Source organism: Paraburkholderia steynii, from assembly GCF_900100565.1.
GTDB classification, from domain to species: domain Bacteria; phylum Pseudomonadota; class Gammaproteobacteria; order Burkholderiales; family Burkholderiaceae; genus Paraburkholderia; species Paraburkholderia terrae.
Genome location: NZ_FNDI01000001.1, coordinates 56,766 through 146,661, shown reverse-complemented (window position 1 = coordinate 146,661; position 89,896 = coordinate 56,766). Strand labels below are relative to the sequence as shown.

84 protein-coding genes (1 of these 84 running past the window's edge) are annotated in these 89,896 nt (G+C 63.1%); 47 read left to right on the top strand and 37 right to left on the bottom strand.

What is annotated here, in order from left to right:
• Both BLT65_RS47580 and smpB read right to left on the bottom strand, forming a co-directional pair.
• Positions 1 to 312, bottom strand: a 312-nt coding sequence (locus BLT65_RS47580; RefSeq protein WP_208545714.1) for a hypothetical protein, incomplete at its 3' end; no start/stop codon positions are given.
• Positions 313 to 336: 24 nt separating this feature from the next.
• Positions 337 to 783: an SsrA-binding protein SmpB gene (gene smpB, locus BLT65_RS00685; protein ID WP_042313492.1), complete on the bottom strand. Its 447-nt coding sequence runs from the start codon at positions 781 to 783 to the stop codon at positions 337 to 339.
• Positions 784 to 914: 131 nt separating this feature from the next.
• Between smpB and BLT65_RS00680 the strand changes: the two genes are divergently transcribed.
• Positions 915 to 1,352, top strand: coding sequence for a type II toxin-antitoxin system RatA family toxin (locus BLT65_RS00680; RefSeq protein ID WP_035990853.1), 438 nt, complete (start codon positions 915 to 917; stop codon positions 1,350 to 1,352).
• A complete protein-coding gene (locus tag BLT65_RS00675; RefSeq protein WP_091774062.1) occupies positions 1,349 to 1,681 on the top strand; it encodes an RnfH family protein in 333 nt (110 codons plus the stop codon). Before BLT65_RS00680 ends, BLT65_RS00675 begins: the two co-directional genes overlap by 4 nt.
• 108 nt (positions 1,682 to 1,789) lie before the next feature.
• On the opposite strand, the gene BLT65_RS00670 is transcribed toward BLT65_RS00675, so the two are convergent.
• Positions 1,790 to 2,764 carry a DMT family transporter gene (locus BLT65_RS00670; RefSeq protein ID WP_091774836.1) on the bottom strand — a complete coding sequence of 325 codons (975 nt, stop codon included), beginning with the start codon at positions 2,762 to 2,764 and terminating at the stop codon, positions 1,790 to 1,792.
• A gap of 307 nt (positions 2,765 to 3,071) precedes the next feature.
• On the opposite strand from BLT65_RS00670, the gene guaB reads away from it, so the two are divergent.
• The 3 genes from guaB (at position 3,072) to guaA (ending at position 7,153) form a co-directional block, all read left to right on the top strand.
• Complete coding sequence (gene guaB, locus BLT65_RS00665; protein WP_091774060.1) at positions 3,072 to 4,532, top strand: IMP dehydrogenase; 1,461 nt, start codon at positions 3,072 to 3,074, stop codon at positions 4,530 to 4,532.
• A 6-nt stretch (positions 4,533 to 4,538) separates the two neighbouring features.
• Positions 4,539 to 5,357 (top strand): hypothetical protein, encoded by an 819-nt coding sequence (locus BLT65_RS00660; RefSeq protein ID WP_091774058.1) that lies wholly within the window; start codon positions 4,539 to 4,541, stop codon positions 5,355 to 5,357.
• A 212-nt stretch (positions 5,358 to 5,569) separates the two neighbouring features.
• Positions 5,570 to 7,153 carry a glutamine-hydrolyzing GMP synthase gene (gene guaA / locus BLT65_RS00650; RefSeq protein ID WP_042313504.1) on the top strand — a complete coding sequence of 528 codons (1,584 nt, stop codon included), beginning with the start codon at positions 5,570 to 5,572 and terminating at the stop codon, positions 7,151 to 7,153.
• 111 nt (positions 7,154 to 7,264) lie between these two features.
• Here the strand turns inward: guaA and BLT65_RS48370 are convergent, their stop codons facing one another.
• The 4 genes from BLT65_RS48370 to BLT65_RS00635 all read right to left on the bottom strand — a co-directional run bounded on the left by BLT65_RS48370 (position 7,265) and on the right by BLT65_RS00635 (position 10,803).
• Positions 7,265 to 7,399: a hypothetical protein gene (locus BLT65_RS48370; RefSeq protein WP_007750087.1), complete on the bottom strand. Its 135-nt coding sequence runs from the start codon at positions 7,397 to 7,399 to the stop codon at positions 7,265 to 7,267.
• A gap of 138 nt (positions 7,400 to 7,537) precedes the next feature.
• The gene (locus BLT65_RS00645; RefSeq protein WP_244186391.1) at positions 7,538 to 8,050 is read right to left on the bottom strand and encodes a GNAT family N-acetyltransferase; all 513 of its coding nucleotides are present in this window, start codon (positions 8,048 to 8,050) and stop codon (positions 7,538 to 7,540) included.
• A 50-nt stretch (positions 8,051 to 8,100) separates the two neighbouring features.
• Complete coding sequence (locus BLT65_RS00640) at positions 8,101 to 9,576, bottom strand: UdgX family uracil-DNA binding protein (RefSeq protein ID WP_091774052.1); 1,476 nt, start codon at positions 9,574 to 9,576, stop codon at positions 8,101 to 8,103.
• A 15-nt stretch (positions 9,577 to 9,591) separates the two neighbouring features.
• Positions 9,592 to 10,803 (bottom strand): putative DNA modification/repair radical SAM protein, encoded by a 1,212-nt coding sequence (locus tag BLT65_RS00635; protein ID WP_091774050.1) that lies wholly within the window; start codon positions 10,801 to 10,803, stop codon positions 9,592 to 9,594.
• Positions 10,804 to 11,063: 260 nt separating this feature from the next.
• Between BLT65_RS00635 and BLT65_RS00630 the strand changes: the two genes are divergently transcribed.
• Positions 11,064 to 12,605, top strand: coding sequence for a tetratricopeptide repeat protein (locus tag BLT65_RS00630; RefSeq protein WP_091774048.1), 1,542 nt, complete (start codon positions 11,064 to 11,066; stop codon positions 12,603 to 12,605).
• A gap of 80 nt (positions 12,606 to 12,685) precedes the next feature.
• Here the strand turns inward: BLT65_RS00630 and BLT65_RS00625 are convergent, their stop codons facing one another.
• Together BLT65_RS00625 and BLT65_RS00620 are read right to left on the bottom strand one after the other, a co-directional pair.
• Positions 12,686 to 14,026: an APC family permease gene (locus BLT65_RS00625; protein WP_091774046.1), complete on the bottom strand. Its 1,341-nt coding sequence runs from the start codon at positions 14,024 to 14,026 to the stop codon at positions 12,686 to 12,688.
• A gap of 157 nt (positions 14,027 to 14,183) precedes the next feature.
• The gene (locus BLT65_RS00620) at positions 14,184 to 15,029 is read right to left on the bottom strand and encodes a carbon-nitrogen hydrolase family protein (RefSeq protein ID WP_091774044.1); all 846 of its coding nucleotides are present in this window, start codon (positions 15,027 to 15,029) and stop codon (positions 14,184 to 14,186) included.
• A 185-nt stretch (positions 15,030 to 15,214) separates the two neighbouring features.
• Here BLT65_RS00620 and BLT65_RS00615 point away from each other — a divergent pair, with 185 nt between their 5' ends.
• Positions 15,215 to 16,033, top strand: coding sequence for a response regulator transcription factor (locus BLT65_RS00615; RefSeq protein ID WP_091774042.1), 819 nt, complete (start codon positions 15,215 to 15,217; stop codon positions 16,031 to 16,033).
• 100 nt (positions 16,034 to 16,133) lie between these two features.
• On the opposite strand, the gene BLT65_RS00610 is transcribed toward BLT65_RS00615, so the two are convergent.
• Both BLT65_RS00610 and BLT65_RS46275 read right to left on the bottom strand, forming a co-directional pair.
• Positions 16,134 to 16,814: an outer membrane lipoprotein gene (locus BLT65_RS00610; RefSeq protein WP_091774040.1), complete on the bottom strand. Its 681-nt coding sequence runs from the start codon at positions 16,812 to 16,814 to the stop codon at positions 16,134 to 16,136.
• A gap of 171 nt (positions 16,815 to 16,985) precedes the next feature.
• Positions 16,986 to 17,222: a hypothetical protein gene (locus BLT65_RS46275; RefSeq protein WP_143036459.1), complete on the bottom strand. Its 237-nt coding sequence runs from the start codon at positions 17,220 to 17,222 to the stop codon at positions 16,986 to 16,988.
• Between the two features lie 159 nt (positions 17,223 to 17,381).
• On the opposite strand from BLT65_RS46275, the gene BLT65_RS00605 reads away from it, so the two are divergent.
• The 10 genes from BLT65_RS00605 to BLT65_RS00560 all read left to right on the top strand — a co-directional run bounded on the left by BLT65_RS00605 (position 17,382) and on the right by BLT65_RS00560 (position 26,511).
• Positions 17,382 to 17,783: a DnaJ family domain-containing protein gene (locus BLT65_RS00605; protein WP_091774038.1), complete on the top strand. Its 402-nt coding sequence runs from the start codon at positions 17,382 to 17,384 to the stop codon at positions 17,781 to 17,783.
• A gap of 140 nt (positions 17,784 to 17,923) precedes the next feature.
• On the top strand, positions 17,924 to 18,463 hold the full coding sequence (gene tadA / locus BLT65_RS00600; RefSeq protein ID WP_244186407.1) for a tRNA adenosine(34) deaminase TadA: 540 nt from the start codon (positions 17,924 to 17,926) through the stop codon (positions 18,461 to 18,463).
• 13 nt (positions 18,464 to 18,476) lie between these two features.
• Positions 18,477 to 19,403, top strand: a complete 927-nt coding sequence (gene ldcA, locus BLT65_RS00595; RefSeq protein WP_042313531.1) for a muramoyltetrapeptide carboxypeptidase — start codon at positions 18,477 to 18,479, stop codon at positions 19,401 to 19,403.
• A 329-nt stretch (positions 19,404 to 19,732) separates the two neighbouring features.
• Entirely contained in the window at positions 19,733 to 20,449 is a 717-nt protein-coding gene (locus BLT65_RS00590) for a GntR family transcriptional regulator (protein WP_091774034.1), read from the top strand.
• Positions 20,450 to 20,853: 404 nt separating this feature from the next.
• Positions 20,854 to 22,350, top strand: a complete 1,497-nt coding sequence (locus BLT65_RS00585; protein ID WP_091774031.1) for an NCS1 family nucleobase:cation symporter-1 — start codon at positions 20,854 to 20,856, stop codon at positions 22,348 to 22,350.
• Positions 22,351 to 22,435: 85 nt separating this feature from the next.
• Positions 22,436 to 23,293: an aspartate/glutamate racemase family protein gene (locus tag BLT65_RS00580; RefSeq protein WP_091774029.1), complete on the top strand. Its 858-nt coding sequence runs from the start codon at positions 22,436 to 22,438 to the stop codon at positions 23,291 to 23,293.
• Between the two features lie 155 nt (positions 23,294 to 23,448).
• Positions 23,449 to 24,402 carry an allantoinase PuuE gene (puuE, locus tag BLT65_RS00575; RefSeq protein ID WP_091774027.1) on the top strand — a complete coding sequence of 318 codons (954 nt, stop codon included), beginning with the start codon at positions 23,449 to 23,451 and terminating at the stop codon, positions 24,400 to 24,402.
• Positions 24,399 to 24,920 (top strand): 2-oxo-4-hydroxy-4-carboxy-5-ureidoimidazoline decarboxylase, encoded by a 522-nt coding sequence (uraD, locus tag BLT65_RS00570; protein ID WP_091774025.1) that lies wholly within the window; start codon positions 24,399 to 24,401, stop codon positions 24,918 to 24,920. Before puuE ends, uraD begins: the two co-directional genes overlap by 4 nt.
• 68 nt (positions 24,921 to 24,988) lie before the next feature.
• Complete coding sequence (gene alc, locus BLT65_RS00565) at positions 24,989 to 26,002, top strand: allantoicase (protein ID WP_042313548.1); 1,014 nt, start codon at positions 24,989 to 24,991, stop codon at positions 26,000 to 26,002.
• Complete coding sequence (locus tag BLT65_RS00560; protein WP_091774023.1) at positions 25,999 to 26,511, top strand: ureidoglycolate lyase; 513 nt, start codon at positions 25,999 to 26,001, stop codon at positions 26,509 to 26,511. Before alc ends, BLT65_RS00560 begins: the two co-directional genes overlap by 4 nt.
• A gap of 925 nt (positions 26,512 to 27,436) precedes the next feature.
• On the opposite strand, the gene BLT65_RS00555 is transcribed toward BLT65_RS00560, so the two are convergent.
• Entirely contained in the window at positions 27,437 to 28,630 is a 1,194-nt protein-coding gene (locus BLT65_RS00555) for a urate hydroxylase PuuD (RefSeq protein WP_007749363.1), read from the bottom strand.
• Positions 28,631 to 28,838: 208 nt separating this feature from the next.
• Positions 28,839 to 29,192, bottom strand: coding sequence for a hydroxyisourate hydrolase (gene uraH / locus BLT65_RS00550; protein WP_042313565.1), 354 nt, complete (start codon positions 29,190 to 29,192; stop codon positions 28,839 to 28,841).
• A gap of 622 nt (positions 29,193 to 29,814) precedes the next feature.
• Between uraH and BLT65_RS00540 the strand changes: the two genes are divergently transcribed.
• Positions 29,815 to 31,224 carry an 8-oxoguanine deaminase gene (locus BLT65_RS00540; protein WP_091774019.1) on the top strand — a complete coding sequence of 470 codons (1,410 nt, stop codon included), beginning with the start codon at positions 29,815 to 29,817 and terminating at the stop codon, positions 31,222 to 31,224.
• A 79-nt stretch (positions 31,225 to 31,303) separates the two neighbouring features.
• On the opposite strand, the gene BLT65_RS00535 is transcribed toward BLT65_RS00540, so the two are convergent.
• On the bottom strand, positions 31,304 to 32,233 hold the full coding sequence (locus tag BLT65_RS00535) for a LysR substrate-binding domain-containing protein (RefSeq protein WP_007588280.1): 930 nt from the start codon (positions 32,231 to 32,233) through the stop codon (positions 31,304 to 31,306).
• Positions 32,234 to 32,536: 303 nt separating this feature from the next.
• Here BLT65_RS00535 and BLT65_RS00530 point away from each other — a divergent pair, with 303 nt between their 5' ends.
• From BLT65_RS00530 to BLT65_RS00515, 4 genes are all read left to right on the top strand, one after another.
• Positions 32,537 to 34,150 (top strand): ABC transporter ATP-binding protein, encoded by a 1,614-nt coding sequence (locus BLT65_RS00530; RefSeq protein ID WP_091774017.1) that lies wholly within the window; start codon positions 32,537 to 32,539, stop codon positions 34,148 to 34,150.
• Between the two features lie 62 nt (positions 34,151 to 34,212).
• Positions 34,213 to 35,313 carry an ABC transporter permease gene (locus BLT65_RS00525; RefSeq protein WP_091774015.1) on the top strand — a complete coding sequence of 367 codons (1,101 nt, stop codon included), beginning with the start codon at positions 34,213 to 34,215 and terminating at the stop codon, positions 35,311 to 35,313.
• Positions 35,314 to 35,338: 25 nt separating this feature from the next.
• Positions 35,339 to 36,268 carry an ABC transporter permease gene (locus BLT65_RS00520; RefSeq protein ID WP_042313576.1) on the top strand — a complete coding sequence of 310 codons (930 nt, stop codon included), beginning with the start codon at positions 35,339 to 35,341 and terminating at the stop codon, positions 36,266 to 36,268.
• A gap of 77 nt (positions 36,269 to 36,345) precedes the next feature.
• Complete coding sequence (locus BLT65_RS00515) at positions 36,346 to 37,440, top strand: BMP family ABC transporter substrate-binding protein (protein WP_007749341.1); 1,095 nt, start codon at positions 36,346 to 36,348, stop codon at positions 37,438 to 37,440.
• Positions 37,441 to 37,650: 210 nt separating this feature from the next.
• Here the strand turns inward: BLT65_RS00515 and BLT65_RS00510 are convergent, their stop codons facing one another.
• Positions 37,651 to 37,860, bottom strand: a complete 210-nt coding sequence (locus BLT65_RS00510; RefSeq protein WP_091774013.1) for a dodecin — start codon at positions 37,858 to 37,860, stop codon at positions 37,651 to 37,653.
• A 173-nt stretch (positions 37,861 to 38,033) separates the two neighbouring features.
• Between BLT65_RS00510 and BLT65_RS00505 the strand changes: the two genes are divergently transcribed.
• From BLT65_RS00505 to BLT65_RS00485, 5 genes are all read left to right on the top strand, one after another.
• Positions 38,034 to 38,942 carry an NAD(P)-dependent oxidoreductase gene (locus BLT65_RS00505; RefSeq protein WP_091774832.1) on the top strand — a complete coding sequence of 303 codons (909 nt, stop codon included), beginning with the start codon at positions 38,034 to 38,036 and terminating at the stop codon, positions 38,940 to 38,942.
• Positions 38,943 to 39,039: 97 nt separating this feature from the next.
• The gene (locus BLT65_RS00500; protein ID WP_042313582.1) at positions 39,040 to 40,632 is read left to right on the top strand and encodes an ABC-F family ATPase; all 1,593 of its coding nucleotides are present in this window, start codon (positions 39,040 to 39,042) and stop codon (positions 40,630 to 40,632) included.
• A gap of 170 nt (positions 40,633 to 40,802) precedes the next feature.
• Positions 40,803 to 42,239, top strand: coding sequence for an aldehyde dehydrogenase family protein (locus tag BLT65_RS00495; RefSeq protein WP_091774011.1), 1,437 nt, complete (start codon positions 40,803 to 40,805; stop codon positions 42,237 to 42,239).
• A 186-nt stretch (positions 42,240 to 42,425) separates the two neighbouring features.
• The gene (locus tag BLT65_RS00490; RefSeq protein ID WP_091774009.1) at positions 42,426 to 43,616 is read left to right on the top strand and encodes an NAD(P)H-dependent flavin oxidoreductase; all 1,191 of its coding nucleotides are present in this window, start codon (positions 42,426 to 42,428) and stop codon (positions 43,614 to 43,616) included.
• A gap of 96 nt (positions 43,617 to 43,712) precedes the next feature.
• Positions 43,713 to 44,357 carry an OmpW/AlkL family protein gene (locus tag BLT65_RS00485; protein ID WP_007588291.1) on the top strand — a complete coding sequence of 215 codons (645 nt, stop codon included), beginning with the start codon at positions 43,713 to 43,715 and terminating at the stop codon, positions 44,355 to 44,357.
• A gap of 120 nt (positions 44,358 to 44,477) precedes the next feature.
• Here BLT65_RS00485 and BLT65_RS00480 read toward each other — a convergent pair whose 3' ends face one another.
• Both BLT65_RS00480 and BLT65_RS00475 read right to left on the bottom strand, forming a co-directional pair.
• Positions 44,478 to 44,681 (bottom strand): DUF1289 domain-containing protein, encoded by a 204-nt coding sequence (locus BLT65_RS00480; RefSeq protein ID WP_042313590.1) that lies wholly within the window; start codon positions 44,679 to 44,681, stop codon positions 44,478 to 44,480.
• A gap of 247 nt (positions 44,682 to 44,928) precedes the next feature.
• Positions 44,929 to 46,230, bottom strand: a complete 1,302-nt coding sequence (locus tag BLT65_RS00475; protein WP_091774007.1) for an Nramp family divalent metal transporter — start codon at positions 46,228 to 46,230, stop codon at positions 44,929 to 44,931.
• A gap of 549 nt (positions 46,231 to 46,779) precedes the next feature.
• Here BLT65_RS00475 and BLT65_RS00470 point away from each other — a divergent pair.
• The 4 genes from BLT65_RS00470 (at position 46,780) to BLT65_RS00455 (ending at position 50,903) form a co-directional block, all read left to right on the top strand.
• Positions 46,780 to 47,880, top strand: coding sequence for a polyamine ABC transporter substrate-binding protein (locus tag BLT65_RS00470; protein ID WP_091774005.1), 1,101 nt, complete (start codon positions 46,780 to 46,782; stop codon positions 47,878 to 47,880).
• A gap of 115 nt (positions 47,881 to 47,995) precedes the next feature.
• The gene (locus BLT65_RS00465; protein ID WP_167306431.1) at positions 47,996 to 49,159 is read left to right on the top strand and encodes an ABC transporter ATP-binding protein; all 1,164 of its coding nucleotides are present in this window, start codon (positions 47,996 to 47,998) and stop codon (positions 49,157 to 49,159) included.
• The gene (locus BLT65_RS00460; protein ID WP_091774003.1) at positions 49,156 to 50,085 is read left to right on the top strand and encodes an ABC transporter permease subunit; all 930 of its coding nucleotides are present in this window, start codon (positions 49,156 to 49,158) and stop codon (positions 50,083 to 50,085) included. The genes BLT65_RS00465 and BLT65_RS00460 overlap by 4 nt, the downstream gene beginning before the upstream one ends.
• Positions 50,085 to 50,903, top strand: coding sequence for an ABC transporter permease subunit (locus BLT65_RS00455; protein ID WP_007588301.1), 819 nt, complete (start codon positions 50,085 to 50,087; stop codon positions 50,901 to 50,903). The genes BLT65_RS00460 and BLT65_RS00455 overlap by 1 nt, the downstream gene beginning before the upstream one ends.
• Positions 50,904 to 50,996: 93 nt before the next feature.
• Here the strand turns inward: BLT65_RS00455 and BLT65_RS00450 are convergent, their stop codons facing one another.
• Positions 50,997 to 52,409, bottom strand: a complete 1,413-nt coding sequence (locus tag BLT65_RS00450) for a methyl-accepting chemotaxis protein (RefSeq protein WP_091774001.1) — start codon at positions 52,407 to 52,409, stop codon at positions 50,997 to 50,999.
• A 485-nt stretch (positions 52,410 to 52,894) separates the two neighbouring features.
• Here BLT65_RS00450 and BLT65_RS00445 point away from each other — a divergent pair, with 485 nt between their 5' ends.
• On the top strand, positions 52,895 to 53,668 hold the full coding sequence (locus BLT65_RS00445; RefSeq protein ID WP_091773999.1) for a class I SAM-dependent methyltransferase: 774 nt from the start codon (positions 52,895 to 52,897) through the stop codon (positions 53,666 to 53,668).
• A 143-nt stretch (positions 53,669 to 53,811) separates the two neighbouring features.
• Here the strand turns inward: BLT65_RS00445 and BLT65_RS00440 are convergent, their stop codons facing one another.
• Complete coding sequence (locus tag BLT65_RS00440; protein ID WP_091773997.1) at positions 53,812 to 55,305, bottom strand: flavin-containing monooxygenase; 1,494 nt, start codon at positions 55,303 to 55,305, stop codon at positions 53,812 to 53,814.
• 200 nt (positions 55,306 to 55,505) lie between these two features.
• On the opposite strand from BLT65_RS00440, the gene BLT65_RS00435 reads away from it, so the two are divergent.
• Positions 55,506 to 56,132 carry a TetR family transcriptional regulator gene (locus tag BLT65_RS00435; RefSeq protein WP_091773995.1) on the top strand — a complete coding sequence of 209 codons (627 nt, stop codon included), beginning with the start codon at positions 55,506 to 55,508 and terminating at the stop codon, positions 56,130 to 56,132.
• Between the two features lie 53 nt (positions 56,133 to 56,185).
• On the opposite strand, the gene BLT65_RS00430 is transcribed toward BLT65_RS00435, so the two are convergent.
• The 4 genes from BLT65_RS00430 to BLT65_RS00415 all read right to left on the bottom strand — a co-directional run bounded on the left by BLT65_RS00430 (position 56,186) and on the right by BLT65_RS00415 (position 59,370).
• Positions 56,186 to 57,424, bottom strand: a complete 1,239-nt coding sequence (locus tag BLT65_RS00430) for a tetratricopeptide repeat protein (protein WP_091773992.1) — start codon at positions 57,422 to 57,424, stop codon at positions 56,186 to 56,188.
• A gap of 120 nt (positions 57,425 to 57,544) precedes the next feature.
• Positions 57,545 to 58,225, bottom strand: a complete 681-nt coding sequence (locus BLT65_RS00425; RefSeq protein WP_007588312.1) for a PspA/IM30 family protein — start codon at positions 58,223 to 58,225, stop codon at positions 57,545 to 57,547.
• Positions 58,212 to 58,460: a hypothetical protein gene (locus BLT65_RS00420; protein ID WP_143036458.1), complete on the bottom strand. Its 249-nt coding sequence runs from the start codon at positions 58,458 to 58,460 to the stop codon at positions 58,212 to 58,214. Before BLT65_RS00420 ends, BLT65_RS00425 begins: the two co-directional genes overlap by 14 nt.
• A 277-nt stretch (positions 58,461 to 58,737) precedes the next feature.
• On the bottom strand, positions 58,738 to 59,370 hold the full coding sequence (locus tag BLT65_RS00415) for a plasmid mobilization protein (protein ID WP_091773988.1): 633 nt from the start codon (positions 59,368 to 59,370) through the stop codon (positions 58,738 to 58,740).
• 629 nt (positions 59,371 to 59,999) lie between these two features.
• Between BLT65_RS00415 and BLT65_RS00410 the strand changes: the two genes are divergently transcribed.
• Both BLT65_RS00410 and BLT65_RS46265 read left to right on the top strand, forming a co-directional pair.
• Entirely contained in the window at positions 60,000 to 62,558 is a 2,559-nt protein-coding gene (locus tag BLT65_RS00410; RefSeq protein WP_091773986.1) for a penicillin-binding protein 1A, read from the top strand.
• Between the two features lie 749 nt (positions 62,559 to 63,307).
• Complete coding sequence (locus BLT65_RS46265; RefSeq protein ID WP_143036457.1) at positions 63,308 to 63,580, top strand: hypothetical protein; 273 nt, start codon at positions 63,308 to 63,310, stop codon at positions 63,578 to 63,580.
• A 30-nt stretch (positions 63,581 to 63,610) separates the two neighbouring features.
• Here BLT65_RS46265 and BLT65_RS00405 read toward each other — a convergent pair whose 3' ends face one another.
• Genes BLT65_RS00405 through BLT65_RS00395 form a run of 3 tightly spaced genes read right to left on the bottom strand, consistent with a single transcriptional unit; the run spans position 63,611 to position 69,328 of the window.
• Entirely contained in the window at positions 63,611 to 65,080 is a 1,470-nt protein-coding gene (locus BLT65_RS00405) for an efflux transporter outer membrane subunit (protein ID WP_091773983.1), read from the bottom strand.
• 1 nt (position 65,081) lies between these two features.
• On the bottom strand, positions 65,082 to 68,204 hold the full coding sequence (locus BLT65_RS00400; protein WP_091773981.1) for an efflux RND transporter permease subunit: 3,123 nt from the start codon (positions 68,202 to 68,204) through the stop codon (positions 65,082 to 65,084).
• Positions 68,201 to 69,328 (bottom strand): efflux RND transporter periplasmic adaptor subunit, encoded by a 1,128-nt coding sequence (locus BLT65_RS00395; protein WP_091774826.1) that lies wholly within the window; start codon positions 69,326 to 69,328, stop codon positions 68,201 to 68,203. Before BLT65_RS00395 ends, BLT65_RS00400 begins: the two co-directional genes overlap by 4 nt.
• A 247-nt stretch (positions 69,329 to 69,575) precedes the next feature.
• Here BLT65_RS00395 and BLT65_RS00390 point away from each other — a divergent pair, with 247 nt between their 5' ends.
• Complete coding sequence (locus BLT65_RS00390; protein WP_007588318.1) at positions 69,576 to 70,196, top strand: TetR/AcrR family transcriptional regulator; 621 nt, start codon at positions 69,576 to 69,578, stop codon at positions 70,194 to 70,196.
• A gap of 12 nt (positions 70,197 to 70,208) precedes the next feature.
• Here BLT65_RS00390 and BLT65_RS00385 read toward each other — a convergent pair whose 3' ends face one another.
• The 8 genes from BLT65_RS00385 to BLT65_RS00350 all read right to left on the bottom strand — a co-directional run bounded on the left by BLT65_RS00385 (position 70,209) and on the right by BLT65_RS00350 (position 77,880).
• The gene (locus tag BLT65_RS00385) at positions 70,209 to 70,580 is read right to left on the bottom strand and encodes a cupin domain-containing protein (protein ID WP_091773979.1); all 372 of its coding nucleotides are present in this window, start codon (positions 70,578 to 70,580) and stop codon (positions 70,209 to 70,211) included.
• Between the two features lie 90 nt (positions 70,581 to 70,670).
• Entirely contained in the window at positions 70,671 to 71,534 is an 864-nt protein-coding gene (locus BLT65_RS00380; RefSeq protein WP_091773977.1) for an AraC family transcriptional regulator, read from the bottom strand.
• 10 nt (positions 71,535 to 71,544) lie between these two features.
• Positions 71,545 to 71,775, bottom strand: coding sequence for a DUF2795 domain-containing protein (locus BLT65_RS00375; protein ID WP_007588322.1), 231 nt, complete (start codon positions 71,773 to 71,775; stop codon positions 71,545 to 71,547).
• 88 nt (positions 71,776 to 71,863) lie between these two features.
• Positions 71,864 to 72,115: a hypothetical protein gene (locus BLT65_RS00370; RefSeq protein WP_091773975.1), complete on the bottom strand. Its 252-nt coding sequence runs from the start codon at positions 72,113 to 72,115 to the stop codon at positions 71,864 to 71,866.
• A gap of 349 nt (positions 72,116 to 72,464) precedes the next feature.
• The gene (locus BLT65_RS00365; RefSeq protein WP_091773973.1) at positions 72,465 to 73,802 is read right to left on the bottom strand and encodes a C45 family autoproteolytic acyltransferase/hydrolase; all 1,338 of its coding nucleotides are present in this window, start codon (positions 73,800 to 73,802) and stop codon (positions 72,465 to 72,467) included.
• 176 nt (positions 73,803 to 73,978) lie between these two features.
• The gene (locus tag BLT65_RS00360) at positions 73,979 to 75,709 is read right to left on the bottom strand and encodes a ClcB-like voltage-gated chloride channel protein (RefSeq protein WP_091773971.1); all 1,731 of its coding nucleotides are present in this window, start codon (positions 75,707 to 75,709) and stop codon (positions 73,979 to 73,981) included.
• 151 nt (positions 75,710 to 75,860) lie between these two features.
• On the bottom strand, positions 75,861 to 76,598 hold the full coding sequence (locus BLT65_RS00355; RefSeq protein WP_091773969.1) for a glutathione S-transferase: 738 nt from the start codon (positions 76,596 to 76,598) through the stop codon (positions 75,861 to 75,863).
• A 202-nt stretch (positions 76,599 to 76,800) separates the two neighbouring features.
• Entirely contained in the window at positions 76,801 to 77,880 is a 1,080-nt protein-coding gene (locus tag BLT65_RS00350; RefSeq protein ID WP_091773967.1) for a YeiH family protein, read from the bottom strand.
• A gap of 120 nt (positions 77,881 to 78,000) precedes the next feature.
• On the opposite strand from BLT65_RS00350, the gene BLT65_RS00345 reads away from it, so the two are divergent.
• From BLT65_RS00345 to BLT65_RS00310, 8 genes are all read left to right on the top strand, one after another.
• Positions 78,001 to 78,915, top strand: a complete 915-nt coding sequence (locus BLT65_RS00345; RefSeq protein WP_091773965.1) for a LysR family transcriptional regulator — start codon at positions 78,001 to 78,003, stop codon at positions 78,913 to 78,915.
• A 131-nt stretch (positions 78,916 to 79,046) separates the two neighbouring features.
• A complete protein-coding gene (locus BLT65_RS00340; protein ID WP_091773963.1) occupies positions 79,047 to 79,811 on the top strand; it encodes a sugar phosphate isomerase/epimerase family protein in 765 nt (254 codons plus the stop codon).
• A 37-nt stretch (positions 79,812 to 79,848) separates the two neighbouring features.
• Positions 79,849 to 80,811, top strand: a complete 963-nt coding sequence (locus BLT65_RS00335; RefSeq protein ID WP_091773961.1) for a sugar kinase — start codon at positions 79,849 to 79,851, stop codon at positions 80,809 to 80,811.
• A gap of 122 nt (positions 80,812 to 80,933) precedes the next feature.
• A complete protein-coding gene (locus BLT65_RS00330; protein WP_091773959.1) occupies positions 80,934 to 82,214 on the top strand; it encodes an MFS transporter in 1,281 nt (426 codons plus the stop codon).
• Positions 82,215 to 82,218: 4 nt separating this feature from the next.
• Entirely contained in the window at positions 82,219 to 83,187 is a 969-nt protein-coding gene (locus BLT65_RS00325; protein ID WP_091773957.1) for a 2-hydroxyacid dehydrogenase, read from the top strand.
• Positions 83,184 to 84,242 carry a LacI family DNA-binding transcriptional regulator gene (locus BLT65_RS00320; protein WP_091773956.1) on the top strand — a complete coding sequence of 353 codons (1,059 nt, stop codon included), beginning with the start codon at positions 83,184 to 83,186 and terminating at the stop codon, positions 84,240 to 84,242. The genes BLT65_RS00325 and BLT65_RS00320 overlap by 4 nt, the downstream gene beginning before the upstream one ends.
• A 100-nt stretch (positions 84,243 to 84,342) precedes the next feature.
• Complete coding sequence (locus BLT65_RS00315; protein ID WP_091773954.1) at positions 84,343 to 85,149, top strand: YhfC family intramembrane metalloprotease; 807 nt, start codon at positions 84,343 to 84,345, stop codon at positions 85,147 to 85,149.
• A 69-nt stretch (positions 85,150 to 85,218) separates the two neighbouring features.
• Positions 85,219 to 85,584: a DUF3022 domain-containing protein gene (locus tag BLT65_RS00310; protein ID WP_091773952.1), complete on the top strand. Its 366-nt coding sequence runs from the start codon at positions 85,219 to 85,221 to the stop codon at positions 85,582 to 85,584.
• Positions 85,585 to 85,607: 23 nt separating this feature from the next.
• Here BLT65_RS00310 and BLT65_RS00305 read toward each other — a convergent pair whose 3' ends face one another.
• Together BLT65_RS00305 and BLT65_RS00300 are read right to left on the bottom strand one after the other, a co-directional pair.
• Positions 85,608 to 86,045: a PGDYG domain-containing protein gene (locus BLT65_RS00305; RefSeq protein WP_091773950.1), complete on the bottom strand. Its 438-nt coding sequence runs from the start codon at positions 86,043 to 86,045 to the stop codon at positions 85,608 to 85,610.
• 186 nt (positions 86,046 to 86,231) lie between these two features.
• Positions 86,232 to 86,744: a Spy/CpxP family protein refolding chaperone gene (locus BLT65_RS00300; protein ID WP_091773948.1), complete on the bottom strand. Its 513-nt coding sequence runs from the start codon at positions 86,742 to 86,744 to the stop codon at positions 86,232 to 86,234.
• 152 nt (positions 86,745 to 86,896) lie between these two features.
• Between BLT65_RS00300 and BLT65_RS00295 the strand changes: the two genes are divergently transcribed.
• The 3 genes from BLT65_RS00295 to BLT65_RS00285 all read left to right on the top strand — a co-directional run bounded on the left by BLT65_RS00295 (position 86,897) and on the right by BLT65_RS00285 (position 89,687).
• Positions 86,897 to 87,781 (top strand): LysR family transcriptional regulator, encoded by an 885-nt coding sequence (locus tag BLT65_RS00295; protein WP_042314786.1) that lies wholly within the window; start codon positions 86,897 to 86,899, stop codon positions 87,779 to 87,781.
• 137 nt (positions 87,782 to 87,918) lie between these two features.
• On the top strand, positions 87,919 to 88,383 hold the full coding sequence (locus BLT65_RS00290) for an Lrp/AsnC family transcriptional regulator (RefSeq protein WP_007734062.1): 465 nt from the start codon (positions 87,919 to 87,921) through the stop codon (positions 88,381 to 88,383).
• Between the two features lie 206 nt (positions 88,384 to 88,589).
• Complete coding sequence (locus BLT65_RS00285; protein ID WP_091773945.1) at positions 88,590 to 89,687, top strand: saccharopine dehydrogenase family protein; 1,098 nt, start codon at positions 88,590 to 88,592, stop codon at positions 89,685 to 89,687.
• 162 nt (positions 89,688 to 89,849) lie between these two features.
• Here the strand turns inward: BLT65_RS00285 and BLT65_RS00280 are convergent, their stop codons facing one another.
• Positions 89,850 to 89,896, bottom strand: partial view of a P-loop nucleotide/nucleoside kinase family protein gene (locus tag BLT65_RS00280; protein WP_091773943.1) — the 3' end only. Its footprint extends 574 nt past the window's final position; only the last 47 of its 621 coding nucleotides appear in the window; its start codon lies off the right edge, out of view; it ends in the stop codon at positions 89,850 to 89,852.

Here is an 89,896-nt window from a genome sequence, read left to right as displayed (position 1 = left end):
CGCGGATGCCAGCGAAAACGCAAGCAAATCAAACGGCGACGCGTGAAGCACGAAGGCAAAGCGCGGATGCCAGGGAAAACGCAAGCAAATCAAACGGCGGCGCATGAAGCCCAAAAGCAAAGCGCGGACGCCAGCGAAAACGCAAGCAAACCAAACCGCGGCGCATGAAGCCCAAACGCAAAGCCCGTATGCCAGCGAAAAGGCAAACACACCGCGCCGAAGCCCGCGCAGCAAATACAGCGGATGCCAACGCAAAGACCAAAACCCCAAAAAACCGACCGTCACCGCCGCGGCAAAAACCTCAAACCTCACCGCGCCGCACAGGCCGCAAAAACCTCAAACCGGCGTCCGCATCAACCTCGCTTTCTCCCGCTCCCAATCCCGCTTCTTCTCAGTCTCACGCTTATCGTGCTGCTTCTTGCCCTTGGCAAGCCCGATCTCACACTTAACCCGCCCGTTCTTGTAATGAAAATTCAACGGCACAAGCGTATACCCGCGCTGCTCGACCTTGCCAATCAGCTTGCTGATTTCCTCAGCATGCAGCAGCAGCTTGCGCGTACGGACCGGGTCCGGGTTGATATGCGTCGACGCTTCGGGCAGCGGACTGATGTGCGTGCCGATCAAAAACAGCTCCGCGTTCCTGATCACGACGTAGCCTTCCTTGATCTGGCCACGCCCGGCGCGCAGCGCCTTGACTTCCCAGCCCTCCAGCACGAGCCCCGCCTCGTAACGCTCTTCGACCGAGTAGTCGTAGAACGCTTTTCTGTTGTCGATGATGCTCATGAATGGAAAGTGGCCAACTCGTTTAAAATCACGATTTTAGCAAAGCGGGACGCCGAAAACCCGCCGCGGTGTCATTCCGTTGTCACGCGCTCGCTATTTATCAATCCCTGTTGCCACGCGCTGTTCAATTTATGGCAGATGTCCAGAAAACCGTGTTGATACGCCACTCGGCGGAACAGATGTTCGACCTCGTCACCGATGTCGCCGACTACCCCAATTTCCTTCCGTGGTGCGGCGGCGTCGAAATCCGCCGCCAGGAGGAAAACCTGATGGAGGCGAAGATCGACATCAACTTCAAGGGCATCAAGCAACACTTCGCGACGCACAACACGCAGGAGCGGCCGACGCGCATCGACATGAACTTCGCCGACGGCCCGTTCAAGAAGTTCACCGGCTACTGGCGCTTCACGCCGCTGCGCGCCGATGCATGCAAGATCGAGTTCGCGCTCCACTACGAGTTCGCGAACATTCTGCTGGAGAAAATCATCGGACCGGTGTTCAGCCATATCGCGAACACGTTTGTCGAATCGTTCGTGAAACGCGCCGACCAGCGCTACGGCAAGGCATGAGCAGGACGCTGACCATCGAGGTCTGCTACGCGCTGCCGGGCGAGCAGACGCTGATCGAGCTGCAGTTGCCGCAAGGCGCGACGCTCGGGCAGGCCATCGACGCGAGCGGTATCCTCGAGCGGCATCCCGGAATCGATCTGACGAAACAGAAGACAGGCGTGTTCGGCAAGCTCAAGCCGCTGGACACCGTGCTGGCCGACCACGATCGTGTCGAGATCTACCGGCCGCTGATCGTCGATCCGAAGCTCGCGCGGCAGCGGCGCGTCGAGAAATCGCGTCAGGAAGGGTCCGTGGAAGGGCGTAAGTGGCTGCACAAGGATTCGCGCTGACGTCCCGCAGACGTGCAGCGCACAAATGGCGAACGGCGCACCGTGTCACGCGGTGCGCCGTTTTTGCTTTGTGGTCAGAGGTTTTGGCTGCAGACAAAAGGGCGCAGCCTAATGCACAGCCGCCTGAGCCTTTTCTTCGAGCGTCGAGCGGTCGGAATCGTCGTCAGCATGCTGGCGTACCGACCAGCTGACGCCCGCGACCAGCAGCAGGATGGCGGCCATTTCGAGCGGACGGGGCATCCGGTGATCGTAGATGAAGGCGTAGAGCAGCGCGAACAGCGTCTCGAACACGATCAGCTGGCCCGACAGCGTTAGCGGCAAACGCTTGGACGCCGCGTTCCACAAGCCGTTGCCGAGCCACGACGCGCCGATCGCGAGCCCTAGGTTCAGCAGCCAGAACAGATGCCAGCGGGTGTCGACATGCGACGTATCGACGGCCGACGAAGGCAGCACGGCCACGACGACCCACAGCAGCGCGCCGAGCAGGCCCGTCACGACGCCCCACAGCACCGACCACTCGTTGCCGCTGAAATGCGTATGACGCTGCAGATACCGCGCGTTTTCGACGGCGAACCACGTCCAGCACGCCAGCGCGCCGACCGCGCAGGCGATGCCGATCAGTTTGTTCGCGATCGTTCCCGGCGTTTCCCCCGCCGTGCCGAACACATCGACATTGATGCACACGATGCCCGCGACGACGAGCGCGAGCGGCCAAGCGAGCCGCGCAAGCGGCACGGCGCCATGATCGCGCCGTCCGAGCAGCGTCACGGTAACGGGCAGCACACCGACGATCAGCGACGACGGCGCAATGCCAACGAGATGCACAGCGCCCGTCAGCAGCAGGTAATAGAGCAGGTTGCCCGCGAGCGCGAGCTTGACGAGGGCGTTCAGATCTTCACGCGTAAGCCGGCGCATCAGGGAGCGCACAGAAGGCAGGGCGGCCAGCAGCGACACGACGCCGTACATCGCGTAGCGGCCGGCGCTCAGCAGCACGGGCGAAAAATCGGGCAACAGCCGCGGCACCAGAAACACCATGCCCCATAACGCTCCCGCCAACATCCCATACACCACGCCGCGCTGCATTGCCTTGCCCCGATCGAAAAACTGAAAGTGCGCGAAGCATAGCCGCACGGGCGGGTTCGCGTCTTGTTCGATTCTGCACTTTGCAGCACTTCGCCTATGCTGGAAAAACGCGGCTGGAAGGATGAATGACAGCGTCTGCGTTCGAACGAGCATACGAAACCGGTTCGAACGCGAGCCGAACGCAGAAGCGAAATCAGACGGTCGTTCGATGCGAAAAAACATTGAAGAATTTCGCTAACTGACTGTTCGTGCAGCGAAAACCGGAAGGTTTCGCGTATAATTCGCTTTTGCGCCTATAGGATTTGCCATGCGTCTGATCCAAAAAGCACTCACGTTCGATGACGTGCTCCTCGTCCCGGCTTTCTCCGACGTTCTGCCGCGCGACACCAGCCTGAAAACCCGGCTGACCCGCAACATCTCCCTCAATATGCCGCTCGTGTCCGCCGCGATGGACACCGTTACCGAAGCTCGCCTCGCCATTGCGATGGCGCAGATGGGCGGCGTCGGCATCATCCACAAGAATCTCACGCCGGCCGAACAGGCTCGCGAAGTCGCGAAGGTCAAGCGCTTTGAATCAGGCGTCGTGCGCGATCCGATCACGGTTCCGCCGCAGATGAAGGTGAGCGACGTGATCGCGCTGTCGCGCCAGCATGGCATTTCGGGTTTCCCGGTCGTCGAAGGCGCGCAACTGATCGGCATCGTGACGAACCGCGACCTGCGCTTCGAAACGCGTCTGGACGAGCCCGTGCGCACGATCATGACGCCGCGCGAGCGTCTCGTTACGGTCAAGGAAGGCACGCCGCTCGCCGAAGCGAAAGCGCTGATGCACGGCCACCGCCTCGAGCGCGTGCTGGTCGTCAACGACGCGTTCGAACTGCGCGGCCTGATGACGGTGAAGGACATCACGAAGCAGACAGAGCACCCGGACGCCTGTAAGGACGAGCATGGCAAGCTGCGCGCGGGCGCCGCGGTCGGCGTCGGCGAGGACAACGAAGAGCGCGTGTCGCTGCTGGTGCAGGCGGGCGTCGACGTGATCGTCGTCGATACGGCGCATGGTCATAGCCGGGGCGTGCTGGAGCGTGTCCAGTGGGTCAAGAAGAACTTCCCGCACGTCGAGGTGATCGGCGGCAACATCGCGACGGCCGACGCAGCGAAGGCGCTCGTCGAGTACGGCGCGGACGGCGTGAAGGTCGGCATCGGCCCGGGCTCGATCTGCACGACGCGTATCGTCGCAGGCGTGGGCGTGCCGCAGATCAGTGCGATCGCCAACGTGTCGGCGGCACTCAAGGGCACAGGCGTACCAGTGATCGCTGACGGTGGCGTGCGCTTCTCGGGCGACGTCAGCAAGGCGCTGGCAGCAGGCGCGAACGCCGTGATGATGGGCAGCATGTTTGCCGGCACGGAAGAATCGCCTGGCGACGTGTTCCTGTATCAGGGCCGCCAGTACAAGTCGTACCGCGGCATGGGTTCCGTCGGCGCGATGAAGGACGGCGCGGCTGACCGCTACTTCCAGGACAACTCCGCGAACATCGACAAGCTGGTGCCGGAAGGCATCGAAGGCCGGGTCGCGTACAAGGGCTCGGTTGGCGCGATCCTGTTCCAGCTGATCGGCGGCGTGCGTGCATCGATGGGTTACTGCGGCTGCCGTACGATCGACGAACTGCACGATAAAGCTTCGTTCGTCGAAATTACGTCGGCGGGCATGCGCGAATCGCACGTACACGATGTCCAGATCACGAAGGAAGCGCCCAACTATCACGTGGACTAATTGCCGATGAAGCCGCTGCTGCGTGCCGTACTGATCATCGATGCCTTGTTGCTGCTGGCGTTCGGGCTGCTGTTTTTGCTCACGCCATGGAAATCGTTGTACGACGCGCTGCAGCTGGTGCAGACGGACCCTGCGCTGGTTGGGCAGGGGGCGGGCATCGCGCTGATCGGCCTGGCGTGGCTTGCGCTGCATGCGTCGATCGACGGCGCGATGACGGTGACGACGGCCAAGGTCGTCGGCCATGTGAACTGGCTGACGGGCGTGCTGATGCTGGTCTGGCTGGTGGGGCTGCATACGCCGCAGTTGACCGGGTTCGGTCAGCTGGTGGCGGTGCTGACGGGCGTAGTCCTGCTCGTTATCGGCCTGGGTGGCGTGAAGCTATCGAGCGCGGTGAAGCGGCGCGAACGGCTGGCCGGCACGGCCGCCGCCGAACGCACGGACCGCGTGGCGGCGCGCGACGCCGAGAACGAGGCGCGCAAGGCCGAGCGCGAGCGTAACGCGGCTCGCCCGGGTGTGGTTTATCCGGCCACCACGGGGCCGCATGTCGAGCCGACGCTTGCCGCAACGCCTGCCGTGAGCACGGTAACGCCTGTGAGTCCCGCGACGGGGCATCCCGTCGAGCCTGGCCTGACGGCGCAGCCGCCGCGCGCGACGATGCCCGAAGCGGCCGCCGCCGCGCGTGAAGACGCGCTGGCGCACGAACGCCGGGCGGAAGCCCACGAGGACGCCGCTGCGCGTGAACGCGCCGCAGCCCAGCGCAACGAAGCCGACGCACGCGCTGCCGAAGCGAAATCGGGCACACCCCGGCCGCCGTTTCATGGCTGACCCGCACAAGCTCACGCCCACTGCCGAAACAACTGGAATCCGTCTGCGCGCAGGTCTTTTATCGCGCTTTATATCGATCACGGCACGCAGCGATGCGGCGCTCACGCCGCCGTTGCCGCGCAAGCCAATCCGTTTCGAATACAACGCCGTTCTGTCGCGATGCGACACGCGCGGCTTTCCCTATCCGTTCTTTTTAGATTCCGTCCGCTGCCATGCATGACAAGATCCTGATCCTCGACTTCGGTTCGCAAGTCACCCAATTGATCGCACGCCGCATCCGCGAGGCGCACGTGCTGTCGGAAATCCATCCGCACGACGTCAGCGACGAGTTCATCCGCGAATTCAAGCCGACGGGCATCATCCTGTCGGGCGGCCCGAACTCGGTGACCGAGAGCGACACGCCGCGCGCGCCCCAAGCGGTGTTCGAAGCGGGCGTGCCCGTGCTCGGCATCTGCTACGGCATGCAGACGATGGCCGAGCAGCTCGGCGGCAAGGTCGAAACCGGCCATCTGCGCGAATTCGGTTACGCGGAAGTGCGCGCGCGCAACCACACGAGCTTCCTCGACGGCATTCAGGACTTCGCAACGTCCGAAGGCCACGGCATGCTGAAGGTGTGGATGAGCCACGGCGACAAGGTGCTGGAAATGCCGCAAGGCTTCCAGTTGATGGCATCGACCGACTCGTGCCCGATCGCGGCGATGGCCGACGAGGCGCGCCACTTCTACGGCCTGCAATGGCACCCGGAAGTCACGCACACGGTGCAGGGCCGCGCGATGCTCGAGCGCTTCGTGCTGAAGATCTGCGGCGCGAAGCCCGATTGGGAAATGGGCAATTACATCGACGAAGCCGTCGAGAACATCCGCAAGCAGGTCGGCGACGAGCATGTGATTCTCGGTCTGTCGGGTGGCGTGGATTCGTCGGTGGCGGCGGCGCTGCTGCATCGCGCGATTGGCGATCAGCTGACCTGCGTGTTCGTCGATCACGGCCTGTTGCGCCTGAACGAAGCCGAGCAGGTGATGGCGATGTTCGCCGACAACCTCGGCGTGAAGGTGATCCACGTCGATGCGAGCGAGGCGTTTATGTCGAAGCTCAAAGGCGTGACGGATCCCGAAGCCAAGCGCAAGATCATCGGCGCCGAGTTCGTCGAGGTGTTCCAGACGGAAGCCGGCAAGCTGACGGATGCGAAGTGGCTCGCGCAAGGCACGATCTATCCGGACGTGATCGAATCGGCGGGCAAGGGCAAGAAGGCCGCGCATACGATCAAGAGCCATCACAACGTCGGTGGTCTGCCGGAGACGCTCAATCTCAAGCTGCTCGAGCCGCTGCGCGAACTGTTCAAGGACGAAGTGCGCGAGTTGGGCGTGAAGCTGGGCCTGCCGCCTTCGATGGTGTATCGCCATCCGTTCCCGGGACCGGGCCTCGGCGTGCGGATTCTCGGCGAAGTGAAGCGCGATTACGCGGACCTGCTGCGTCGCGCGGACGCGATTTTCATCGAAACGCTGCGCACCTTCATCGACAAGGAAACGGGCAAGTCGTGGTACGACCTGACGAGCCAGGCGTTTGCCGTGTTCCTGCCTGTGAAGAGCGTGGGCGTGATGGGCGATGGGCGCACGTATGAGTATGTCGTCGCGCTGCGCGCAGTGCAGACGCTCGACTTCATGACGGCGCATTGGGCGCATCTGCCGCATGATTTGCTCGGTCATGTGTCGAACCGGATCATCAACGAAGTGCGTGGTATCAATCGCGTCGTGTACGACATCTCGGGCAAGCCGCCTGCGACGATTGAGTGGGAGTGATCGGACGTCTGCACGTGCCGAAACCACAAGCATCAGAATGTTCAAAAGCCCGCGTCAGCGGGCTTTTTTTTCGCCACGATGCTTCGCGGCGGCAAATCGCGGAGATTCGAGTTACCGATCGTATCGTTGTGCGTTCTTGCCCAGTTCTTCGATATCAACGGATGCTGCGAGAAATGCGCCGCAACGCGGCTTGTCCACGAAACGAAGCCATTGGCTGAACTGGCTGAGAAGGAAGTAGACGAACATGATGCGCTCCTGTCGATGAAGGTGGTAACAGGCGCAGTCCATATCGTGTTGAGTGGCGCCCTGTTGATGTTTCAAGAATAGGGGCGCCTAAAAGTGACGGACATAGGACAAGGACGAATTTTGAGATAACAGCTGCGGCTATACCTTCTCCAGCACATACGTCGCCGCCAGCGTCCCGTAGCACGGCTGCAAACCGACACTCCGCATCCCAAGCCGCTTCATCACCTTGATCGATCTTTCATTCGACGGATGTGTCGTCGCATAAACAGCAGCGAGGCCAAGCTCGTCAAACGCGAATCCGATCATCGCGCGCGCCGCTTCCGTCGCGTAGCCTTGTCCCCAGTGATCGCGCTTCAAACGCCAGCCGACTTCCACAGGATTGCCCGGTTCATTTTCGATGTGCTGCAAGCACCCCGCGCCGATGATCTCGCCGCTGTCGTGCCTGATGAACGACCACCACGAAAAGCCGAACCGCTCCCAGCGCGCCTTCGCCGAATCGATGCTCTGATGCACTTCCGTCGGCGTCGCGGGCGAACCGTCGCCGAGAAATTTCATCACGACAGGATCGGAGTTGAGCGCGAGAAGCCCCGCGAAATGGGCTTCGTCGAACGGTTCGAGGCGCAGCCGCGAGGTATGGAGAAGGGTTCGCATGTCATCCGTCCATTGGATGGATGAATGCTCGCGCATTCCTGGACGAAACACTAGCGCGATGCTTGCCGCCGTTCCTGCTCCGTGTCGGCCAGATCGCGCGCCCGCGCCAATGCAGAAGCGATTGCGTCCAGCACGCGCTCGCGCGCCTCGTCGTTCTCCTGCCGCAACGCGAAAGACGGGTGATACGTGGCGATCACCTGCATCCCGTCAACATCGATCGGCCGGTCGATCCAATCGCGCAAACTGACTTTCTCGTGCAGCAGCGCGGTCAACGCAGACGCGCCCAACGTGACGACGACGGCAGGCTTCACACGTTCCAGTTCGCGTTCGAGCCAGTAACCGCACGCATCGATTTCCTGCTGCGCCGCTGTCTTGTGCAGGCGCCGTTTGCCGCGCAGCATCCACTTGAAGTGTTTGACGGCGTTGGTCAGATAGAGATGCTCGCGCCGCAACCCCGCGCGCTCGATCGCGACATCGAGCAATTGGCCCGCTGGCCCGACGAACGGCTTGCCAGCGAGATCTTCCTGATCGCCGGGCTGTTCGCCGATCAGCATGATGCGCGCATCGTCTGGACCGATGCCATCGACGGCCTGCGTCGCGTGCCGCCATAGCTCGCAGCGCCGGCATGCGTCGAGCGTCGATGGCGGCTGACGCGCCGGCTGTGCGCTGTGCGCATCGACAGGCACGCTCTTGCCGCCCAGCACGCCGACGCCGCGCGCCTGCGCGACCCGTTGCGCGCCGCTCTTCGCTTCGCTGATCATCGACGGAATCAGGTGCGCTTCGGGCAAGCCTTTCCAGAAGCGCACGGGCATGTGCTGTTCGAGCGCCGTCTCGTTCAGGCGCGCGGGATTGAACGTGCTGCGGTAGTAGGCGAGCCAGAGCGCTTCGGATTCGTCGGCGGTGTGCTTGCAGCGGTCGCTGGATAACGCCGGGCGGCGTTCGAGCCGCAACGCGCTGCCGTTCGACCATGCTGCGCTATCGGGCGTCGAGATGAGCCACGTCGAGCGGCCCATGCGGCGTGCGAAATGCTCGGCCGACCAAGCGAGCACATCGTGCTCCGGCTCGTACCACGCGACGTACTCGGGCAGATCGGCCGCTGGCGCATCGTTGCCGGGCTCGCGCAACCGGAAGCGCACATACGCGATCATGTCGTGCTTCGCGCGCCGTACGGCCTTGGCCATCTTGTACAGGCGCGCGCCGTCGCAATCGGCGGCGGACGCGACCGAGCGGTCGCCGTCATGCCATCGCCAGAGCACGCGGTAGAGGAACGCCCAACGTGCCGTGTCGCGATAGAGCCCTGCGTCCTTCAGCAGTTCGCCGAGCTCGCGGGAAATGCGGACATTGGCCGGAGCGGTCGTTGCCTTCGACACAGGCGCGTGATCGTCGAACAACGCGGGCGTGGTTGCGCGATCGTCATCGCCAACTACACGCCAGTCGATATCCTCAGGCGCAATGCGGCTCGCTAGCGCCTGCAGCGCGGCTTCGCGCCACGCCGTATAGCTGTCGTCGATCGAGATGACTTGCATGCGCTCGTGTCCGCGTCAAAGCAGCGACAACTGCGTCGGCGGCGGCGTCAGTGCGTGACGTAACCGCTGCGTCGACGCGTCGGCGTGCGCAGGGCGATAGTCCGCTGTCACGACGAACGGCCGTGTCTTGTCCATCGAACAGCGCAACTGCACGAGATCCTGATAGCGGATGCGCCGCGAGCGCCGCAGTTCCACCAGACGCTTGGCGTTGCGCATGCCGATGCCCGGCACGCGCGCGATCATGCGTGCGTTCGCGCGATTCAGATCGACGGGAAAGCTCTCCCGATGACTCAGCGCCCACGCGAGCTTCGGATCGATATCGAGCGCGAGATTGCCGGGTGTGTCGAACAGTTCGTCGACGCGAAACCCGTAGCCGCGCAGCAGAAAATCGGCCTGATACAAACGATGCTCGCGCAACAGCGGCGGCGCCTTGGCCGGCAGCGCCGTCGGACTGTCGGGAATCGGGCTGAACGCGGAATAGTAGACGCGCTTGAGCCGGTACGAGCCGTACAGCGTTTCGGCTGTTTGCAGGATCGTGCTGTCGCTGGTGTCGTCCGCGCCGACGATCATCTGCGTGCTTTGCCCAGCGGGCGAGAAGCGCGGCGCCTTCGCGTCGCTCTCGGCTTCGTCGCTGGCGAGGCGAATCGAGCCCATCGCGAGGCGGATCGTGCGGGCGCTTTTCTCGGGCGCGAGCCGTTCCAGACTGATGTCGGTCGGCAGTTCGATATTGACGCTCAGGCGATCCGCGTAACGGCCCGCTAGCGCGATGAGTTGCGGATCGGCATCGGGAATGGTCTTCAGATGGATATAGCCGCGAAACAGGTGCTCCTCGCGCAACGACTGCGCGACGCGCACCAGTTGCTCCATCGTGTAGTTCGATGAGCGGATCACGCCGGAACTGAGAAACAGCCCGTCGATGTAATTGCGCCGGTAAAAGTCGAGTGTGAGGCTCACGACTTCCTCGGGCGTGAAACGCGCGCGCGGCACGTTGCTCGTGCGCCGGTTCACGCAATACTGACAGTCGTACAGACAGAAGTTGGTCAGCAGGATTTTCAGCAGCGACACGCAGCGGCCGTCAGGCGTGAAGCTGTGGCAGATACCCGCGCCCGTGCTCGCGCCGAGCCCGTCCGCGCCGCGCGAACTGCGCTGTGGCGCACCGCTGCTCGCACACGACGCGTCGTACTTGGCGGCGTCGGCGAGTATTTCGAGCTTTTTGAGCAGTTCCATGGCAGACGGAGATACTGTATATGCGTACAGTATTCTACGCCGTCGCGTGTCGTCCACAAGGCACGTATCGTGGCAAACGCGGCGGCTGTCCCCGATTTGTCCTATTTTTCAGTGGATAAGCGGAACCACGGCGGCGGCTTCTGCCTTCACACAACTTCACAGCTCGCCGGCGGCGCAGTGCCATCATTGCTGCCCCCGAGCCAAATCGACGTATCGACGGTTCGAAGCCTCAGTTTTGTCGCGGTGAAGGACATGATCGAATGACATCCCAGCCAGATATCGACCAGCGCTACGCGGCAGCCGAGCAAGCCTTTTTCGCGGGCGACCACGGTACGGCGCGCGCGCATCTGGACGCCGTCCTGCAAGCGCAGCCAGAACACGCCGCCGCGCTACATCTGCGCGGCCTCGTTGCGTTCGAAGCGAAAGAGCCGGGCGGCGCGGCGCACTGGATCGAGCACGCGCTGCGCGTGCGGCCCGATCCCATTTTCTACAACAGCCTGAGCGTCGTTCAGATTCGCTCGGGCGCGCTCGCCGAGGGTGCGGCGAGCGCGCAACGCGGCCTCGATCTCGCGCGCAGCGAGCCGTCCGTGTCGATCGAAACATCGATTCTCGCCTTCAATCTCGGCGTCGCGCTGCAACTGAACGATGACATGGAAGCGGCAGAGCACGCGTATCGCAGCGTGATCGAAACGAACCCGGCGCACTCCGGCGCGCACAACAACCTCGGGCTCGTGCTGAACGCGCTCGGCGATGTCGAAGCGGCCATCGTGCATCACCGGCGCGCGTATGAGCTCGATCCGTCGAATCTCGAAGCGCGCAGCAATATCGGCCATATGATGCTCGCGGCCGGGCGATACGAAGAAGCGTGGCCGCATTTCGAATACCGCTGGGCCGCGCTCGGCAACAATCGCGGCGAGCGTGGTGCGCGGCCGGCTGAATGGCCCGTGCCGCAGTGGCTGGGTGAAGCTTCGTCGAAACGGGACGCACGGCTGTTCATCGTGTACGAGCAGGGGCTCGGCGATGCGTTGCAGTTCAGCCGCTTTTTCCCACTCGCGCTGGACCGTTTCGCTACGGTTGGCTTCAACTGCCCGAAGCCGCTGCGGCGGCTTTTCGAGGATTCGTTTGGCGAGCGTTATCCGCAGTTGCGACTGCTGGACGATGTGCCCTCCGACTGGAGCGAATGGGACTGCTATTCGCCGATGCTCTCTCTGCCGATGGCGCTCGAAATCGGCTTGCAGAACCTCGGCTCGGCGCCGTCGCGTTATCTGCGCGCCGATGCGCAGCGCGCCGCATACTGGCGCGCGCGTCTCGCGGCTATCGCGCCGCAACGCGTGCCACGCATCGGCATCGTGTGGGCGGGCGGCAAAATCAACGCGCATATGGACAGGATGCGCAGCATCGCGCCTGCGCAGGTCGAGCGGCTTCTCGCATGGCCGCGCGCGCAGTGGATCAGCTTGCAGAAAGCGGACGATGCTTCGAAGGAACTCACTGCGGCGCCGCGTCCGAACGTGACCGACTGGATGAACGAGATCGCGGATTTCGCCGACACGGCGGCGCTCGTCGAACCACTCGATCTGGTGATCGCCGTCGATACATCGGTTGCGCATCTCGCCGCGGCGATGGGCAAGCGCGTGTGGCTGCTCAATCGCTACGCGGGATGCTGGCGGTGGCTGCGTGAGCGCACTGATAGCCCGTGGTATCCGGGCATGCGGATCTTCAACCAGTCGGAGCGCGGCAACTGGGTCGACGTGCTATCGAATTTGATCGACGCGCTGGAAGCCGAATTTCCAACACACGCATAAAAGCAAAACGCGGCGCATACAATGCACCGCGTTTTCTCGAACACGATCCGCCACGGCGAATCGCGTATTCCGCTATCCGCTCAGATCGCCACTTCAGGCGGTGCCTGGCGGAACAGACGCGTGATCCAGCACAGATACGCGATACCCAGTACGAACCACACCGCGCCGAGCATGAGCGCCGTCTTTTCGAGGCTCGCGAGCAGCCAGATATCGGCCACTGCGCCGATCAGCGGAAACACCAGCCCGCCGAACACGCCGATCTTGCGCTCGCCATGATTGCCCGACAGATACAGACGGATCACGCACAGGTTGACGGCCGTGAATGCGAGGAACGCGCCGAAATTAATGAACGACGTCGACGTCGCCACATCGAGCTTCAGCGCAATCAGCCCGACGATGCCCGCGATCGCGATATTGATCGCCGGCGTCTTGAAGCGCGGATGGATATAGCCGAAGAAGCGTTTCGGCAGGATTTCATCGCGGCCCATCGCGTACAGCAAGCGGCCGACGCTCGCCTGTGCCGAAATACCCGACGCGAACTGCGCGAGAATCAGACCCGCGAGAAACACGGTCACGAAGATATCGCCGCCGATCATCTTCGCGACTTCGAACGCGGCCGAATCCGTGTCCTTGAACTCGACGCCGGGGTGCGCCAGCTGCATCGTGTACGCAGCGATCACGAAGATCGCGCCGCCGATCAGCGCGATCAGCAGGATTGCGCGCGGCATGTTCTTCTTCGGATCGATGGTTTCTTCCGTCAGTGTCGACACGGCATCGAAGCCGAGATACGAATACGCGGCGATCGCGGCGCCCGCCATCGTTGCGCCGAGCGGCACATGCGGCTTGAAGAACGGTTCGGCCATCGCGATTCCACCCGGGCCAGCCGCCGCCGACGCATAGTGCCAGCACAGCGCGACGAACATCGCGACGATCGCCAGTTGCACGACCATCAGCACGATGTTGAAGCGCGCGGCCAGTTCGATCCCGACGATGTTCAGGCCGCTCGTCAGCACGATGAATGCGACGATCCAGATCCACGACGGCACATGCGGAAACGCCGCGTTCAGATACGCGGCGCCGATCAGCCAGATCACCATCGGCAGGAAGAAATAGTCGAGCAGCGTCGCCCAGCCGATCAGGAAGCCCAGGTGCGCGTTGAAGGTCTTGCGCGTGTACGTGTACGCCGAGCCGGCGACGGGGAAGAGCCGCGCGAGCTTGCCATAGCTGAGCGCGGTGAACGCGATCGCGATCAGCGCGAGCAGATAGGCGAGGGCGGCCGTGTCGTCGCTGGCTTTGGCGAGCACGCCGTAGGTGCCGTAGACGATCAGCGGCGCCATGTAGGCGAGACCGAACAGCAGCACGGACGGCAAGCCGAGCGTGCGCTTCAGATGCGACGGTTCATGGGATGACGACGCTTGCATGATTTCTCCTAAAGCCAGGCCGAGAGCGATGGCCGATATGGATGTCTTCTGGATGCCTTATGGTGCCTATGGCTGGCATTTCGACGGGCGTGGGCGCACCCGCGCAGGGCGCGCTCGGCCCCGTGCGGTGCATCCCGGACAGACTGCTGAAAAGCGTTCAGTCGCTGCGGCGGCGGCGCGCTTCGACCATCAGCGCGCGATGGCCATTCGACTGTTCGACAGGCACGAGGCCGAGCGGCACGCGTGCATCGTGCAGATAGTTGTAGTGCTCTCGGCTCGCTTCGAGCCGTTTGAAATCGACGGTCGCCTTCGTCACCGTTTCTTCGCCGCCCAGTTCGAGTACCGTTTCTCCGAACGGATCGATCAGCGCGGAGAGGCCGGGGAAGGTCAGGTTGTCGTCGCCGGAACCGCAGCGGTTCACCATCAGCGCGAACATCTGGTTTTCCATTGCGCGTGCCTGGATCGCGCGGCGATGCACGGGGCCGAACGGGTCCATGTTGCCGTTGGTGACGATCAGCAGATCGGCGTCGAGCGCCGCGACGGCACGCGCCGATTCGGGAAATTCGATGTCGTAGCAGATCAGCAGGCCCACGGTGAGGCCATTCCACATGCAGGTTTCGAAGCGGTCGCCGGGCGTGAACACGCCTACATCCGATGCCCACAGATGCGTCTTGCGATAGCGCAGCGCGATGTCGCCGCGTTCGTCGACGAGCACCGTCGTGTTGTAGAACTGGTTGCCGTCGCGTTCGGCGAGGCCCACTGCGACGGCGACACCCTTTTGCCGGGCGGCGTCGCGAACCGCGGTCAGCGCGGGGCCATCGAGCGTCTGCGCGACGTCGGCGATGTTCTCGCGCGTCGGAAAACCCGACAGCGTGGTTTCGGGGAACACGATCAGCTTCGTGCCGCCCGCTGTGTCGGCGCGTCCGATTGTCTCGACGACCTTGCGCGTGTTGTGCGCGACGTCGCTGTCGATCAGCGCGAGTTGCGCCAGTTCTACCTGCATGGTGTTGCCTCCTTCCAGATGCCTTTCAGCGGTGCGCAATGTGCGTTGCGCATCCGTGTTTCCTGCGATTTTTGTGCCGCGCGGAACAGTGCGTACGTCGCCCGCTTCTCGTATTGAGGCGGATTATCAGGGTATTATTTTTGTCCTGAAATTACCCACGAGGGTTACCCTCACCGGAGGACACGATGGACTTCGAATGGCGAGATCTCGCTTTTCATCGGGAGATCGGCTCGGCCATCGACGCCCTCGATGGTCCGCATTTCTGGGCGCGCCTGACGCGTGTGCTTGAAAGGCATGTCGGTTTCGACAGCTGGGTCGCGTTGCGCTTCAAGCGCGATGCCGCGCCGCTCGTGCTCGCCGAGCAGGCCATGCCCGACGGCAAGATCGACCTGATGTTCCAGGACTATCTGGCCGCGCTCTATCAGCTCGATCCGTTTTATCTCGCCACGTTCGAAACGCAGGCGTCGGGCTTCTACACACTCGCCGACGTCGCGCCCGACAACTTCCGGATGACCGAGTACTACCAGCGTTACTTCAAGAAGAACATCGTCGGCGACGAGGTGCATTTCAATGTCGTGATCGATCGCGATCACACGATGGGCTTTTCACTCGGCAAGACGAGCCGCTACGACGAGCGCGAGATCGCGTTGCTCACGCTGTATTCGCCGTGGGTGCTCGCGTTGATGCAGCAGCGCTTGCGTTTCGAGAAGTTCGTTGGGGAAGAAGAGCCGCGCGCGACCGGAAACGAAGAGGCGGATCTGCATGCGCGCTTCGGGATGCTGACTGGCAAGAACGGGCGCGGCGCGTTGACTGCGCGCGAGATCGAAGTGGCGATGTTGTCGTTGAGTGGATTCTCGTCGCGCGCGATCGCGGAGAAACTGTCGATCTCGTTCGAAACGGTGCGCGCACACAAGAAGCATATCTACGCGAAGCTCGGCGTCGGATCGCAGTCCGAACTGTTCGCGATGTTTTATGAACCGGGGAGAACGGTCGAGCCGGAGTGAATGTTGTCGCGCTGCTTCGATTGCTTGTGATCGAAGCAGCGCTCGGTGCTACCAATGCGTGAGCGCGTCGAGTTCGTGGCCTGGTGATGGCTTGAACGGCTTAATAGCGGTCGAGCCGGTTGCCCGCAACACGCACGCGATCGCCAGGATGCAGGTCGCCGGGCGAGCCGACATCGAATGCGCGTACGGAGCCGTCGTTCAGTTGCACCGAAACCCGGTAGCCGCCCGGCGACGACGCGCCCGCCTGCTGACCCAGCTGGTTGCCCGCGACGGCGCCGCCCAGCACGCCGATCGCAGTCGCCGCATCGCGTCCATGGCCGCGCCCGAACTGGTTGCCGATCACCCCGCCGACAACCGCACCGATCACGGTGCCTGCGACGCCACCCGCCGTCACGGCGCCTGGATTCGCAAGCGGCTGGATCGACGCAACTACGCCGTATTGCTCGCCGTATCCGTAGCTCTGTTGCGGCTGCTGGTAAGCCTGATTGTCTTGCTCATCGGGCTGATCGTAGCCGGGTTGTTGATACTGCGGCTGTTGCGCATACGGCTGCTGATAGGGCTGTTGATAAGGCTGCTGATACTGAGGCTGCTGCGCATAGCCAGGCTGCGCATAGACCGGTTGCGCCGGTTGTGCGTAGGCCGGTTGCGTGGCGTAGGTCGAGCCATAGCTCGCGCCGTACGGCGAATTGCCAGGGACAACGCAGCCTGCGAGCGGCAGCGTGACGCAGAGCGCGATCAACGTAGTTCGAACGAGAGGGCGAGCAAAACGGGTGTGGGTCATGTTACGTGATTGTCGAGATGCCACCAGGTGTGGACCGCGACGAGTATAGGGAAACGCGCATCGCTAGTGATGCGCGGCCCGCGTAACAGTGTGTAAATTGCGCGTCCGATAAAAGCGCCTGGTGAAACAGTGGTGCGCGGGTGGGAAAAGCGGCTGAAAAAAGCGAGGAAGTCAGAAGCGAAAGCCGGTGCCGACGCCGCAGCTACCGCCAACTCCGCCGCTGCCGCCGCCGATGTTGCAAAACACGCCGCAGCCGGACAACGCGAGCGACAGTGCGACGCCCGTTACAAACACCCTCGCGAACGAGACGACGCGGCGGCGATTTGCGCCTGGCATCCGCGAGCCGCGTGTGGTGGCGAGCTTTGGGTGAATTGAGACGATGGCGGGAGTGAAATTTCGATGGGACATGACGGAGCCGGAAGCGCTGAAAAACCGACAACCATATCTCGGCCTGGAATGCCAGCCCATACGACTAATCCTAATCCTGGGTGTGTCCTCTAGGCGTCTGACAAATCCATTTCTCAGCGTCCTGATAAAATGCCAGAGCCGCAACGTAGTGGACTGCAAATGAAATTGCTTGATGCACTTGTCGAACAACGGATTGCCGCCGCGGCTGCGCGGGGCGAGTTCGATTATTTGCCGGGAACCGGCGCGCCGCAGGTTCTCGATGACGACGCCCTGGTGCCCGAGGAAGTTCGAGTAGCGAACCGCATTCTGAAGAATGCGGGCTTCGTGCCGCCCGCCGTCGAACAACTGCGGGCGCTGCGCGACCTGCAGAACGAGCTGGATGCCGTCAGCGACCGCAGCAGCCGCTGCAGGCTGCAAGCGAAGATGCTGGCCCTCGATATGGCACTGGAATCGCTGCGCGGCGGGCCGCTCGTCATGCCGCGCGAGTACTGTCGCCGGATCGCGGAGCGCCTGTACGAGCGCGTCGCGGAAGAGCCGACCGCCGACGCGGGGCCGGCGTGAACCCCGGCGTCGATCCGGCTGTTTTGCCGTCTGCCGTTTCCATTTCGTCTGAAGATTTGATCATCCCGTCCTGCTCGGACGTCAGCGTCGCGAACGAAACGAACGCTGCTACCGACACTCCCGCGCCCGAACCCGCCCCCATTACCGAACGCGATCGCCGCTTCATGGCGCTCGCGCAGGCTGCCGCCGAAGAGGCGCGTGCCGTCGGCGAGGTGCCTGTCGGCGCGGTGCTGGTCCGTGGCGACGAAGTGATCGCGAAGGGCTTCAATCATCCGATCGGCGGTCACGATCCTTCCGCGCACGCCGAAATGGCCGCGCTGCGCGCCGCCGCGCAAAAGCTCGAAAATTACCGGCTGCCGGGCTGCGAACTCTATGTCACGCTGGAGCCTTGCCTGATGTGCGCGGGCGCGATCATGCACGCGCGCATCGCACGCGTCGTGTTCGGCGCGCGCGATCCGAAGACGGGCGCCTGCGGCAGCGTCGTCGATGCATTCGCGAATCCGCAACTGAACCATCACACGACAGTGACGGGCGGCGTGCTCGAAGAGGCGTGCGGCGCTGCGTTGCGCTCGTTTTTCGCCGACCGCCGGCGCGCTGCGCGGGAAGCGCGGGCGGCGGCCGCATTGAACAACGCATCGGATGCGGCCGATCCGCGTCCGGATACCAATCAGACCCTCTGACTTGCCACTTCATATGGCCAAGCACCGCACCATCGAACTGATCGCGCCTTCCGGCTATCCGCACGATCCGAACGCGGTTCATCTCGCGTTGAAGCGCTTGCGTGCGCAAGGGCATCACGTGGAGAACGTCAACGCGACACAGCGGCGCTATCAGCGGTTCGCCGGCACGGATGGCGAGCGCGCGGCGGAACTCAATCGCCTCGCGGATCCATCGCGCGAACTGCCGGATATCGTGCTCGCCGTGCGCGGCGGCTACGGCGCAGTGCGTATCCTGCATGGGCTCGACTATCGCGGCCTGCAGCGCCGCCTAGGCGACCAGCCGATCGCCTTCTGTGGACACAGCGATTTCACGGCACTGCAGCTTGCGCTGCTGTCGCAGGCGAACGTGAAGACGTTTGGCGGCCCGATGCTCGCCGTCGACTTCGGCGCCGAAAGCGTCAGCGATTTCACGATGAAGCATTTCTGGAACGCGCTGACTTCGGAGACGTTCACGGTTTCCAGCACGGCTCCCCAACCGCAAACCATCGACGTGACGGGCACGCTGTGGGGCGGCAATCTGGCTGTGATCGCATCGCTGGTCGGCTCGCCGTACATGCCGCCTGTGGAAGGCGGCATCCTGTTCGTCGAGGACGTGAACGAGCAACCATTCCGGATCGAGCGGCTGATCTATCAGTTGCATCTGGCGGGCATTCTCGAGCGTCAACAGGCGCTCGTGCTCGGCGATTTCTCGGGCGGCAAGGCATTCGACTACGACAACGGCTACGATCTGCGCGCGATGGTCGAGCAGGTGAGGTCGGTAGTCGGCATTCCGATCGTGACGGGCCTGCAGTTCGGCCATATTCCCGATATGGTGACGCTGCCCGTCGGCGCCGAAGCGCGTCTCGTCGCGGGCGCTCGCGGGTTCAAGCTGACCGTTTCAGGGCATCCCGTGCTCGAATGACGGTTGGGTCCCTGGTTCATATCCGGCGAAGGCGAGGCAACTCGCCTTTGTTTTTGATCGTCTAATGCAACTAACTGTCTGGTTCGTTTGATGCCTCCAAGTACAAGTGCGACCACGCGTAGCCGGATTTTGTTGACAAAATAGTCTGCAAGGAAGGTGGCGATCGGACCGCGCGTATGGTCTGAAATCAAGCGCTGATAAGGCTTTCGTAGCGTTTGGGTTAGTTTTGAGCACGTCAGTCCAAACCAGAATTGTCGTAAATTCGCTCTCAAAATTGTTGACAATATTTATGTCCGTCCTAAGATGGACCACATAACAGCACGCCCATCATGTCCGACACACACAACGTCACCGCGAGCAGCACGAAACCCGAAGCGATCGCCGAGCGTATTCGCGCCGCGATCCTCGAGCATCGGCTCGCGCCTGGCGCGAAATTGACGGAAGCCCAGTTGTGCGAAGTATTCGGCGTCAAGCGCGGACCGATCCGTCAGGCACTGGCTCTGCTGTCCACCGACCACCTCGTCGATCTGGAGCCGAACCGCGGTGCGTTTGTCGCAAGTCCGTCGCTGCAGGAAGTGCATGAAGTGTTCGAGATGCGCCGGATCATCGAACTGGCCGTCGTCGACAAGATTTGCGCGAGCCAGGGCTCGCGGCGGTTGAAGAGCATCGGCGGGATGATCGCGCGGGAGCGCAAGGCGTTCGAATCGCGCGACTTTCCGGCGTGGATCAGGCTGTCGGGCGAGTTCCATACGGAGCTCGCGTCGCTGACGGGCAATACGGTGCTGTGCAATTGCCTGAACGGACTGGTCGCGCGCTCGACGCTGATCTCGGCACTGTACGAATCGCTGGGCCGCAGCCCGTGTTCGTTCGAAGACCACGAAGCGATTCTCGCCGCGCTCGACGCCGGCGATGCAAAGACAGCAGGCGCGCTGATGTCGCGTCACTTGCAGAGCGTCGAGTTGAAGATGCTGGATCGGCCGGCTAGCGGTGGGACCGATCTGCACGAAGTGTTCGGCATGCGCGCGCCCAGGGCCGCAGCCGGCTGACTGGCGGTTGTCGATTGCCGATTGTCGAAGTGCAAGCCTGACGCACGCCCGCGCTCGCTGGCGGTGCGCGCTGCACTGAAGTGAACGGAGCTTGACCAGAAAGTCGACCCAAAGGTCGATCGCTATCACATCCGATACACGCCGCACCCGGCGTGTACCGAGACCGAAAGACCGTACAGCGAGGGACGCCCATCAGGCGGGCCACGCTCACACGGCGAAGCCTTGCAGGCGTTCGCGGAAAGCCTGCAGGGTCATCAAAACAAGTACGTAAGTACGGAGACATCCGCGGCAACCTGTAAGCGATGCGCATACGCGCCAGCCACATAGTGAGCCGGTCGTGCGCCTGGCATACACGATGCAATGCTCGTCGATTCCCGTCGGCGTTCCCATCTTAGGAGGAATCCATGGCTCAGTTCAGTGCAGCACCGGATAGTTCGGCAATCCCCGATTACGAAAGCAGCGGACAAGGCGCTCACGCGGTGCCCGCAGGCTACAGCGAACGCCTGTACAACGAAGACCTCGCGCCGTTGAAGCATCAGACGTGGGGCGCGTATAACATCTTCGCGTTCTGGATGTCGGACGTACACAGCGTCGGCGGTTACGTGTTCGCGGGGAGTCTCTTCGCGCTCGGGCTGACGAGCTGGCAGGTGCTGATCGCGCTGCTCGTCGGCATTACATTCGTCAACGTGCTGTGCAACATGATCGCCAAGCCGAGCCAGCAGAACGGCGTGCCGTATCCCGTCGCGTGCCGCGCGACCTTCGGCGTGCTGGGCGCCAACGTTCCCGCCGTGATCCGCGGCCTGATTGCGGTTGCATGGTATGGCATTCAGACGTACCTTGCGTCGAGCGCGCTGGTGATCGTCGTGCTCAAGTTCTTCCCACAACTGCTGCCCTACGCGGATGTGCATCATCACGGCTTCATGGGCCTGTCGACGATCGGCTGGGCTGGCTTCATGTTGCTGTGGGTGCTGCAGGCACTCGTGTTCTGGAACGGCATGGAGACGATCAAGAAGTTCATCGACTTCGCCGGTCCTGCCGTGTACGTGGTGATGTTCATTCTTGCCGGCTACATGATCTGGCGTGCGGGCTGGAAGAACATCGGCATCAACCTGGGCGGCGTGAAGTATCACGGCATGGAAGTGATCCCGGTGATGATCACGGCGATCTCGCTGGTGGTGTCGTACTTCTCCGGCCCGATGCTGAACTTCGGTGACTTCTCGCGCTACGGCAAGAGCTTTCGCAGCGTCAAGCGCGGCAACTTCTGGGGCCTGCCCGTCAACTTCCTCGCGTTCTCGCTGGTGACGGTCGTCACGACGGCTGCGACGCTGCCCGTGTTCGGCGAACTCATTACCGATCCCGTCGAAACAGTGGGCCGTATCGATTACCCGACGGCCGTGATCCTCGGTGCTCTGACGTTCACGATTGCGACCATCGGCATCAACATCGTCGCGAACTTTGTGTCGCCTGCATTCGACTTCTCGAACGTGGCGCCGAAGCTCATCAGCTGGCGTGCAGGCGGCATGTTGGCTGCAGTGGCATCGATTTTCATCACGCCGTGGAACCTGTTCAACAACCCGGCTGTCATCCACTACACGCTCGACGTGCTCGGCAGCTTCATCGGACCTTTGTACGGCATCCTGATCATCGACTTCTTCCTCGTGAAGCGTCAGAAAATCGTGCTCGACGATCTGTACACGGTGTCGGAAAAGGGTTCGTACTGGTATCGCAATGGCGTGAACTATCGTGCAGTCGGCGCCTTGCTGCCGGCTGCAGTGATCGCGGTGATCTGCGTGATGGTGCCGTCGCTGAACGGTCTCGCGAACTTCTCGTGGTTCATCGGTGCCGGCCTCGGTGCAGTGTTCTACAGTGTATTGGCTCGCGATCTGCTGCGCGGTGCATGAAAGTTCATCAAAGGATGCAAGCAATATCTTGCATGGGACCGGAGTAAGCGCTAAAGCGCCAACTCCGGTCGACAAAGGAGTCGACATGCGTATCAAACTGATCAACCCGAACACGACGCAACGGATGACGGAAGCCATGGGCCGTTGTGCGCGCGACGTCGTGGCGCCGGGAACGGAGCTGGTGGCAGTGAGCCCGACGATGGGCCCGCCGTCGATCGAAGGCTATTACGACGAGGCGCTCGCCACGCCGGGGCTGCTCGCGGAAATCGAAGCGGGCGAGCGAGACGGCTTCGATGGTTATGTGATTGCGTGTTTCGGCGATCCTGGTCTCTATGCGGCGCGCGAACTGGCGCGCGGCCCGGTGATCGGCATCGCGGAAGCGGCGATGCATGCGGCGAGCGTGCTGGCGCCGGGTTTCTCGGTGGTGACGACGCTCTCGCGGACCTGCGGTATGGCCTGGCATCTGGCCGAGCGCTACGGCGTGAAGCGGTTCTGCCGCAACGTGCGTGCAACCGACGTCGCCGTGCTCGAACTCGATCAGCCGGGCTCGTCCGCGCGGCGCATCATTCTCGACGAATGCCGCCGCGCGCTCGACGAGGACGGATCGGACGCGATCGTGCTCGGCTGCGCAGGAATGGCCGAGCTGTGCCGGGAGATCGAGGATGCGCTGGGCGCGCCCGTCGTCGAAGGCGTGACGGCGGCTGTGAAGTGGGTCGAAGCGCTGGTTTCGCTGCGGCTGGCCACGGCCAAGCGGGGCGACTACGCGCGTCCGCTTGCCAAGCGCTATGACGGCGATTTTGCGCGCTTCAGCCCGACGGGCGAGCAGCCAGCGGCGGCGCCCGCCGCCCAGCAAGCCGCCGGGGAAGCGCTGCTGCGGGTGAACTCGAGTGCATTGCGCGCCGACCCCGCCGCCGATATTGCACCGCACATACACTCAGTCTGACATGCACTATCTGCCCGGGTGTATGGGCGCACCCGGGTGTTTTCGCTACACTGGTTCAACCCTGCCGGCCTTGCCGTAGCGTGTGTTTCCGCTTTTACGACGTCCGCCGGCGCGTACCTGTCAACGCTCACGTCAACCGCTGCGCCATTCACATCATGTCATTCGACCCGAACTATCCGCGCGACCTGATCGGCTACGGCCGCCACCCCGTGCAGGCAAACTGGCCAGGACGCGCGCGCGTCGCGGTCCAGTTCGTTCTCAACTACGAAGAGGGCGGCGAGAACTGCGTGCTGCACGGCGATCCCGGCTCGGAACAGTTCCTGTCGGAGATCGTCGGCGCGGCGTCGTATCCGGCGCGGCACATGAGCATGGAGTCGATCTACGAATACGGCTCGCGCGCGGGCGTGTGGCGCATCCTGCGCGAGTTCGAGAAGCGCGGCCTGCCGCTGACGGTGTTCGGCGTCGGCATGGCGATCGAGCGGCATCCGGAGCTCGCGCGCGCTTTCGTCGAGCTGGGCCATGAGATCGCCTGTCATGGCTATCGCTGGATTCACTATCAGGACATGTCGCCCGAGCGTGAAGCCGAGCATATGCGCCTCGGCATGGAAGCGATCGAACGCGTGACGGGCCAGCGGCCGCTCGGCTGGTACACGGGCCGCGACAGTCCCAATACGCATCGGCTGGTCGCCGAATACGGCGGCTTTCTGTACGACTCCGATAACTATGGCGACGATCTGCCGTTCTGGATGGACGTTGAAACGACGGGCGGCACAAAAGTGCCGCAACTGATCGTGCCGTACACGCTAGACACCAACGACATGCGCTTCGCCACGCCGCAAGGTTTCAACACGGCGGACCATTTCTTCACGTATCTGCGCGACGCATTCGACGTGCTGTACGAAGAGGGCGACGAAGCGCCGAAGATGCTGTCGATCGGCATGCACTGCCGCCTGCTCGGCCGCCCTGGGCGGATGCGCGCGCTGCAGCGTTTTCTCGACCACATCGAAAAGCACGAGCGCGTCTGGGTGACACGGCGTGTCGATATCGCGCGTCACTGGCGCGAGCATCATCCTTATCAACAACAGGACAACCGCGGGGCTGCGGCATGAAGGCGATGCAATACACACTGGACCAACTCAACAGCATCTCGACCGACGCGTTCGTCGCGGCGCTATCGGGCATCTTCGAGCATTCGCCGTGGGTCGCCGAAGTGGCCGCCGCGCAGCGACCGTACGCGAGCATCGACGCGTTGCACAAGACGATGTCGAACGCCGTGGAAACCGCCGGCGAAGCGAAGCAGCTTGCGCTGATCAACGCTCACCCGGAGCTTGCGGGCAAGGCGGCCGTGCGCGGCGAACTGACGGCCGAATCGACGCGCGAGCAAAGCGGCGCCGGTCTCGGTCAATGCACGCAGGAAGAGTTCGACAGGTTGCTGAGCCTGAACGCGGCGTATCGAGAGAAGTTCGGCTTTCCGTTCATTCTCGCCGTGCGCGGCTATGACCGGCACGGCATCATCGCGAACTTCGAAGCGCGCGTACACAACAGCCGCGCCGACGAACTGCGTGCGAGCCTCGACCAGATCTATCGCATTGCGCGTTTTCGTCTCGACGATCTGATCAGCGCGTAATCGTCGCTGATCGTCGTTACACAGACACGCACTCACAAAGCAACAACCCGACAGCAAGGAAGACAACGATGGCACTCCCGATTCTCGATCCCAACGCACCCGACTTCACGCGCCGTTTCGTGAACCTCGCGGACCCGCGTCTTGGCGCACAGGCGCTCGAAGCCAGCGACGATTTCTTCGCGCCGAAAGACCGCATGCTGAATCCGGAGCCGGCCGTCTTCATTCCGGGCAAGTACGACGAGCACGGCAAGTGGATGGACGGCTGGGAAACGCGCCGCAAGCGCACCACAGGCTACGACTGGTGCGTCGTGAAGCTCGCGCGTCCGGGCGTCATCAAGGGCCTCGATCTCGATACCAGCCACTTCACGGGCAACTTCCCGCCGGCGGCATCGGTGGAAGCGGCGCGTGTGGTGGACGGCGCGCCGAACCAGTCGACGCAATGGACCGAGATTGTGCCGTCGACCACATTGCAAGGCAACAGCCACCACTATCTCGAAGTGGGCGACACGAACGCGTACACGCACCTGCGCGTGAACATCTATCCGGACGGCGGCATCGCGCGTCTGCGCGTGTACGGCCAGCCGCAGGTCGATTGGGCGGGCGCGAGCCGCACCGATCTGTTCGACCTCGCCGCGATGGAAAACGGCGCGTATCTGGTCGGCGCGAACAACCAGCACTTCGGCGCCGCGTCGACGCTGCTGATGCCGGGCCGCGGCGTCAACATGGGCGACGGCTGGGAAACGCGCCGCCGCCGCGAGCCGGGCAACGACTGGGCGATCGTCGCGCTCGCGCAACCGGGCGTCATCAAGAAGATCGAAGTCGATACGGCACACTTCAAGGGCAACTATCCCGACCGCTGCTCGATTCAGGCCGCGTACGTGACGGGCGGCACCGACAGCTCGCTGATCACGCAGGCGATGTTCTGGCCCGTGCTGCTCGGCGAGCAGAAGCTGCAGATGGACAAGCAGCACTTCTTCGAAAGCGAGATCGCGGCGCTCGGGCCCGTCACGCATATCCGTTTCAACATCATTCCGGATGGTGGCGTGTCGCGCCTGCGTCTGTGGGGCACGCTCGCATCATGAAGACACTCGCTATCGAACCGCTGACACGCGAAGCGTTCTCGCCGTTCGGCGACGTGATCGAACTGGAAGGCGCGAAGCAGATCCCGATCAATCTCGGCACGACGATCCGCTATCACGATCTCGCGAACGTCGACGTCACCGACGAAGGTGGCCGCACGCTCGTCAATCTGTTTCGTGGACAGGCGCGCGCGCTGCCGTTCGAAATCACGATGATGGAGCGGCATCCGCTTGGCTCGCAAGCGTTCATTCCGTTGAATGACAAGCCCTATCTGGTTGTCGTTGCACCTGCTGGCGAGCTGGATGAATCGAAGATTCGCGCGTTCGTGACGAGCGGCTGGCAAGGCGTGAACTATGCGAAAGGCGTGTGGCATCATCCGCTGCTCGCATTGGGCGAGGTGAGCGATTTCATCGTCGTGGATCGTGGTGGCGACGGGCACAATCTCAACGAGCAGAATTTGCGCGAATCGCAGTGGTTGACGGAAGAGGCGATGAACGCGGTTGTCGTTTGATTTTTTGCTGCGCAAGCATTGGTGGTTGGTTTTTGTTTTTGAGCTGGCATCCGCGCTATGCCTTCGTGCTTCACGCGTCGCCCCTGTGCGGGGCGGCACCTACTTTTCTTTGCCGCCGCAAAGAAAAGTAGGCAAAAGAAAGCGGCTCACACCGCCAGCCCGTGTTCTTATCCACGGGCCCCCAACGTCCCCACGCTTCACGCGGCAACGCGCCAGTCTGCGCCCGTTGCCAACGTTCTCTCTGTACACCTCACCCGCTTCTTGTGCCCGCGTCGCGGCACACCGTGCCAGACAGTCCACCGCCGCCTAGGTGGCAAACTGTGTGCAGGCTTTTTCGGCTGATGCGCACCACTCCGGACTGAAATGCAAGGTCGGTGCTTCTGGCAAGAACGCCGAGGTGTGGAGCACTATGACCTACACACAGTTTGCCACCTGGGCTGCAGTCACGCTTCGCTGCCGTTGGCTGAGCTACGGGCGATTGAAGCAGGTGAGGCACCCATTCGTAGCGTTGGCAACGGGCGCAGACTGGCGCGTTGCCGTATGAAGCATATGAACGGTTGGGGGCCCGCAGGCAATAACAGGAACTGGCGGTGCTAGGCCGCTTTCTTTGCTGCTGCAAAGAAAGTAAGTGCCGCCCCGCACAGGGGCGACACGTGAAGGGGGAGGTCATATCGCGGATGCCAGCGAAAAAGCCAAAAGTACAGTGACAACGCATAAAGCACGAAGCCAAATCGCGGATGCCATCGAAATATCGAGCCGAGTTTTTAGCGCAGCTCGTTGAGCATGCAACGAACGCGAATATCACGCAGTACGATGAGATTAACGCGCCGTCATCCAGGCACAAAAAAGGCGGACTGCGCGCTTGCGCGCACAACCCGCCAACCTCGAAGAAACGGGCTTGCGCCCGTCATCGACACCTCGATCGTTAATTCACCGCGCCGCCCTGGAACCACGCGGCAATCTTCTGCCGTTCCTCGTCGGTCATGTGCGTGACGTTGCCGAGCGGCATCGCCTTCAGCGTCACGGCCTGCTGATAGATGCGCTGCGCGTTCGTCGAAATCTCCGCAGGCGTATCGAGCAACACGCCGGCGGGTGCGCTGCCCATCATCGTCGGATGCGCGGAGTGGCAGGCGACGCAGCGCTGCTGCAGCACGGGCACGATATCGGCCGTCTTCACGACAGGCGCGTTCGCCGCTTCCGCGACGGGTACGACGGGCTTCGGCATCGTCCAGAACAGCGCGCCGAACATCAGCACGATGCCCGCGAGCGGCAGATACCACAGCACCTGGCCACGGTGACGCATCACGAAGAACTGACGGATCAACGCGCCCGCCAGCATGATGACGACGAGCACCGCCCAGTTGTATGGATGCGTGTACGTCATCGCGTAGTGGTTCGACAGCATCGCGAACACGACGGGCAGCGTGAAGTACGTGTTGTGGACTGAGCGCTGCTTGCCGCGCTTGCCGTAGATCGGGTTCGGCGTTTCGCCCTTGAGCATCGCGGCGACCATCTTGCGCTGGCCGGGGATGATGACGAAGAACACGTTCGCCGACATGATCGTCGCGAGCATCGCGCCCATGATCAGATACGCCGCGCGGCCCGCGAAGATGTGGCACGCGAGGAACGCGGCGATCAGCACATAGATGCCCACGCAGATGCCGAGCACCTTGTCCTTGTTGCCAAGCAGCCGGCACAGCGAGTCATACACGATCCAGCCGGCGGCGAGAAAGCCCAGCGCCGAAAAGATCGCGACGACGGGGCCCATGTCGAGCACGTTCTTGTCGATCAGATACGTGTTCGGCGCGAACAGATACAACACGGTGAAGAGACCGAAGCCAGACAGCCATGTCGTGTACGACGGCCACTTCGACCAGTGCAGGTCGTCGGGCATTTCGGGCGGTGCGACGGTGTACTTCTGCATGTTGTAGAACCCGCCGCCATGCACGTGCCACAGTTCGCCGAACACGCCGCGCCGGCGCTGGTTCGGGTCCACAGGCGGCTTCAGGCTGTTGTCGAGCGCAACGAAGTAGAACGACTCGCCGATCCATGCAATCGCGGCGATAACGTGAAACCAGCGAATCGCGAGATTCAGCCAGTCGGTGATAAAGCCTTCCATGAAACTCCTCCACTCCTGATTCGTTGTTCGCGCAGCATCTCAGGTGTTGCGCGGCATGCGGGGTTGTTGCGCCGGTGCATGTCCGCTATCGGATCAGTGCATGCAACGGCAATCGGATGAAATCGGGTGCCGATCGATCACGGCTTGCTGGCTTGCGCTTCGCGAATGTCTCCATGTCATCTGCGAAATGCACGCGAGGCCGTTCGCTTCAGCTTCCGCGATAGGTGCTGTACGCCCAGGGCGACACCAGCAGCGGCACGTGATAATGCGCACCCGCATCGGCAACGCCAAAACGCAGCACGACGCGATCGACGAAGCGCGGTTCGGGCACTTTGGTGCCGATCGACGCAAAATAGTCGCCTGCATGGAACACCAGTTCATATTCACCGACGGCGAGTGCATCGCCTTCGAGCAGCGGCTCGTTGCAGCGGCCGTCGTGATTGGTGGTGGTGGTTTTGAGCGCGCGGCGCGTGTCGCCGGAGAGCGCAAAGAGTTCGACCTTGATATCGGCGCCGGGACGGCCGTTTGCCGTGTCGAGCACGTGGGTAGTGAGCTTGCCCATTCGCGATTGTCCTTGTGTGGATGCGAGGTTTCAGCGGCGGCCCGATCCATTACACGTTGCGGCGGATCGAGGCTCCACGTCAGTGGCTACATACCCGTCGGCGGTTTGAAGCGAGCGCCGTGACATCCATTGTAGAAACATTGTTCACCTTCGCGCGGCAGCGATAGGAAAGATAATCGCTGCCGCATGACGCCCCGCCGGCGGGTATCGGACAGGCAGTCCGATGCAGGCTCGACGGGAGGTGCTGCACGGTTCCGATCGTACCGGCGCCAAAAATGACGACTATATGCACGGTGTGAACTTCGGTATCGCAGCGGCGCGAGTTGCCAGCGCAATTTTGTCGCCCGAAGGTTACGTCCATGCGCGGCGTTGCCGCGCATCCCGAAGACGGCGGAACACGCTGGGTAACCGGGCCAACTGCGTTCGAACGGACGCGACGGCACGGTGGCGTGCCGCCGACATCGCGTTCGAACGACTTTTGCACTTGCCCGGACAACCGCCGGCTGCGGCGACGGCAGAACGATGCAGCTTTGACCGGCTACATGCGGCCAGAGCAGCGCAACAGCGCAGCATCGTGGAGCGGCCTCATCGGCGGCAACACAGGGCAGCACTGGAGAAACGAATGACGATGCAAACCAGTTCAACCGGCGTGACGCGAACGACCGGCCAGCGCGGCAGGACGATGCTGGTCAGGCATGCGGACGTGCTGGTCACGATGGACGGCGAGCGGCGCGAATTGCGCGACGGCGGCCTCTATATCGAAGACAACCGGATCGTAGCGGTCGGTCGGGCGGATGAACTGCCCGACACAGCCGACGAAATCCTCGACATGACGGGCCATCTGGTGATTCCCGGCCTCGTCAACACGCATCACCACATGTATCAGAGCCTGACGCGCGCGATTCCTGCCGCCCAGGACGCCGAGCTGTTCGGCTGGCTGACCAGCCTGTACAAGGTGTGGGCGAATCTCACACCGGAAATGATCGAGGTGTCGACGCTGACGGCGATGGCCGAACTGCTGCTGTCGGGCTGCACGACGTCGAGCGATCACCTGTACATCTATCCGAACGGCAGCCGGCTCGACGACAGCATCGCCGCCGCGCGCCGCATCGGCATGCGTTTTCATGCGAGCCGCGGCAGCATGAGCGTCGGACAGAAGGACGGTGGCCTGCCGCCGGATTCCGTCGTCGAGAAGGAAGCAGACATCCTGAAAGACACGCAGCGTCTGATCGAGACGTATCACGACGAAGGGCGTTACGCAATGCTGCGCGTCGTCGTCGCGCCGTGTTCGCCGTTCTCGGTGAGCCGCGATCTGATGCGCGAATCGGCGGCCATGGCGCGGCATTACGGCGTGTCGCTGCATACGCACCTCGCCGAAAACGTGAACGATATTGCATACAGCCGCGAGAAGTTCGGCATGACGCCGGCCGAGTATGCAGAGGATCTCGGCTGGGTCGGCCGCGATGTATGGCATGCGCACTGCGTGCAACTCGACGATGCCGGCATCCGGCTGTTCGCGCGCACGGGGACGGGCGTCGCGCATTGTCCGTGTTCGAACATGCGGCTCGCATCGGGCATCGCGCCCGTGAAAAAGATGCGGCTGGCGGGCGTGCCCGTCGGCCTGGGTGTCGACGGATCGGCGTCCAACGACGGCGCGCAGATGGTCGCCGAAGTGCGTCAGGCGCTGCTGTTGCAGCGGGTTGGCTTCGGACCGGATGCGATGACCGCGCGCGAGGCGCTCGAGATTGCGACGCTCGGCGGCGCGAAGGTGCTGAACCGCGACGATATCGGCGCGCTGGCGCCCGGCATGGCGGCGGATTTCGTGTCGTTCGATCTGCGACAGCCGCTCTTTGCGGGCGCGCTACATGATCCCGTCGCGGCGCTGGTGTTCTGTGCGCCGTCACAGGTCTCGACGAGCGTGATTGGCGGAAAGGTCGTGGTGAAAGACGGCGTGCTGACGACCGTGGATCTCGGTCCAGTGATCGAGCGGCATAACCGTCTCGCGCAGACGCTGTGTGAAAGTGCAGCCTGAGCGCGTCGAATGAAAAAGGCGGCGGTTGGAAGCCGCCGCCTGCACGATAGTGCTTTGCCTGTCGCGATTGAAAGCCGTATTACTTGGCGATCAGCGTCTTGGTCGCCTCGGCGACGAGGCTGCGCAACCAGCGCACTTCATCGGAGTAATGCACGCGCTCATGCCACAACTGGTAATACTGCATCGGCGGGAAATCCAGCGGCGCGGGCACGACGGTCAGCGGCAGGAACTTCGCGTAGTAGTCGGCGAAAAGGCGCGTGGTCGTGAAGATCAGATCGGACTTGATCAGCACGTACGGCGCAAGGTTGAAGTACGGCAGCGTGACGACGACGTGGCGCTTGAGGCGCTCCCGCGCGAGATGCACGTCGATCGCGCCGCGCTGGCCGACGGAATAGGGCGTCGGCGCGAGATGCGGCGCGTTCAGGTACTGATCGAGCGTCAGGTTGCCGCGCTTCGCAAACGGATGCGTGTTGCTCATCAGGCACACGATCTGGTCGACGAACAGATTGGACAGGTGCAGTTGCTCGGGCGGTTCCGGCCAGTTGCCGACGACGATATCGAGCTTGCCGTCCTCGAGTGCCAGTTCGTAGTCGAACGCGGGGCCAAGCGAATGGAACTCGAGCGTCGCGTTCGGCGCGGCCTTGCGGAAGCGCTCGACGACGGTCGGCACGAACAGCACGTTCAGGTAGTCCGGGCAGCCGATCCGGTAGCAGCGGATCGACGTCGCCGGATCGAAGTTGTGCTGCTGAAATTTAATGCGTTCGATTTCGCGCAGTGCATTTTGCACGGGTTCGAGCAGGCGCAGCCCGTACTCGGTCGGCACCATGCCGGATTTGCCGCGCACGAGCAGCGGGTCGCCCGTGATGTCGCGCAGCCGACGCAGCGCGGCGCTGATCGCGGGTTGCGACTGGTTCAGTTTGACGGCGGCGCGCGTGACGCTGCGCTCCATCAGAAGGGTGTGCAAGACGCGCAGTAGGTAAGTGTCGATCGCCTCGCGTTGCTGACTCATGACTTCTCCGAAATATATGTTCTGGCTGATCGAACGGGCTTGGGGGTATATGCGTTTTAATATAGAGATAAAGAACCGTCAAGGGTGGGATACCCGCAAACCGCGCAGCGGCGCGGCTTTGCGGGAATTTTGGCGGCTCGACTGAGAGGGGCGATTTCGGTATTGTCGATCGGCTGCGGTAGCACGACGCGCGCGTCCGGGGCCGGAATTTCGAGCGGGATTGAACTGGGATTCAGTTGGGATTCAAGCGGGGAGCGCGCGCGACGCCGCGTGCTGCCGGCCACACGCGTAATACGGAACAACATGAGCGACACACCTACAGCCGGCCCGATGGGCAGCGGCGCACACGCAAACGGCGCAAACCGTAGCGACGGCGCCACACCGCGCCTCGCACTGACGGGCATCAGCAAGCAATATCCTGCAGTTCGCGCGAACGACGACGTCACGCTGATCGTCGCGCCCGGCGAAATTCATGCAGTGCTCGGCGAAAACGGCGCGGGCAAGAGCACGTTGATGAAGATCATCTACGGTGCAGTGCGTCCGGATGCAGGCGAAATCCGCTGGGAAGGCCAGCTCGTCGACATCGCGAACCCGGCGGCAGCGCGCAAGCTCGGCATCGGCATGGTGTTTCAGCACTTCTCGCTGTTCGAGACGCTGACCGTCGGTGAGAACATTGCGCTCGCGCTGGACGAGCCGTTCGATCTGAAGGTACTGGGCAAGCGCATCCGCGACGTGTCGGCGGAGTATGGGCTCGACATCGATCCGCAGCGCCACGTGCATAGCCTGACGGTGGGCGAGCGGCAGCGCGTCGAAATCGTGCGATGCCTGTTGCAGAATCCGCGTCTGCTCATCATGGACGAGCCGACCTCGGTGCTCACGCCGCAAGCCGTGCGCAAGCTGTTCGCGACGCTGCGCCGGCTCGCGTCGGAAGGCTGCAGCATTCTCTACATCAGCCACAAGCTCGACGAAATCCAGGAACTTTGCGACACGGCCACCGTGATGCGTGGCGGCAAGGTGACGGGCCGCGTGACGCCGCGCGAAGAGACACATGCATCGCTCGCGCAACTGATGGTCGGTCACTCGCTGCCCGACTATGAACGCCGCGCGCACACACCTGGCGACGTGTTGCTCGACGTGAAAAATCTTTCATCTGTCAGCGATGATCCTTTCGGGACGTCGCTCGCCGATGTGTCGTTCAGCGTGCATGCAGGTGAAATATTCGGCATCGCGGGCGTATCGGGCAACGGTCAGGCGGAACTGCTGGCGGCCCTCTCGGGCGAGCACAAGGGCAATCGCGCCGATGCCGTGACGATCTGCGGCAAACCTGCCGGCAAGCTCGGCGCAGCGGCGCGTCGCAAACTGGGCTTTGCATTCGTGCCCGAAGAGCGGTTGGGACGCGGCGCGGTGCCCGCGATGTCGCTCGCGGAAAACGCGCTGCTGACGGCGCATCGGCAACAGATGGTGCGTTCGGGCTGGATCAACGCAGGCGCGATGTGCGCGTTCGCGAAGCGCTGCATCGAATCGTTCGACGTGCGTTGCGGCGGCGACAGCGCGCTCGCGCAGAGCCTGTCGGGCGGCAATCTGCAGAAATTCATCGTGGGCCGCGAGATTCTGCAGGCGCCTAAGGTGCTCGTCGTCGCACAGCCGACCTGGGGTGTCGACGTGGGCGCGGCCGCGTTCATCCGCCAGCAGTTGCTGGATCTGTCGGCGCGCGGCGTCGCGATTCTGGTGATCTCTGAAGAACTCGAGGAACTGTTCGACATCTGCGACCGCATCGCCGTCATCGCGCGCGGACGCATGTCCCCGACACGCAAGACGGGCGACACGAACGCGGAAGAGATCGGCCGCTGGATGGCCGGGCTGTTCGGGGACCGCGAGGGCGCGCCGCCCTCTGCGGAGCAACCGGCGCATGCATGAACTCAAGGGCATGAACTGAAGTGCTCGCGAATGCAACTGCATAGACAACGACAAAACGCACAATGATTCTTCCGTATCGACTCGAAGCCCGCACGTCGCCATCGCGAACGATGCAGCTTGCCGTGCCGCTGATCGCCGCGCTCCTCACGCTCGTGATCGGCTTTCTGATCTTCAGCCTCGTCGGGCGCGACCCGGCGCAGGCGATGCACGCGTTTTTCATCGAGCCGCTGTCGAGTGTCAACGGCTGGGCCGAACTGCTGCTGAAGGCGTCGCCGCTCTGCCTGATCGGGCTGGGCCTTGCCATCGGCTACCGCGCGAACGTCTGGAACATCGGCGCGGAAGGGCAGATGCTGCTCGGCGGTATTGCGGCGAGCGGCGTCGCGATCTACTTCGATCAGGCCACCGGCTGGTGGATCCTGCCGACCATGATGATCGCGGGCGTGCTGGGCGGCATGGCGTGGGCCGCGATTCCCGCGCTGCTCAAGAGCCGCTTCAACACCAACGAGATTCTCACGAGCCTGATGCTCACCTACGTCGCCACGCAGTTGCTGATCTATCTGGTGAGCGGACCGTGGCGCGATCCGCAGGGCATGAACTTCCCGCTCTCCGAAATGTTCTCAGGTGACGCACTGTACCCGACGCTCTACGGCGACTGGCATTGGAAATTTCTGAAGGGCACGCGGCTGAACGCGTCGATTTTCGTGACGATTATCGCGATCCCGCTCGTGTGGCTGTTCATGCGCAAGAGCTTCGCGGGCTTCCGCATGAACGTCGGCGGTCTTGCGCCGCTGGCCGCGCGCTACGCGGGCTTCTCCGACAAGAAGACGATCTGGACGTCGCTGCTGATCAGCGGCGGCCTCGCGGGACTCGCCGGCATGGGCGAGATCTCCGGGCCCATCGGCCAGTTGCAGGCGACGTGGTCGCCGGGCTATGGCTTCACCGCGATCATCGTCGTGTTCGTCGGACGGCTGCATCCGGTCGGCATCGTGCTCGCAAGTTTGTTGATGGCCTTGCTGTATCTCGGCGGCGAGGCCGTTCAGACGTCGATGCAACTGCCACAGGCGTTGTCGGGCGTGTTCCAGGGGCTGCTGCTGTTCTGTCTGCTGGGCGCGGACCTGTTCGTCAACTATCGCGTGCGCCGTCGCGGCATCGCGGCATCGTAAAACCGCCGGATTCAGAGCAAATCTCATGGATATTCAACAAGCCAGCGCGCTCACGTCGAGTGCCGTCGTCGCCGCGATTCCGCTGATGTTCGCGGGCGTCGGCGAACTCGTCACCGAGAAGTCGGGCGTGCTCAACCTCGGCGTCGAAGGGATGATGCTGATGGGCGCCGTGACGGGCTACGCGGTGACAGCGATCACGGGCAACCCTTGGCTGGGCGTGCTCGCCGCGATCGTCGCGGGCATCGCGATGTCGCTGCTGTTCGCGTTCCTCGTGCTGTCGATGCTAGCGAACCAGGTCGCCACGGGGCTTTCGCTGACGATTTTCGGCATCGGCCTGTCGGCCTATGTCGGCAAGCCGTACACGTCGGCGGCCGTGCGCGAGTCGATCGGCACGTGGGTCATTCCCGGCCTCTCGAAGATTCCCGTGCTGGGACCTGCACTATTCAGCCTGACACCGCTCGACTATCTTGCGTTCATCATGTTCGGCGTCGTTGGCTGGTTCCTGTACCGCACGCGCGCCGGGCTCGTGCTGCGCTCGGTCGGCGAGTCGCCGCAGGTTGCGCATTCGGTCGGTTTTCCCGTGATCGGCGTGCGTTATGGCGCGACGCTGTTCGGCGGCGCGATGGCGGGGCTCGCGGGCGGCTACTACTCGATCGTCAACCTGCACTTATGGCAGGAGCAGTTGACTTCAGGTCGTGGCTGGATCGCGCTGGCGCTCGTCGTGTTCGCGACGTGGCGTCCGGGGCGTCTGTTGATCGGTGCGCTATTGTTCGGTGCAGTGACGGGTCTGCAGTTTTATGCACAGGCGATCGGCGTTCCCGTGCCGACGCAGTTCCTCGCGATGCTGCCGTACGTCGCGACGGTCGTGGTGCTGGTGCTGATTTCGCGCAATCCGAACACGATTCGCCTGAATGCGCCTGCGTCGCTCGGCAAGCCGTTCTTCGCGGCGGGCTGAGCGCGGCGTCAAGCGATCAATGGCAGTGCATACCAGTTCATCAAGTAAAAACATCTGATTCAACGACAGGAGAAAACATGAAGAAAAGAACCATGCTGAGCGCACTGGCGCTGGCCGCCGCGACGCTGGCGACGGGCGGCGCGCTGACGCAGACTGCGCAGGCCGCCGATGTGCCCGGCGTCGCGTTCGTGTATCTCGGCAACCCCGGCGATGCAGGCTGGACCTACGCCCACGACCAGGGCTCGAAGGAAGCAGAAGCGAAGTTCGGCAACAAGATCAAGATCACGCGTGTCGAGAACGTGCCCGAGTCCGCCGACTCGGAGCGCGTGTTCCGCGATCTGGCGAACAAGGGCAACAAGATCATCTTCGGTTCGAGCTTCGGCTTCCAGGACTTCGAACTGAAGGTCGCGAAGGATTTCCCGGACACCGTCTTCCTGCACGCAACGGGCTACAAGAAGGCAGCAAACTTCGGCACGTACGACGTGCGCATGTATCAGGGTGCCTATCTGGCGGGCGTCGCCGCCGGCTACGTGACGAAGACGAATACACTCGGCTTCGTCGCCTCGGTGCCGATTCCTGAAGTGGTGCGCAACATCAATGCCTACACGCTCGGCGCGCGCTCGGTGAATCCGAAGGTTCATACGAAGGTCATCTGGATCAACAGCTGGTTCGATCCGGGCAAGGAAAAGCAGGCAGCCGAAACGCTGATCGGCCAGGGCGCGGACGTCCTGCTGCAGAACACCGATTCCAGCGCGACGCTGGCCACTGCGTCTGAAAAGCATGTGCATGCATTCGGCTGGGACTCGGACATGAAAAAGTTCGGTCCTGATGCGCACCTGGGTTCAGTGGTTGCGCACTGGGGCGTGTACTACACGGCTGCGATCCAGCAAGTGCTGGACGGCAAGTGGAAGAACGATCCCGTGTGGTGGGGCATTCCGCAGAAGGCTGTCAATCTCGAAGACATGAACACGTCGGCTATTCCGGCCAACGCGATGAAGGATGTCGACGCGAAGCGCACGCAACTGGCAAGCGGCAAGTGGGATGTGTTCACAGGCCCGATCAAGGACCAGACGGGTGCGGTGAAGGTGCCGGCTGGCAAGACGCTTGCCGATCCTGAACTGCAGCGATTGAACTGGTATGTCGAAGGCGTGGACGGTTCGCTGCCGAAGTGATGCACTGCATTGAAATGCGTGCGGCACGGGGGGGCACGCGGGATTGGATTTCCGCGGTTGAAGCGTAGTGCATGCGTTTGCGCGTCATGCGCAAACGCCAAAAGCTGCATTCGGTGTCGTGCCGGATGCAGCTTTTTTCATGCTTGCGCGGAACGCGCCGCCTGCGGGCCGCATACGTCATGCAACTCGCTGCACGCGATACCGCCCGCCTCAGTCGTCGATGCGCAATCCGACCTTCAGCGTGACCTGCCAGTGCGACACCTTGTCGTCTTCGATGTGACCGCGCGTTTCGATGACCTGGAACCAGTGCAGATTGCGTAGTGTTTTGCTGGCTTTTTCGATCGCGCAGCGGATCGCGTCATCGCTGGACTTCGTTGACGAACCTGTTAGCTCGATCTGCTTGTACACGTGGTCGCTCATGATTCACCTCCTGATGGTCCAAAAAGTATAGGCAATGGCGGTAGCGTGACGAACTCGAATGCATGGCGCCCATCGCGTGCCCGGCATGCTGCAACGCGATGCGGCCGGTATGATGAACGGTTCGCATGCCGTCGGTTGGCGGCGGATGCAATCCGTTGCGTGCAGTGCATCAAATGGAGGAGAGAGAAGTGGAGATCGGTTTTTGCGGACCGGGCTTGATGGGTGCGCCGATGATCCGGCATCTGCTGGGTGCAGGCCATGCAGTGCAGGTGTGGAACCGTACGCCGGCGAAGGCGGAGGCACTGGTGCCGGACGGCGCGACGGTCGCGTCGACACCCGCCGGACTCGTCGGCCGGGCTGAAGCAATTTTCCTGTGCGTGCTGGACGCGGCAGCCGTCGAAGAAGTCGTGTTCGGCGCGAACGGCATCGTGCCAGGCGTACACGAGGCGAATGGCAACAGCCACGTGCGCTGGATCGTCGATCACGGCAGCATCCCGCCGTCGGCGACCCGCGCGTTCGCCGCACGGGCGGCGAACGCGAACATCGGCTGGATCGACGCCCCCGTGTCGGGCGGCGTGGCGGGTGCGATCGCCGGAACGCTCGCCGTGATGGCGGGCGGCGAGGCCGCCGATGTTGCCGCCGTCACACCCGTGATCGGGGCCTATGCGGCTCGCGTCACACACATGGGCGCGGCGGGCGCGGGACAAACCACCAAGCTGTGCAATCAGGCGATCGTGACGTCGACGGTGGCGGCTATCGCCGAGGCCGTCAGCCTCGCGCAGCGCAGCGGTATCGACGCCGCACGGTTGACGCAGGCGCTCGCTGGCGGCTGGGCCGACTCGGTGCTGCTGCAGACCTTCGTGCCGCGCATGACGCAGTCAGGTCAGCCGCCGATCGGCGCGTTGAGCACGTTCCAGAAAGATGTGGACACGATTGCAGCCGCGGCTTACGAGACGGGCACTCCAATGCCGGTTTCGGGCACGGTGCAGCAGTTGCTGCGTCTCGGTGCAGCCATGGGACTGGCGGATGCCGATTTGTCCGGTTTCATCGACGTGTTGCAGACGCCACGTAAAAAAGGGTAGCAGGGCGCTGGCGGTGGTCCGGAGCGCGGCGCGCATGACGCGATAACCTGCTAAAATACTAGGTTTTTCGCCGATCTATCATTCAAAGGGACGCGCCGTGCTGTCTACTGCCAACATCACCATGCAATTCGGGCCGAAGCCCCTGTTCGAGAACATCTCGGTCAAATTCGGCGGAGGCAACCGCTACGGCCTGATCGGCGCGAACGGTTGCGGCAAGTCCACGTTCATGAAGATCCTGGGCAGCGATCTCGAGCAGAGCGCAGGCAATGTGATGCTCGAGCCGAACGTTCGTCTCGGCAAGTTGCGTCAGGACCAGTTCGCGTACGAAGACGTGCGCGTGCTCGACGTCGTGATGATGGGCCACACAGAAATGTGGGGGGCGATGACCGAGCGCGACGCGATCTACGCGAACCCGGAAGCCACCGACGACGACTACATGCACGCGGCCGAACTGGAAGCGAAGTTCGCCGAGTACGACGGCTACACGGCCGAAGCGCGCGCGGGCGAACTGCTGCTCGGCATCGGTATCTCGATAGACCTGCACAATGGTCCGATGAGCAACGTCGCACCGGGCTGGAAACTGCGCGTGCTGCTCGCGCAGGCGCTGTTCTCGAAGCCGGACGTATTGCTGCTCGACGAACCGACCAACAACCTGGACATCAACTCGATCCGCTGGCTCGAAGACGTGCTGAACGAGTACGACTCGACGATGATCATCATCTCGCACGATCGACACTTCCTGAACCAGGTCTGCACGCACATGGCGGACATGGACTACGGCACGCTGAAGGTCTATCCCGGCAACTACGACGACTACATGCTCGCGAGCACACAGGCGCGCGAGCGTCAGCAAGCCGCGAACGCGAAGGCGAAGGAACGCGTCGCCGACCTGCAGGATTTCGTGCGCCGCTTCTCGGCCAACAAGTCGAAGGCACGCCAGGCAACCAGCCGTCTGAAGATGATCGACAAGATCAAGATCGAGGAATTCAAGCCGTCGTCGCGTCAGAACCCGTTCATCCGCTTCGAGTACGAGAAGAAACTGCACAATATTGCGGTGGTCGCGGACAGCATCACGAAGAAGTACGACCGCACGATCTTCAGTAACTTCGACCTCAGCGTGCAGCCGGGCGAGCGCATCGCGATCATCGGTGAAAACGGCGCGGGCAAGACGACGCTGCTGCGTTCGCTGCTCGGCAATCTGAGCGTCGACCACGGTTCGATCAAGTGGGCGGAGAACGCGAACGTCGGCTACATGCCGCAGGACACGTACGAAGAGTTCCCGAGCGACGTCACGCTGATGGACTGGATCGACCAGTACCGTAAGGAAGGCGATGACGAGCAGATGGTGCGCGGCACGCTCGGCCGCCTGCTCTTTAATGCAGACGACATCAGGAAGTCGGTGAAGGTGCTGTCGGGTGGTGAGAAGGGCCGCATGATCTGGGGCAAGCTGATGCTGGGCCGCCATAACGTGCTGCTGATGGACGAGCCGACCAACCACATGGACATGGAGTCGATCGAATCGCTGCAGATCGCGCTGGACAAGTACGACGGCACACTGATTTTTGTTTCGCATGACCGTGAATTCGTGAGCGGGTTGGCGAACCGGATCATCGAGGTGAAGACGGATGGCACGCTGACCGACTTCGGCGGCAACTACGAAGACTTCCTTTCGAGCCAGGGCGTGCAGTAAGCGTTAGCGCCGCGGTTTCCATAAAAACCCGCTTCTTACGAAGCGGGTTTTTTATTGCCTGCTGCCGTTGCGCTGTGCGCTCGCGCGCCGATTCCTCTTGCCTGCGTCCGATTGAGTCCTTTCCTCACGAGTAAAATGAACAGACTATCCAGGAGACAGGACACAAGACAATGAAGACCTTCGAGCACTTCTACATCGACGGCAAATGGATCAAGCCGTGCGGCACAGGCACGATCGACGTGATCGACTCGGGTACGGAAGAAGTGATGGGCCGCATTCCCGAGGGCGTCGAAGCTGATGCCGAGGCGGCCATCGCCGCTGCCCGCGCTGCTTTCGACGGTTGGGCCGCGACGCCGCCCAGGGAGCGCGGCGCCTACCTGCAAAAAATTGCAGACAATCTCAAGGCGCGCACCGATGAACTCGCGGGCTACATCTGCGGCGAAGTCGGCATGCCGATCAAGCTCGCACGCGCGATTCAGGTCGGCGGTCCTGTCTACAACTGGAATGCCTATGCGAAGCTCGCGGGTGAATTCCAATTCGAAGAGCAGGTCGGCAATTCGCTCGTCGTGCGGGAGCCCGTCGGCGTCGTCGCCGCGATTACGCCGTGGAACTATCCGCTGAACCAGGTCACGCTGAAGGTGGCAGCCGCACTTGCGGCTGGCTGCACTATCGTGCTCAAGCCGTCGGAAGTGGCGCCGTTGAATGCCTTCGTGCTGGCGGAGGCGATTCATGAAGCTGGGCTGCCCGCCGGCGTGTTCAATCTGGTCAGCGGCTATGGTCCCGTGGTCGGTGAAGTGCTCGCCAGTCACCCATCCGTCGACATGGTGTCGTTCACCGGTTCGACGCGCGCAGGCAAACGCGTATCGGAACTGGCGTCCGCGTCGGTGAAGCGTGTCGCACTGGAACTCGGCGGCAAATCGGCGTCAGTCATTCTCGACGATGCGGATTTCGCTGCGGCGATCAAGGGTACGGTGGGCGCATGCTTTCTGAATTCGGGGCAAACGTGCTCGGCGCACACGCGGATGATCGTGCCCGAATCGCGCTATGACGAAGCGCGCGAACTGGCGAAGAAGGTAGCCGAAGCATTTGTCGCAGGCGATCCTCGTGTCGAGACGACGCGTCTGGGTCCGCTAGCTTCCGCTGCGCAGCAGTCTCGCGTGCAGCACTATATTGCGCGTGGCATCGAAGAAGGCGCGGAACTCGTCACGGGCGGCGCCGGCATGCCGGATGGCATTTCGAAGGGCTTTTTCGTGAAACCGACTGTGTTCGGCCGGGTGCATCCGAAGGCGACGATTGCGCAGGAAGAAATCTTCGGTCCGGTGCTGACCATCCTCACCTACAAGGACGAAGAAGAAGCCGTGCGCATCGCGAATGACTCAGTGTACGGACTCGGCGGCGCCGTATGGGCGGGGAGCGACGAGCGCGCGATGGGCGTTGCGCGGCGTATCCGCACGGGGCAGGTCGATATCAACGGCGGCGCATGGAACATGGCCGCACCGTTCGGCGGCTACAAGCAGTCGGGACATGGCCGCGAGAACGGCGCATATGGGCTCGAAGAATACCTCGAGTACAAGTCGATGCAATTGAAGGTGAATAAGCCTGCATAGATTTGCATGAGCGCGACGCGGGGCAATTCATGTCGACGCGACGTGTACAACCGATGACGGAGCGCAACGAAAGCGCGTGTCGATAACCGGCACGCGCTTTTTGTTTGACCTCACGCAAGATACTGCATTGGATAGTTGCGACCATCGAGGCTTTTCGTCGAATCCGATCGACGACGGAGGTCTCTCATGTTTCCTTCCCATCCCTTTGCGCCGCTCGTGATTCGCGGGCGATCGCTGTTGCCCGTCGTGCAGGGCGGCATGGGCGTCGGCGTGTCCGCGCACCGGCTTGCGGGCAGCGTGGCGCGCGAAGGCGCACTCGGCACGATCGCCAGCATCGATTTGCGCCATCACCACGCCGACCTGCTCGAACGTTGCCGCGCGACCCCCGACCGCGCGACGCTCGAAAACGCGAACCGCGTCGCGCTTACGCGTGAGATCCATGCCGCGCGAACCCTCAGCGAAGGGCGCGGCATGATCGCCATCAACGTGATGAAGGCGGTCAACGCGCATGCGGACTACGTGCGGATTGCCTGCGACCTCGGCGCGGACGCGATCGTCATGGGAGCCGGTCTGCCGCTCGATCTGCCCGACCTGACACAAGGGCGCGATATTGCGTTGATTCCGATTCTGTCCGACAGCCGGGGCGTCGGCGTGGTGCTCAGGAAGTGGATGAAGAAAGGCCGCTTGCCCGATGCAATCGTGATCGAGCACCCGGCGCACGCGGGCGGTCATCTCGGCGTAACGAATCTCGACGACATGCACGATGCGCGTTTCGAGTTCACGCGGGTACTGCAGGAAATCGACGAGATCTTTACTTCGCTGCAGATCAGCCGAAGTGAAGTGCCGGTGATCGTTGCCGGTGGCATCAATAGTCATGAAGCGGTGCGTGCTTGTCTCGAAGCCGGCGCGAACGGCGTGCAGATCGGCACGCCGTTCGCCGTGACGGAAGAGGGCGACGCCCATCCGAACTTCAAACGCGTGCTGGCCGAAGCGACGCCGGACGACATCGTCGAATTCGTCAGCGTGACGGGCTTGCCGGCGCGCGCCGTGAAGACGCCGTGGCTCGAACGCTATCTGCGCAACGAATCGCGCATTCGCACAAAGATCGGCGCACTCAAACGCGCATGCCCGACTGCACTCGAGTGCCTCAGTGCATGCGGTTTGCGCGACGGCATTGAAAAGTTCGGTCACTTCTGTATCGATACGCGTCTTGCGGCTGCACTGCGCGGTGACGTGAACAATGGCCTGTTTTTTCGTGGACGCGAAGCATTGCCGTTCGGCACGGCAATCCGCAGCGTGCGCGATCTTCTTGAACTGCTGCTGACGGGCGTGGCGCGACCGGCTGTCGCAGGGCGTCTTGCGTTTTCGCTGGGTTGACGGGGGTCAAAGAGCGCGTGTAGGGGAACTTCGACAATGCTCTCGCGCACGATGCTTCGCACCTCGCGCAACCACACAAGAAAATCAGGGTAGCTTATGAACAAAAAAATTCGATCGATCGGGGTCGCGCTATGCACAGCCGGGCTGGCGCTGATGACTTCGCACGCATTCGCTGCGGACACCGACACCACTTCAGGCATTCATGCTGGCGACGTGCTGGTGCGCCTGCGTGCCATCAGTATCATGCCGCAGGTGCGTACGAGCGACACGCTGTCCGCGCTGAACGTCGACGTCAACAACGCGATCGTGCCTGAAATCGACTTCACATACATGATTCGCGACAACATAGGCGTGGAACTGATTCTCGGCACGTCGCGGCATCAACTGACTTCGAATCTCGGCGACCTGGGTGGCGTCAATGTGCTGCCGCCGACGCTTTTGCTGCAGTATCACTTCAATCATCAGGGGCAGGTTCGGCCGTACGTCGGCGCGGGCGTGAACTACACGTACTTCTACAACGACGGCCTGCATGCGGGCGACCAGCAGATTTCGGTCAAGCGCAGCAGTTTTGGTCCGGCACTGCAGATGGGCGTCGACGTGCAGTTGACGAAGTCGGTGTTCGCGAACGTCGATGTAAAGAAGGTCTGGATGAAGACGGATGCATCGCTCAATGGCGCATCGCTCGGCACGCTGCATATCGATCCGTTGATCGTCGGCGTCGGTGTCGGGATGAAGTTCTGATCGCCTTCCGTCTCAACGATCATGCAATGAAAAACGCCGGCTCGTCATGAGCCGGCGTTCTCGCTTATCGGATCAGTGCATGTGCAATCAAGCGGCGCGTCCGCCCAACAGGCAAATGCATCACAGCTTGTCGAACTTGAACCGCATCGCCGTGCCTTCGCGCTCGATGCGCGTCCAGACGGAACGCTTTTCCTCATCGGTCAGAAACACCCAGTTCGCCACTTCCGTCGCCGTGCGCCCACACCCTTTGCAGATTTCGTCGAAAAGCGTCGAGCAGACGCCGATGCAGGGGCTGTCGGGAAGGTCGTGCAGATTCGATGACATCGAGATACCTTGAACGGGGAATGCGTGCGGTCCGCTATGGTAAACCAAAAGCGCAGTCGGCTTCCGGCACCCATTTGGCGCTCACAGCCGACATGCATTGAACTTCATTGCGCGATGCTGTAGCCGATGCGTGCCCTCCAGTGCTGACGCTTGTTGTAGTCGAGCAGGTCCTCGCCATAGCCGTTGAAGTAGCCTACCCATAGATAGGCACCCTATGCACTGCTGCATTGCATCTCGACGCGCCCATTCAACCGGTCGCCGTCTCCCAGATCAACGCGCCATTCAGTGCAATGATGCCCGCCGCGCAGACCCACGCGAGCACGAGCGGCACGCCGCGCACGCGCCAGCCGTGCATCAGCTGGCGGTCCGATCCAAAGCGGATCAAGGGCACGACGGCGAGGGGCAGTTGCAGGCTCAGCACGACCTGGCTCGCAACCAGCAACTGCGCCGAGCCGTGCGGCCCGAACAGGCCGACGGCGACGAGCGCCGGGCCGATCGCCAGAGCGCGCGTGAGCAGCGCGCGTTGCCAGCGCGGCAGCCGGATCTGCAGGAAGCCTTCCATCACCGCCTGACCCGCGAGCGTGCCCGTCACGGTCGCGCTCAAGCCACACGCGAGTAGCGCAGCCGCGAACAGGATAGCGGCCCAGTGCGAACCGACGATGGGCGCGATCAGCCGATGCGCATCGGCGAGATCGGTGACGGTGCGGTGCCCGCTCGCGTAGAAGACGGCCGCCGACACGACGAGCAGCGCCGCATTGATCACGAAAGCCAATGAAAGCGCGCTGAAGGTGCCGAAGTTGACGCCGCGCAAGGCATCGGCGATGTCGGCGTCACTGGTGGAGTGCGCATGCGTTTTGACGAGCGCCGAATGCAGATACAGGTTATGCGGCATCACCGTCGCGCCCAGAATGCCCGCCGCGAGCCACACCATGCCGGCGTTGCGCAGCAGTTCGGCGCTGGGTGCCGCGCCCGTCAGCGCGGCTCGCCAGTCGGGCCGCGCGAGCACCAGCTCGATCACGAAGCACAGGCCGACGAACAGGATGAGCGCGACTACCACCGTCTCCAGCGTGCGCTGCCCATGCCGCTGCAAGGCAAGCATCGCGAAGGTGCCGACGGCCGACATCAGCACACCCGCCGTCAGTGACACGCCGAACAGCAGTTGCAGCGCGACCGCGCTGCCGACCACCTCGGCGACATCGCACGCGATGATCGCGATCTCGCTCGTCACCCACAGGAACAGCGTCACGCGCCGGCCGGTGCGCTCGCGGCACAACTGCGCGAGATCGCGCCCCGTCACCACGCCGAGGCGCGACGACACCCACTGCAGCAGCATCGCCATCAGGCTCGACAGGATGACGACGCTCAGCAGCGTGTAGCCGTAGCTCGCGCCGCCCGCGAGCGCCGTCGCCCAGTTGCCGGGGTCCATATAGCCGATCGCGACGAGCGCGCCCGAGCCGACGAACGGCAGCCAGGTGCCGGGGCGCGGCGGCTTCGAACCGGGGCGGCGGCGCCGGCGGGACGGATCCAACGCGAACGGATTCGTGTTCATCGCACTGTGACAGTGAAAGACGCACTCCACGGGGCAATCGGCATGCCATGCACTCCGCTGCATGGCGATGCATAACGCCGCGACCACTATCTGGGCTAATTTGACAGTCTATAGTGATGGTGAGAGAGGGTTTGGGGCGGGATGCAGTCCGCTTCAGCGGACCTGCACAGCACAGGACGGCTGGATGCAGGAAGCAAGGTTTTTTTCGGGTGGACAGGACGCGATAACCCGATAAAATTGCGGCCAATTTTGCAGCGGCGTGCCGGCTGTACCGACCCAATGCATGTCAGCGGACGAAATGCCGCTGCCTGGCCTCGACAGGCCGCCGATGACGCGCTCGATGCCGGAGCCGCACGGAATCTGCCTGTAAGGCGGAACCCGGCCACGGAACGCCGCGCTGTACCGTTTGCGCGACATCTGGCGGTTTTTTTTGAATCGGGCATCGATTGATGGTAGTTTTCGGGTTTTTCAAGGGCAGCCGCGAGCAGCGCACAGCGGCTTGAAGCGGGGTAAGCGACCGGTTTCGCGCCGGTCAGAACGGAGAACGGAATGAAGAAACGGGTGGTGGGCCAACTGGCTGCGCTGGTACTGTGCGCGACGCCTTTCATGTCGGCGGCGGCAAAAGATACACAACTGAATGTGTACAACTGGTCGGACTACATCGCCAAAGACACGATTCCGAACTTCACCAAGCAGACGGGCATTCAGGTCAAGTACGACAACTACGATAGCGACGACACGCTGCAGGCCAAGCTGCTGACGGGCAACTCGGGCTACGACATCGTTGTGCCGACCAGCAACTACGCGGGCAAGCAGATCGCAGCGGGCATCTTCGCGCCGCTCGACAAGTCGAAAATCCCCAACCTCAAGTATCTCGATCCGGCGCTGATGACGCTTGTCGCGGGCGCGGACCCGGGCAACAAGTTCTCGGTGCCCTGGGCATACGGCACGACGGGCCTCGGCTACAACGTCACCAAGGCGCAGCAGATTCTCGGCAAGAGCGTCGCGCTCGACAGCTGGGACGTCCTGTTCAAGCCGGAAAACATCTCGAAGCTGAAGGCGTGCGGCGTCTCCGTGCTCGACGCGCCGGACCAGATGTTCGCGGCCGCGCTGCATTACATCGGTAAGGATCCGATGAGCACGAACCCGGCCGACTATCGCGAGGCGCTCGCGATGATGAAGAAGATCCGTCCGTACATCACGCAGTTCAACTCGTCGGGCTACATCAACGACATGGTCGGCGGCGACATCTGCTTCGCCTACGGCTGGTCGGGCGACGTCGTGATCGCGAAGCATCGCGCGGCAGAAGCCAAGAAGGCGTACAAGATCGACTACTACATTCCGAAGGGCGGCGCGCCCGTGTGGTTCGACGTGATGGCGATTCCGAAGGACGCGAAGAACAAGGAAGCCGCGATGGAGTGGATCAACTACATCGAGACGCCGCAGGTCCACGCGGCCATCACGAACGCCGTCTACTATCCGAGCGCGAACACGGAAGCGCGCAAGTACGTCGACAAGGATGTCGCGAACGATCCCGCCGTCTATCCGCCGGCGGACGTCGTCAAGACGCTGTTCCTGTTGAAGCCGCTGCCGCCTGAAATCCAGCGTCTGCAGACGCGGCTGTGGACCGAGTTCAAGTCCGGCCGCTGACCTGGCAACTGAGCCAGGCTGAGCCAGACGATAGTGCAGGCAAGCATCATCATGAAGCCCCCGGTATCCAGCCGGGGGCTTTGTTCGTCAAATGCAGGGAGAGAAGCAGCAGATCATGAGTGACCAGTCGAACGTGCTGGCAGGGGCCGGCGTGTCGTCCTCGGGCAATTCCGTCGCTGTGCAGGACGCAGCGGACAATTTCGTGCAGATCGTCGACGTCGTGAAGAAATTCGGCGAGACGGTCGCGGTCAAGGGCGTCAACCTGTCGGTGAAGAAGGGCGAGCTGTTTGCGCTGCTCGGCAGTTCCGGTTGCGGCAAGTCGACGCTGTTGCGCATGCTCGCGGGGCTGGAAACGGTCACGTCGGGCAAGATTTTGATCGACGGCGAAGACCTCGCGCAGATGCCGCCATACCGGCGTCCCGTCAACATGATGTTCCAGTCGTACGCGCTCTTTCCGCACATGACGGTCGAATCGAATGTCGCGTTCGGCCTCAAGCAGGAAGGCGTGCCGAAGGCTGAGCTGAAGGAGCGCGTGCAGTCCGCGCTCGAGCTCGTGCAGATGGCGCGCTTCGCGAAGCGCAAGCCGCATCAGCTGTCGGGCGGGCAGCAGCAGCGCGTCGCGCTGGCGCGCTCGCTCGTCAAGCGTCCGAAGCTGCTGCTGCTCGACGAGCCGATGTCCGCGCTCGACAAGCAGATCCGCCAGCGCACCCAGATCGAGCTCGTCAATATTCTCGACAAGGTCGGCGTCACCTGCATCATGGTCACGCACGATCAGGAAGAGGCGATGACGATGGCAGGGCGCCTGGCCGTGATGAGCGAAGGCGAGATCGTGCAGCTCGGCACGCCGAACGAAGTCTACGAGTATCCGAACAGCCGCTTCTCGGCGGAGTTCATCGGCTCGACGAATCTGTTCGACGGCAATGTCGTCGAGGACGAGCCGGATCACGTGTACATCGAAACGCCGGATCTGCCCGTACGCTTGTACGTGAGCCACGGCATCACGGGGCCGCTCGGCATGCCCGTGACGATTTCGGTGCGCCCGGAGCGCATCGCGCTCACGCGCAAGCCGCCCGAAGGCGCGTTCAACTGGGGCAAGGGCGTCGTCACGAACATTGCGTACATGGGCGGCTACTCGTTGTATCACGTGAAGCTCGACGGGGGCAAAACGGTGATCGCGAACGTGTCGAGTCTCGCGTTGTCGGAAATCGAAACGCCGACATGGGGCGATGAAGTGTACGTGCGCTGGAGTGCATCGGCGGGCGTGGTGCTGACATCATGAAAAGCGCGCTGCAATCGTTCATGCGGTGGCCGGTGCGCCGCTTCAATCTGACGGGGCGCACGGCCGTCGTCGCGGGGCCGTTCATCTGGCTGCTGCTGTTCTTCCTCGTGCCGTTTCTGCTGGTCGTGAAGATCAGCTTCGCGGATCTGCAACTCGGCATTCCTCCGTACACGGAACTGACGTCGTTCAAGGACGGCGTGATTCACATCGCGCTCGACGTGTCGCACTACGCGTTCCTGTTGCAGGACAGCCTTTACTTCGCGACGTATGTGAACTCGGTGGTGGTCGCGGGGATCTCGACGCTGTTGTGCCTGCTGCTCGGTTATCCGATGGCGTACTACATCGCGCGCTCGAATCCCGCCACGCGCAACATCCTGATGATGGCGGTGATGCTGCCGTTCTGGACGTCGTTCCTGATTCGCGTGTACGCGTGGATCGGCATCCTGAAGAACAACGGCCTGCTGAACAACTTCCTGATGTCGATCGGGCTGATTCATTCGCCGATCGAGCTGTATCACACGAACACGGCCGTTTATATCGGCATGGTCTATTCATACCTGCCGTTCCTCGTGATGCCGCTCTACGCGCACCTCGTGAAGATGGACCTGACGCTGCTCGAGGCCGCCTACGATCTCGGCGCAAAGCCATGGCGGGCGTTCTGGCAGATCACGCTGCCGCTGTCGAAGAACGGCATCATCGCGGGCTGTCTGCTGGTGTTCATTCCTGCCGTGGGCGAGTACGTGATTCCTGAACTGCTTGGCGGCGCGAACACGCTGATGATCGGCCGCGTGATGTGGAATGAGTTCTTCGATAACGCCGACTGGCCGATGGCATCCGCCGTCACCTGCGCGATGGTGCTGCTGCTGCTCGTGCCGATGGCGCTGTTCCAGTATTCGCAGGCGAAGGCACTGGAGGAGAAGCGCTGATGAAGCCAAATCGTGTATTGCAGTTCATCGCGCTCGCGATCGGCTTCGCGTTTCTGTACGTGCCGATCATCAGCCTCGTTGTGTATTCGTTCAACGAGTCGCAGCTCGTGACGGTGTGGACGCGTTTCTCGACCCGCTGGTACGCCGCGCTGTTGCAGGACGAGGAACTGATCAATGCCGCGTGGTTGTCGCTGCGTGTGGCGTTGCTGACGGCGTTCGCGTCGGTGATCATCGGCACGTGGGCGGGTTTCGTGCTCGCGCGCATGGGGCGTTTTCGCGGCTTCACGCTGTACACGGGGATGATCAATGCGCCGCTCGTGATCCCGGAAGTGATCCAGGGCATTTCGCTGCTGCTGCTGTTCATCGAAATGGGCAAGTGGCTTGGGTGGCCGGCGGGACGCGGCATCTTCACGATCTGGATCGGCCACGTGATGCTGTGTATTTCCTACGTGGCGATTATCGTGCAGTCGCGTGTGCGTGACCTGCATCCGTCGCTTGAGGAAGCTGCACTGGATCTCGGCGCCACGCCGCTGCGTGTATTTTTCTTCATCACGTTGCCGCTGATTTCACAGGCATTGATTGCGGGCTGGCTGCTGTCGTTCACGCTGTCGATCGACGATCTGGTGTTGTCCGCGTTCCTGTCGGGGCCTGGCTCGACGACGCTGCCGCTGGTGGTGTTCTCGCGCGTGCGGCTGGGATTGAACCCGGAGATGAACGCACTGGCGACGTTGTTCATTGCGGTCGTCACCGTCGGCGTCGTGGTGGCCAATCACTTCATGCAGCGCGCCGAGAAGCGGCGCCTGGCGATGGCAGTCTAGTTCATCCTCGCCGTTTCATGTCCTTTGCCGGCGCCTGCGTGGGCGCCGGCAAAGCGAGTCTTCATCAGATGGCTTGATGCGCAATTCCCGCTATCAGATCCGATATCCGATCCGCAATCCGCCCCAATGCCGGCCGTTGACGAAAATCGGCGCTGACGCGTCCTTCATCAGTGCATATTCGCCACCACCCATGTCGCGCCGATAGGTTTGCAGCAGGAAGCGTTTCGTACTGGTCCCGGCAGCGAGGCCGGTGCGGTCGTTGAACATCCGCCGGTTGCGGCAGTTCGCGGCATTCCAGACGGGATCGCCACGCTGCGGCTGCGAGAACTTGAGATTGTGGGTGGGCAGGTAGCCGCGCGTGTCGACGGCTGCGCAGAACGCGACGCGCGGGTCGAGTTCGAGCATGGGTTCCTGGATCAACGGCAGGACGCGGTCGGTGAGGTCGGTAAAGCGCGTCATGAACTGCTGCGGATTCGTGCCCGGTACGGGCACGTAACGATCGTCGAACAGGTCGTTCATCGTCAGTTCGCCCCGCGCGATAGCCGCTTCGAACAGCTTGCCGACTCTTGCGGCAGCCTGTTCGACGGCTTCGATGAACGGTGTGTCCGCCGTTGCGACGCCCGTGGCCGCCGTCAGTTCGATCAGGTTTTCCGATACGCCGAGCAGATTGCCGAGCCGGTTCTTTGCCTGCACGAAGTTTTCGCCGGAATGCTCGACGTCGGTGGCAATATCGAGCACCTGCGACTCGAATGCATTGCATTGCTCTTCGATTTCGCCGGACAGCGTCGCGATCTGGTTTGCCTCTGCATTCAATTGCATGATCGCGTGACCTGTCGAATGCACGACGTCGCCGATCATCCGCGTGCCTTCGCGCACCCGCTGTGCGCGAGCTGTGTTCTCGGCGCCTTCGGTAATCAGGCGCTCGGTCTGCTCGGTGAGTTGCGCCAGCGTCGTTTCGATCTGACCCGTTGCCTGCGCGGTTTTCGCCGACAGCGTCTTCACCTCGGCGGCGACCACCGCGAAGCTCTTGCCGAATTCTCCCGCACGCGCGGCTTCGATCGCGGCATTCAGCGCGAGCAGATGCGTCTGGCGCGCGATCAGCGATATCTCCTCGGACACGCGGCTCACGTGCGACAGCGCCGCACGCAGTGCGCCGATTTGACTCTCGATCACCGTCACGCCTTCCACCAGCCCGTGAATATCCGACAGCGACGCTTCGAGCGTGTGCTGGGAAGTCTCGACGTCACCCGCTGCCTGCGCCGTTACCGTGCGCATTTCGCGGGCCGCAGCGGCGATGCGGTGATTGCCGGCGAGCGTCGCCGCCGCCGACTGGCGCAGCGTCTGGCATACATCGGCTTGCCGTTCGACGCGGGTGGCGACTTCTTCGATATGACCGGACACGTCGCAGATCTCGATGCCGAGCTTGCCCGCCTGCGCGGCGATATCGCCGACAACGGATAAGGTGCCGCTGCTGCGGCGCCGGCGTCGATTGAAAAAGCCCGTCATGGTCAAGTCTCCTGAACGGCGCGGCGCTGGCGCACGCCGACCTGGTGTCCGTTTTACGTTTTCGAGTTCATGTGGCGAGCAGGTCGACACGCACTGATCTGCATCCGGCAGATGAACTGCGGCACATGAATTGCACGTCGTCTTTCACGCTTACGGTTTCTCAACGGCCCCTTACGGAACTGCTTGATAGGGACTATCCCGCAGTCGAATCGGGTACGATCGCCGGTGGCCGCGCGCAAGCCGTGCCACATGTCTGTCGAATCCGCCAACCATTGACTGATGATTGAATCCTTCGCGCGCGTCTCGGGCTGGGAACAGCTGTGGTATCTATGGGAACTGATCGTAATGGTCTGCAAGTTCCTGTGGGGCCTGCTGCGCCTGTTGGGCGGCGGCTGAACCTGAAGCAGAATGCGATGCACTGTCACGCTGTGCGGGGTGAACTGCAGTAAGCTGAAGTCCATTTCATCCCGGTAATCCACCCACCGATGACCGACGATTCCACCCAGCGCTTCACCGACCGCGTGACCGACTACGTCAAATACCGGCCGGGCTATCCGCGCGAAGTCGTGACCTTCCTGCACGCGACATGCGGGCTTGCCGACGGCGCACAGGTTGCTGACATCGGTGCGGGCACGGGCATTTCGTCAAAGCTCTTGCTCGATGGTGGGCACCCGGTCGTCGCCGTCGAGCCGAATCAGGCGATGCGCGCCGCCGCCGACGCATGGCTTGCCGGGTACGCAGACTACAAGAGCGTCGCGGGCACTGCGGAGGCGACTACATTGGACGGCGCGAGCGTCGATCTCGTCATCGCGGCACAGGCGTTTCACTGGTTCGATCCGGCGACAGCGCGACGCGAGTTCGCGCGCATCCTGAAGCCGCGCGGTCTGATCGCGTTGATCTGGAATAGCCGGCTACTCGACGCGACACCTTTTCTTGCGGGCTACGAAGCGCTGTTGCAACGTTTCAGCGTTGACTATCAGGCTGTATCGGAACGCTATGCGGACGACGAATCAATGGCTGTCTGGTTCGGCGACGCGCTCGCTCACAAAGCGCGTTTCCCGAACGCACAGCGGCTCGACTTCGAAGGCGTGAAGGGGAGGCTGATGTCATCGTCTTATGCGCCGAAGGCCGGGCATCCGAATCATCAACCGATGCTGACGGCGCTGCGCGAGTTGTTCGACCGTACCGCGCAAGATGGCACGGTCGAGTTCGCGTACGAGACACGGGTGTATGTTGGATATGCACAGGATAACCGCTAGACCTGCAACGGAGTGCGTCCGGGAGGGACTGAGCGAGAAACTCGCGGAGGTCCTGTCATCTCGCGGACGCTCGTGATGCCGAGGCGCGCAGCGAGCGACCGAGGTGGCAGCGGCGCGAGCGTCGTCTGCGTCGCTTCGATGTTTTACTCTCGCTCCTGATCTGAATACACGTATTCGGCACTGCGCACGCGACGTGTGCGTCGACGGAAATTGAATGTGAAGCGCGGCCAGATTGCCGTGATCTTGCCGCTCTTCGTCTGATACCAGCTGTGGCAGCCGCTCGCCCAGACAGTTCGCTTCATGTCGCGTTGCAGGCTCGCGTTGAATGCGCGCTGAACGTCGGCACGAAGATTCATCGTGCGGGCGCCGCGACGGTGCAATTCGCGCAGGCAATCGGCAATGTATTGCACCTGCGACTCGATCATGTAGATCATCGAGTTGTGCCCAAGGGCGGTATTGGGTCCGGCCATCATGAAGAAATTCGGAAAGTCCGCGATGCTCGTGCCCAGATACGCTTCGGGTCCATCGCGCAGCCAAAGTGCATCGAGATCGGCGCCGCCGAGTCCCGTCACGTCGAATGGCGCGCCGACGTCGTTCACCTGAAACCCGGTGCCGCAGATGATCGCATCGACCGCATGATGCGCGCCGTCGGCCGTCACGATGCCGTCATGCACGATGGTGCGGATCGGTGTCGTGACCACGTCGACATTCGGCTGGCCTAGTGCCGGATAGTAATCGCTCGATAGCAGCACGCGTTTGCATCCGAGCCTGTAGTCGGGTGTCAGCTTCGCGCGCAGTGCAGGATCTTTCACCCGTCGTTCGAGGTAGCTGCGCGCGAATTTCATCGCCGGGTTCACGAGATTCGGATTGACGAAGAATCCGAGTCCGCGCGATTCCATCTGCCAGTAGATCGCGCTGCGCACGCAGCGTTGCGTGAATGGCAGATGTTTGAAGAGCCAGCGCGCGCGTTCGCTGACGGGCTTGTCGGGCTTGGGCATGATCCACGGCGCGGTGCGTTGGAAGAGCAGCATCTGCGCGACGCGCGGCTGGATTCGCGGGATGAACTGGATCGCGCTGGCGCCGGTGCCGATGACGGCGACGCGTTTGCCTTCGAGCGGATAGTCGTGGTCCCAGTGCGCCGAATGAAATATCTTTCCACCGAACGTATCGAGTCCATCGATCCGCGGAATCGCCGGTCGCGATAACAGCCCAATCGCAGAGATCACTGCATCGGCCTCGACGGTTTCATGCACGCCATTGCGCGCGATATCGAGCCGCCAGACGAGCCGCGCCTCATCGAAACGCGCGGCCGTTACGCGTGCATTGAACTGCATCGCACTATCCACCTGATACTTGCGCGCACAATGCTTCAGATACGCAAGGATCTCATGCTGATGACTGAACGCCCGCGACCACGACGGGTTCGCTTCGAATGAAAACGAGTACAGGTGTGACGGCACATCGCATGCAGCGCCTGGATACGTGTTGTCGCGCCACGTACCGCCCAGGTCGGCCGCCGCTTCGTAGATCGTGAACGAGGTAAATCCCATGCGCTTGAGCCGGATCGCCATGCCGATGCCCGAGAAGCCGCTTCCGATAATCGCGATACGCATCTCAGCACGATGAGGTGAAGGCATGGGTTCAACGCTCCAGCGCATCGTCGAAGTCTGCAAACTCTCCGATGCCGAATAAGATAAAAGTTGATTTGTCTACCTCCGTCTACGACGGTTAACGCGCAGGGTAGACAACTGTACACAGTGCGTCAAGATCGTTGTACAGTGCTGGCTCCAAGGCCGTGACATTGCATTGGCCGTCATGCGTCGTTAAACGGAAGCTCATGCAATCCGTATCAGAACTGGAACTCGCTCCCGGCAAGCGCAAGCTGATCGAGGCCGCGTTGCGCCTGACGGCGGGCGGCCGCAGCTTCGCGAGCCTCGGCCTGCGCGAGGTGGCGCGCGAGGCGAGACTCAACCCGAACACGTTCTATCGGCACTTCGCAACACTCGACGATCTCGCGCGCGAAGCCGTCGAATCGGTCAGCCGCCGCCTGCGCCCGATGCTTCGGTGCGAACGTTGGCTAGCCGCGCACGACGAGCCGCATCGCGTGCCGCGCCGCGCCTGCGTGGCTTTCTTTGCGTTCGCGCTGGAAAACCGCGAGGCCTTTCTGAGTGCGCTGGCCGAGTATCACGGCACGTCGCCAGCGTTGCGCGAGGCGGTGCGAGTACACCTGAACGAGGTGTCGGCTGAAATGGCCGAGGACGTCGTGCGGTTGAACCTGATGCCCGGGCTACCCCGCGAAACCGTCGAGGAAATCTGCACGCAGATCGTGTTGCAGCTTTTCCATCTGTCGCATGAATTCATCGGCAATGTCGCGCAGCGTGAGTTGTTGATCGACTATGCGGAGCGTTTCATCGTCAGGCTGTTCACGGGTGCCGTCTTCCTCGCGCAGCATGAGGCGCAATGAGAAAAGGGCTCCGTGAGGAGCCCTTTGCGTTTCATACGGACGAGGTGAATCGGTCAGGTGTCGTTCCAGCCGCCCGAATCGTCGTTGCTGCCCATATCCACACCGCCATCTCCGCCGCCGCTACCGTCGCTCCAGTCGTTCGAGCCTTGACCGAAGTCGATCGAGCCGGCGTCGTTGCTGCCGCGCTTGCGCGATTCGTCGTCGACGATCACATCGCGTTCGATCACGCGGTCGCGGCCTGAGTTGAGCGCTTCACCGAGCAGCACGCCCGTCAGCAAGCCACCCATGCCGCCGCCGAAGCCGCCGCCTTGCTGCACGATGACGGGCGGCTGCTGTTGCTGCGGCGGATACGGGTAGGGCGCTTGCGGATAACCGGGCGGGTAACCTGGCTGCTGGCCGCCGCGTCCGAACGCCGTGTCCGCTTCGCGTGCGTAGGAAGAGTCGCCCATACTCGCCGTTGCGGCAGGCGCCGCATTCGGATCAGGCCGGCCTTCGGCGCGTGCCTTGAGGCTCGCGACCTGCCGTTCGAGGTCTTCGATCTGATACGGCGGCACGGGGTTCTTGCTATTCGACAGCGCTTCGACCAGCTGACGCAGCTGCGTCTCCGCGCCTTCGACTTCGCGCTCGAGCGCTTCGTGTCCCGGCGCCGTCGACAGCTTCACGTCGAGCTTCAGCGAACGCACGTCGTTGAGCAGATCGGTTGCGCGTTTGAGTTGCGCGCGACGGTCGTCGGTGGCGCGCGTGTCGTCCTGCGAGCGCGCGCGGCGCAGCGTCCAGCGCAGGATCAACGCAATCGCGCCGATCAGAACGACGATGCCGATCCACATGCCCATTGAAGGACCATGTCGTTCGGGCGCCGGCTGGAATGCCGACGGCGTGGCGGGCGCGGATTGCTGCTGCGCGAACGGATTGTTCGTGCGATGCGTGACGCCGCCGCCAGCGCCACCGCTCACGCGCGCGGCGTCCGAGCGCAGACGTGCTTCCGTCTGCGCGAAGCGGGCGGGGTCGGTGAAGCGAACCTGCGGGTCGAGCGTCTTCGCCTGTTGAAGCTGCGTGAGCGCTTCGGCAGGGCGGCCTTCGCGATCGAGCACCTGCGCGTACAGATAGTGCGCCCGGGCGCTGTCGGGATGCGCCTTCAGCACCTCGTTCAACTGCGAGTCGGCCTTCTGCCAGTCGCCCTGTTGAATCGTCGTTTCGATCTGCGTCGCCGTCGGCAACGCGAAGGCGGCGCCAGACACGAGCATCAGCGAAAGCGTCAGGGACACACCGGCTGCTGCGAGGAGTTTTTTCATGATGCGGGCCGGGCGGATTGACGCCCGTCTCCTTGACTATCGAGTTGCCGTGCCGCGCGGCCGTCGTGTCGTAGTACACGGCGCCGCGCGGCACATCGCCTGTGCGCGCTGATTGCGCGCTTACTGCGCAGGCGTGTCCAGCTGCTTCTTCAGCGCGGCGAGGCGGTCGTCGATCGACGGGCCGCGGTTCAGGTCCGCGAGCTTGTCGTCGAGCGCCTTGCCGCTCTTCACGTCGGCCGAGTTCAGGCGCGCGTCGGAACGTGCCGTCGACAGCGCGACCTTGTCTTCCAGCTTCTGGAAGTCTTCAGCAAGATTCTTGCCGCCGATTCCGCCCAGCGCGGTGGCCGCCGTGTCCTTGGCTTCCGCGATCTGCTGCTTGGCCTGCAGGATGTTCGAGCGCGCGTTCAGGTCGTTGCGGCGCTGACGCATATCGTCGATCTGCGTCTTCAACTGGTCGACGGAAGGCTCAAGCGTGGTCAGTTCCCTCGCGAGCGCGTCGCGTTCGGCTTCCGCCGTCGACTGCGCGCCGAGTGCCTCGCGCGCGAGCGCTTCGTCGCCCGACTGCAGCGCGCGTTTGGCGCCGTCTTCGTACTTCTTCGCCTTGTCGGCGGCCACGTCGCGCTTGCTTTGCTGCGTGGCGACCTGCGCCTGGATCTCGATCAGCGAGTTCTCCGCTTTCGCGATGCTCTCGTCGAGTTCGCGCACGATCTGGCGCGCATCACGCGACGGGTCTTGCACGGAGTCGGCTGCATCGTTCAGGAGACCTTTGACCGTCCGCGTGATGCTGTCAAAAAGCGACATGAAATTCCTCCATTGATTGAAATCGACGCTGAATACCCGGCGCATTGAAGCTCGCGCGCAACGACGTCGACTGAACATAGTTTACGCCGCCTTGCGCGATGCTGCGGGTCTGCTCCATGCCATCAGACAGCGCGTCTTCGCGCTTGTTGCATGACAGCGGAGCAAACGGACCTGACATCGGGGCGCGCGCACGGAATGCAATACCTGAGCGCATATTTAAGTTGCCGCGACGCATCCGTTGACGCTTCGCACACGCCTTGCAATCGATGCATGACCGGCTATTCAACAGCTCGCGGATATTACACCACGGGTACTCTTAAAACGGTCTTAAAACGCGATTTCCTGCGCCTTTCAGCCGATGCTTTCGCAATCTTTGCGACGTGCGCGCGCATACGCAACGTGATGAACGAATCAGCGTGCGGATTTGTCAAATCGCGTGGTCGAATTCTTTCGGATAGCCGACGATAGGCGTTTGCGAGCACGACGTACACGTGCCATCTAACGCCGCGAACTCAGGCGAAGTGCCCGCTGCCTTCGGTGGGATCGATGCCCGGTTCGTCGTCTTCGTGCTCCTGCTTACGCTTGCTTGCGGCATTGCGTTTCGACGAAAGCAGTGTGGGCGCGCCGGATGGCGCGCGCGTGTCGGTGGCGTCGTGTGACGCGAGCGCAGCAGATTTCGCGGCCGTTACGCGTGCAGCGGCCTGAGCGGCGACAGCGTCGTCGGTGCTGTCGAGCGTAACGGACGCGACGGGTGTCGCGAGCGCGGCGACGGGGGTGGCGAGATCGATGGGGGCGAGCGGCTCTTGCGGCGTACCGGAGGCGGCGAAGACGGTATCGTTTTCAGTCGGCGTGCTTTTGCTGCCCGGTGCGGGCGATCGGAGCGCGGCCGGCGTGGCTTGCCGCAGATGTTTGCTTGCGCGGGCGACGCGTTGCAGCGCTTCGTTCAGCGCGTCGGGTTCGCGCGGCGCCCGCAACCGGTCGACGATGCTCGCCGCCTTGACCTGCTCGCTGGTCGCGCCGAAGCTCAGCACTGCGCGCCGCATCAGCTCGCTGACACTGATGCCGAGGTTTTCCGCCGTCGTGGAGATGGCGCGTTTCTGGGCGGGGCTGACGAAGACGACGATGCGTTCGCTAGGCTTGTTCATAGATCGGCTCGCGTTCTTTGTTGGTGTCGAACTGCGGAGGAATCCGGGCAGGGCGGCGAGTCTTGCTTGGCGCACCTCAAACCATCATAAGACTAAAACGGGGCGCGCGGTTGCGCGCGGGCGTAAATCGGGCGGCCCGTAAAATGGCTGTCACATCAACGGGTTGCCGCGTTTGCAGGAGCATTGTCCACAGGGCTGTGAACATTTTCTGTTGATAACCGCACGGCGCGCCGCGGGCAGACTCGCGTGGCGCCACACAGTGTTTTTTCTTACATCGGGGCGCAATCGTGAGGGAATTCTTACAAAAAAATCACCTTCTGCGCCGCTTGATTTCTTTAAAATGCGCTGTTACGTTGCGCCAGACACTGCCAGGGCGCGCCGTGCGGCCGGCCGGGGCGGGGTCAAACAGTCGGTGCCGCGCGGTGGCAGTCGCCAAGGGTAGAGGCCGTCGTCATGCGTTGCGCGCGGGGCGTCCTTGCATGGCCGCCGCCGGATCGGTGGCAAGGCGCCAATCTGGCGCGCAACGGGGCCGCAGCCGCGCGTTATGTCGCGCGAGCGGCGCCACGATCACGATACAGGCGTACCGCGCGTGCAACTCCGGCGTGTAAGTAGCGCCCATCATTCCAGTCATGCCAATCATCAAACGACCGCAATCTTCCAGCTCCTCAGGGCATTCAGGCCGCGAGCCTTCTTTCGGCAGCAACGACAACCCGAGTCGCGATTACCGCTACGCGCAGCGCGAAGAAGACGATCGCGATGAGCGCGGCGGCGGTGCCCGTTCGGGCGGCTCAGGTCGCTCGGGTCGCTCAATAGGCGGCACGATCGCGTTGTGGTTCGCCGGGCTGTTCGCGACGCTCGCGGTGGTCGGCGCGCTGATCATCGGCTATGCGCTCGTCGTGATGGGGCCTCAATTGCCGTCGCTCGATGCGCTCACCGACTACCGCCCGAAGGTGCCGCTGCGCATCTATACGGCGGACCACGTGCTGATCGGCGAATTCGGCGAGGAGCGCCGCAGTCTGGTGCGCTTCCAGGACATCCCTGACGTTCAGAAGAAGGCCGTGCTCGCGATCGAGGACTACCGCTTCTACGAGCATGGTGGCGTCGATTTCATCGGCATCCTGCGCGCGGGTTTTGCGGACCTTGCGCATGGCGGTTCGTCGCAGGGCGCGAGCACGATCACGATGCAGGTCGCGCGCAACTTCTTCCTGTCGAGCGAAAAGACGTACACGCGCAAGATCTATGAAATGCTGCTCGCGTACAAGATCGAGCGCGCACTCACGAAAGACCAGATTCTCGAGCTGTACATGAACCAGATCTATCTGGGCGAGCGCGCCTACGGCTTCGCGGCCGCGGCGCGCGTGTACTTCGGCAAGGATCTGAAGGACATCACGCTGGCGCAGGCGGCGATGCTCGCGGGGCTGCCGAAGGCGCCGTCCGCGTACAACCCGGTTGTCAATCCGAAGCGCGCGAAGATTCGCCAGGAGTACATCCTGAAGCGGATGCTCGATCTGAACTACATCACGCAAGACCAGTACAACCAGGCTATCAAGGAAGATATCCGCACGAAGACGGCGGGCAACGAGTACAGCGTGCATGCCGAGTACATCTCGGAGATGGTGCGCCAGATGATGTACGCGCAGTACAAGGACGAGACCTACACGCGCGGTCTGAACGTCACGACGACGATCGATTCCGCCGATCAGGAAGCCGCCTATCTCGCCGTGCGCAAGGGCGTGATGGACTACGAGCGCCGTCACGGCTATCGCGGTCCGGAAGGGTTCGTCGAGTTGCCGGCTGCCGGCGACGAGCGCGACGAAGCCATCGAAGACGCGCTGAACGATCACCCTGACAACGGCGAGATCATTGCGGCCGTGGTGACGTCGGCGACGCCGAAGGAAGTGAAGGCGCAATTGCTGGACGGCACGCAGGCGAGCGTGACGGGCGATGGCTTGCGTTTCGCGGCGGGCGCGCTGTCGGCGCGCGCGGCGCAGGCGCAGCGCATCCGGCCGGGCTCGATCGTGCGCCTGATCGCCGATGCAAACGGCAACTGGCAAATCACGCAGTTGCCGCAAGTGGAAGGCGCGCTGGTGTCGATGACGCCGCAGGACGGCGCGATCCGCGCGCTGGTCGGCGGCTTCGACTTCAACAAGAACAAGTTCAACCACGTGACGCAGGCATGGCGCCAGCCGGGGTCGAGCTTCAAGCCGTTCATCTATTCGGCGGCGCTCGACAAGGGCTTGGGACCGGCGACGATCATCAACGACGCGCCGTTGTACTTCCCGCCGAGCGCGCCGGGCGGCGACGCGTGGGAGCCGAAGGACGACGATCAGCCCGATGGTCCGATGCCGATGCGTCTCGCGCTGCAGAAGTCGAAGAACCTGGTGTCGATTCGCATCCTGTCGTATATCGGCACGAAGTACGCGCAGGATTTCGTCACGCAGCGCTTCGGCTTCGACGCCGACAAGACGCCGCCGTATCTGCCGATGGCGCTTGGCGCTGGTCTGGTGACGCCGCTGCAATCGGCGGGTGCGTATAGCGTGTTCGCGAACGGCGGTTACCGGATCAATCCGTATCTGATCGGCGAAGTGGACGACGCGCACGGCCAACCGCTGTCGCGCGCGCAGCCGCTGACGGCGGGCAAGGATGCGCCGCGCACGCTGGAGCCGCGCAACGCGTACATCATGAACAGCCTGCTGCATTCGGTGGCGACGGCGGGCACGGGCGCGGGCACGAACGTGCTGCATCGTAACGATCTGCAAGGCAAGACGGGTACGACGAACGATGCGAAGGATGGCTGGTTTGCCGGCTATCAGCAATCGCTCGTGGCTGTCGCGTGGATGGGTTATGACCAGCCGAAGTCGCTCGGTAGCCGCGAGTTTGGCGCGCAACTGGCGTTGCCGATATGGGTCGAGTATATGCAGCGTGCGCTGCGTGGTGTGCCGCAGGTTGAGCCTGAGATGCCTCAGGGTGTGACTTCCGTCGATGGTGAGTTGTTCTATGCGGATATGACGCCGGGGAGTGGTTTCGTGGCGAGCATCGGCATGGATTCGGCGAATCCGCTCGCAAGCGGTGGTGATGCGGTTGGCACGGTTGGGCCGGCGGGGATGACGCCGCCCGCGCCGCCGCCGAATGTCACCTCGACTGAGAAGAAGCAGATTATGGATTTGTTTGAGTCGAATAAGCCATAAGGGTTTGGGTTTGGTTTTTGCGCTGCGCGGGCGGTTTGGTTTGCTTGTGTTTGCGCTGGCATCCGCGTTTTGTTATCTAGCTTCAGGCGTCGCCCCTGTGGGGGGGCACCTACTTTTCTTTGCCGCCGCAAAGAAAAGTAGGCAAAAGAAAGCGGCTAACACCGCCAGTTCTTGTGTCACCTACTTTTCTTTGCCGCCGCAAAGAAAAGTAGGCAAAAGAAAGCGGCTAACACCGCCAATTTTTGTTTTTGCCTGAGGGCCCCCAACCGGTCCCTTACTTCACGCGGCAACTTCTCGATTCAAGTTCGTTGCCAGCGCTCTTGCAGTGCGCCTCACCCGCTTCACGCCCCCGCGCTTCAGCATGCCTTGCCAGATAGTCCACCGCCGCCCAGGTGGCAAACTGTGTGTAGGCCGTAGCACTCCACACGCCTCACTTCGGACCGAAAGTACATGCGTCCCACCCTGTAAGAGCGCCACGCTATACGACGCGACAACCTACACACAGTTTGCCACCTGGGCGGCATATACCGTTCGCTGCCGTGAACCCATGTACGGGTGCTTGAAGCGGGTGAGGCGTTCATTCGAAGCGTTGGCAACGCACGCAAACAGAAAGGCTGCCGTGTGAAGCGTAAGACCCTGTGGGGGCCCTCAGGCAATGAGAGGTGTTGGCGGTGTTAGCCGCTTTCTTTTGCCTACTTTTCTTTGCGGCGGCAAAGAAAAGTAGGTGCCGCCCCGCACAGGGGCGACGCTTGAAGCAAGCTAACAAAGCGCGGATGCCAGCGCAAAGGCCAAAAGACCAAACGGCATCGCCCGTGCCGCGAAGGCAACCCGCGGATGCCACCGCAAAGGCAAGAAAACCAAAACCGTCCGCGCCACGAAGGCGCAAACACAGCTACCAGCGCACTCGCAAAAAAATCAGGCAAAAAGAGCGCCGCACACCAAAAGCATATTTCGATGCACGCTCAACGACTTATCTCACCTATCCAGAAGATATCAACAAGCCTGTGAACAAAAACTGTTGATAACCCCAAACCCGACCATCACCGACAGGTTCACTGCACAACAGGCGACGCCAATGCCTCCGGCGGAGGATTCCCCATCGCCTGAAACAACGCTGCCGTATCGTTCAATCTCGCGCCAGTAAACCGAATCTCATCAAGCCGCGCATTGCGATACTGCTGCTCGCTCGCCCGCGACGCCGTGGCGGGCACGGCCCCCAGCCGATACCGCGCGGCCGTCTCCTCAAACGACCTCTGCGCCGCCCGCGCAGCAACATTCGCGGCATCGAGCGATTGCGCATCATGCTCGAGCGCAGCGAGCGTATCCGCGACATTCTGGAACGCGGCCAGCACGGTCTGCTTGTACTGCGACGTTGCAGCTTCATACGAAGCGACAGCCGCGCGCCGCTGCGCAAACAGCGCACCGCCGTGAAAGATCGGCTGTGTGATCGATGCGCCGATGCTCCAGATCGCCCCCGCGCCCGACAACGCAACAGGCCAGCTAAACCCGCCTTGTCCCATCGATGCGCTCAGCGTCAAGCTCGGAAACATCTGCGCGGTTGCGACACCGACATCGGCGGCAGCGGCCTTGAGCGTCGCATCGGCGGCCTGAATATCGGGGCGTGCCTTCAGCAGATCGGATGGCACGGAGACGGGCACCTGTTCCGGCACATGCAAAGAAGCGAGATCGAGCGCAGGCGGTGCCTCATCCGGCGTACGCCCGAGCAGCACCGCAAGCGCATGCCGCGTCGTCAGCAACTGCTGGCGGGCCGGCGGCAGACTCGCGGCAAGCGACGCCGCGCTTTGCTGCGCGTTCAACAGATCGCTGTGCGACACCGCGCCGAGATCGTAGCGGCGCTGCGTGTCGCGCGCCTGTTCGTTGGCGAGCGCGACGAGCCGCTCGGTCGTTTGCACCTGTGCGTCGAGCATCGCCGCCGAAATCGCCGCGGCCACGATGTTCGCGGCCAGCGCGCGCCGCGCCGCGTCGAACTGATACGCCTGCACATTCACACGCGACGCCAGCGCCGCGTTCGCAAGCCGCGACGCGCCAAAAATATCGAACGTGTACTGCGCCTGCAACTGCCCAACGAACGTGTTGTACAGAAACGTATTCGGCCCGATCTCGGGAATCGCGAGCGCGCGCTGGCGAGCCGCCTGGCCGCCGGCGTCGATGGTCGGCAACATGTTGCTGCCGATCTGCGCGCGCAACTGCTCGCGCGCTGCCTTGAGGCTCTTGTCGGCGGCGTCGAGCGTCGGGCTGTTGCGCAGGCCCTCGTCGACGAGCGCGTTCAGCTGATCCGATTCGAACGTGCGCCACCATTGCGGCACCGCCTTCGCGCCAACCACGAACTGCTGCGTCACGCCTTGCGCAGGCACGGTCTGCATCGGTTGCGGATCGGCGCCGTAGTGCGCGGGTTCGGGCATCGCGGGCGGATTGCCATTCGGCCCGAACGAACAGGCCGCCGCGAACACGCAGGCAACGGCTACGGCAAAAGACGTACGGGTCATCGAAAGAAGGCTCATGTCAGTTCCCCGAATGATCGGACGGCGCGGGGCGCGGATCGCGCTCGTCGCCGCGCACGCGGAACCACGCGGCGTACAGCGCGGGCAGATAGAACAGCGTGAGCACCGTCGCGCTCGTGATGCCGCCCATCAGCGCCGTTGCCATCGGGCCGAAGAAGTTCGAGCGCAACAGCGGAATCAGCGCGAGCACGGCGGCCGCCGCTGTCAGCGTAATCGGGCGGAAGCGCCGCACCGTCGCGCCGACGATCGCATCGAAGCGCTTGTGCCCCTGCGCGATGTCCTGTTCGATCTGATCGACGAGAATCACCGAGTTGCGCATGATGATGCCGAACATCGCAATCACGCCGAGCATCGCGACGAAGCCAAACGGCTTGCCGAACAGCAGCAAGGTCGCGACCACGCCGATCAGGCCGAGCGGAGCGGTCAGCACGACCATCAGCACGCGCGCGAAGCTTTGCAACTGGATCATCAGCAACACCAGCACGGCAATGATCATGATCGGCATCTGCGCATTGATCGACGTCTGTCCCTTCGCGCTTTCCTCGACCGAGCCGCCGATTTCGATCCGATAGCCCACAGGCAGCGTCGAACGAATCTGCGCAAGCTGTTTGTCGACGGCATGCGTGACGTCGATACCTTGCGCGTTGCCGCGCACGTCGGACTGCACGGTGATCGTCGGTTGCCGGTCGCGTTCCCAGATCACGCCGTATTCGAGGTCGTCGCGCATGCGCCCGAGCGCGCCGAGCGGCACTGAGCCGTTGGGCGTGGGCATCGCGAGCGTCAGCAGTTGCGACGGGTCGACGCGCTCGTTCTTCGGCGCGCGCAGATCGACGCTAATCAGTTTGTCGCGCTCGCGGTACTGCGTGACCGTGTAACCCGACAGCGTCATCGCCAGAAAACTCGATACGTCCGCCGACGTCACGCCCAGTTCTCGCGCCTTCTTCTGATCGACCTCGAAGCGCACCGAGCGCTCGGCGGGCTCGTCCCAGTCGAACTGCACGTTCGCCGTGCCCGGATTCCCGCGCATCGTCGCGGCCACTTTTTCGGCAATCGAGCGCACCGTCGCGATGTCGTCGCCGCTTACGCGGAACTGCACGGGATAACCGACAGGCGGGCCGTTTTCAAGCCGCGACAGGCGCGTGCGGATCGCGGGGAAGTCGTTGCGCAGTTTCGGTTCGAGCCAGCGCGCGAGCTTCTCGCGATCTTCGACGGACTTTGCGGTGATCACGAACTGCGCGAAGTTCGGCTGCTGCAGTTGCTGGTCGAGCGGCAGATAGAAACGCGGCGCGCCCGAACCAACGAAGTTCACCGAATGATCGATTTCGGGCCGGCCTTCAAGGGCTTTTTCGATGCGCTGCGCCTGGCGCAACGTTGCCTGGAACGAGGCGCCTTCGGGCAGCCGCACATCGACGAGCAGTTCGGAGCGATCGGAACTTGGGAAGAACTGCTGAGGCACGATCGAAAAGCCCGCGAGCGACACGACGAACAGAATCACGGTAATCGCCAGCACGACGAAACGCCGCTCGATGCACCACGCGATCCAGCCCGTCAAACGTCGATAGAAACGCGTTTCGTAGATGTCGTGTTCATGGTCCTCGGGTTCGTGCGCCTGGCGTTTGCGCTCGGGCAGCAGGTGATAGCCGAGCATCGGAATCAGCACGACGGCCGCGAGCCACGACGCGATCAGCGCAATCGCCGACACTTCGAAAATCGAGCGCGTGTACTCGCCCGTGCTCGACTTGGCGAGCGCGATGGGCAGAAAGCCCGCCACGGTGACGAGCGTGCCCGTCAGCATCGGAAACGCGGTGCTCGTATAAGCGTAGGCTGCGGCGCGCGTGCGGTTCCAGCCTTGTTCGAGCTTCACGGCCATCATTTCGACGGCGATGATGGCGTCGTCGACAAGCAGGCCGAGCGCGAGCACCAGCGTACCCAACGACACCTTGTGTAGCCCGATATCGAACAGGTACATGCACAGCGCCGTCACGGCGAGCACGACGGGAATCGAGATGACGACCACCATCCCCGTTCGCACGCCCAGCGACACGAGACTCACGACCAGCACGATCGCCACCGCTTCGGCGACAGCTTCGAGGAAGTCGTCGACGGAATGCGCGACGGCGTGCGGCATGCTCGATACTTCGACGAGCTTCAGCCCCGCGGGCAGATGCGCCTGCAAGTCCTTCATCTTCTCGTCGAGCGACTTGCCGAGTTGGATCACGTCGCCGCCTGGCTGCATCGTCACGCCGATGCCGAGGACGGGCTTGCCCTGGAAACGCATTTGCGTGACGGGCGGATCGTCGTAGCCGCGTTTGATTGTCGCGATATCGCCGAGCCGGAACGAGCGGCCGTTGATGCGAATCAGCGTGTCGGCGAGCGCGTTGACGTCTTTGAATTGTCCCGTCGGACGCACGAATACGCGGTCGTCGTAGGTCGTCAGCGTGCCGGACGGCGAGACGCTGTTCTGCGAGTTGATCGCCTGCGCGAGTTGATTCGGTGAAATGCCCAGGCGCGTCAGTTGCGTGTTCGTGATCTCGACATAGATGTGCTGGTCGGGATCGCCGAAATAGTCGACCTTGCCGACGCCCGGCACGCGCAACAGCACCGTGCGTAATTCGTCGGCGTAGTCGTGCAACTGCGCTGAAGAGAAGCCGTCGCCTTCGAGTGTGTAGATGTTCGTGTAGACGTCGCCGAACTCGTCGTTGAAGAACGGCCCTTGAATACCTTGCGGCAGCGTCTGCGCGATATCGCCGACTTTCTTGCGTACCTGATACCAGGTTTCCGGCACGTCCTTGACGGGTGCCGAGTCCTTCATCGTGAAGAAGATCAGCGATTCGCCGGGGCGCGAATAGCTGCGCAGAAAATCGATCGCGGGCGTTTCCTGCAGCTTGCGGCCGATACGGTCGGTGACTTCTTCCTGCACCTGGCGCGCGGTCGCGCCGGGCCAGAAGGTGCGGATCACCATCACGCGGAACGTGAACGGCGGATCTTCCGATTGCGCCAGCTTCGTATAGGCGAGGATGCCGAATGCTGTCGCCAGTGTGATCAGAAACACCACCAGCGCCTGATGGCGCAGCGCCCACGCGGACAGGTTGAAGCGTCCTTCTTCGTCGTGTACTGCGCTCATGACGCGAAATCCTCGGGATGCAACGGCGGCACGACGCGGACTTTCTCGCCCGCCGTCACCGTATGCACGCCTTGCCATACGACACGCTCGCCTTCGTTCAGCCCTTGCGAGATCGCGACGGTCCGTTCGGCGTAATGCGCGACCTGCACGCGACGCAGTTCGAGCTGATCGCTGCCGCTCTTCACGATCCAGACTGCGGGCTGCGTGCCGTCATGAAAGAGCGCCGTGGCGGGCAGCGTGTAAAGGCTTGCATGTGCAGCGGCGTTGTCGTGCGTGAAGTCGATGTCGGCCGTCATGCCGAGCCGCACGTCGGGGCCGGGTTGGTCGAGCGTGAGCTTCGCGCGATAGGTGCGGCTTTGCGGATCGGCGGCGGGCGACAGTTCGCGCACGCGCGCATTGAATGTGCGGCCGGGCAGCGCGCCGAGCTTGACGGTTGCCATCTGGCCGACGCGCAGCGCTGCGAGCGCGCCTTCGGGCACGTCGCAGACCACATCCACATCGCCCGACCAGGCGAGGTTGTAGACGGCCTGTCCCGACGACACGTTCTGCCCCGTATCCGCCTGTTCGGCCGTGATGACGCCCGCGTGATCGGCGGTGAGGGTTGCGTACTGAAGCTGGTCTTTGGCGAGCGCGGCCTGTTGCTGCGCCTGATCGCGTTGCGCGGCAGCCGACGCATACGCGTCTTCCGTCTGTTCCAACTGCGTCTGTGCGATCAGGTTCTCGCGTGCCTGCGCGCGGTCCCGGTCGAGCTGCTGCTTCGCGTAGACGAGCCGGTGCTGCGCGGCGTCGAGTTGCGCGGCGGCGCTGGCGGCGTTTTTCTGCGCGTCGGCGGGATCGAGTCGCGCGACGACCTGACCGTTCTGCACGACATCACCCAGCCGCACGCGCCGCTCGATGATCTTGCCCGCGATACGGAACGACAGCGGCGTCGAATAGCGCGCCTGCACTTCGCCCGGCAGCGACGCGGCAAGCGGCAGGCCGTCGGCGTGCACGGCGACGGCGACGACAGGCCGCGGCGCGGGTGCAGCGGCCTCCTTGTTGTGACACGCAGCGAGTGTCAGCGCGCCCGCGAGGACGAGCACGCCGAGCGAGGTACGGCGAAACAACGGAGCAGAGGCGGACAGGCGGGACTGCTTGCGCGCGATGGATGGCGCGCCACGACGGGAACGATTCACGATGCCCCCAGGCTGAGATGCAAACGGATACGGCAAGCCAGAGGCTACCGACGGCGTGCAGCGAAGCGGGCCGCGAGCGTTTCGTTTCGCATCGCAACGCGGCTCATTGCTTCAGATGGTGAATTGCATTCTAATACACACCTGTATCTGAATGCAAAACTGAATCTTGTCGGGGAACGATGCTAGACTGTTAAATATGAAACGCAAACGACTCACACGCGAACAGAGCAAAGACCAGACGCGCCTGCGTCTGCTCGATGCTGCGCAGGCCATTTTCATGAAGAAGGGGTTCGTCGCGGCGAGCGTCGAAGACATCGCGGACGCGGCGGGTTACACGCGCGGCGCGTTCTATTCGAACTTCCGCAGCAAGCCCGAACTGTTCCTGGAGTTGTTGCGGCGCGATCACGAGTCGATGCAGGCGGATCTGCAGAACATCTTCGAAGAGAACGCGACGCGCGAAGATATGGAAGCGAGCGTGCTGCGCTACTACAGCCGCATGCCGAGTGAGAACAAGTGCTTTCTGCTATGGGTGGAGGCGAAGCTGCTGGCCGCGCGCGACGTGCGGTTCCGCGTGCGCTTCAATGCGTTCATGCATGAGAAGCTAGAACAGCTGACGGCCTACATCACGGAGTTTTCGGTGCGCGTCGGCACGCCGCTGCCGTTGCCGGCTGAGACGCTGGCGCTCGGTCTGATGGGTTTGTGCGACGGCATGCAGTTTTTCTTTACCGTCGATCCTCAACGTTTTTCGGGCGAACGCGCGGAAGAAGTGCTCGGCAATTTCTTCGCGCGCGTCGTGTTCGGCAGGACGATGGAGTAAGGCGCGGCCCGCTCAGATCCAGACGTCGTTGGCGGCCGTGCGCTCGCTGGTTTCGCTTCCTGTGTTCTTCACGCCGCGCGGCTCGATCAACAGCAGTTTCACTTCTTTCTCTGCGTAGGGCTTGTGTTCCTTGCCCTTCGGCACGACGAACATGTCTCCCGATGAAAGCTTCACCGCGCCGTCGCGAAAGTCGATGCGCAGTTCGCCTTCGAGCACGATGAACGTTTCGTCCGTATCGGCATGATCGTGCCAGATGAAATCGCCTTCTATCTTGACGAGCTTGAACTGGTAGTCGTTCATCTCGGCGACCACGCGCGCTTGCCACTGATCGTTAATCAGGCTCAGCTTGCTGGCGAAATTGATGGGGAGATAGGTAGAGGACATCGCGTTTCCTTGTGTTGAAAGTCGATGTCGTCGAGTGTAGAGACGCGACCATGCACGCGTCTTGAACGTTCGTGCAAACGCTCACTGTCCTCACCGGGTTTGCGCGTTGATCATCCGCAGCCAGCGCGACGGTGTCACGCCGTACGCGGACACGAAATGCCGCGTCATATGGCTCTGATCCGCAAAGCCCGCGGCAGCGGCGGCATCGACGAGCGCCATGCCGCCCAGCATCGATTGACGCGCGGCGTCGAGACGCCGCATCGTCAGATAGCGATGTGGGCTGGTGCCGAAGAACGCGCGGAAATCGCGCGACAGGCTCCAGCGGTCGCGGCCGCTCGCGGCGGCCAGTTCGTCGAGCGTAACGGGGCGTTCGAGCGCGCCATGCAGGTAATCGCGCGCCAGTTGCGCCGCGCGGAAATCAGCGGAAGCGCGCAGTGGCCGCGCGCCCGACACGGCGTCCAGCGCGTGCGCGAGGTCGAAGAGCGCGTCGTCCTGTTCGAGCGGGTCCATTGCGCGGTCGATGCCTTGCAGCAGCGCCTGCGTCGCGGCAGCAAGACGCGGATCGTCCGATAGCCCGCCTTCGATGAACGGCAGCGGCTTGCCGCCCAGCGCCGCCTGGAACAGCGCGGGCTCAATGTAAATCATCCGGTAGCGGAAGCCTTCGTCGGTGCCGGCCTGGCCGTCGTGCATTTCGTCGGGATGCAGCACCATCGTGCCGCCGGGCAGGCTGTTGCGCACGCTGCGCCGGTAATGAAAGCTCTGCACGCCCGCGAGCGTACAGCCGATCGCGTACGTATCGTGCCGATGCAGCGCGTAGCCGTTGTGCTGGAAAAATGCTTCGATGCGCTCGACGCCATCTCGCGCGGGCGCGCGCCGTATCCAGTCGTGGTTGCGCTGCGCAGTGTCCAAAGGCGTTTGAGTTACCGGCACGGCGGTCGAGCTGAGGTCCCGCATAGATTCGCCGTCAGATGCCAAGGCCCGGCCCGAAATTGCTGCCGATCAGCTTCGTCACAGAATCGATATCCGCGTAATCCTGCTCGGGCAGGCCATCGAGCATCGACAGCACTTCATTGCTGGCGCCGGCTTCGCGCGCGGCATCGACGAGCGCGTCCTTGTTGAGCGGGTAGGTGACGCCGCTCAGGATATCTGCGATCTGCAGGTCAATCGATTCACCCGGAATAGCCGATCCCGTCATGCTCGCGCTCCATTGTTCTGAAAGTAGTTGGCGCGAGCGAGACGATCCGCCCATCGAATCGAGGTCGAAGTCGACGTATCTCGCGCCGTCATGTCTGCGGATGTTCGTCCTCTGCCACGAAGCCTCGGTCCAGATGCCGCGACTTCGGCAGTGCGATGTGCTCCCATCGCTCGGGCCGGATATCGGTCTGGGCCGCGACGTCCGGCGCGGCGGGCGCGACGGGGGCAGCGTTGGCGCGGGCGGCAGCCGTGTCGATCGTGCCGTCCGTCGCCGTATGCACCGGCGCGGCGAAACACGAAGCCGACAACGTCACCATGATCAACAGCGTCGAGGTTTTCATCGCTCGACCTCCTTATGCCTGGCAGCGCAGGAACTGCATGCAAGCGGTATGCCATTGCGACAACAGCGTAGTGGCGCCCGCCCCACGCGGTCGCCGTCTGCGAGCACCGCGCGTCCCCCCCATATTACGCCAGTTATTTTTACAAGCGCTGGTGAGGCCCAGGAAAGGACGGAAATCGGCTTCTGTTGATGGAGGTTTGAGGCGGTTTCGTGTCGGGTGGATGCGCCCGAGCCAGCGCTGGGGCGGTTCCGCGCGATGCGCAACGCATCCCGTATGTAGAAAGCGGGTGGCGTTAACCCGGCGCGAGCCACGATGTTCGTGAGCGTCCCGCCGCGCCGCGAGCGAGCCTTCAGCGCAGCACGTCGAAGCGCGTCCACGGCCACGAAGGCCGGTCACGCATGTAGCCGTTTAGCCAGTTCCATTGCGGATGGCGCTTCATGAACGCCTGCGCGTCGAACGGCCGCCCACACGGATGGCCCCAGCGCGCGAAGAATGCCATGTCGCGCGCCATGTCGCTGTCGACCACCTTGCCGTCGTTCGCGCCCCACGGATTGAACGGACCGTGATCGGAGCTGCCGAAGCGCTGGTCGTCCAGTTCCAGATGTCCGCAGATGGTCCGCGAGCACGGATTGTCCGGGCGATCGAGATAGACGTCGTGATGGTCGGCGATCATTTCCTTCGCCAGCTCGACGTCGATCCTGCCGTGATGCGTCTCTTCCAGTTGCATGAAGCGCAGCCGGCGCGCGCCGTTCCTGCGCACGTCGGTGTAATCCTCGCCTTCGCCCGTGCATTCCTGATTGCGTATTTTCAGATCAGTGGCCGTGTTGTAGCCGCTGTAGAAACCGTCCCTCGTGCTTTCGAAACCGGAGTAGTGCAGCCCGAGTTCATAGCGTGCGATCTCGCCCGTTTTCGCGTCGCCGAGCAGCCAGCTGTTCGCGTAGCCACCGTTGTTCGCGAGCGCGAACATCTCGCACCATTCGCCGATGCTATTCGCGTACTGCGTCGCGCGTCGCGAGCGGTAGAACTCCGGCGCGCCCGACGCGTTGTAGCCCGCGAAATTCGAAATGGTGGTCTCGGTCACCATCAGGCCCGCCGACGTCACCCAGAAATCCGTCAGGCTCGAAATGCAGCCAGGCAGGCCCTGCATCAGAATCCGGTTGCCCGCTGCGGGCACGATGTCGAACACGACGTTGAACGCGTCGCCCGTGGCGTAGCGGTCCCACGAGTTGTGCGCCATCACGATGCGGCCGTCGCGCGTCGCGCTGCCCGTCGCGATGAACGCACTACAGTGATGCCCGCGCCGGCCGCGCCACGGCTTCAGGCCGAGCTGCGGCTTCTGCTGCGCGGCGTGCTGCGGCCACCAGCTTTGCAGCAAATCCATGTAACCGTTCCACGCGAGCACTTCGGCGAACGTGAGTTTTGCGCCATCGGCGATGCCCTGGATTTCATCGGCGGATTCGCTGTCGATGCGTGGCGCGAACTGCTCGACGGCGGCATTGATGAACGTGTCGAATTCCTCGCCCGTGTCCCATTTCGCGAGATAGCGGGCGGTGCGGATCGCGTTCTGGATTTCGGCGGCAAGCAACGTGCCGTGCTGCTCGCCGCGCTCGTAAGGCTCGCCTTCGATATGCACGAAGATCCAGCCGGCATGGTCGCGGCGCACGGCATCGATGGACGGTTTGCTCATCTTCGCTCCCGCTCGCAGAGCGGGCATCTCCGCCGGCGTTGCTCAGCGCCGTACATCGCGGGATGCGGCTTGCGGCTCGTTCATGGTCAATCCATTGTAGGGAACTTGACGCGCTTTACCATGCGCCGAACTGGGGCCGCAGTAAGTATCGATGAGGTATCGATGAAGGTTGACGGTTAACGCGGGTTCATCCGGAAATACGCATCGAGCAACGACGTCTTGTAGACCACGCCCGCAAGCGTCGGCCGCGCGGCGCTTTCGACCACGGGCAGCCGTTCGCCCTGGAACGCCATGAAATGTTGGAGCGCGACGCCGATCGGCATGTCGGGCGTAAGCACGTCGAAATGCGGCTGCAGATAGTCGGCCGCCGTTTTCCCCGACGTGTCGCGGTTGTCGAGCAGGTCGGACGTGATGTCCTTCAGCGCGACCACGCCGAGAAAGCAGCCGCTGTCGTCCGTCACGTACAGATACTTGACAGGATATTCGAGGAACACGCGCGTCATGTCCTGCACGGTCGCATTCGGTTGCACGACGGTTTGCGGCGGCCGGATCAGCTCGCGCATCTGCGTCGCGCGCAACCGCATGCGCTCCTGTTCCTCGCGGTTGCGGTGCAGCGTGACCTCGTACATCGACGTCTTGCCGATCGCGCGCGCCGCGAAGTACGCGACCACGCACGACACCATCAGCGGCAGCACGACCTGATAGCTCAACGTCATTTCGAAGATCATCAGGATCGCCATCAGCGGCGCCTGGGTCGCCCCCGCCAGAAACGCGCCCATGCCGACCATCGCGTAGGCGAACGGCGCGGACGTCCCGTGCGGCCACAGCGCGTTCATGCCGAGCCCGAACAGCGAACCGAGCACCGCGCCGAAGAAGAGCGTCGGCGTGAAGATGCCGCCCACGGCGCCCGAGCCGACGGTCGCCGCCGTCGCAATCAGCTTGAACACGAGCACGACGACGAGCGCGGACCAGGTCCACGGCGAATGCAGGATCGAATTGACGACGCTATAGCCGTTGCCCCAGACCTCGGGCGTCCACACGGACAGAATGCCGACGATCAAACCGCCGAGCGCAAGCCGCAAAGGGAGGGGGATCGGCAGGCGGCGGAAGCCGGCCTTGGTGGTGTCCATCAGTCGGAGGAACTGCGGCGCCGCCGCGCCGCACAGCAGACCGAGCGCGACGAACAGCAGCACTTCGAGTCCCGCGACAGGCGGGAACACGGGCATCTCGTAAGGCGGCTTGTAACCGGCGAACTCGCGCATCAGGATATTCGAGACCACCGACGCCACCACGACCGGCCCGAAACTTTCCATCGCGATCGAGCCGAGCACGAGCTCGGTGACGAAGAACGCGCCCGCGATGGGCGCGCTGTACGCGGACGTGATGCCCGCCGCCGCGCCGCACGCCACGAGCAGCTTCAGGCGCGGCGGATCGAAATGCACGAAGCGCCCGATCAGCGATGCACACAGCGCGGCAAGCTGCACCATCGGGCCTTCGCGGCCGATCGAGCCGCCGCTCGAAATCGTGAACAGCGACGACGCGCTGCGCCACAGGCTGAGGCGCACGGGCACGACACCGTCGCCGATTACGACGGCTTCCATGTAATCCGTATGCTGTTTCTTGTCGGCGCCGCGCTGCGCGATGACCAGCAGCACGCCCGCGGCCAGCCCGCCCAGCGCGGGCAACGCGATACGCATCGCAATGGGCAGGCGCTTTGCCATTTCGACGAGACTGCCGTCCTGTCCGGTGAACGCGCGCTGCATCAGCGAGATGCCTTCGCGGAAGGCGATCGTCGCGAAGGCGCCCACGATGCCGACGATCACCGACCACACCAGCATCGTGTGCGCGTCGGACAGACGGAAGAGATGGGCGGCGCGGGTGCGCAGTCTCAGCAGAAATGAAAGCACGGCAGGAGCGGGCGTTTAGGGTTGGTATGGGTGGCGCGCAAGCCTTCGCATGTTATCGGCATTGCGCGACGACGGGTTGAAGAGGGGCGCGTTACCCGGCGATATCTGGCATGCGCGCCGCTACGTGGCGAAAGAACGATGTCAGTTCATCTCAGCGCACGTCCTTGTCGAGTTCGGGGTAGTGCCGGAAAACGCAGGTTTCGTTGTACGGCAGACGTCGTTCCGAGTCGAGATAGGCGGCGATATTCGGGCGCTTGAGCACCGCGTCATGCAGCCTGGCAAGCCGCGGATGACGCTCGCCGAAATGCTTCATCGCGCGTGGAAAGGCGTAATGCAGGCCGTCGATCAGCTGGAACATCGACAGATCGACATACGTCAGCGTGTCGCCGACCATGTGTTTGTCGCCGGCTGGGTTCTGCTTCAGCACGCGTTCGAAATAGCCCATGAACTTCGGAATCCGGTTGTCGATGAAATCCGTCGCGCGGATTTTGGCGGCCTCTTTCTGCTCCTCGTAGTACATGCCAGACGCGAGCGGGTGATGCGTATCGTGCGCTTCCGTGACCATGTCGGCGATGGTCAGTTGCAGGCCGTTCGCGACGTAGCGCAGGCTCTCGACCTTCGGCGCGAGATTCAGCTTCGGCCCGAGGTAGAACAGGATGTTCGCCGTCTGCGAAATGATCAGGTCGCCGTCCTGCAGGAAGGGCGGCGCGTACGGCAGGTACGCTTCCGACCGGCTGTCCAACACGTCGATCATCGCACCCGTGCCGAGGCCGTCCTGTTCGTCGCCGCGCGCTACCTCGACGTAGTCCGCACGGGCTTCTTCGAGCGCCAGCCGCACGAATTCGCCACGGCCCTGCAATCCATCCCAGTAATAGAGCTGATAAGTCATCGGTCGGTCCTCATTCGGTTGTCGACGGCGCGATGTCGCGCCGCGGTTACACACGGAAGGGAGCTAGAAGTATGCCGCGCGATGCTTGCAGTTGGTGTGCCTGTCACCAGGCAAAAAAGCGCGTCGGCGCGATCGTGGCGATACAGCCCGAAAAGCACAAAAGCCCCGCACGCGGCGGGGCTTATTCGGGAGAGTTGCCGGCTTAGCCGAGCAGATGCTGGACGAGCCACGTGATACCGAGACCGCCAACGAAGAGCCACACGTAGAGGATCAGGCCCGTCGTCAGCGCACGGGGACCGGCGTCGCGGATCTGCGAGAGGCGTGTTTCGATGCCGAGCGCCGTCATGGCCATCGTCAGCGCGAAGGTGTCGAGCATGTTGACCGTGCTGGTCGCGGCTTCAGGCAGGATATGCAGCGAGTTCACGGCGACACAGGCGAGGAAGCCCAGTGCGAACCAGGGCACGGCGAGCTTGCGCGGCGCATGGGTGCCATCTTTCGAAGCGGCGCCACGGGCCGAGCGGTTCACCCACATGCCGACGATCAGCAGCACGGGCACCAGTAGCATCACGCGGGTCATCTTGACGATGGTGGCGATATGCGTGGCTTCCGGGCTCACGTTGCTGGCAGCACCCACAACCTGCGCGACTTCGTGAATCGTGCCGCCGAAGAACAGGCCGACGCCTGTGGTGTCCAGATGGAGTATGCCGGCGCGCAGCAGCGCGGGGTAGAGGAACATCGACAGCGTGCCGAACAGCACCACGCTGCCGACGGCCATCGCGCTCTTGTGCGGCTTCGATTGCAAGGTGGATTCGAACGCGAGCACGGCGGCGGCACCACAGATCGCGCTGCCCGCTGCCGTGAGCAGCGCGCTGTCGCGGTCGAGCTTCATCAGCTTCATGCCCGCCCAGGTGCCGATCACGAGCGTGCTGACCACGATCAGCAGCGATTCGGCGAGACCCGGCAGGCCGACTTGCGCGATTTCCTGAATGCTCACGCGCAGCCCGAAGAACGCGACGGCGATGCGCAGCAGCTTGCGGGCCGAGAAATTGACGCCGGCGGCCCAGCTTTCGGGCATGCCATCCTTGAGCGCGTTGCCGTAGATCATCCCACCGACGATGCCGACGATCAGCGGGCTGATGCCCAGATTGGCAATCGCCGGAATGGCAGCGATGCGGGTGACGGCGGCGGCGAACAGGGCGACGAACAGAATGCCGTTGATCTGGCCGCGCGTCGATGACGGGGCGGGAACGGCATGGGTGTGAGCGGTGTGAGCGGTGGACATGAGCTTCAACCTGTTTGGAAAGGTTGGTTGATTCGATGGCCTTATCCTAATTTAGATATATCGATATGAGAAATCGTGATTTGGGATGAAAAATATCGGCTAATCTGATACTTTGTCGCCATGACCCCGGATCAGCTTATAACGTTCGCCGCCGTCGCCGAGCATCGCAACATCAGCCGCGCCGCGCTCGCACTGCATCTGTCGCAGCCCGCCGTGTCCGGCCAGTTGCGGCAATTGCAGGACGAGTTCGGCGAGCCGCTCTATTTACGCGACGGCCGCGGCGTGCGCCTTACGCCCGCGGGCGAGCAACTGGCCAGCTACGCCGCGCGGCTGCGCGACACGTTCCGCCAGGCCTACGCGTATCGCGACGCGCTGCGCGGCATGGAGCAGGGGACGCTGCGTATCGGCGCGAGCACCACGCCCGCCAGCTATCTGCTGCCATATCTGATCGCCGCCTTCCAGCGCCGCCATCCCGACGTGACCGTGCGAACGGACGACGGCAACACGGCGGATATCGTCGGCGCGCTGGCGTCGTTCGATATCGCGCTGGTCGAAGGGCAGGTCGGCGGTGATTTGCCGCCGGATACCGCCGTGCATCCCTGGCACGAGGACGAGATCGTCGCGATCATGCCGCGCACGCATCCGCTCGCTGTGGCGGGCGTGCCGGCCGTCACGCTCGCCGGGCTGAGCGAGCACGCGCTCGTGCTGCGCGAGGAAGGCTCGGGCGTACGGCAACTGATCGAGCGCGCTTTCGCGAGGGCGGGCGTGCCGATGCGCGTCGCGCTGGCGATTGCCGGCGTCGAGGGCGTGAAGGAGGCTGTTCGCGCCGGAATGGGCGTCGGCTTCGTGTCGGCGATGTCGATGCGCCACGAGAACGAGGCGCTGTGCCGCTTGCCGCTCGGCCCCGAGCCGCTCACGCGGCGGTTTTCGATCGTCGTGCCGCACGCGAGCGCGCCGTCGCGCCTCGTCGGTCGCTTCCTGGAACTGTGCCTGAACGGCGATGCGCGGCCCGCGACGGGGGCGTCCGGCCGTTAGGGGATAACCACTATGGCGTGGGGCGCCGACGCGCGGCAGTATTCGCAGCTAGCGCCAAGGCGCTTTTTTGATACCTGTCTTTGGAACCGATTCCAAAGGTCGTTTTTGAGCAATAAAGCAAGGTGGATGGCATGCCGGAAGTAGTGATCGTCGCGAGTGCGTTTGGGGCCGATGCGATCCGCAAGGACGGTCATCACGCGTGGCTGAAGACGGCGGCGCAAGCCGGCGCGGCCGGTTTCGAAGTGCGGCGCGAGCTGTTTGCGCTGGAGGCGGAAGCGTCGGCGGAGGCGCTGTCGGCGCTCGGCAAGGCGATTGCGGCGAAAGGCCTGTGGTCGGTGTACTCGACACCCGCCGAGCTTTACACACACGATGGCGCGCTCGACGAAGCCGCGCTGCGCCAGGCGCTGATCGAAGCGACGGCGCTCGGCGCGCGCTTCGTCAAGCTGCAACTGGGCGGCTTCGCCGGACGCGCGCACGGCGACGCGATCGCTACATGCACGAAGGGCGTCGCGGCGCGGCTCGTGGTCGAAAACGGGCAACTGGAGCGCGGCGGCTCGCTCGCGCAGTTCGACGGGCTGTTCAACGCGCTCGCGAAAGAAGGCCATCACAAGCGCGTTGGCATGACCTTCGATATCGGCAACTGGCAATGGCCGGGCGTCGATCCTGTCGAGGCCGCACATAAGCTCGCAGACCACGTCGAGTACATCCACTGCAAGGCGGTCGCGGGCGAAGGCGCGCGCCGTTTTGCCGTCGCGCCCGCCGCCGGCGATCCCGTTTTCGCGGCCGTGCTGCCGCTCCTGCCGCGCAACGTGCCGCGCGGCATCGAGTTTCCGTTCGACGCGGTGCGCATCGCCGAGGACGCGTCGCACCACGTAGCACAGCTCGCGTCCATGTAATACGGCGCGAACGCGCAGCGAATCATCAGGAGAAGCCATGCATCCGACACTCGATGTCATTACCTACGGCGAAGCGATGGCGATGTTCGTCGCAGCCGAAACGGGCGCGCTCGCGGGCGTCGGCCAGTTCACGAAGCGCATCGCGGGCGCCGATCTCAATGTGGCGATCGGCCTGTCGCGGCTCGGTTTCAAGGTGGGCTACATGAGCCGCGTCGGCAACGATTCGTTCGGCCAGTACGTGCGCGACTCGCTAGTGAAGGAAGGCATCGACGGGAGCTGCGTGACGACCGACGCGCGTCATCCGACGGGCTTCCAGCTGAAGTCGAAGAACGACGACGGCAGCGATCCCGCCGTCGAATATTTCCGCAAGGGTTCGGCGGCAAGCCACCTGTCGCTCGACGACTACGTTGCAGATTACGTGCTGCCCGCGCGTCATCTGCATCTGACGGGCGTCGCGCCTGCGATTTCGGCGAGTTCGCGCGAACTCGCGTTCCGTCTGGCGCGCGAAATGCGACAGGCGGGCAAGACCATCTCGTTCGACCCGAATCTGCGCCCGACACTGTGGCCGTCGCGTGAAGCGATGGCGGCCGCGCTGAACGAACTCGCGACGTTCGCCGACTGGGTGCTGCCCGGCATCGGCGAAGGCGAGATTCTGACGGGCTACACGAAAGCAGAAGACATTGCGCAGTTTTATCTCGACCGTGGCGCGAAGGGCGTCGTCGTCAAGCTAGGCGCGCAAGGCGCGTATTACCGCACGGCGACCGACTCAGGCGTCGTCGAAGCGCAGCGCGTCGAGAAAGTAGTCGACACCGTCGGCGCGGGCGATGGCTTCGCCGTCGGCGTGGTGAGCGCATTGCTCGAAGGCCGCACGCTGCCGCAGGCGGTGGCGCGCGGCAATCGCATCGGCGCGCTTGCGATCCAGGTGATCGGCGATTCGGAAGGCTTGCCGACGCGCACCGAACTCGATGCACTCGAAAGCGCCGACCCGCTCGTCGCATAACGTTTCACCATTCAGCAGCACGACACGACAACAAGATGCCCAGCCGCGCAAACGCTCCAGCGAGCAAAACGCGGCTCAACGGCACGCCAACCGACCGCCTCAGCCAGTCAAAGGAGACATTCATGTCCTCATCACTCGCGATTCGACGTTGGTGGACGATCATGCCGATCGTCTTCATCACGTACAGCCTCGCTTATCTCGACCGCGCGAACTACGGTTTCGCCGCCGCCGCGGGCATCAATCAGGATCTGGGTATCAGCAAGGGATTGTCGTCGCTGATCGGCGCGCTGTTCTTTCTCGGCTACTTCTTCTTCCAGATTCCCGGCGCGATCTACGCGGAACGCAAGAGCGTCAAGAAGCTTGTGTTCTGGAGCCTGGTTCTATGGGGCGGCTGCGCGGCGCTGACGGGCGTCGTCAGCAACATTCCGTCGCTGATGGTGATCCGCTTCGTGCTCGGTGTCGTCGAGGCGGCCGTGATGCCCGCGATGCTGATCTTCATCAGCAACTGGTTCACCAAGCGCGAGCGTTCGCGCGCCAACACGTTCCTGATTCTCGGCAACCCGGTGACGGTGCTGTGGATGTCGGTCGTGTCGGGTTATCTGGTGCATTCGTTCGGCTGGCGTCATATGTTCATCGCGGAAGGCGTCCCGGCAATCGTCTGGGCCGTCTGCTGGTGGTTCATCGTGAAAGACAAGCCCGAGCAGGTGACGTGGCTGTCGGAGGCGGACAAGAAACAGCTCGCCGACACGCTGCGCGCCGAGCAGGCCGCGATCAAGCCGATGCGCAACTACGGCGAGGCATTCCGCTCGCCCGCCGTCATCAAGCTGTGCGCGCAGTACTTCTGCTGGAGCATCGGCGTGTACGGTTTCGTGCTGTGGCTGCCGTCCATTCTGAAAAACAGCTCGTCGATCGGCATGGTCGAAACGGGCTGGCTGTCGGCGCTGCCGTATCTGGCCGCGACGATTGCGATGCTCGCGGCGTCGTGGGCGTCGGATAAACTCAATAACCGGCGTGCATTCGTGTGGCCGTTTTTGCTGATCGGCGCGGCGGCCTTCGCGGGGTCCTATGCGCTCGGCTCGACGCACTTCTGGATGTCGTATGCGCTGCTCGTGATTGCGGGTGCCGCGATGTACGCGCCGTACGGCCCGTTCTTCGCGATCGTCCCCGAACTGCTGCCGAAGAACGTCGCGGGCGGCGCAATGGCGCTGATCAACAGCATGGGCGCGCTCGGCTCGTTCGTCGGCTCGTACGTGGTCGGCTACCTGAACGGCGCGACGGGCTCGCCCTCGGCGTCGTATGTGTTCATGAGCGTCGCGCTGATCGGTGCCGTGATACTGACGCTTGCCGTCAGGCCGCAGCCGATGCAGACTCCAAACCTCGCTACCCCGTTGCAAGGAAAGTAATTCGATGAAGCGAAAGATCGTCGCGTACAAGCCGCTGCCGGATGATGTGCTCTCGTATCTCCAGCAGCATGCCGAGGTCGTGCAGGCGGACGCCGCGCAGCACGACGCGTTCGTCGCCGCGCTGAAGGACGCCGACGGCGCGATCGGCGCGAGCGTGAAGATCACGCCGTCGATGCTCGACGGCGCCGCGAAGCTCAAGGCGCTGTCGACGATCTCGGTTGGCTACGATAACTTCGACGTGCCTGACCTGACGAAGCGCGGCATCGTGCTCGCGCACACGCCGGACGTGCTGACGGAATCGACGGCGGACACGGTGTTTTCGCTGATCCTCGCGAGTGCGCGGCGCGTCGTCGAACTGGCCGACTGGGTGAAGGCGGGCGAGTGGAAGGCGAGCATCGGGCCCGAGTTGTACGGCGTCGACGTGCAGGGCAAGACGCTCGGAATCGTCGGTCTTGGGCGAATTGGCGGCGCGGTCGCGCGGCGCGCGGCGCTCGGCTTCAACATGAAGGTGCTGTACACGAACCGCAGCGCGAACGCCGAAGCCGAACAGCGCTACGGCGCGCGTCGCGTCGAACTGGACGAACTGCTCGCGACGTCCGACTTCGTGTGCCTGCAAGTTCCCTTGACGCCGGAAACGCATCACATGATCGGCGCGAACGAACTGCGTAAGATGAAGCGCAGCGCGATCCTGATCAACGCATCGCGCGGCCAGACAGTCGACGAAAATGCGCTGATCGAAGCCTTGCAGACGGGCACGATCCACGGCGCGGGCCTCGACGTGTTCGACAAGGAACCCGTCGATCCGAACTCGCCGCTGCTGAAATTGAAGAATGTGGTCGCGCTGCCGCATATCGGCTCGGCGACGCACGAAACGCGCCACGCGATGGCGCGCTGCGCGGCGGAGAATCTGGTCAGCGCGCTTGACGGCACGCTGAAGATCAACATCGTCAACCGCGACGTGCTCCCTCAATGAACACACCGCCGTCAGGCGCGCCGCGCCGCGCAACGATCAGCGACGTCGCCCGCGAGGCGGGCACGGGCAAGACGAGCATCTCGCGCTATCTGAACGGCGAGTTGAGCGTGCTGTCGCCGCAACTGCGCGCGCGCATCGAAGCTGCCATCGAACGGCTCGACTATCAGCCGAACCAGATGGCGCGCGGCCTCAAGCGCGGACGCAATCGCCTGATCGGCATGTTGGTCGCGGACCTGACGAACCCTTATTCCGTCGAAGTGCTGCAAGGCGTCGAAGCCGCGTGCCACGCGCTCGGCTATATGCCGCTGATCTGCCACGCGGCGAACGAAGTCGACATGGAGCGGCGCTTTCTGCAACTGTTGACCACGTATCGCGTGGAAGGCGTGATCGTCAATGCGCTCGGCGTCAGCGAAGAGACGCTGCGGCCCGTCGGCGACGGCGGGATTCCGGCTGTGCTGGTGGACCGGTCCGTCGACGGGCTCGTGACCGATATGGTCGGCCTCGACAACCAGGGCGCGACGGCGCTCGCGACGCGGCATCTCGTCGAACGCGGTTTCGACCGGCTGTGGTTCGTCGTGCAACCGTTCGAACACATCAGCTCGCGGCGCCAGCGCGAAGCGGCGTTTCACCAGGCACTCGAACAGTATCCGCAGGTGAGCGGCCGCACCGTCGTGCTCGAACTCGGCGACGCAGACGAACTCGAGCAGACCTTGAGCGCGCTCGATGCCGAACTGGATGCGGCGGTTGCCGCGCATGAAGACCCTGCGCGGGCGGGCGTCGCGCTGTTTGCGGCGAATGGGCCGGTCGCGCTGGCGCTCGCGCGGCATCTGAACCAGCGGCATGGTCCGAACTGGCAGAAGCGCGTCGCGCTGCTGTCGATCGACGATCCCGAATGGGCCGAGCTGGCCGGCATCACGACGATACGTCAGCCGACCTACGATATCGGCTATCGGGCCGTCGAGTTTCTGCATCAGCGCATCGACGGCGAGCAGACCAGCGCGCGCGATTGTCTGCTGCCGGGCGAACTGATCGAGCGGGCGTCGACGGCCCGCTGATCGACGCGAATCCGCGTCAATCCGACAGCGTTGTGGCATCGCGCTTACAATGCGCGGCGAGTTCCGTACTTTGCGCCTGTAGAGCGCCCGTCACACGCCCATGTCCGACTTGCCCGTTTCCCCCATCACGCTTGCCGTGCTCGCCGTCGCGACGATTTTCGTCGCGCTGCTTCCCATCTACCTGTACCGCCGCTGGCGCGCGCCGTTCGCGTTGAACCGGCGCGACGCGATCGCGGGCATCGCCGTGTTCGCGCTGTCCGCGATGGTGATCGAGCGCGCGCTCAACGACTATCTGCTGCGCGAAAACGCGGCAACGAGCGAGTGGCTGTCCGATCCGCTCGCGTTCGTCGTCTATGGCGCACTGGCCGCGGGCATCTGCGAGGAAGTGGGGCGCTTCATTGCGATGCGCTGGCTCGCGCGGCGCAAGACTGGCGGCGCGACGAACGACGCAGCGAACAACGGCACCGCGCTTGCCTACGGTCTCGGCCACGGCGGCGCGGAGGCATGGCTCATCGGCGTGATGGTGCAGGCGCAATGGATCGCGTTCGGCGTGCTCGAAAATCGCGGGCAACTCGATACCTATCTCAGCAACATGCCGGCGGGACCACTGATGCGTATCCATCTGCTGCTAGCGAGCATGTCACCGGCGATGGCGGGCGTGTTCGCGCTCGAACGCGTGGCGGCGCTGGTGTTCCAGATCGGGCTGTCGGTGCTGATGTGGCGCGGTGTGCGTGCCGGCTGGCGTGCCATACTGCCCGTCGCGATCGTCGCGCACGCGTTGATCGATGTGCCGGCTGCGATGTCGCAGGCGGGGCTGCTGTCGCTCGTGACCGTCGATGCAATCTATGCCGTCGCGGCGATCGCAGTGGCTGCCGCACTGATCCGGGTACACAAGCGCGCAGCCTGATCGTCAACGCAGATCAACAGATCAACAGATCAACAGATCAACAGAGTAAAAGGCCAGAGGCCAATCGACATGGAAGCCTATCAGTTCGAATGCGCGAACCCGGAGATCGAAGAACTCGCACGCGTGATCAGCGATCTTTTTCCCGAGCAGACGCAGTTCATCGAGCGTGCCGGCGAGAACGGCGTGCCGCAGATCGTCGTGCATTGGGTCGCGATGCGTTTCGGCTCGACGGCGAAACGCATGGAGTTGACGGTTGCCATCGCACCCGCAGCGCTCGCGCGCTATCGCGCGATGCCGCCGCGCGCGCGGGGCCGCAGCTTCGCCATACTGCGCGCTTATGTGGAAGCGACGCTGGGGTCGCTCGAAGAGAAGTACGCGGAAGGCAAGACCATACCGCGCGAAGTGACCGTCGAACTCGGCGACGAGTTCGCGTAAGCGGCAAGGCGGGAACGTCAGGCTCAGTCGGCGAGCCGGTAGACCTTGGCGAAGCGCGCAGCCTGCACGACGCCGTAGTCGCCGGGCGCGTATTGCATGATCCAGTCGCCCGCCGTGCCCTTGAGGACGTCGCCGCCTTGCGCCGAGCGCGCAAGCGAGAACGCCTCGTCCATCCGCTTTGCGAGCACGACGACGGGACGATTGCGGTATGCGCCGGGTTCGCCGTGTGCCAGCGCGGCGTCGGCGGGTAGGTACTTCGCGTCGAAGCGTTCGCGCGACACGACCCAGCGGTCGCCCGTCGAGCCCGTGATCAGCGCATCGCCGAGCGCGTAGCGGTTCGGTCCTTCGAGGCTCATCAGTTCGCCGTCGCCCGGGGCGAATTGCACCGCGACGGTTTCGTCCTTGACAACGCGTTGCGCGGCCGGGTCGGTGAGCAGGTCGATGTTCTTGAGTTCGATCATGATGAGGCGAAATAACGCAGAGATTGACAGGGCCGCGTAACGGAGCTCAATAAGCGGGCATCGACGCGACATGCAAACAGCATCGCAAACGCGGCGCAGGCGCGCATGATGCCAGATTCTAGTGGCGCCTGATAAAAAAACGCCTGCCGGTGAGGGCAGGCGCTGTGCCAACCAATGCGATACAGGTTACGGCTTGACGGTCGCGTCCGAAGCCGGCGCGGCCGGCTTGCGCGAGCGGCTGTGATGCGGACGGCCTTCGGGCGGCTGACGGCGGAAGGTCGTGTCGGCCAGTTTCTTCTGCTCAGGCGAGAAGCTGTTGTACAGCGGCTCGAACGCGTCGACGAGCTTCTTCGTGCCGTCGGCGTGCGCCTGGGTGATTTCGGCGTATTGCTTCATGTCGTCGAGCGCAGAGACGTTCGGATTCGCATGGCGTGCCTCGAACAGCTTGCCCATTGTCTCGCCGTTGCTGCGCATGACGTCGGCGAACGCGTTCCACTGCGACTCTTGCGCCGACGTGATCTTCAGTTGCGTGTGCAGATACTTGATGCGCTCTTCGACGCGCTGCTCGTGAATAGCCTTGCCCGCACCCTGCGAAGCGGCCGCCATGGCCGGCGCGGACGCACCAGCGGGCGCTGCTGTCTGCGCGAATGCGGCGCTCATGGTCAACGCGGAAGCGAGAATAGCGAGAGTTTTTTTCATTGAGACTCCTGTTGTCTATTGGTATGAGACCAAAGCTGCACGATGTGCCGACGTCGACATCTATCATGCCGTGCGTTATTAGTATCACGATATCGCTGCATTGCGTCTCTATTGCGACAACTGCTTACAACCGAAACGATCGGAAATAGCCGGTGGATAAATTCGTCAGCATGGAAGTCTTCGTTGCCGTCGTCGAAGCGGGCAGCCTTACGGCGGCCGCCGAGCGCTTCGATCTGTCGTCGGCGATGGTCGGCAAGCATATCCGCTCGCTCGAAACACAACTGTCCACACGGCTTCTGACGCGCACGACGCGCCGTCAGAGCCTCACCGAAATCGGCCGTCAGTATTACGAGCAGTGCCGGCGCATTCTCGCCGACGTGAAGGCCGCGGAGTCGCTCGCGGAAGCGATGACATCCGCGCCGCGCGGCACGCTGAAGGTGACGGTGCCGTTGACTTACGGCGTCGAAGTGTTTTCGCCGGCGATGACCGACTACCTTAACCAGTACCCCGAGGTCAGTCTCGAGCTCGATCTGTCGAACCGTGTGTTCGATCTGGTCGATGAGGGCTTCGATGCCGCCGTGCGGATTGGCCGCCTGCCTGATTCGAGTCTCGTCGCAAGGCCGTTGAAACCTTACCGGATGCGCGCGTGTGCGTCGCCTGCCTATCTGCAACGGATGGGCACGCCGAAGACTCCAGCCGACCTCTTGCATCACGAATGCCTCGGCTTTCTGCATTGGGGACGCGAAGGATTGTGGCGCCTGGACGGCGATGCCGAGAGCGACTACCAGTTGCGACCCGGACGCTTTCGCGCGAACAACGGCCAGGCGCTGAAGATGGCGGCGCTGCGCGGCTTCGGTCTGGTGCTGCAGCCGGAAGCGCTGCTTGCGCGCGAGATCGAGCAGGGCACGCTCGTATCCGTACTCGAAGACTATCTGCCCGATGGCGCGCCCGTGCATCTGATCTATCCGCGCGACCGGCAACCTACACCAAAGCTGACCAGCTTCATCGACTTCGTGATCGAGCGCTTCGGCGCTTGATGTCTTCAACGCGCCGCGCCGTTCGTGGGATATGTGCAGCCCGCATGTATTCGCGCGCGCGTGCGCAAGGCGCATAATTCGCGTCATCGGCTCGCCGTGTGTGGCGAGCGTTTTCTCTCAACCTTGACCTTGAACCGATGAGACCACCGCGCCTCGATCAGCTCGACGAACTCGACCGCAACCTCGTCGCGTTGCTGCAAGCCAATGCGCGTGAAAGCGTCGCGAATCTCGCACGGCAACTGGGTGTTGCGCGCACCACGGTGATCGCGCGGATTGCGCGGCTCGAAAAGACCAACGTAATCGCCGGCTATAGCGTGCGGCTCGGGCAAGATGTGCTCGACGCGAGCATGCATGCTTATGTCGGCATCATCATCGCGCCGAAGTTCGGGGCGGACGTGCTGAAGAAGCTGAACCGCATGCCTGAGGTGCAGCTGCTGTGCGCCGTGAGCGGCGAGTTCGATTACGTCGCGTGGCTGCGCGCCGATTCGCCTGAGCGCCTGAACGAGTTGCTCGATCAGATCGGCGGCCTGGCAGGTGTCGAACGCACGACGACGTCGATCATCCTGTCGCGCAAGATCGATCGCGGCATGAGCAGTCCTTGAGCGTACCGGCGTCTATTTTGCGGCTCGCGTTTACACGGTTTTGATATGTTTTTGACGAATCGACGAAACGCTTCGTCATTTCGTCGAAAATCATGGTCATTGCGCAGCACTTTGCGCCTATAAACCGACTCGCCTTCTCCATAAACTCTTAGGTAGAGGTTCGCTGCGGCGCGCCGACATCAACCAGAGAAAACAAGGAGAAGCGCATGAAAGTTGCCATCGTTGGCGCAGGTCTGATCGGTCACACCATTGCGCATATGTTGCGTGAGACGGGCGACTACGAAGTGCTCGCGCTGGACCGCGATCAACACGCGCTCGACAAACTGGCCGCGCAAGGCATCCCGACGCGCCGCGTCGATTCCGCCGACGCCGCCGCGCTGCGCGCCGAAATCCAGGGCTTCGACGCGCTCGTCAATGCGCTGCCGTACTACCTCGCGGTGAGCGTGGCGTCGGCGGCGAAGGGCGCAGGCGTGCATTACTTCGATCTGACGGAAGACGTGCGCGCGACGCACGCCATCCGCGCGATCGCCGACGGTGCCGACCACGCGTTCATGCCGCAATGCGGTCTCGCGCCGGGCTTCATCGGCATTGCCGCGCATGAACTGGCCAACCGCTTCACCGAAATCCGCGATGTGAAGATGCGCGTCGGCGCGCTGCCCGAGTTTCCGACCAATGCGCTGAAGTACAACCTGACGTGGAGCGTCGACGGTCTCATCAACGAATACTGCCAGCCGTGTGAGGCGATCCGCGACAGCCGCACGCAATGGGTGCAGCCGCTCGAAGGCCTGGAGCATTTCTCGCTCGACGGTACCGAGTACGAGGCGTTCAACACGTCGGGCGGCCTGGGCACGCTGTGCGAGACGCTGTCGGGCCGTGTCGAGACGCTCGATTACAAGTCGGTGCGCTATCCGGGTCATCGCGACCTGATGCAGTTCCTGCTCGAAGACCTGCGCCTGTCCACTGACCGCGATACGCTGAAGACGATCATGCGCCGCTCGGTGCCGGCGACGGCTCAGGACGTCGTGCTCGTGTTCATCACCGTGACGGGCGTGCGCGACGGACAACTGGTGCAGGAAGTGTTCACGCGCAAGATTTTTGCGAAGACGGTCTGCGGCGTGCCGATGAGCGCGATCCAGATCACTACGGCGGGCGCGATGTGCGCGGTGCTCGACCTGTTCCGTGAGAAGAAGCTGCCGCAAAGCGGCTTCGTGCGTCAGGAGCAGGTGGCGCTGCGCGATTTCCTCGCGAACCGTTTTGGCCAGCTGTACGAAGGCCGCGCGCTCGACGCGATGGCGACCGTCTGACGCGAGGCAGGAAAGCAGCCGGACCGAGGGCCAGTTTGACTGATTGAGGCTTCAGAGAGAGCCGATTGTTTATCAGGCGATAGCGAAGCGGGCGTTCAACCTTCAACGGTTGACGTCCGCTTTGTCGTTTACCGCGTCGCGTTTGCCGGAATCGCGGGTGGGTTACACAGGCATCGGCGGCAGCATCATGCCGGGCGGCTGCGGCGTCT

What these genes read in the sequence shown, in the direction of transcription:
- smpB (WP_042313492.1), bottom strand. Translation starts at nt 783, where the DNA reads ATGAGCATCATCGACAACAGAAAAGCGTTCTACGACTACTCGGTCGAA.
- BLT65_RS00680 (WP_035990853.1), top strand. Translation starts at nt 915, where the DNA reads ATGGCAGATGTCCAGAAAACCGTGTTGATACGCCACTCGGCGGAACAG.
- BLT65_RS00675 (WP_091774062.1), top strand. Translation starts at nt 1,349, where the DNA reads ATGAGCAGGACGCTGACCATCGAGGTCTGCTACGCGCTGCCGGGCGAG.
- BLT65_RS00670 (WP_091774836.1), bottom strand. Translation starts at nt 2,764, where the DNA reads ATGCAGCGCGGCGTGGTGTATGGGATGTTGGCGGGAGCGTTATGGGGC.
- guaB (WP_091774060.1), top strand. Translation starts at nt 3,072, where the DNA reads ATGCGTCTGATCCAAAAAGCACTCACGTTCGATGACGTGCTCCTCGTC.
- BLT65_RS00660 (WP_091774058.1), top strand. Translation starts at nt 4,539, where the DNA reads ATGAAGCCGCTGCTGCGTGCCGTACTGATCATCGATGCCTTGTTGCTG.
- guaA (WP_042313504.1), top strand. Translation starts at nt 5,570, where the DNA reads ATGCATGACAAGATCCTGATCCTCGACTTCGGTTCGCAAGTCACCCAA.
- BLT65_RS48370 (WP_007750087.1), bottom strand. Translation starts at nt 7,399, where the DNA reads ATGTTCGTCTACTTCCTTCTCAGCCAGTTCAGCCAATGGCTTCGTTTC.
- BLT65_RS00645 (WP_244186391.1), bottom strand. Translation starts at nt 8,050, where the DNA reads ATGCGAACCCTTCTCCATACCTCGCGGCTGCGCCTCGAACCGTTCGAC.
- BLT65_RS00640 (WP_091774052.1), bottom strand. Translation starts at nt 9,576, where the DNA reads ATGCAAGTCATCTCGATCGACGACAGCTATACGGCGTGGCGCGAAGCC.
- BLT65_RS00635 (WP_091774050.1), bottom strand. Translation starts at nt 10,803, where the DNA reads ATGGAACTGCTCAAAAAGCTCGAAATACTCGCCGACGCCGCCAAGTAC.
- BLT65_RS00630 (WP_091774048.1), top strand. Translation starts at nt 11,064, where the DNA reads ATGACATCCCAGCCAGATATCGACCAGCGCTACGCGGCAGCCGAGCAA.
- BLT65_RS00625 (WP_091774046.1), bottom strand. Translation starts at nt 14,026, where the DNA reads ATGCAAGCGTCGTCATCCCATGAACCGTCGCATCTGAAGCGCACGCTC.
- BLT65_RS00620 (WP_091774044.1), bottom strand. Translation starts at nt 15,029, where the DNA reads ATGCAGGTAGAACTGGCGCAACTCGCGCTGATCGACAGCGACGTCGCG.
- BLT65_RS00615 (WP_091774042.1), top strand. Translation starts at nt 15,215, where the DNA reads ATGGACTTCGAATGGCGAGATCTCGCTTTTCATCGGGAGATCGGCTCG.
- BLT65_RS00610 (WP_091774040.1), bottom strand. Translation starts at nt 16,814, where the DNA reads ATGACCCACACCCGTTTTGCTCGCCCTCTCGTTCGAACTACGTTGATC.
- BLT65_RS46275 (WP_143036459.1), bottom strand. Translation starts at nt 17,222, where the DNA reads ATGTCCCATCGAAATTTCACTCCCGCCATCGTCTCAATTCACCCAAAG.
- BLT65_RS00605 (WP_091774038.1), top strand. Translation starts at nt 17,382, where the DNA reads ATGAAATTGCTTGATGCACTTGTCGAACAACGGATTGCCGCCGCGGCT.
- ldcA (WP_042313531.1), top strand. Translation starts at nt 18,477, where the DNA reads ATGGCCAAGCACCGCACCATCGAACTGATCGCGCCTTCCGGCTATCCG.
- BLT65_RS00590 (WP_091774034.1), top strand. Translation starts at nt 19,733, where the DNA reads ATGTCCGACACACACAACGTCACCGCGAGCAGCACGAAACCCGAAGCG.
- BLT65_RS00585 (WP_091774031.1), top strand. Translation starts at nt 20,854, where the DNA reads ATGGCTCAGTTCAGTGCAGCACCGGATAGTTCGGCAATCCCCGATTAC.
- BLT65_RS00580 (WP_091774029.1), top strand. Translation starts at nt 22,436, where the DNA reads ATGCGTATCAAACTGATCAACCCGAACACGACGCAACGGATGACGGAA.
- puuE (WP_091774027.1), top strand. Translation starts at nt 23,449, where the DNA reads ATGTCATTCGACCCGAACTATCCGCGCGACCTGATCGGCTACGGCCGC.
- uraD (WP_091774025.1), top strand. Translation starts at nt 24,399, where the DNA reads ATGAAGGCGATGCAATACACACTGGACCAACTCAACAGCATCTCGACC.
- alc (WP_042313548.1), top strand. Translation starts at nt 24,989, where the DNA reads ATGGCACTCCCGATTCTCGATCCCAACGCACCCGACTTCACGCGCCGT.
- BLT65_RS00560 (WP_091774023.1), top strand. Translation starts at nt 25,999, where the DNA reads ATGAAGACACTCGCTATCGAACCGCTGACACGCGAAGCGTTCTCGCCG.
- BLT65_RS00555 (WP_007749363.1), bottom strand. Translation starts at nt 28,630, where the DNA reads ATGGAAGGCTTTATCACCGACTGGCTGAATCTCGCGATTCGCTGGTTT.
- uraH (WP_042313565.1), bottom strand. Translation starts at nt 29,192, where the DNA reads ATGGGCAAGCTCACTACCCACGTGCTCGACACGGCAAACGGCCGTCCC.
- BLT65_RS00540 (WP_091774019.1), top strand. Translation starts at nt 29,815, where the DNA reads ATGACGATGCAAACCAGTTCAACCGGCGTGACGCGAACGACCGGCCAG.
- BLT65_RS00535 (WP_007588280.1), bottom strand. Translation starts at nt 32,233, where the DNA reads ATGAGTCAGCAACGCGAGGCGATCGACACTTACCTACTGCGCGTCTTG.
- BLT65_RS00530 (WP_091774017.1), top strand. Translation starts at nt 32,537, where the DNA reads ATGAGCGACACACCTACAGCCGGCCCGATGGGCAGCGGCGCACACGCA.
- BLT65_RS00525 (WP_091774015.1), top strand. Translation starts at nt 34,213, where the DNA reads ATGATTCTTCCGTATCGACTCGAAGCCCGCACGTCGCCATCGCGAACG.
- BLT65_RS00520 (WP_042313576.1), top strand. Translation starts at nt 35,339, where the DNA reads ATGGATATTCAACAAGCCAGCGCGCTCACGTCGAGTGCCGTCGTCGCC.
- BLT65_RS00515 (WP_007749341.1), top strand. Translation starts at nt 36,346, where the DNA reads ATGAAGAAAAGAACCATGCTGAGCGCACTGGCGCTGGCCGCCGCGACG.
- BLT65_RS00510 (WP_091774013.1), bottom strand. Translation starts at nt 37,860, where the DNA reads ATGAGCGACCACGTGTACAAGCAGATCGAGCTAACAGGTTCGTCAACG.
- BLT65_RS00505 (WP_091774832.1), top strand. Translation starts at nt 38,034, where the DNA reads ATGGAGGAGAGAGAAGTGGAGATCGGTTTTTGCGGACCGGGCTTGATG.
- BLT65_RS00495 (WP_091774011.1), top strand. Translation starts at nt 40,803, where the DNA reads ATGAAGACCTTCGAGCACTTCTACATCGACGGCAAATGGATCAAGCCG.
- BLT65_RS00490 (WP_091774009.1), top strand. Translation starts at nt 42,426, where the DNA reads ATGTTTCCTTCCCATCCCTTTGCGCCGCTCGTGATTCGCGGGCGATCG.
- BLT65_RS00485 (WP_007588291.1), top strand. Translation starts at nt 43,713, where the DNA reads ATGAACAAAAAAATTCGATCGATCGGGGTCGCGCTATGCACAGCCGGG.
- BLT65_RS00480 (WP_042313590.1), bottom strand. Translation starts at nt 44,681, where the DNA reads ATGTCATCGAATCTGCACGACCTTCCCGACAGCCCCTGCATCGGCGTC.
- BLT65_RS00475 (WP_091774007.1), bottom strand. Translation starts at nt 46,230, where the DNA reads ATGAACACGAATCCGTTCGCGTTGGATCCGTCCCGCCGGCGCCGCCGC.
- BLT65_RS00470 (WP_091774005.1), top strand. Translation starts at nt 46,780, where the DNA reads ATGAAGAAACGGGTGGTGGGCCAACTGGCTGCGCTGGTACTGTGCGCG.
- BLT65_RS00465 (WP_167306431.1), top strand. Translation starts at nt 47,996, where the DNA reads ATGAGTGACCAGTCGAACGTGCTGGCAGGGGCCGGCGTGTCGTCCTCG.
- BLT65_RS00460 (WP_091774003.1), top strand. Translation starts at nt 49,156, where the DNA reads ATGAAAAGCGCGCTGCAATCGTTCATGCGGTGGCCGGTGCGCCGCTTC.
- BLT65_RS00455 (WP_007588301.1), top strand. Translation starts at nt 50,085, where the DNA reads ATGAAGCCAAATCGTGTATTGCAGTTCATCGCGCTCGCGATCGGCTTC.
- BLT65_RS00450 (WP_091774001.1), bottom strand. Translation starts at nt 52,409, where the DNA reads ATGACGGGCTTTTTCAATCGACGCCGGCGCCGCAGCAGCGGCACCTTA.
- BLT65_RS00445 (WP_091773999.1), top strand. Translation starts at nt 52,895, where the DNA reads ATGACCGACGATTCCACCCAGCGCTTCACCGACCGCGTGACCGACTAC.
- BLT65_RS00440 (WP_091773997.1), bottom strand. Translation starts at nt 55,305, where the DNA reads ATGCCTTCACCTCATCGTGCTGAGATGCGTATCGCGATTATCGGAAGC.
- BLT65_RS00435 (WP_091773995.1), top strand. Translation starts at nt 55,506, where the DNA reads ATGCAATCCGTATCAGAACTGGAACTCGCTCCCGGCAAGCGCAAGCTG.
- BLT65_RS00430 (WP_091773992.1), bottom strand. Translation starts at nt 57,424, where the DNA reads ATGAAAAAACTCCTCGCAGCAGCCGGTGTGTCCCTGACGCTTTCGCTG.
- BLT65_RS00425 (WP_007588312.1), bottom strand. Translation starts at nt 58,225, where the DNA reads ATGTCGCTTTTTGACAGCATCACGCGGACGGTCAAAGGTCTCCTGAAC.
- BLT65_RS00420 (WP_143036458.1), bottom strand. Translation starts at nt 58,460, where the DNA reads ATGCGTCGCGGCAACTTAAATATGCGCTCAGGTATTGCATTCCGTGCG.
- BLT65_RS00415 (WP_091773988.1), bottom strand. Translation starts at nt 59,370, where the DNA reads ATGAACAAGCCTAGCGAACGCATCGTCGTCTTCGTCAGCCCCGCCCAG.
- BLT65_RS00410 (WP_091773986.1), top strand. Translation starts at nt 60,000, where the DNA reads ATGCCAATCATCAAACGACCGCAATCTTCCAGCTCCTCAGGGCATTCA.
- BLT65_RS00405 (WP_091773983.1), bottom strand. Translation starts at nt 65,080, where the DNA reads ATGAGCCTTCTTTCGATGACCCGTACGTCTTTTGCCGTAGCCGTTGCC.
- BLT65_RS00400 (WP_091773981.1), bottom strand. Translation starts at nt 68,204, where the DNA reads ATGAGCGCAGTACACGACGAAGAAGGACGCTTCAACCTGTCCGCGTGG.
- BLT65_RS00390 (WP_007588318.1), top strand. Translation starts at nt 69,576, where the DNA reads ATGAAACGCAAACGACTCACACGCGAACAGAGCAAAGACCAGACGCGC.
- BLT65_RS00385 (WP_091773979.1), bottom strand. Translation starts at nt 70,580, where the DNA reads ATGTCCTCTACCTATCTCCCCATCAATTTCGCCAGCAAGCTGAGCCTG.
- BLT65_RS00380 (WP_091773977.1), bottom strand. Translation starts at nt 71,534, where the DNA reads ATGCGGGACCTCAGCTCGACCGCCGTGCCGGTAACTCAAACGCCTTTG.
- BLT65_RS00375 (WP_007588322.1), bottom strand. Translation starts at nt 71,775, where the DNA reads ATGACGGGATCGGCTATTCCGGGTGAATCGATTGACCTGCAGATCGCA.
- BLT65_RS00370 (WP_091773975.1), bottom strand. Translation starts at nt 72,115, where the DNA reads ATGAAAACCTCGACGCTGTTGATCATGGTGACGTTGTCGGCTTCGTGT.
- BLT65_RS00365 (WP_091773973.1), bottom strand. Translation starts at nt 73,802, where the DNA reads ATGAGCAAACCGTCCATCGATGCCGTGCGCCGCGACCATGCCGGCTGG.
- BLT65_RS00355 (WP_091773969.1), bottom strand. Translation starts at nt 76,598, where the DNA reads ATGACTTATCAGCTCTATTACTGGGATGGATTGCAGGGCCGTGGCGAA.
- BLT65_RS00350 (WP_091773967.1), bottom strand. Translation starts at nt 77,880, where the DNA reads ATGTCCACCGCTCACACCGCTCACACCCATGCCGTTCCCGCCCCGTCA.
- BLT65_RS00345 (WP_091773965.1), top strand. Translation starts at nt 78,001, where the DNA reads ATGACCCCGGATCAGCTTATAACGTTCGCCGCCGTCGCCGAGCATCGC.
- BLT65_RS00340 (WP_091773963.1), top strand. Translation starts at nt 79,047, where the DNA reads ATGCCGGAAGTAGTGATCGTCGCGAGTGCGTTTGGGGCCGATGCGATC.
- BLT65_RS00335 (WP_091773961.1), top strand. Translation starts at nt 79,849, where the DNA reads ATGCATCCGACACTCGATGTCATTACCTACGGCGAAGCGATGGCGATG.
- BLT65_RS00330 (WP_091773959.1), top strand. Translation starts at nt 80,934, where the DNA reads ATGTCCTCATCACTCGCGATTCGACGTTGGTGGACGATCATGCCGATC.
- BLT65_RS00325 (WP_091773957.1), top strand. Translation starts at nt 82,219, where the DNA reads ATGAAGCGAAAGATCGTCGCGTACAAGCCGCTGCCGGATGATGTGCTC.
- BLT65_RS00320 (WP_091773956.1), top strand. Translation starts at nt 83,184, where the DNA reads ATGAACACACCGCCGTCAGGCGCGCCGCGCCGCGCAACGATCAGCGAC.
- BLT65_RS00315 (WP_091773954.1), top strand. Translation starts at nt 84,343, where the DNA reads ATGTCCGACTTGCCCGTTTCCCCCATCACGCTTGCCGTGCTCGCCGTC.
- BLT65_RS00310 (WP_091773952.1), top strand. Translation starts at nt 85,219, where the DNA reads ATGGAAGCCTATCAGTTCGAATGCGCGAACCCGGAGATCGAAGAACTC.
- BLT65_RS00305 (WP_091773950.1), bottom strand. Translation starts at nt 86,045, where the DNA reads ATGATCGAACTCAAGAACATCGACCTGCTCACCGACCCGGCCGCGCAA.
- BLT65_RS00300 (WP_091773948.1), bottom strand. Translation starts at nt 86,744, where the DNA reads ATGAAAAAAACTCTCGCTATTCTCGCTTCCGCGTTGACCATGAGCGCC.
- BLT65_RS00290 (WP_007734062.1), top strand. Translation starts at nt 87,919, where the DNA reads ATGAGACCACCGCGCCTCGATCAGCTCGACGAACTCGACCGCAACCTC.
- BLT65_RS00285 (WP_091773945.1), top strand. Translation starts at nt 88,590, where the DNA reads ATGAAAGTTGCCATCGTTGGCGCAGGTCTGATCGGTCACACCATTGCG.